The 115,343-nt window shown below is 65.3% G+C and carries 103 protein-coding genes, 4 tRNA genes and 10 pseudogenes (2 of these 117 running past the window's edge); 65 read left to right on the forward strand and 52 right to left on the reverse strand.

What is annotated here, in order from left to right; genetic code table 11:
• Positions 1–2,246, reverse strand: a pseudogene (locus G6N54_RS14205) (glycoside hydrolase family 38 N-terminal domain-containing protein); it reaches 1,944 nt to the left of the window's first position.
• Between the two features lie 211 nt (positions 2,247–2,457).
• Between G6N54_RS14205 and G6N54_RS14210 the strand changes: the two are divergent.
• Both G6N54_RS14210 and G6N54_RS31675 read left to right on the forward strand, forming a co-directional pair.
• On the forward strand, positions 2,458–3,960 hold the full coding sequence (locus tag G6N54_RS14210) for a gamma-aminobutyraldehyde dehydrogenase (RefSeq protein WP_163790684.1): 1,503 nt from the start codon (positions 2,458–2,460) through the stop codon (positions 3,958–3,960).
• Positions 3,961–4,137: 177 nt separating this feature from the next.
• Positions 4,138–4,470 (forward strand): WhiB family transcriptional regulator, encoded by a 333-nt coding sequence (locus G6N54_RS31675; RefSeq protein WP_372513215.1) that lies wholly within the window; start codon positions 4,138–4,140, stop codon positions 4,468–4,470.
• Between the two features lie 66 nt (positions 4,471–4,536).
• Here G6N54_RS31675 and G6N54_RS14220 read toward each other — a convergent pair whose 3' ends face one another.
• From G6N54_RS14220 to G6N54_RS14240, 5 genes are all read right to left on the reverse strand, one after another.
• Positions 4,537–6,030 carry a CoA-acylating methylmalonate-semialdehyde dehydrogenase gene (locus G6N54_RS14220; protein ID WP_163790686.1) on the reverse strand — a complete coding sequence of 498 codons (1,494 nt, stop codon included), beginning with the start codon at positions 6,028–6,030 and terminating at the stop codon, positions 4,537–4,539.
• A gap of 147 nt (positions 6,031–6,177) precedes the next feature.
• Positions 6,178–7,566 (reverse strand): aspartate aminotransferase family protein, encoded by a 1,389-nt coding sequence (locus tag G6N54_RS14225; protein ID WP_163790687.1) that lies wholly within the window; start codon positions 7,564–7,566, stop codon positions 6,178–6,180.
• 217 nt (positions 7,567–7,783) lie between these two features.
• Positions 7,784–8,899, reverse strand: coding sequence for an alanine dehydrogenase (ald, locus tag G6N54_RS14230; protein ID WP_163790688.1), 1,116 nt, complete (start codon positions 8,897–8,899; stop codon positions 7,784–7,786).
• Positions 8,900–9,349: 450 nt separating this feature from the next.
• Entirely contained in the window at positions 9,350–10,705 is a 1,356-nt protein-coding gene (locus tag G6N54_RS14235) for an aspartate aminotransferase family protein (protein ID WP_163790689.1), read from the reverse strand.
• Positions 10,702–11,145, reverse strand: coding sequence for an Lrp/AsnC family transcriptional regulator (locus tag G6N54_RS14240; RefSeq protein WP_232073779.1), 444 nt, complete (start codon positions 11,143–11,145; stop codon positions 10,702–10,704). Before G6N54_RS14240 ends, G6N54_RS14235 begins: the two co-directional genes overlap by 4 nt.
• A 680-nt stretch (positions 11,146–11,825) precedes the next feature.
• Here G6N54_RS14240 and G6N54_RS14245 point away from each other — a divergent pair.
• The 13 genes and pseudogenes from G6N54_RS14245 to G6N54_RS14305 all read left to right on the forward strand — a co-directional run bounded on the left by G6N54_RS14245 (position 11,826) and on the right by G6N54_RS14305 (position 25,527).
• Positions 11,826–13,349 (forward strand): APC family permease, encoded by a 1,524-nt coding sequence (locus tag G6N54_RS14245; protein ID WP_163790690.1) that lies wholly within the window; start codon positions 11,826–11,828, stop codon positions 13,347–13,349.
• A gap of 97 nt (positions 13,350–13,446) precedes the next feature.
• Positions 13,447–14,821: pseudogene (locus G6N54_RS14250) on the forward strand (gamma-aminobutyraldehyde dehydrogenase).
• Positions 14,822–14,964: 143 nt separating this feature from the next.
• Positions 14,965–15,498, forward strand: a complete 534-nt coding sequence (locus G6N54_RS14255; protein WP_163790691.1) for a DinB family protein — start codon at positions 14,965–14,967, stop codon at positions 15,496–15,498.
• Between the two features lie 23 nt (positions 15,499–15,521).
• Positions 15,522–16,088 carry a DinB family protein gene (locus tag G6N54_RS14260; RefSeq protein ID WP_163794734.1) on the forward strand — a complete coding sequence of 189 codons (567 nt, stop codon included), beginning with the start codon at positions 15,522–15,524 and terminating at the stop codon, positions 16,086–16,088.
• Between the two features lie 92 nt (positions 16,089–16,180).
• Positions 16,181–17,527, forward strand: a complete 1,347-nt coding sequence (locus G6N54_RS14265) for an ABC1 kinase family protein (RefSeq protein ID WP_163790692.1) — start codon at positions 16,181–16,183, stop codon at positions 17,525–17,527.
• On the forward strand, positions 17,528–18,457 hold the full coding sequence (locus G6N54_RS14270) for an alpha/beta fold hydrolase (RefSeq protein ID WP_372513216.1): 930 nt from the start codon (positions 17,528–17,530) through the stop codon (positions 18,455–18,457).
• Between the two features lie 93 nt (positions 18,458–18,550).
• Positions 18,551–19,414, forward strand: a complete 864-nt coding sequence (locus G6N54_RS14275) for a cyclopropane mycolic acid synthase family methyltransferase (RefSeq protein WP_163790693.1) — start codon at positions 18,551–18,553, stop codon at positions 19,412–19,414.
• Positions 19,415–19,560: 146 nt separating this feature from the next.
• Positions 19,561–20,424, forward strand: a complete 864-nt coding sequence (locus G6N54_RS14280) for a cyclopropane mycolic acid synthase family methyltransferase (RefSeq protein ID WP_163790694.1) — start codon at positions 19,561–19,563, stop codon at positions 20,422–20,424.
• A gap of 82 nt (positions 20,425–20,506) precedes the next feature.
• Positions 20,507–21,370 (forward strand): cyclopropane mycolic acid synthase family methyltransferase, encoded by an 864-nt coding sequence (locus G6N54_RS14285; RefSeq protein WP_163790695.1) that lies wholly within the window; start codon positions 20,507–20,509, stop codon positions 21,368–21,370.
• 147 nt (positions 21,371–21,517) lie between these two features.
• Entirely contained in the window at positions 21,518–22,399 is an 882-nt protein-coding gene (locus G6N54_RS14290; protein ID WP_163790696.1) for a cyclopropane mycolic acid synthase family methyltransferase, read from the forward strand.
• Positions 22,400–22,605: 206 nt separating this feature from the next.
• Positions 22,606–23,502, forward strand: a complete 897-nt coding sequence (gene mmaA4 / locus G6N54_RS14295) for a hydroxymycolate synthase MmaA4 (protein WP_163790697.1) — start codon at positions 22,606–22,608, stop codon at positions 23,500–23,502.
• A gap of 90 nt (positions 23,503–23,592) precedes the next feature.
• Complete coding sequence (locus G6N54_RS14300; protein WP_163790698.1) at positions 23,593–24,291, forward strand: YciI family protein; 699 nt, start codon at positions 23,593–23,595, stop codon at positions 24,289–24,291.
• A 9-nt stretch (positions 24,292–24,300) separates the two neighbouring features.
• A complete protein-coding gene (locus G6N54_RS14305; RefSeq protein ID WP_163790699.1) occupies positions 24,301–25,527 on the forward strand; it encodes an RNA polymerase sigma factor in 1,227 nt (408 codons plus the stop codon).
• Positions 25,528–25,546: 19 nt separating this feature from the next.
• Here the strand turns inward: G6N54_RS14305 and rplA are convergent, their stop codons facing one another.
• The 12 genes from rplA to G6N54_RS14365 form a co-directional block, all read right to left on the reverse strand.
• On the reverse strand, positions 25,547–26,254 hold the full coding sequence (gene rplA, locus G6N54_RS14310) for a 50S ribosomal protein L1 (RefSeq protein WP_163790700.1): 708 nt from the start codon (positions 26,252–26,254) through the stop codon (positions 25,547–25,549).
• 70 nt (positions 26,255–26,324) lie between these two features.
• Complete coding sequence (gene rplK / locus G6N54_RS14315) at positions 26,325–26,753, reverse strand: 50S ribosomal protein L11 (RefSeq protein ID WP_163790701.1); 429 nt, start codon at positions 26,751–26,753, stop codon at positions 26,325–26,327.
• A 61-nt stretch (positions 26,754–26,814) separates the two neighbouring features.
• Positions 26,815–27,585: a transcription termination/antitermination protein NusG gene (gene nusG, locus G6N54_RS14320; protein WP_163790702.1), complete on the reverse strand. Its 771-nt coding sequence runs from the start codon at positions 27,583–27,585 to the stop codon at positions 26,815–26,817.
• Between the two features lie 31 nt (positions 27,586–27,616).
• Entirely contained in the window at positions 27,617–28,087 is a 471-nt protein-coding gene (gene secE, locus G6N54_RS14325) for a preprotein translocase subunit SecE (RefSeq protein WP_163790703.1), read from the reverse strand.
• A gap of 193 nt (positions 28,088–28,280) precedes the next feature.
• Positions 28,281–28,353: transfer RNA gene (locus G6N54_RS14330), tRNA-Trp, on the reverse strand.
• Between the two features lie 150 nt (positions 28,354–28,503).
• A complete protein-coding gene (hadC, locus tag G6N54_RS14335) occupies positions 28,504–29,025 on the reverse strand; it encodes a (3R)-hydroxyacyl-ACP dehydratase subunit HadC (protein ID WP_163790704.1) in 522 nt (173 codons plus the stop codon).
• 3 nt (positions 29,026–29,028) lie between these two features.
• Positions 29,029–29,457 (reverse strand): (3R)-hydroxyacyl-ACP dehydratase subunit HadB, encoded by a 429-nt coding sequence (gene hadB, locus G6N54_RS14340; protein ID WP_163790705.1) that lies wholly within the window; start codon positions 29,455–29,457, stop codon positions 29,029–29,031.
• Positions 29,444–29,896 (reverse strand): (3R)-hydroxyacyl-ACP dehydratase subunit HadA, encoded by a 453-nt coding sequence (gene hadA, locus G6N54_RS14345; RefSeq protein WP_276056478.1) that lies wholly within the window; start codon positions 29,894–29,896, stop codon positions 29,444–29,446. Before hadA ends, hadB begins: the two co-directional genes overlap by 14 nt.
• Before the next feature lie 77 nt (positions 29,897–29,973).
• Entirely contained in the window at positions 29,974–30,141 is a 168-nt protein-coding gene (rpmG, locus tag G6N54_RS14350; protein WP_085179251.1) for a 50S ribosomal protein L33, read from the reverse strand.
• Positions 30,142–30,185: 44 nt separating this feature from the next.
• A tRNA-Met gene (locus G6N54_RS14355) sits at positions 30,186–30,259 on the reverse strand.
• A gap of 36 nt (positions 30,260–30,295) precedes the next feature.
• Positions 30,296–30,368, reverse strand: a tRNA-Thr gene (locus tag G6N54_RS14360).
• Between the two features lie 86 nt (positions 30,369–30,454).
• On the reverse strand, positions 30,455–30,661 hold the full coding sequence (locus G6N54_RS14365) for a type II toxin-antitoxin system VapB family antitoxin (RefSeq protein WP_163790707.1): 207 nt from the start codon (positions 30,659–30,661) through the stop codon (positions 30,455–30,457).
• Between the two features lie 120 nt (positions 30,662–30,781).
• Here G6N54_RS14365 and G6N54_RS14370 point away from each other — a divergent pair, with 120 nt between their 5' ends.
• The 3 genes from G6N54_RS14370 (at position 30,782) to G6N54_RS14380 (ending at position 33,240) form a co-directional block, all read left to right on the forward strand.
• Complete coding sequence (locus G6N54_RS14370) at positions 30,782–31,495, forward strand: MBL fold metallo-hydrolase (protein ID WP_163794736.1); 714 nt, start codon at positions 30,782–30,784, stop codon at positions 31,493–31,495.
• Positions 31,496–31,619: 124 nt separating this feature from the next.
• Complete coding sequence (locus G6N54_RS14375) at positions 31,620–32,462, forward strand: hypothetical protein (RefSeq protein ID WP_179969209.1); 843 nt, start codon at positions 31,620–31,622, stop codon at positions 32,460–32,462.
• A gap of 82 nt (positions 32,463–32,544) precedes the next feature.
• Positions 32,545–33,240: a crotonase/enoyl-CoA hydratase family protein gene (locus G6N54_RS14380; protein WP_163790709.1), complete on the forward strand. Its 696-nt coding sequence runs from the start codon at positions 32,545–32,547 to the stop codon at positions 33,238–33,240.
• A 109-nt stretch (positions 33,241–33,349) separates the two neighbouring features.
• Here G6N54_RS14380 and G6N54_RS14385 read toward each other — a convergent pair whose 3' ends face one another.
• Both G6N54_RS14385 and cynS read right to left on the reverse strand, forming a co-directional pair.
• Positions 33,350–34,363: a patatin-like phospholipase family protein gene (locus G6N54_RS14385; RefSeq protein ID WP_163790710.1), complete on the reverse strand. Its 1,014-nt coding sequence runs from the start codon at positions 34,361–34,363 to the stop codon at positions 33,350–33,352.
• A complete protein-coding gene (gene cynS / locus G6N54_RS14390) occupies positions 34,363–34,821 on the reverse strand; it encodes a cyanase (RefSeq protein ID WP_163790711.1) in 459 nt (152 codons plus the stop codon). The genes G6N54_RS14385 and cynS overlap by 1 nt, the downstream gene beginning before the upstream one ends.
• Before the next feature lie 169 nt (positions 34,822–34,990).
• Here cynS and G6N54_RS14395 point away from each other — a divergent pair, with 169 nt between their 5' ends.
• From G6N54_RS14395 to G6N54_RS14405, 3 genes are all read left to right on the forward strand, one after another.
• A complete protein-coding gene (locus G6N54_RS14395) occupies positions 34,991–35,191 on the forward strand; it encodes a ferredoxin (RefSeq protein WP_163790712.1) in 201 nt (66 codons plus the stop codon).
• A gap of 10 nt (positions 35,192–35,201) precedes the next feature.
• Positions 35,202–36,572 (forward strand): NAD(P)/FAD-dependent oxidoreductase, encoded by a 1,371-nt coding sequence (locus G6N54_RS14400; protein ID WP_163790713.1) that lies wholly within the window; start codon positions 35,202–35,204, stop codon positions 36,570–36,572.
• A gap of 115 nt (positions 36,573–36,687) precedes the next feature.
• On the forward strand, positions 36,688–37,968 hold the full coding sequence (locus tag G6N54_RS14405; RefSeq protein ID WP_163790714.1) for a cytochrome P450: 1,281 nt from the start codon (positions 36,688–36,690) through the stop codon (positions 37,966–37,968).
• Positions 37,969–37,980: 12 nt separating this feature from the next.
• On the opposite strand, the pseudogene G6N54_RS14410 reads toward G6N54_RS14405, so the two are convergent.
• Positions 37,981–38,732: pseudogene (locus tag G6N54_RS14410) on the reverse strand (class I SAM-dependent methyltransferase).
• A 26-nt stretch (positions 38,733–38,758) separates the two neighbouring features.
• Positions 38,759–39,274 carry a nitroreductase family protein gene (locus tag G6N54_RS14415; RefSeq protein ID WP_163790715.1) on the reverse strand — a complete coding sequence of 172 codons (516 nt, stop codon included), beginning with the start codon at positions 39,272–39,274 and terminating at the stop codon, positions 38,759–38,761.
• 246 nt (positions 39,275–39,520) lie between these two features.
• On the opposite strand from G6N54_RS14415, the gene G6N54_RS14420 reads away from it, so the two are divergent.
• Positions 39,521–40,729 carry an IS110 family RNA-guided transposase gene (locus tag G6N54_RS14420; RefSeq protein ID WP_232073761.1) on the forward strand — a complete coding sequence of 403 codons (1,209 nt, stop codon included), beginning with the start codon at positions 39,521–39,523 and terminating at the stop codon, positions 40,727–40,729.
• A 150-nt stretch (positions 40,730–40,879) separates the two neighbouring features.
• On the opposite strand, the gene G6N54_RS14425 is transcribed toward G6N54_RS14420, so the two are convergent.
• A complete protein-coding gene (locus G6N54_RS14425; RefSeq protein ID WP_163790716.1) occupies positions 40,880–42,151 on the reverse strand; it encodes a CehA/McbA family metallohydrolase in 1,272 nt (423 codons plus the stop codon).
• A gap of 152 nt (positions 42,152–42,303) precedes the next feature.
• Complete coding sequence (locus G6N54_RS14430) at positions 42,304–43,251, reverse strand: class I SAM-dependent methyltransferase (RefSeq protein ID WP_163790717.1); 948 nt, start codon at positions 43,249–43,251, stop codon at positions 42,304–42,306.
• 205 nt (positions 43,252–43,456) lie between these two features.
• Here G6N54_RS14430 and G6N54_RS14435 point away from each other — a divergent pair, with 205 nt between their 5' ends.
• A complete protein-coding gene (locus G6N54_RS14435) occupies positions 43,457–45,832 on the forward strand; it encodes a lysylphosphatidylglycerol synthase transmembrane domain-containing protein (protein ID WP_163790718.1) in 2,376 nt (791 codons plus the stop codon).
• 9 nt (positions 45,833–45,841) lie between these two features.
• Here G6N54_RS14435 and G6N54_RS14440 read toward each other — a convergent pair whose 3' ends face one another.
• Entirely contained in the window at positions 45,842–48,478 is a 2,637-nt protein-coding gene (locus G6N54_RS14440) for a GH92 family glycosyl hydrolase (RefSeq protein WP_163790719.1), read from the reverse strand.
• A 268-nt stretch (positions 48,479–48,746) separates the two neighbouring features.
• Here G6N54_RS14440 and G6N54_RS14445 point away from each other — a divergent pair, with 268 nt between their 5' ends.
• Positions 48,747–49,637 (forward strand): hypothetical protein, encoded by an 891-nt coding sequence (locus G6N54_RS14445; RefSeq protein WP_163790720.1) that lies wholly within the window; start codon positions 48,747–48,749, stop codon positions 49,635–49,637.
• Positions 49,638–49,660: 23 nt separating this feature from the next.
• Positions 49,661–50,146, forward strand: coding sequence for a hypothetical protein (locus tag G6N54_RS14450; protein WP_163790721.1), 486 nt, complete (start codon positions 49,661–49,663; stop codon positions 50,144–50,146).
• 85 nt (positions 50,147–50,231) lie between these two features.
• Here G6N54_RS14450 and G6N54_RS14455 read toward each other — a convergent pair whose 3' ends face one another.
• From G6N54_RS14455 to galT, 3 genes are all read right to left on the reverse strand, one after another.
• Positions 50,232–51,491 carry an IS30 family transposase gene (locus G6N54_RS14455; RefSeq protein WP_456299234.1) on the reverse strand — a complete coding sequence of 420 codons (1,260 nt, stop codon included), beginning with the start codon at positions 51,489–51,491 and terminating at the stop codon, positions 50,232–50,234.
• A gap of 87 nt (positions 51,492–51,578) precedes the next feature.
• Positions 51,579–52,667: a galactokinase gene (locus tag G6N54_RS14460; protein ID WP_163790723.1), complete on the reverse strand. Its 1,089-nt coding sequence runs from the start codon at positions 52,665–52,667 to the stop codon at positions 51,579–51,581.
• On the reverse strand, positions 52,664–53,746 hold the full coding sequence (gene galT / locus G6N54_RS14465) for a galactose-1-phosphate uridylyltransferase (RefSeq protein WP_372513212.1): 1,083 nt from the start codon (positions 53,744–53,746) through the stop codon (positions 52,664–52,666). Before galT ends, G6N54_RS14460 begins: the two co-directional genes overlap by 4 nt.
• Before the next feature lie 230 nt (positions 53,747–53,976).
• Here galT and G6N54_RS14470 point away from each other — a divergent pair.
• Together G6N54_RS14470 and G6N54_RS14475 are read left to right on the forward strand one after the other, a co-directional pair.
• Positions 53,977–56,131 (forward strand): annotated as a pseudogene (locus G6N54_RS14470) (FUSC family protein).
• Positions 56,132–56,219: 88 nt separating this feature from the next.
• A complete protein-coding gene (locus G6N54_RS14475; protein WP_163790724.1) occupies positions 56,220–56,984 on the forward strand; it encodes an SDR family oxidoreductase in 765 nt (254 codons plus the stop codon).
• A 98-nt stretch (positions 56,985–57,082) separates the two neighbouring features.
• Here the strand turns inward: G6N54_RS14475 and G6N54_RS14480 are convergent, their stop codons facing one another.
• Positions 57,083–57,871 (reverse strand): adenylate/guanylate cyclase domain-containing protein, encoded by a 789-nt coding sequence (locus tag G6N54_RS14480; protein WP_163790725.1) that lies wholly within the window; start codon positions 57,869–57,871, stop codon positions 57,083–57,085.
• 171 nt (positions 57,872–58,042) lie between these two features.
• Between G6N54_RS14480 and G6N54_RS14485 the strand changes: the two genes are divergently transcribed.
• The 3 genes and pseudogenes from G6N54_RS14485 (at position 58,043) to G6N54_RS14495 (ending at position 61,556) form a co-directional block, all read left to right on the forward strand.
• Entirely contained in the window at positions 58,043–59,278 is a 1,236-nt protein-coding gene (locus G6N54_RS14485; protein WP_163790726.1) for a cytochrome P450, read from the forward strand.
• A gap of 66 nt (positions 59,279–59,344) precedes the next feature.
• Positions 59,345–60,060 (forward strand): annotated as a pseudogene (locus tag G6N54_RS14490) (DUF1254 domain-containing protein); the annotation flags it as partial.
• 182 nt (positions 60,061–60,242) lie between these two features.
• Complete coding sequence (locus G6N54_RS14495; RefSeq protein ID WP_163790727.1) at positions 60,243–61,556, forward strand: hypothetical protein; 1,314 nt, start codon at positions 60,243–60,245, stop codon at positions 61,554–61,556.
• 108 nt (positions 61,557–61,664) lie between these two features.
• On the opposite strand, the gene G6N54_RS14500 is transcribed toward G6N54_RS14495, so the two are convergent.
• Positions 61,665–62,534 (reverse strand): FkbM family methyltransferase, encoded by an 870-nt coding sequence (locus G6N54_RS14500; protein WP_163790728.1) that lies wholly within the window; start codon positions 62,532–62,534, stop codon positions 61,665–61,667.
• Between the two features lie 943 nt (positions 62,535–63,477).
• Here G6N54_RS14500 and G6N54_RS14505 point away from each other — a divergent pair.
• The 4 genes from G6N54_RS14505 to G6N54_RS14520 all read left to right on the forward strand — a co-directional run bounded on the left by G6N54_RS14505 (position 63,478) and on the right by G6N54_RS14520 (position 67,089).
• The gene (locus G6N54_RS14505; protein ID WP_163790729.1) at positions 63,478–64,068 is read left to right on the forward strand and encodes a TetR/AcrR family transcriptional regulator; all 591 of its coding nucleotides are present in this window, start codon (positions 63,478–63,480) and stop codon (positions 64,066–64,068) included.
• A gap of 92 nt (positions 64,069–64,160) precedes the next feature.
• Entirely contained in the window at positions 64,161–64,898 is a 738-nt protein-coding gene (locus tag G6N54_RS14510) for a cysteine hydrolase (protein ID WP_163790730.1), read from the forward strand.
• Between the two features lie 16 nt (positions 64,899–64,914).
• A complete protein-coding gene (locus G6N54_RS14515; RefSeq protein WP_163790731.1) occupies positions 64,915–65,850 on the forward strand; it encodes an aldo/keto reductase in 936 nt (311 codons plus the stop codon).
• A 237-nt stretch (positions 65,851–66,087) separates the two neighbouring features.
• A complete protein-coding gene (locus G6N54_RS14520) occupies positions 66,088–67,089 on the forward strand; it encodes an NADPH:quinone oxidoreductase family protein (RefSeq protein WP_163790732.1) in 1,002 nt (333 codons plus the stop codon).
• Between the two features lie 37 nt (positions 67,090–67,126).
• Here the strand turns inward: G6N54_RS14520 and G6N54_RS14525 are convergent, their stop codons facing one another.
• Positions 67,127–67,609, reverse strand: coding sequence for an OsmC family protein (locus tag G6N54_RS14525; protein WP_308207231.1), 483 nt, complete (start codon positions 67,607–67,609; stop codon positions 67,127–67,129).
• Between the two features lie 386 nt (positions 67,610–67,995).
• On the opposite strand from G6N54_RS14525, the gene G6N54_RS14530 reads away from it, so the two are divergent.
• A complete protein-coding gene (locus G6N54_RS14530) occupies positions 67,996–68,751 on the forward strand; it encodes a hypothetical protein (RefSeq protein ID WP_163790733.1) in 756 nt (251 codons plus the stop codon).
• A 263-nt stretch (positions 68,752–69,014) separates the two neighbouring features.
• Here G6N54_RS14530 and G6N54_RS14535 read toward each other — a convergent pair whose 3' ends face one another.
• Complete coding sequence (locus tag G6N54_RS14535; protein ID WP_163790734.1) at positions 69,015–69,314, reverse strand: putative quinol monooxygenase; 300 nt, start codon at positions 69,312–69,314, stop codon at positions 69,015–69,017.
• A 170-nt stretch (positions 69,315–69,484) separates the two neighbouring features.
• On the opposite strand from G6N54_RS14535, the gene G6N54_RS14540 reads away from it, so the two are divergent.
• The 4 genes and pseudogenes from G6N54_RS14540 to G6N54_RS14555 all read left to right on the forward strand — a co-directional run.
• On the forward strand, positions 69,485–70,291 hold the full coding sequence (locus G6N54_RS14540; protein ID WP_163790735.1) for an Rv0792c family HTH-type transcriptional regulator: 807 nt from the start codon (positions 69,485–69,487) through the stop codon (positions 70,289–70,291).
• A gap of 7 nt (positions 70,292–70,298) precedes the next feature.
• Positions 70,299–71,334, forward strand: a pseudogene (locus G6N54_RS14545) (TIGR03619 family F420-dependent LLM class oxidoreductase).
• A 50-nt stretch (positions 71,335–71,384) separates the two neighbouring features.
• Complete coding sequence (locus G6N54_RS14550) at positions 71,385–72,128, forward strand: transglutaminase-like domain-containing protein (RefSeq protein ID WP_163790736.1); 744 nt, start codon at positions 71,385–71,387, stop codon at positions 72,126–72,128.
• Between the two features lie 42 nt (positions 72,129–72,170).
• Positions 72,171–72,914 (forward strand): annotated as a pseudogene (locus G6N54_RS14555) (aldehyde dehydrogenase family protein); the annotation flags it as partial.
• 85 nt (positions 72,915–72,999) lie between these two features.
• On the opposite strand, the gene G6N54_RS14560 reads toward G6N54_RS14555, so the two are convergent.
• Positions 73,000–73,085, reverse strand: a tRNA-Tyr gene (locus tag G6N54_RS14560).
• 80 nt (positions 73,086–73,165) lie between these two features.
• Between G6N54_RS14560 and G6N54_RS14565 the strand changes: the two are divergent.
• Both G6N54_RS14565 and G6N54_RS14570 read left to right on the forward strand, forming a co-directional pair.
• Positions 73,166–73,656 (forward strand): annotated as a pseudogene (locus G6N54_RS14565) (YajQ family cyclic di-GMP-binding protein).
• Between the two features lie 92 nt (positions 73,657–73,748).
• Positions 73,749–75,260, forward strand: a complete 1,512-nt coding sequence (locus tag G6N54_RS14570) for a flavin-containing monooxygenase (RefSeq protein ID WP_163790738.1) — start codon at positions 73,749–73,751, stop codon at positions 75,258–75,260.
• On the opposite strand, the gene G6N54_RS14575 is transcribed toward G6N54_RS14570, so the two are convergent.
• Positions 75,257–76,522: a trypsin-like peptidase domain-containing protein gene (locus G6N54_RS14575; protein WP_232072836.1), complete on the reverse strand. Its 1,266-nt coding sequence runs from the start codon at positions 76,520–76,522 to the stop codon at positions 75,257–75,259. The two genes, G6N54_RS14570 and G6N54_RS14575, sit on opposite strands and share 4 nt — an antisense overlap.
• A 197-nt stretch (positions 76,523–76,719) precedes the next feature.
• Positions 76,720–76,914, reverse strand: a complete 195-nt coding sequence (locus G6N54_RS14580; RefSeq protein ID WP_163790740.1) for a hypothetical protein — start codon at positions 76,912–76,914, stop codon at positions 76,720–76,722.
• A gap of 50 nt (positions 76,915–76,964) precedes the next feature.
• Here G6N54_RS14580 and G6N54_RS14585 point away from each other — a divergent pair, with 50 nt between their 5' ends.
• Positions 76,965–77,990, forward strand: coding sequence for an NAD(P)H-dependent glycerol-3-phosphate dehydrogenase (locus tag G6N54_RS14585; RefSeq protein ID WP_163790741.1), 1,026 nt, complete (start codon positions 76,965–76,967; stop codon positions 77,988–77,990).
• Between the two features lie 267 nt (positions 77,991–78,257).
• On the opposite strand, the gene msrB is transcribed toward G6N54_RS14585, so the two are convergent.
• The 3 genes from msrB to grcC1 form a co-directional block, all read right to left on the reverse strand.
• Complete coding sequence (gene msrB, locus G6N54_RS14590; protein WP_163790742.1) at positions 78,258–78,782, reverse strand: peptide-methionine (R)-S-oxide reductase MsrB; 525 nt, start codon at positions 78,780–78,782, stop codon at positions 78,258–78,260.
• Positions 78,783–78,803: 21 nt separating this feature from the next.
• Positions 78,804–79,664, reverse strand: a complete 861-nt coding sequence (htpX, locus tag G6N54_RS14595) for a zinc metalloprotease HtpX (protein WP_163790743.1) — start codon at positions 79,662–79,664, stop codon at positions 78,804–78,806.
• A gap of 87 nt (positions 79,665–79,751) precedes the next feature.
• On the reverse strand, positions 79,752–80,759 hold the full coding sequence (gene grcC1 / locus G6N54_RS14600; RefSeq protein ID WP_163790744.1) for a nonaprenyl/(2E,6E)-farnesyl/geranylgeranyl diphosphat synthase: 1,008 nt from the start codon (positions 80,757–80,759) through the stop codon (positions 79,752–79,754).
• A gap of 51 nt (positions 80,760–80,810) precedes the next feature.
• Here grcC1 and menJ point away from each other — a divergent pair, with 51 nt between their 5' ends.
• The 3 genes from menJ to G6N54_RS14615 all read left to right on the forward strand — a co-directional run bounded on the left by menJ (position 80,811) and on the right by G6N54_RS14615 (position 83,259).
• Positions 80,811–82,040 carry a menaquinone reductase gene (gene menJ / locus G6N54_RS14605; RefSeq protein WP_163790745.1) on the forward strand — a complete coding sequence of 410 codons (1,230 nt, stop codon included), beginning with the start codon at positions 80,811–80,813 and terminating at the stop codon, positions 82,038–82,040.
• Positions 82,041–82,125: 85 nt separating this feature from the next.
• A complete protein-coding gene (locus tag G6N54_RS14610; RefSeq protein ID WP_163790746.1) occupies positions 82,126–82,815 on the forward strand; it encodes a class I SAM-dependent methyltransferase in 690 nt (229 codons plus the stop codon).
• Between the two features lie 42 nt (positions 82,816–82,857).
• Complete coding sequence (locus G6N54_RS14615) at positions 82,858–83,259, forward strand: DUF732 domain-containing protein (protein ID WP_163790747.1); 402 nt, start codon at positions 82,858–82,860, stop codon at positions 83,257–83,259.
• A gap of 7 nt (positions 83,260–83,266) precedes the next feature.
• Here G6N54_RS14615 and G6N54_RS14620 read toward each other — a convergent pair whose 3' ends face one another.
• Positions 83,267–83,959 (reverse strand): demethylmenaquinone methyltransferase, encoded by a 693-nt coding sequence (locus tag G6N54_RS14620; RefSeq protein ID WP_163790748.1) that lies wholly within the window; start codon positions 83,957–83,959, stop codon positions 83,267–83,269.
• A 71-nt stretch (positions 83,960–84,030) separates the two neighbouring features.
• Here G6N54_RS14620 and G6N54_RS14625 point away from each other — a divergent pair, with 71 nt between their 5' ends.
• Positions 84,031–84,855, forward strand: coding sequence for an SDR family oxidoreductase (locus G6N54_RS14625; protein WP_163790749.1), 825 nt, complete (start codon positions 84,031–84,033; stop codon positions 84,853–84,855).
• Positions 84,856–84,865: 10 nt separating this feature from the next.
• Here G6N54_RS14625 and G6N54_RS14630 read toward each other — a convergent pair whose 3' ends face one another.
• The 6 genes from G6N54_RS14630 to G6N54_RS14655 all read right to left on the reverse strand — a co-directional run bounded on the left by G6N54_RS14630 (position 84,866) and on the right by G6N54_RS14655 (position 91,770).
• Positions 84,866–86,026, reverse strand: coding sequence for a glycosyltransferase family 4 protein (locus G6N54_RS14630; RefSeq protein WP_163790750.1), 1,161 nt, complete (start codon positions 86,024–86,026; stop codon positions 84,866–84,868).
• A 77-nt stretch (positions 86,027–86,103) separates the two neighbouring features.
• Complete coding sequence (locus G6N54_RS14635) at positions 86,104–86,628, reverse strand: DUF3592 domain-containing protein (protein WP_163790751.1); 525 nt, start codon at positions 86,626–86,628, stop codon at positions 86,104–86,106.
• Complete coding sequence (gene menD, locus G6N54_RS14640) at positions 86,625–88,274, reverse strand: 2-succinyl-5-enolpyruvyl-6-hydroxy-3-cyclohexene-1-carboxylic-acid synthase (protein ID WP_163790752.1); 1,650 nt, start codon at positions 88,272–88,274, stop codon at positions 86,625–86,627. The genes G6N54_RS14635 and menD overlap by 4 nt, the downstream gene beginning before the upstream one ends.
• 135 nt (positions 88,275–88,409) lie before the next feature.
• Complete coding sequence (locus G6N54_RS14645; RefSeq protein ID WP_163790753.1) at positions 88,410–89,192, reverse strand: alpha/beta fold hydrolase; 783 nt, start codon at positions 89,190–89,192, stop codon at positions 88,410–88,412.
• Positions 89,189–90,115: an o-succinylbenzoate synthase gene (locus G6N54_RS14650; RefSeq protein ID WP_232073781.1), complete on the reverse strand. Its 927-nt coding sequence runs from the start codon at positions 90,113–90,115 to the stop codon at positions 89,189–89,191. The genes G6N54_RS14645 and G6N54_RS14650 overlap by 4 nt, the downstream gene beginning before the upstream one ends.
• A 50-nt stretch (positions 90,116–90,165) precedes the next feature.
• Positions 90,166–91,770, reverse strand: coding sequence for an amidohydrolase (locus tag G6N54_RS14655; protein WP_163790755.1), 1,605 nt, complete (start codon positions 91,768–91,770; stop codon positions 90,166–90,168).
• A gap of 77 nt (positions 91,771–91,847) precedes the next feature.
• On the opposite strand from G6N54_RS14655, the gene fadD8 reads away from it, so the two are divergent.
• Positions 91,848–93,449, forward strand: a complete 1,602-nt coding sequence (gene fadD8 / locus G6N54_RS14660; RefSeq protein ID WP_163790756.1) for a fatty-acid--CoA ligase FadD8 — start codon at positions 91,848–91,850, stop codon at positions 93,447–93,449.
• Between the two features lie 30 nt (positions 93,450–93,479).
• On the opposite strand, the gene G6N54_RS14665 is transcribed toward fadD8, so the two are convergent.
• Together G6N54_RS14665 and G6N54_RS14670 are read right to left on the reverse strand one after the other, a co-directional pair.
• Entirely contained in the window at positions 93,480–94,373 is an 894-nt protein-coding gene (locus G6N54_RS14665; RefSeq protein WP_163790757.1) for a TIGR03619 family F420-dependent LLM class oxidoreductase, read from the reverse strand.
• Between the two features lie 74 nt (positions 94,374–94,447).
• The gene (locus tag G6N54_RS14670; protein WP_163790758.1) at positions 94,448–95,071 is read right to left on the reverse strand and encodes an NADPH-dependent F420 reductase; all 624 of its coding nucleotides are present in this window, start codon (positions 95,069–95,071) and stop codon (positions 94,448–94,450) included.
• 96 nt (positions 95,072–95,167) lie between these two features.
• Between G6N54_RS14670 and G6N54_RS14675 the strand changes: the two genes are divergently transcribed.
• Positions 95,168–95,656, forward strand: a complete 489-nt coding sequence (locus G6N54_RS14675; RefSeq protein WP_163790759.1) for a MarR family winged helix-turn-helix transcriptional regulator — start codon at positions 95,168–95,170, stop codon at positions 95,654–95,656.
• On the opposite strand, the gene G6N54_RS14680 is transcribed toward G6N54_RS14675, so the two are convergent.
• Positions 95,657–96,205 carry a TetR/AcrR family transcriptional regulator gene (locus G6N54_RS14680; protein ID WP_163790760.1) on the reverse strand — a complete coding sequence of 183 codons (549 nt, stop codon included), beginning with the start codon at positions 96,203–96,205 and terminating at the stop codon, positions 95,657–95,659.
• A 77-nt stretch (positions 96,206–96,282) separates the two neighbouring features.
• Between G6N54_RS14680 and G6N54_RS14685 the strand changes: the two genes are divergently transcribed.
• The 16 genes and pseudogenes from G6N54_RS14685 to G6N54_RS14760 all read left to right on the forward strand — a co-directional run.
• Positions 96,283–97,206, forward strand: a complete 924-nt coding sequence (locus G6N54_RS14685; protein ID WP_163790761.1) for an aldo/keto reductase — start codon at positions 96,283–96,285, stop codon at positions 97,204–97,206.
• Positions 97,207–97,216: 10 nt separating this feature from the next.
• Positions 97,217–97,672, forward strand: a complete 456-nt coding sequence (locus G6N54_RS14690; protein ID WP_163790762.1) for a nitroreductase/quinone reductase family protein — start codon at positions 97,217–97,219, stop codon at positions 97,670–97,672.
• A 13-nt stretch (positions 97,673–97,685) separates the two neighbouring features.
• Positions 97,686–98,588, forward strand: coding sequence for a 1,4-dihydroxy-2-naphthoyl-CoA synthase (locus G6N54_RS14695; RefSeq protein WP_163790763.1), 903 nt, complete (start codon positions 97,686–97,688; stop codon positions 98,586–98,588).
• A 113-nt stretch (positions 98,589–98,701) separates the two neighbouring features.
• On the forward strand, positions 98,702–99,595 hold the full coding sequence (locus tag G6N54_RS14700; RefSeq protein ID WP_163790764.1) for an SDR family oxidoreductase: 894 nt from the start codon (positions 98,702–98,704) through the stop codon (positions 99,593–99,595).
• Positions 99,596–99,650: 55 nt separating this feature from the next.
• On the forward strand, positions 99,651–100,058 hold the full coding sequence (locus G6N54_RS14705) for a VOC family protein (RefSeq protein ID WP_163790765.1): 408 nt from the start codon (positions 99,651–99,653) through the stop codon (positions 100,056–100,058).
• Between the two features lie 97 nt (positions 100,059–100,155).
• Positions 100,156–101,350 (forward strand): annotated as a pseudogene (locus G6N54_RS14710) (anion permease).
• A 17-nt stretch (positions 101,351–101,367) separates the two neighbouring features.
• The gene (locus tag G6N54_RS14715) at positions 101,368–101,667 is read left to right on the forward strand and encodes a hypothetical protein (RefSeq protein WP_163790767.1); all 300 of its coding nucleotides are present in this window, start codon (positions 101,368–101,370) and stop codon (positions 101,665–101,667) included.
• Between the two features lie 51 nt (positions 101,668–101,718).
• Positions 101,719–102,042 carry a DUF3349 domain-containing protein gene (locus G6N54_RS14720; RefSeq protein ID WP_163790768.1) on the forward strand — a complete coding sequence of 108 codons (324 nt, stop codon included), beginning with the start codon at positions 101,719–101,721 and terminating at the stop codon, positions 102,040–102,042.
• A gap of 44 nt (positions 102,043–102,086) precedes the next feature.
• On the forward strand, positions 102,087–103,181 hold the full coding sequence (gene menE / locus G6N54_RS14725; RefSeq protein ID WP_372513210.1) for an o-succinylbenzoate--CoA ligase: 1,095 nt from the start codon (positions 102,087–102,089) through the stop codon (positions 103,179–103,181).
• An 11-nt stretch (positions 103,182–103,192) separates the two neighbouring features.
• Positions 103,193–104,551: a hypothetical protein gene (locus G6N54_RS14730; RefSeq protein WP_163790769.1), complete on the forward strand. Its 1,359-nt coding sequence runs from the start codon at positions 103,193–103,195 to the stop codon at positions 104,549–104,551.
• A 6-nt stretch (positions 104,552–104,557) separates the two neighbouring features.
• Positions 104,558–105,799 carry an APC family permease gene (locus G6N54_RS14735; RefSeq protein ID WP_163790770.1) on the forward strand — a complete coding sequence of 414 codons (1,242 nt, stop codon included), beginning with the start codon at positions 104,558–104,560 and terminating at the stop codon, positions 105,797–105,799.
• Between the two features lie 509 nt (positions 105,800–106,308).
• A complete protein-coding gene (locus G6N54_RS14740; RefSeq protein ID WP_163790771.1) occupies positions 106,309–107,553 on the forward strand; it encodes a PPE family protein in 1,245 nt (414 codons plus the stop codon).
• 9 nt (positions 107,554–107,562) lie between these two features.
• Positions 107,563–108,918, forward strand: a complete 1,356-nt coding sequence (locus tag G6N54_RS14745; protein ID WP_163790772.1) for a PPE family protein — start codon at positions 107,563–107,565, stop codon at positions 108,916–108,918.
• Between the two features lie 68 nt (positions 108,919–108,986).
• On the forward strand, positions 108,987–109,334 hold the full coding sequence (locus G6N54_RS14750) for a DUF732 domain-containing protein (protein ID WP_163790773.1): 348 nt from the start codon (positions 108,987–108,989) through the stop codon (positions 109,332–109,334).
• 62 nt (positions 109,335–109,396) lie between these two features.
• Positions 109,397–110,377, forward strand: a complete 981-nt coding sequence (locus G6N54_RS14755; RefSeq protein ID WP_163790774.1) for a PPE family protein — start codon at positions 109,397–109,399, stop codon at positions 110,375–110,377.
• 72 nt (positions 110,378–110,449) lie between these two features.
• A pseudogene (locus G6N54_RS14760) lies at positions 110,450–110,727 on the forward strand (IS3 family transposase); the annotation flags it as partial.
• Here G6N54_RS14760 and G6N54_RS14765 read toward each other — a convergent pair.
• Positions 110,685–111,452 carry an SDR family NAD(P)-dependent oxidoreductase gene (locus G6N54_RS14765; protein ID WP_163790775.1) on the reverse strand — a complete coding sequence of 256 codons (768 nt, stop codon included), beginning with the start codon at positions 111,450–111,452 and terminating at the stop codon, positions 110,685–110,687. The pseudogene G6N54_RS14760 and the gene G6N54_RS14765 sit on opposite strands and share 43 nt — an antisense overlap.
• 127 nt (positions 111,453–111,579) lie before the next feature.
• Between G6N54_RS14765 and G6N54_RS14770 the strand changes: the two genes are divergently transcribed.
• Positions 111,580–112,206, forward strand: a complete 627-nt coding sequence (locus G6N54_RS14770; protein ID WP_163790776.1) for a TetR/AcrR family transcriptional regulator — start codon at positions 111,580–111,582, stop codon at positions 112,204–112,206.
• 80 nt (positions 112,207–112,286) lie between these two features.
• On the opposite strand, the gene G6N54_RS14775 is transcribed toward G6N54_RS14770, so the two are convergent.
• The 3 genes in view from G6N54_RS14775 to G6N54_RS29900 are tightly spaced (at most 21 nt apart) and all read right to left on the reverse strand, a layout consistent with a single transcriptional unit that may run on beyond the window.
• Positions 112,287–112,958 (reverse strand): TIGR04282 family arsenosugar biosynthesis glycosyltransferase, encoded by a 672-nt coding sequence (locus G6N54_RS14775; RefSeq protein WP_163790777.1) that lies wholly within the window; start codon positions 112,956–112,958, stop codon positions 112,287–112,289.
• Positions 112,955–113,611 carry a glycosyltransferase family 2 protein gene (locus G6N54_RS14780; protein WP_179969062.1) on the reverse strand — a complete coding sequence of 219 codons (657 nt, stop codon included), beginning with the start codon at positions 113,609–113,611 and terminating at the stop codon, positions 112,955–112,957. Before G6N54_RS14780 ends, G6N54_RS14775 begins: the two co-directional genes overlap by 4 nt.
• 21 nt (positions 113,612–113,632) lie before the next feature.
• Positions 113,633–115,343: the 3' portion of a hypothetical protein gene (locus G6N54_RS29900; RefSeq protein WP_163790778.1), read on the reverse strand. Its footprint extends 11 nt past the window's final position; only the last 1,711 of its 1,722 coding nucleotides appear in the window; the start codon falls outside the window, past its right edge; it ends in the stop codon at positions 113,633–113,635.

The raw sequence follows: 115,343 nt of genomic DNA on the forward strand, positions 1-115,343 counted from the left end.
TCGGTGTCCACGGATTGAGACCCGCCAGAAGTTGTGTGCAGCAGCGCGAACCCGCGGCCCACGACGGCGTCGCCCACTTCGCTGACCGGCATGGCGCCCGGCACCGGACACGGCCAGCGCAGCCGCAACAGGCGGTCCTCGCCGCTGAAGTCGTCGATGGTGGTACGGCAGTCCACCCGATCGACGCCGTTCCACAGCGTCAATGTCTGGGTGTAGCGCAGCAATTCACCGATGCGGCCCCGCACGACCAGCCGCTGACCGAGCGGCCCCCGGTAGGCCCGCACCTGCGCCGGTGATTCCGACGAGCCCACCACCGGCCCCTTGGGCAGCAGGTGCCACGGGCCCTCCCCCTGCGTCGGGTGGGCCGGATAGTCGTCGTACACGGCGAGTTCGTTGCCTAGTCTTCCAGCCGCGATCAGCTCGCGGCCGTCCCGAATCAGCGACGCGACTCCCCCACCCCGGTCCGGGTCGGCCGCCAGCCGGTAGTGCTCATTTTCGATCTGGTGCCCGGGAAACGACTCCCAGCCGGTCGCGTCGTCCGCGGGAACCAATCGATAGGCCCGCCAGCCCAGCGATCCGACGTCGCGGGCCAGCCAGCTGACCGAGTGCCCGTCGTGCTCGACCAGCGCGGGCAGCTCGGCACCGTCGGAGTCGAGCACCCGCGCCCCCGCGGACAGTGGCCGATCGATGCGGGCGGTGACGATGTCGGTGCGCTGGTGGGTCAGCGCGTTCCACACCACGACCGTGTCCGCGGGACCAGCGACCGCACCGGACAGCACGGCCAGGGAGTTGTCGCGGGCGGCGCCACCCAGCTCCCATGCGTCGCGCCAGCCGGTCAGCAGATCGAGGTAGACCCGGTCGGACTCCGAGCCGGTGATCGCGTCGTGGTGCGCGCCGTAGGCCAGCTGGACCCACGCCTTGGCCAACGCGGCATGCGGATACTCGGCGCCGGCCATCAGCGCGGCGAATACCGCGTAGCGCTCGGCGTCCAGCACCGCGTTTTCGGCGGCGCGGTTGGCTTGTTTGGTGTCGATGTAGGAGACGTCCTTGCCGGTGTAGATCGGGTTCATGTCGCGCGTCTGCGGCGACGGCGTCCCGCCCTTTTCGGGACCCCGCTCGTCCAGCTCGGCGCGCACGGCGGCGAAGAACTCCCGCGGCAGCGCGCACACGAAGCGCGGCCACGTGTAGCGGTTGGCCCAGTCGCGATGAATCTCGGTGACCCATTTGTTGGGTGGGGTGTAGTCGGTGCCGACTGGCAGCAGCACGTTGCGGGTCAAGGCGACCTTTTTGAGCTGGTCGAACACCGCATAGGTGGCAGCCTGCGCCTCGCCCAGCGACGCCGACGAGTCCATTCCCCAACCCGCCCCGTAGTGCGCCGGCATGTAGTGAGTGAGCAATCCGCGCCCGGATGGCGAAATCCACTCGAACTCGCTGCAGAACTGCATGCCTTCGACGCCGCCGGAATGGGTCGGTCCCCATTGGTGGTGTGGTCCGCGCGCCCACGAGCTCGACGTCAGCCCGGCATCGGCGGCCATCCCGGGGAACTGCGGGTCGTGGCCGAACACGTCGAGCTGCCACGCGGTGGCCGGATCGGCGCCCAGCACGTCGCGCTGAAAACCAATGCCGTGCACCAGGTTCCGGATCGTCGTCTCCGGGCTGGTGAGATTGGTGTTGGGTTCGTTGTAGGTGCCGCCCATGATTTCGACTCGTCCTTCGGCGATGAAGCGGCGCAGGTCGGCGCGGTCCTCGGGGTGGGTGTCCCAGTATGGCTTGAGGTAATCGACCTCGGCCAGCACGAATTTGTACTCGGGTTCGCGGCGGGCCATTTCCAGGTGCGCGTGTACCAACTCGAAACCGTTGGTCTGCCGTCCTCGCCCCGGCGGGTCTTCGCGCCACTCGCTGGTGTAGGCGCCCTGCGTGTTCCACCAGACCGGGTCGTAGTGGAAATGGCTGACCATGAACATCGTCCAGCCGGGCTCGGCCACGGTGAACTCGAAGTCGACGCTGGCGCCGCCGGCGTGCACCCGCGCGGCGCGGCGCTCGCCGACGACCGGCTTGCGTACGGACACCGGAATCTCGACGGCCTCGTCACCGACCCACGCGCGGGCTTCCCCGGTCAGACCCTCGCCGTCGACGAGTACCGGCGTCGGCTCGGTGATCCCTGCGACGGCGACGCGGGCCAGTTGTATCGGCGTGTCGGGCGGACCAACGAACAGTTCGGTCGACCGCGCCGAAATCAGCTGCATGCGCGCACCTTAACGCGGGGCGGCCCCGTGTCGAAGGTTGGTCTTCGACGTTGGGCACGTACAGGCACGTTTTGACGGAATACGGAATTCGTCGCGATTAACAGCTTTGACATATTGAATCCTTAGTTTGAACAACTCTCAGCACGGAAATACGGGCCCCCGTGTGGTCCTCACGATGGTTCAAACAATGGATCTGGGCTAGGGTGACCGCATGACCGCGACCCCCCGAAAGAACTCGGCGAACTTGGGTGGCAGTTGGATCGACGGTGCAGCGGCCGTCACTTCCGGAGCGCAGCAGCGAATCGTCAATCCGGCCGATGGCACGACCGTCGCTGAAATCGCGCTGGCCACCCCTGCCGATGTCGATGTCGCTGTCACGTCCGCGCGGACCACACTTTGTACCTGGGCAGGTGCCACGCCAGCCGATCGGTCGGTGGTGCTAAACAATTTGGCCGAATTGATGTCGGCCAACGCCGAGTTGTTCATCACCGAGGAAGTCGCCCAATGCGGTAAACCAATCCGACTGGCCACCGAGTTCGACGTACCGGGCAGTATCGACAACATCATGTTCTTCGCTGGTGCCGCAAGGCATCTCGAAGGTAAGGCGACCGCCGAGTACAGCAGCGACCATACCTCGAGCATCCGTCGGGAGGCGGTCGGCGTAGTCGCCACCATCACGCCGTGGAACTACCCGCTACAGATGGCGGTATGGAAGGCGATTCCGGCTCTCGCCGCCGGTTGCACAGTTGTCATCAAACCCGCCGAAATCACGCCGCTGACCACGCTGACGCTAGCCCGCATCGCCAAGGAAGCCGGCGTACCCGACGGTGTGCTTAACGTAGTCACCGGATCCGGGACTGATGTCGGGACCGCGCTGGCCGGACACCCCGACGTCGACGTCGTGACGTTCACCGGGTCGACGGTCGTGGGCCGCAAGGTGATGGCGGCTGCCGCCGCCCATGGGCACCGCACGCAGCTGGAGCTCGGCGGTAAGGCGCCATTCGTTGTGTTCGACGACGCCGACCTCGACGCCGCAATCCAGGGCGCAGTCGCCGGCGCACTAATCAACAGTGGGCAGGACTGCACCGCGGCTACTCGTGCAATCGTCGCCCGAGACCTCTACAACGATTTCGTCGCCGGTGTTGCGGAGGTGATGGGCAAGGTCGTGGTCGGCGATCCGTTGGATCCGGACACCGACCTCGGGCCGCTGATCTCCTTTGCGCATCGCAATAGGGTTGCCGACATGGTGAGACGAGCACCCAATGAAGGTGGTCGCGTCGTAACCGGCGGTGTAATCCCGGACCTGCCGGGTTCCTACTACCGTCCCACGCTGATAGCCGACGTCGCGGAAAGTTCTGAGATCTACCGTGATGAAATCTTCGGTCCGGTTCTCACCGTTCGGCCGTTCACCGATGACGATGACGCGCTACGGCAAGCCAATGACACCGGATACGGCCTGGCCGCCTCGGCGTGGACCCGTAATGTCTATCGCGCCCAACGAGCCTCCCGCGCGATCAACGCCGGATGCGTGTGGATCAACGACCACATTCCGATCGTCAGCGAGATGCCCCATGGCGGCGTTGGCGCATCCGGTTTCGGAAAAGACATGAGCGACTACAGCTTCGAGGAATACCTCACCATCAAGCATGTCATGAGTGATATCACCGCTGCGGCCGAAAAGGACTGGCACCGAACAGTTTTCCGTAAGCGCTGAGCATTAGGAGGTTCCTGTGGACTTAACGTCGCAGTCTTCTTATGCTACCTGCCGCGCGCGAAGCTCCATCACGGAGTTAGTTCTCAGAAGACCGATTGTTTTGTGACCCCAGCCCGGACTGCACTGTGTTATGCAGATTTTCGAGGATTAACTAGCGAGCCGAGAATCCGAATATCAGTGAAAAGACTGATCAGGCGATACTCCTCGACAACCACACAAACCACGCAGCGAACGTCCCCATTGAGTCCTGATGTCAAATGCCTGGGGCTGGCGACTGGCAGCAGGTGTCTGAATCATCCAGTGGCGAACTTCTTCCCAGCCGAACACTGGAGCCGCAATCTCTCTTGTCAGGAAGAGGCCGCGAAGAAGGTACGCCGGGACGACCCCGTGGTATTGGCGTGCTTGCAGCATGTCATGAACGCGCCTGAAGCACATGGCATTTGGAGCGGACTCACCGCTCACGAGCGCACACTTCTAGGATCCAGCCACCGCCGCGGACAGGTGGACTAACCACCAACCGAAAACACAGTACTCCCGCGGTGCCGTTCCGTTGACCTCGCAGCATGTGTTTCGAGGCTAGCCGTTCTCGGGGAACCCGAGGTTGATGCCCCCTTGGCTTGGATCCTGCCAACGGCTAGTGATGGCTTTTTGGCGGGTGAAGAATTGCACGCCGTCCATGCCATGGTCGTGGCTGTCTCCGAAGAGAGAGGCTTTCCAGCCGCCGAAGCTGTAATAAGCCATCGGAACTGGGATCGGCACGTTGATACCGACCATGCCGACCTGGACCTCGTTCTGGAAGCGCCGTGCCGCGCCACCGTCGTTGGTGAAGATGGCTGTTCCGTTTCCATAAGGGTTGTTGTTGATTAACGCCATGGCCTCGTCGTAGGTCTGCACGCGTACGACGGACAGCACGGGGCCGAAGATCTCGTCGGTGTAGACGCTCATCTCCAGGGTGACGTTGTCCAGCAAGGTCGGGCCGAGCCAGAACCCGTCCACGCCACCATCAGCGGACACTTTGCGGCCGTCCAGGACAACCTTGGCTCCGGCGGCTTCACCGCTGTCGATATAAGAGGCGACCTTGTCGCGGTGAGCCCGGGTCACCAGCGGCCCCATGTCGGAATCCATGGTGCCGTCGCCAGTCTTGATGGCCACGGCACGCTCGGCAATCTTGGCGACGAGATCATCGGCAATCGGACCAACAGCCACCGCCACGGAGATCGCCATGCAACGTTCGCCGGCCGAACCGAACCCGGCGTTGACCATCGCATCAGCTGCGAGATCAAGGTCAGCATCGGGGAGGATCACGGCATGGTTTTTGGCGCCGCCAAGGGCCTGCACACGCTTGCCGTGAGCGGCACCGGTGGCATACACATACTGAGCAATCGGGGTGGACCCGACGAAGCTGACGGATTGGATCTTGGGGTTGGTCAGCAGTTCGTCAACGACAATCTTGTCGCCGTGTAGAACGTTGAAAACACCGGGAGGTAGGCCGGCTTCGGCCCACAACGCCGCCAGCCATAGCGAGGCTGAGGGATCCTTTTCGGATGGTTTTAGGACCACCGTATTTCCGGTCGCGATCGCAACGGGAAAGAACCACATCGGCACCATGGCTGGAAAGTTGAAGGGTGAGATTATGGCGACTGCGCCGAGAGGCTGGCGGACGGAGTAGACGTCGACGTTTGTCGATGCATTCTCGGTGTATCCCCCCTTGAGTAGATGCGCAATCCCGCAAGCGAATTCGACAACCTCCTGGCCACGCGAGACCTCTCCGAGGGCATCGGAAAGCACCTTCCCGTGCTCTCTGGTGATGATGCCGGCGAGCTCGCCCTTGCGGTCGTTGAGCAGCTCGCGGAACCTGAACAGAACCTGACAGCGTTTGGCCAGGGAGGTATCGCGCCAAGCCGGGAATGCCGCCGCGGCCGCATCAATCACCTGCTCCGCATCTTCAACGGTGGCCAAGGCGACCAATCCGGTCACCTCGCCGGTGGCCGGATTGGTCACCGGCGAGGTGACACGACTGCCACCCGCAAAGGCGGTGTTGTTCAGCCAATGTGTGATGGTTGCGTGCATTGTCGGGTTCCTTTCCCCATGATTGCGGCGGAATCTCTTGAACCGTGCTAACCGACGTAAATTATTTGTGTAGCGGGATACGCGTCACAGCCCTGCTGCGGTAGCCATTCAGGTCCGGCGACTACGAATTACCACAGCGGGTGTTCATCACAGGATGAACGCCTCGGCACGTTTGAGCACATCCCGCACGATGCTCTCCATTTCATCGAAATGAGTTGGTCCGCAGATCATTGGCGGAGCGAATTGCACCACGGTGTCTCCCCGGTTGTCTGGGCGGCAATAGATGCCGGCTTCTAATAGTTGAGTACCAAGAAATCCTCGCACCAATCGTTCGGACTCTTCTGCTGTGAACGGCTGGTTAGTGGCTTTATCCTTAACAAGTTCCAAGGCGAAGAAATATCCGTCGCCGCGTACGCCCCCGACGATATCCAGGTCGAGGAGCCGCTCTAGTGTGGCGCGAAGCGCCACCTCGTTTCTCAACACGTTGGCGTTGAGGCTTTCGCGCTCCATGATGTCCAAGTTGGCCAACGCGACCGCGGTTGACACTGGGTGGCCGCCGAATGTGTAGCCGTGCGAGAACGCGTTGGTCCCCGTAAGGAACGGCTCCATGAGGCGATCAGACGCAATCATCGCGCCGAGCGGACTGTAGCCCGAGGTAATGCCTTTGGCACAGGTAATGATGTCGGGTTGGTAGCCATATCGTTGTGCGCCGAACATGTATCCCAACCGGCCGAATGCACAGATAACCTCGTCGGAAACGAGTAACACGTCGTACTCATCACAGATTTCACGTACCCGTTGGAAATAGCCCGGCGGCGGCGCGAAACATCCGCCGGAGTTTTGAACCGGCTCCAGGAATACCGCCGCGACGGTCTCTGGGCCTTCAAACTCGATTGTCTCAGCGATTCGGTCTGCTGCCCACCGCCCGAAAACTTCTGGATCATCCTTATGAATTTCAGCACAGAAAATGTTGGTATTGGGCACTTTGACCGTGGTTGGCACCAACGGCTCGAACGGCACCCTCATCGATGGGACGCCGGTAATGGACAAAGCACCATGCGTCGTTCCGTGATATGAAATGGAACGACTAATCACTTTATGTTTAGTGGGCTTGCCCGTTAGCTTGAAATATTGCTTAGCTAACTTCCATCCCGCCTCCACCGCCTCGCCGCCACCAGTTGTGAAGAAGACACGATTGAGGTCGCCGGGAGCGTGCTCGGCGACACGTTCGGCCAGCTCAATCGCGGTTGGATGGGCATAGCCCCACAAGGGAAAGTAGGCCAGGGCTTTGGTCTGCCGCGCAGCGACTTCGGCCAGCTCTTCCCGCCCGTGCCCCACCTGCACGACGAACAAGCCGGACAGCGCGTCGAGAAACCTACGCCCGTCGATGTCGAAGATGTAGGGACCCTCACCCCTGGCGATAATCGGCACATCTTGGTGAGCCAGCGGAGCGTGTCGGGTGAAATGCATCCACAGATGCTCTTTCGCGCTGTGCTGCAACCGTTCGCGTTCAGCGTTGCTCCTCGTCGTGCTCATCTGCGCACTCCTTGCTCCCCATCGTCGGATCGGCGACTTATCGAACCTAGTTGTCTTCGTTCACAATTCGGGTTGGAACCGAGCCGATCCCTGCTCGATCACTCCTGGCCATATCGCCGATTGTGTTCCGCACGTGCCCATTCTTCGGTTGCTTCCCGCGGCGCACCAGAAATTCTGTCGGCTATTCGTGCCAGATCCAGACGTTGCTTCTGTGCGTCTAACCCAGCTCTGTGGCTGGATCGGTCCACGGGAGACCTAGGTCAGCTCCTAGTTGTTCTGACAGTAATTTTCCCTCGTGGGTCGACAAACCCTTTGCCAGCGCGGGATCGGACGTGCAGGCCGCCCGCCAGCCCAGGCCGGCCAGTTTCAGTACGTAAGGCATGGTCGCATTCGTCAGGGCGTAGGTCGACGTCCTCGGTACGGCACCCGGCATATTGGCCACACAGTAAAACACGCTGTCGTGCACCGTGAATGTCGGATCATCATGTGTGGTCGGCTGGGAGTCCTCGAAGCATCCGCCTTGGTCAATGGCGATATCCACTAGCACTGAGCCCGGCTTCATGCGCGCGACAAGAGAGTTCGGGATCAGCTTGGGGGCCTTGGCCCCGGGCACCAATACCGCTCCGATGACCAGATCGGCGTCTTTGACCGCAGACTCCAGTTCATACGCAGACGAAACGCGTGTTTGAATGCGGCCGCCGAACTCTGCGTCTAGCTCGCGCAACCGGTTGATGTTGATGTCGAAGATCGTCACGTCAGCACCCATCCCACTGGCAACACGGGCGGCGTTGTAACCGGCTGTCCCGCCACCGACGGCCACAACATCTGCAGGCGCTACGCCCGGAACACCACCCATCAGCACACCGCGCCCGCCTTGCGTGCGCATCAGATGGTAGGCGCCGGCCTGCGCCGACAGCCGGCCGGCGACTTCGCTCATCGGGGCAAGCAGCGGCAGCGCGCCGTCGTCGGTCTGCACCGTTTCATAGGCAATGGACGTCGTGCCGGCCGCAAGTAGCGCATCGGTGCACGGTCGCGACGCTGCCAGGTGCAGGTAGGTGAACAACGTCTGGTTGCGGCGCATGCGGGTGTATTCGGCCTCAATAGGCTCTTTGACCTTGAGCAAGAGGTCAGCCTCAGCCCATACCTGGTCGGCGGTGTCAGCGATTTCTGCGCCAGCGGCTTTGAAATCCGCATCGGATATCGCGGAGCCTTCGCCAGCTCCCGCCTGGATGACGACGGCGTGTTCACGTCGGGTGAGTTCCGCGACCCCGGCTGGGGTGATCGCTACGCGAAACTCATTGTTTTTGATCTCGGCCGGTACACCGACGCGCATAGTGACTCCTCTGAAGAAGGTAAGAAAAGGTCGTCCCTACGACGAAGAGGGCCTGCCCTACTCGCAAGTCCTGTCGCAGAAACTCGAAACATTTATCGACCCAACGGTGTGCGAGACGGAACTCCACGATGAGTCTTCGGTAACCGGACGCGCCTCCTCTCGTTGCTACATGTTGAGTCAGGGATCTCGAATGCGGTTGCGTTCGTGGCAGATTGGCGCACGATCAACGGGCGGGGAACGGCCATCGCCGCCCCGGCTGGCCATCATCGAACTGACGGCAAAGATGAAGTCCGTTATCGACCAAGGCGAATGCCTCACTGAAATCAGTTTCAGTCAATGTTCCTCATTTACAATCTGTTTCGCACCTCAACAATGTCGAACCGCCAAGCGTTCGCCGAGTGCAACTTTGCGCATGATCCCTTATCGGTGCCTCGCGACGTCAGGCAGTGACTACAGCCGAGACCAGGCTTCCGAGAGAACGCCGCGCACAATCTGCGCGATCTGGTCGAATTCCTTTTGGCCGCTGATCAACGGGGGCGCCAATTGCACTACCGGATCGCCACGATCGTCGGCGCGACAATACAGTCCAGCCTCAAGTAGCGCCCCCGACAAGAAGCCGCGTAGTAGCCGTTCACTCTCGTCGGCATTGAAGGTCTCTTTGGTCGCCTTGTCTTTGACCAACTCGATGCCGTAGAAGAATCCCTCGCCGCGTACATCGCCAACGATTGGCAGGTCAAGCAACCCTTCTAGGGTGGCGCGGAAGGCAGGCGCCATCCTTTTCACGTGATCGTTGAGATCCTCACGCTCGAAGATGTCGAGGTTCGCCAGCGCCACCGCGCACGACACTGGATGCCCACCGAATGTGTAGCCGTGCGAAAATGTGGTCTTGCCGTCATTAAAGGGCTCGAATAGCTTGCCCGTGGCGATCATCGCCCCAATCGGGGAGTAGCCCGACGTCAAGCCTTTGGCGCAGGTGATGATGTCGGGCTCGTAGCCAAACTCGTTGCACGCGAACATCGCTCCTACCCGACCAAACGCACAGATCACCTCGTCGGAAACGAGCAGTACGTCGTACTCATCACAGATTTCACGTACCCGCTCGAAATAACCCGGCGGCGGCGGGAAGCATCCGCCCGCGTTTTGCACAGGCTCCAAAAAGACCGCCGCTACCGAATCAGGCCCTTCGAACTCGATCGCCTCGGCAATCCTGTTGGCCGCCCACAGCCCGAACGCCTTCACATCGGTGTCAAACGGCGCGGGCGCCCGATAAAAGTTCGTATTCGGGACTCGCACGCCGCCGGGCGTCATCGGTGTATACGGCGCCTGAAACGCGGGCACACCGGTGATGGCGAGCGCGCCGTGGGGTGTCCCGTGATAGGCGACCGATCGTGAAATCGCTTTGTACTTACCGGGTTTACCGGTCAGCTTGAAGTACTGCTTTGCAAGTTTCCAGGCCGACTCGACGGCCTCACCGCCGCCGGTGGTGAAGAACACTCGGTTGTCGTCGCCGGGTGCATAGTGCGCCAGGCGTTCAGCCAGCTCGACCGCGGTCGGAGTGGCATACGACCACAGTGGGAAGAAAGCAAGTTTCTCCGCCTGCCGCGCGGCGGCCTCGGCGAGTTCGCGACGGCCGTGACCGGCCTGCACGACAAACAATCCCGACAACCCGTCGAGGTAGCTCTTGCCCCGATCATCCCAGACGGTTACGCCCTCGCCCCGGGTAATGATCGGCGGTGTGATGCCGGCGCCGTGGCGGGCGAAGTGACCCCACAGATGGTTTGCGCCTTTGGTGGAAGCTTCTGTCATTGTGTTCCCCAGTTATATTGTTGCTTAACGAGTTTGAGGTAGACGAAAGTCTCGGTGGAGATGACTCCGGGCAGCGCCCTGATCCTGCTGTTAAGTAGGTTGAGCAGGTCCCCGTCGTCTTTGCAGACCACCTCGACGATCAGGTCGAAAGCCCCTGCAGTCAGCACCACGTAATCGATCGTGTCGATAGCCGCGAGTTGATCGGCGAGCTTGCCGGTGTCGCCGGCACAGCGGATACCGATCATTGCCTGGCGGGCGAATCCGAGCTGCATTGGGTCCGTGACGGCCACGATCTGAACGACCCGGGAGTCAATCAGCCGTTGTACGCGCTGACGGACCGCCGCCTCCGACAATCCAACAGCCTTGGCAATCTTGGCGTACGAAGACCGGCCATCTTCTTGCAGGATCTCGATGATCGTTTTGGACAACTCATCGAGCATCGCCGCGCCCTGGTTGGGCGCGGCGGGAGCGCAGCGCGGCGCCGGTTCCTCGCCGGCTGGCTCGACGGACTTGCCCGTGGCAGACATGGAGCACATTATGCACTGAATCCATGCCATCAATGCAAGAAAAATACGAAATCAGTCGAATCGTCATGATTCCTGCACGGAATCAGTGGCCAGGCCCATGGCAGTCGGCTATGTTCGCTTCATGACACCAACCGTGTCGTTGGCAGGGGGTTGATCAACGGTCACGGCGGAGCAGTGGAAACGTGCGGGACGGCGAACGGCTGTCCGTAGACACCGCTGCTCTGCGCGATGTGTGCGGCGCGGGCGTCGGCATACGGTGCCGCGCGACATGACCGCCGTTGATCGCGAACACCTCGGCTAGTCGTTTTATCCAGACAGCATGATCGAAGGAGCTCCTGCAAATGGATCCAGGCAATCTTGACAGGTTGTTGTTGTGGTATCAGCACGCTGGCGGAGTGCCTCCCGACTGGGCGGTCTCAACTCGACTAGCCGATTGTCCTTGCCTGGTATCGATACACCGCGGGTGAACGGCCACTCATGACCGCCACCGAACCAGAGCTCGTCCAATTAGAGACTTCAACGTCGACTACGCCGCTCAGCAATAGCCCCGCCCCGGGGGAGGTGAAACGGTTGACAAAGGGCTGGCCGCCGGGATGGTGGGCACGTTCTCTGGTGCGATAATCGGTATCTCCTGCGTCGCACCAGGTTACACGCTGACGGCAAGCATTGGTCTTATCGTCGCCGCCGTCGGACTTAAGATGCCAGCGGTGTTCATCGGCGGTTTCATCCCGATGCTCCTGACCGCCTTTGCGTACCGCGAGCTCAACTCCGATTCTCCCGACTGTGGAGCATCGTTGACTTGGTCCACCAAGGCATTTGGTCCCTACGTGGGATGGATGTGCGGTTGGGGAATGGTGATCGCGACGATCATCGTCCTATCGAACACCGCCGCGGTAGCGGTTCAGTTCTCTTACTTGCTCCTCGCGGGGCTGTTTCATGATCCTGGAATCGCCGCTCTGGCTGCGAACGAATGGATCGACATTGCCACCACCCTGGCGCTAATCGTCGTGGTAACCTGGATTTCCAGTCGCGGCATTGAAACCAGCGCGCGGCTCCAGCGGACGCTGGTGTGCTTCCAGATGGTAGTGCTGGTGGGCTTCGCGATCGCGGCCATCACGGGCGTTAATCCCGATCAAGGCAACGGGTCGACCAACCTCAGCTTTGACCTCGACTGGTTCGACCCATTTACTGGTATTACCATGGGCGCGTTTGTAATTGGTGTCACCGGTTCGGTGTTCGCCTTCTGGGGCTGGGACACCTGCCTCACCCTGGGAGAAGAATGCAAAAATCCCGAAAAGGTGCCGGGGCGAGCCGGAATGTTGTGCGTAATCACGGTCCTGCTTACCTACCTGCTGGTGAGTGTGGCAGTAATGATGTATGCCGGCGTCGGCACCGACCGATTAGGGCTGGGAAATCCGGCCAACTCCGACAACGCATTTGGGGCTCTGGCGCGACCGGTGCTCGGCGGCTGGGGCAGCCAGCTACTGTTCTTGGCGATCCTTGCATCGGCGATGGCCAGCGCGCAGACCACGATCCTGCCTGCCGCGCGATGCATGCTTGCCATGGGCGCCAGCGAGGCTTTTCCCAAACGCTTCGCACGGATGAGCCCGCGCTTTAGGGTGCCGGTCTTCAGCACTGTCATGGCTGGCCTCATCACTAGCGCCTTCTATACCACCGTACGATTGTTGTCCGATCGAGTCTTGCTGGATACTGTTGCCGCTCTTGGCATTCTGGTGTGCTGGTACTACGGAATCACCGCGTTCGCATGTGTGTGGTATTTCCGCAAGGTGCTCTTACACAGCATCCACAATGTGCTGTTCAAGTTTCTCTTCCCACTGCTGGGCGGAGTCATGCTGGCGCTGGTCTTCGCGATCTCGGAAAGCGAGAGCATGGACCCCAACCATGGCAGCGGCGCCTCCATCGGGGGCATCGGACTGGTCTTCTACATGGGTTTTGGCATCTTGTTGCTCGGTTTCGTACTGATGCTTGTGATGCGGATATCGCGTCCCAAATTCTTTCGGACGCGGCCACCGACACAGTTCAGGCCAGCCGTGTCCTGCGATGACCTGCGTGTCCCCGCAGTTCACACGGGCGCCTGCCCGGATACCCGACGTTGAGAACAAACAACTCCAAGAGGTGATCGTGTTACCGGAAAAGAAGTCCTTCTACAACATCATCGGAGGGCAAGTCCAGGCGGCAGCCGACGGCCACGTGATGGATGTCGTCAACCCGTCGACGGGGGAGGTATACGCGTCGGCGCCGAACTCCTCTGCCCGGGACGTAGACGAGGCGTTTAAGGCGGCAGCGACGGCATTCGAGTCGTGGCGCTGGTCCACCCCCAGTGAACGGCAGCGCGCTACTCCAACTCGCAGATGTCATCGAGGACAACGCCGACGAGCTCGTCGCGATCGAGAGTGAGAACACGGGCAAGCCGATCTCGTTAACCATGTCGGAGGAGATTCCCCCGATGGTCGACCAGATACGATTCTTTGCCGGTGCAGGGCGAGTTCTCGAAGGTCGCTCACAAGGCGAATACATGCGCGGGCATACCTCGTCGATCCGTCGTGAGCCGGTCGGCCCGGTGGCGCAGGTAGCGCCGTGGAACTACCCGATGATGATGGCGGTATGGAAGTTCGCGCCGGCCTTAGCCGCTGGCTGCAATGTGGTGCTCAAGCCATCCGAGACCACGCCGGCATCGTCTTACTGGATGGTGGAGAAGATGCAGGAGATCTTCCCACCTGGGGTGTGCAATTTGGTCTGCGGCGATCGTGAAACGGGTGCCGCGCTCGTCGCGCATCCGGTGCCCCGGATGGTGTCGATCACCGGATCCACCCGGGCCGGCATGGCCGTGGCAGCCAGCGCTGCCAATGACCTCAAGCGCGCTCACCTGGAACTCGGCGGCAAAGCTCCGGTGATTATATTCAACGATGCCGACATCGGCGCCGCGGTCGAGGGACTCACGGCCGCAGGCTATTTCAACGCCGGTCAAGACTGTACCGCGGCCACTCGGATCATCATCCACGATGACATCTATGACGAGTTCCTGTCCGCGATGACCGAATCCGTCGCCACCACCAGGACCGGCTACGACCCGACGGATGAGGAGATCTTGTTCGGGCCAATCAACAACGCCGACCAAATGTGCCGCATATCCGAGCTGGTGTCCCGCACGCCCGCACACGCTCGGATTCTTGCCGGCGGCGAGCGGAAAGACCGCCCTGGCTTCTTTTTCGAGCCCACCCTGATCGCTGACCTACGCCAGGATGACGAGTTGGTCCAGACCGAGATTTTCGGACCCGTCGTGACCGCCCAGCGATTCAGCGATGAACACCAGGCACTTGAGTTGGCCAATGGCTGCGAATACGGTTTGGCGTCCTCGGTGTGGACGAAGAACGTTGACGCCGCCGCGCGCGTGGCCGCCCAGCTGGATTTTGGCTGTGTTTGGATCAACACGCATATTCCGCTGGTAGCCGAGATGCCACACGGCGGGTTCAAACACTCCGGCTACGGCAAAGACCTCTCGATGTACGGCCTAGAGGACTACACCCGGATCAAACACGTCATGCACTGGCACGGGTTTAAAGCCTGAGCCGGTCAGCCCTGTAGTTCGCCGCACCCATTGCGGACCACCCAGCTGCATGCCCGCACCCTAATGCGCGGTGGCCCCGACATCGAAGGTTGAGCCGCCGGCGTAGCAGACAGGTGTCACCGGCAGCTGGAACACTCGGCGCTATGGCTGACCTGACGACGCAACTTGCCGATCAGCTCGACTGGCATTGGCGCGAGCAGCTGCGCCCGCGCCTGGACGGCCTCACCGACGACGAGTACTTCTGGCAGCTGGTGCCTGACTGCTGGACGGTGCATCCCGGCGGCGCGATCGACTTCGCGTACCCGGCGCCCCGCCCGGTGCCGTTCACCACGATCGCCTGGCGGATGGCCCACGTCATCGTCGGCGTGTTCGCGATACGCAGCCATAGCCACTTCAACGGCCCGCCCGCCGACTATCGGAGCTGGCCGTACGCCATCGATGCCGCCACCGCCTTGAGGCAACTCGACGAGACCTACGCCGGATGGATCGCCGGAGTGCGCTCGCTGTCGGCGACCGACCTGTCCCGACCGTGTGGCCCGGCTGAAGGGCCCTACGCCGACTACGCCCTCAGCGAGCTGATCTTGCACATCAATCGCGAAGCGATCCACCACGGTGCCGAGATCGCTTGCCTCCGCGACCTTTACGCACATCGCCAAGCCATCAAACAGGAGGATTGATCATGCCAGCCCTCGCCCCGCCGGTGGCCGACGAGCGCAGCGCCTTGCGTGAATACTTGGCCTTCCACCAGAGCGCCTACTTCGCGGTGTCCTACGGTCTGACCGACGAGCAGGCCCGCTCGTCGCCGTCGGCGAGTGCGCTGTCGGTCGGCGGGCTGATCAAGCACGTGACACGGATGCAACGCAGCTGGATGGCACGAGTCGCGGCGGCGCCCGGCGAAGCACCGAAGGATCCCCGGCCGTTCGACGCGCAGGCTTTCGCCGACCAGCACGTCATGCGGGCCGACGAAACACTGGAAGGATTGCTGCGGGACCTCGCGGAACAGAACGCAACGTCGCTGCGGCTGGTGGAAACCGCCGACCTCGACGCCGCGGTCCCTGTGCCCCACGACGTCCCTTGGTTCCCCAAAGACCTCGATGCCTGGTCGGTGCGATGGGTGATCTTGCATGTCATCAACGAGTTGGCCCGCCACGCCGGGCACGCCGATATCGTGCGGGAAACCATCGACGGAGCCACGATGTACGACCTGATCGCCGGGCTGGAACGCTGGGAGATCGAGGGCTGGGTCACCCCCTGGAAAGAGAGGTGAAAGAGACGTGACCAGCGAGGTCGGCCGGTAAAAGGCCTGCTCACCGAACGCAGAATTGGGCCTTGATGGCCCTGGTTTGGCAGACTGCTGGGATGAGTTCTACCAAACATCGAGAGGCGGCCAAGCTCGACCGGGTGCCGTTGCCGATCGAAGCGGCCCGCGTCGCGGCCACTGGTTGGCAGGTCACTCGCTCCGCCGCTCGCGTCGTCACCCAGCTGACGGCCAAGGGACCATGGCAGCAGAAGGTGATCAAGCAACTCCCCCAGACCTTCGCCGATCTGGGTCCCACGTATGTGAAGTTCGGGCAGATCATCGCCTCCAGCCCCGGCGCGTTCGGGGAGTCGCTGTCGCGCGAATTCCGCGGCCTGCTCGACCGGGTGCCGCCGGCCGACTCCGACGAAGTGCACAAGCTGTTCGTCGACGAGCTCGGCGCCGACCCGGCCGATCTGTTCGCCAAGTGGGACGAGACGCCGTTCGCGTCGGCGTCCATCGCGCAGGTGCACTACGCCACGCTGCACAGCGGCGAGGAGGTCGTCGTCAAGATCCAGCGTCCGGGTATCCGCCGCCGAGTCGCCGCCGATCTGCAGATCCTCAAACGCTTCGCCCAGGCCGTCGAGCTGGCCAAGCTGGGCCGTCGGCTCTCGGCGCAAGACGTGGTCGCCGACTTCTCCGCCAACCTAGCCGAGGAGCTGAATTTCCGCCTCGAGGCGCAGTCGATGGAGGCGTGGGTCTCGCACCTGCACGTGTCGCCGCTGGGCCGCAATATCCGGGTGCCGACCGTGCACTGGGACTTCACCAGCGACCGGGTGCTGACGATGGAGCGGGTGCAGGGCATCCGCATCGACGACGTCGCCGCCATTCGCAAGGCGGGGTTCGACGGCGTCGAACTGGTCAAGGCGCTGCTGTTCTCGCTTTTCGAGGGCGGTCTGCGGCACGGGTTGTTCCACGGCGACCTGCACGCGGGCAACCTGTACGTCGACGACCAGGGCCGCATCGTGTTCTTCGACTTCGGGATCATGGGCCGCATCGACCCGCGCACCCGCTGGTTGCTGCGCGAATTGGTGTATGCGTTGCTGGTCAAAAAGGATCACGCGGCGGCGGGCAAGATCGTCGTGCTGATGGGGGCCGTCGGCACGGTGAAGCCCGAAGCCGAGGCCGCCAAGGACTTGGAGCGCTTCGCCACCCCCCTGACCATGTCGACCCTGGGTGACATGTCGTACGCGGACATCGGCCGCCAGCTCTCGGCGCTGGCCGACGCCTACGACGTCAAGCTGCCACGCGAGCTGGTATTGATCGGTAAGCAGTTCCTCTACGTCGAGCGGTACATGAAGCTGCTCGCGCCGAAGTGGCAGATGATGTCCGACCCGAAGCTGACGGGCTACTTCGCCAACTTCATGGTCGAGGTCAGCCGCGAGCATTCCTCGGACGTGGAGGTCTAGGTGGAGATCCGCACCGGCTATGCGAGTTCCGGGCCCACCCGGCGCAATTCCGGAACTGACCTGAAGCTCTACTACGAGGACATGGGCGATATCAACGATCCGCCCGTGCTGCTGATCATGGGGCTCGGCGCCCAGCTGCTGCTGTGGCGGACCGAATTCTGCGAGCGGCTGGTCGGCCACGGTCTACGCGTGATCCGTTACGACAACCGGGATGTCGGCCTGTCCAGCAAGACCGAGCGCCGCAGAGCCGGCCAGCCGATGGTCACGAGATTGCTCCGGTCGTTTGCGGGCCTGGAGAGCCAGGCCGCATACAAACTTGAGGACATGGCCGACGACGCCGCGGCGGTACTGGACCATTTGGGCATCGAGACGGCCCACGTCGTCGGGGCATCGATGGGCGGCATGATCGCCCAGGTCTTCGCCGCGCAATTCGCCCATCGGACAAGGACTCTCGGGATCCTCTTTTCGAGCAACAACTCAGCGTTCCTGCCGCCGCCGGCCCCCCGCGCATTGCTGGCACTCGTCAAAGGCCCGCCGCCGGACTCGCCGCGCGACGTCATTCTCGACAACGCGGTGCGGGTGAGCCGGATCATCGGCAGCCCGGGCTACCGCATTCCCGACGAGCAGGTTCGCGCCGAGGCCGCCGAGGGATACGACCGCAATTACTACCCGCAAGGCGTCGCCGGGCAATTCAGCGCGATCCTGGGCAGCGGCAGCCTGCGGCACCACGACCGCCGCATCCAGGCACCGACGGTTGTCATCCACGGACGGTCCGACAAACTGATGCGACCCTTCGGCGGACGCGCGATTGCGCGGGCAATAAGCGGAGCCCGATTGGTGTTATTCGACGGAATGGGACATGATCTGCCACAGCAGCTGTGGGATCCGGTGATCGGTGTTTTAACGGGCAATTTCGCCGAGGCCAGCTGAGTCAGAGTCGAGCAGGCGGCTCAGGCGCTTTAGTCCATCGCGGCTTCGCGCGGAATGTCACATCGTTGTAGCGTTGACACTTGGGAGGACGCGATGGTTGCGAATATGAAGCCGTATTACGAAGAGTCGCAGGCTACTTACGATATTTCGGACGACTTCTTCGCGTTGTTCTTGGATCCCAACATGGTGTACACCTGCGCCTATTTCAAGAACGACGACATTACACTGGAAGAGGCGCAGCTCGCCAAGCTGGATCTGGGACTCGACAAGCTGAACCTCGAGCCGGGAATGACGCTGCTCGACGTAGGCTGCGGTTGGGGCGGAGCGCTGGTCCGCGCGGTCGAGAAGTACGACGTGAATGTCATCGGCATCACACTCAGCCGAAACCACTACGAGCGCAGCAAATCCCGCCTTGCGGCGATCCCGACAGAGCGCCGGGTCGAGGCCCGTCTGCAGGGCTGGGAAGAGTTCGACGAGCACGCCGACCGGATCATCAGCTTCGAGGCGTTCGACGCGTTCAAAAAAGAACGCTGGCCCGCGTTCTGGGACTGGGCCTACAAGGTTCTGCCGAGCGACAGCCGGATGCTGATGCACAGCATATTCACCTATCCGCAGACACACTGGAAAGAGCACGGCATCCCGATCACGATGAATGATCTGCGGTTCTTACACTTCCTCGGCAAGAAGATCTTCCCCGGCGGACAGATGTGTGGCGAGGCAGATATCGTCGACTTATCTCGGGCCAGTGGTTTCTCGTTGGAGCAGACCCAGTATCTGCAGCCGCATTACGCGCGGACTCTGGACATCTGGGCGGCCAATCTGGAGTCCAATCGCGAACGCGCCATCGCCATCCAGTCCGAAGAGGTCTACGACCGATTCATGCGCTACCTCACCGGCTGCGCGGGCCTGTTCCGCAAGGGCATCTCGAACGTCGGACAGTTCACGCTCACCAAGTAGGCGCCCCGACACGCCCGACCTGACAGCCGTGGTGAACTGCGAGGTTTCGCCGTTCGTCATACCGGGCAGATAGCTGAGTAATAAAATCTGCCCCACGCGGGCACGGGGGAATTTCGGTGTGTGTCGCGGGGAGGGGCGCAGAATTCATGACTCAAAAACTGGAACCACACTTCGAAGACGTTCAGGCCCACTACGACCTGTCCGACGACTTCTACCGGCTGTTTCTGGATCCCAGCCAGACCTACAGTTGCGCGTACTTCGAACGCGACGACATGTCGCTGGAGGAAGCCCAAATCGCCAAGATCGACCTATCGCTGGGCAAATTGGGTCTGCGGCCGGGCATGACGCTGCTCGATGTCGGCTGCGGCTGGGGTGCCACGATGCGGCGCGCGGTCGAGAAGTACGACGTGAACGTGATCGGATTGACGCTGTCCAAGAATCAGGCCGCCCACGTGCAGAAGACGTTCGACGAGATGGACAACCCGCGCAGCAAGCGCGTAATGCTGGCCGGCTGGGAGGAGTTCGACGGGCCCGTCGACCGCATCGTGTCGGTCGGCGCGTTCGAGCACTTCGGGCACGATCGCTACGGCGACTTCTTCACGATGGCCCACAATGTGCTGCCGGATGACGGTGTGATGCTGCTGCACACGATCACCGATTTCACGAAGCAGGAAATCATCGACCTCGGCCTGCCCATCTCCATCGACCTGCTCCGCTTCGTCATCTTCATCCAGCGAGAGATCTTCCCGGGCGGCCGCTTGCCGAAAATCCCTATGGTGGAGGAATATTCGAGCGAAGCAGGATTCACGCTGACTCGCCGCCAATCGCTGCAGCCGCACTACGCCAGAACCCTCGACCTGTGGGCCGAGGCACTGCGGGCGCGCAAGGACGAGGCCATCGAGATCCAGTCCGAAGAAGTCTACGAGCGCTACATGAAATACCTGACCGGCTGCGCCGACAAGTTCCGGGAAGGCTACGTCGACGTCAACCAATTCACGCTGGCAAAGTAACCCGGCAGCCCCATCGAATAACCGGTCTCTGGGCGCGCACAGGGTATCTTTAGGTGCGTTTTCGGCAGGAAGGCACACAGTCATGGCTCGGAAACTGACACCGCACTTCGCTGATGTACAGGCGCATTACGACCTGTCCGACGACTTTTTCCGCCTGTTCCTCGATCCCAGCCAGACCTACAGCTGCGCGTACTTCGAACGCGACGACATGACGCTGGAAGAAGCGCAGCTGGCCAAGATCGATCTGGCGCTGGGCAAGCTCGGCCTGCGGCCCGGCATGACCCTGCTCGATGTCGGCTGCGGCTGGGGCGCCACGATGCGCCGCGCGGTCGAGAAGTACGACGTGAACGTCGTCGGCCTGACGCTGTCCAAGAACCAGGCCGCCCACGTGCAGAAGACGTTCGACGAAATGGACAACCCGCGCAGCAAGCGCGTAATGCTGGCCGGCTGGGAGGAGTTCGACGGGCCCGTCGACCGCATCGTGTCGATCGGCGCGTTCGAGCACTTCGGCCACGAACGCTACGACGACTTCTTCACGATGGCCCACAATGTGCTGCCGGATGACGGTGTGATGCTGCTGCACACAATCACCGGTCTGAAGCCGGAACAGTGCACCGAACGGGGCATACCGCTGACGTTCGAGATGGCCCGCTTCATCAAGTTCATCGTCACCGAGATCTTCCCGGGCGGGCGGCTGCCGTCCATCGAGAAGGTGGAGGATCACTCGTCGAAGCACGGTTTCCGGTTGACCCGCCGCCAATCGCTGCAGCCGCACTACGCCCGGACCCTCGATCTGTGGGCAGCGGCCTTGGAAGCGCACAAGGACGAGGCCATCGAGATCCAGTCCGAAGAGGTCTACGAGCGCTACATGAAATACCTGACCGGCTGCGCCAACGCGTTCCGGGTCGGCTACATCGACGTCAACCAGTTCACCCTGGAAATGTAGCGATCGCGCCCCACGCTGACTGGCGGCAGATCCGTCGTCGAGAAAAGCCAGGGGCCTCGCCGTTCAAATGCGCGAGATGTGCATTGCCCCGTGTAGGGTCCTCCAGATGGCCTCCCGCTGGGGTGCCGGTCCATCGGGGGGACAAAAATGTCTAGCAATTCTGCGGGTGCCATCCGGATTCGGTCCAACGAGGCCGATGTTCGTGCGCACTACGACCTTTCCAACGAATTCTTCGCACTGTTCCAGGATCCGACCCGGACCTATAGCTGCGCATACTTTCCGCATGAGGGCATGTCGCTGCAGGAGGCGCAGGTCGCCAAGCTGGATCTGACGCTGGGCAAGCTGGGGCTGGAGCCGGGGATGACCCTGCTTGATATCGGTTGCGGCTGGGGTTCGGTGATGAAGCACGCCATCGAGCGCTACGACGTCAACGTCGTCGGGGTGACCCTGTCCAAGAACCAGGACGCCTACTGCCAGCAGGTGCTCGACACGGTCGACTCGGCGCGCTCGCACCGGGTGCTGTTGAGCGACTGGGCGGATTTCACCGGGCCGGTTGACCGTATTGTCATCATCGAGGCTCTCGAGCACTTTGGCTTTGACCGCTATGACGACTTCTTCAAATTCGCCTACGACGTCCTGCCGGATGACGGCGTAATGCTGCTGCACTCGATCACCGCGCTGCATCCTAAGCAGATGTCGGAGCGCGGCATACCCGTGACGATCGAGATTGCGAAGTTCATCCGCTTCATCCTGAACGACATCTTCCCGGGGGGCCGGCTGCCGTCCATCGAGAAGGTAGAGGACCACTGCGCGAAGGTGGGTTTCCGCGTCACCCGCCGCCAGTCGCTGCAGTCGGACTTCGCTCAGACCCTCGACCTATGGGCCGATGCCCTGGAGGCGCACGAGGACCAGGCCGTCGAAATCCAGTCCGAAGAGGTCTACGAGCGGTACATGAAGTTCCTGACCGGCTGCTCCAGGGCATTCCGGATGGGCTACATCGACTGCAACCAGTTCACCCTGGAAAAGTAGCGATCGCACCCGAGAACGGGCAAACGCAAATCGAAGTTCCTGACCGGCCGCGCCAACGCTAGACTCATGGCTCGGGCAGGGGGGGCCGTGACGCTGAGCGCCTCAGGCAATTAAGCCGCCCGATTAAGGGTGCTTATCGTTGCTGGTCAATCGGGTAACGCCGAGCAGTGGGTTTAAAGCAGTGAATTCAGGAGAACTAATCGACAATGGTTGAGCAACCGAGTAGTGCGACGAAGATCCGGACGCGCTCCGAGGACATCCAGGCGCACTACGACGTCTCCGACGATTTCTTCGCCCTGTTCCAGGACCCCACCCGGACCTACAGCTGCGCATACTTCGAGCCCTCAGACCTCACGCTCGAAGAGGCGCAATACGCCAAGATCGACCTCAACCTGGACAAACTGGACCTCAAGCCCGGCATGACGCTGCTGGACATCGGCTGCGGGTGGGGCACCACGATGCGGCGCGCCGTGGAGCGCTACGACGTCAATGTCATCGGCCTGACCCTGTCGAAGAACCAGCATGCCCGCTGCGAGGAGGTGCTGGCCGCGGTCGACACCAACCGCTCTCGTCAGGTGCGGTTGCAGAACTGGGAAGACTTCGCCGAGCCCGTCGACCGAATCGTGTCGATCGAGGCATTCGAGCACTTCGGCCACGAGAACTACGACGACTTCTTCAAGCGGACGTTCGACATCATGCCCGATGACGGCCGGATGACCGTGCAGAGCAGCGTCAGTTACCACCCTTACAACATGAACGCCCGCGGTAAGAAGCTCACCTTCGAGACCGTGCGCTTCATCAAGTTCATCATTACCGAGATCTTCCCGGGCGGCCGTCTGCCGACCACCGAGATGATGGTCGAACACGGCGAAAAAGCGGGTTTTGTTGTCCCCGAACCACTTTCGCTGCGTGAGCATTACGTCAAGACGCTGCGTATCTGGGGCGACACCCTGGAGCCCATCAAGGACAAGGCCATCGAGGTCACATCCCAAGAGGTCTACGACCGCTACATGAAGTATCTGCGTGGCTGCGAGCACTACTTCGGCGACGAGATGCTCGACTGCAGCCTGGTGACCTACCTGAAGCCGGCCGCCGCGGTTTAGTTCGCTCGGGTGTCGGATTGGGGCTGCATCGTTCGTCGGATAGGTAGAGAGTGGAGCACGAGGCTTCGCTCGTTATCGGAGGTGACGAACATGCAGTACTTCTTGCTGTTGATCAGCAAAGAGCAAGACCGTACACCCGACGATCCAGCCACCGCGATGGCGGCGTGGCAGAGCTTCCATGCCAAAGCCGGCCCGGCGATCAAATCCGGAGACGCCCTGGCGCCCGCCGCCGGCGCGACGGTGATCACCGGCGGCCCCGACACCCGGGTCGTCACCGACGGACCGTTCGCCGAGTCCGCCGAGGTGGCCTGCGGCTATTACGTGTTCGAAGCGGAAAACCTCGACGAGGCGCTGGCCTTGGCGCGCGATATCCCGCTCGCCACGTATGGCGCCGTGGAAGTGTGGCCCGCGGTCCACGCGCTGGAGCCGTCGCGTGCGCTGACCGGCAACGACTGGCTGGCGCTGTTGCTGGAACCGGCCGAAAAGGCGCACACCCCCGGCACGCCGGAGTGGGAAGCCGTGGCGGCCAAGCACGCGGATCTGCACGCCGCGGCGGGCGATCACATTGTCGGCGGGGCCGCATTGCACGATCGGTCCACCGCGACGACGGTGCGGGTGCGCGACGGCGAGGTGCTGATCACCGACGGGCCGTATGTGGAGGGCGCCGAAATCGCCACCGGGATCTACCTGATTGGTGCCGCGGATCGCGACGAGGCCGTCAAGATCGCGTCGATGATTCCCGCTTCCACGGTGCAGCTGCGGCAGCTGGCTGGGATCTCGGGACTCTAGCCGCTCGCAATGACCAACCTGGACGGCGTCTTCCGCCGGGAATGGGGTCCCGCCGTCGCCGCGCTCGCGCGATGGTCCGGCGATCTCACCGTCGCCGAGGACGCCGTCCAGGAGGCCTGCGCCGAGGCGCTGCGCAGCTGGCCCCGCGATGGTGTGCCTGAGCGCCCCGGCGGGTGGCTGGTCACCGTTGCCCGCAACCGTGCCCGGGATCGGCTGCGCCGCGAATCCGTCCGTCCCGGAAAGGAATTAGCGGCTTTCGTGGACGAGATCAGGGCACGTACCGATCACACCGACCCGCATCCGGTTCGCGACGACGAGCTGCGGATGATGTTCACCTGTGCGCATCCCGCGCTGGACCGGCAGTCGCAATTGGCGCTGACGCTGCGGTTGGTGTCCGGGTTGACCGTCGCCGAGATCGCACGGGCACTGTTGCAGACCGACACCGCGGTCGGTCAACGAATCACGCGTGCCAAGAACAAGATTCGTCACGCCAACATCCCGCTGCGGGTACCGCCGGCGCAGCTGTTGGGTGAGCGGACGCCGCACGTGCTCGGTTGCATCTATTCGGTGTTCACCGAGGGATACTGGTCGACGGCGGGTCCGTCGGCCATTCGAGATGAACTGTGCGACGAGGGCGTTCGACTGGCGGGCGAGCTGTGCGCGCTGATGCCCGACGAACGCGAGGCCCACGCCCTGGCCGCCCTGACATTGCTGCATGACTCGCGGCGGGCGACGCGGATCGACGACGCCGGGATGCTGGTGCCGCTCGAAGAGCAGGACCGCCGCAAGTGGGACCGCGGCCGCATCGCGCGCGGCCTGGACCGGTTGCGGCTGGCCGAGGGTGCCCCACCTGCCGCAGGCCCCTATCTGCCTCAGGCGGTGATCGCCGCGGTGCACGCGACTGCGCCATCATGGGAGCAGACCGACTGGGTCACCATCTGCGCGGCCTATGACCGGCTGCTGGAGTTGACGGGTTCGCCGGTGGCGGGCGCCAACCGCGCACTGGCGGTGGGCTTGCGCGACGGCCCCGACGCCGGCCTGGTCGCGCTGGACGACGTGGCGCGCGATCCCCGGCTGACCCGCTCGAATCTAGTCGCGACGGTGCGGGCGGATCTACTGCGCCGCGCGGGACGGCCCAACGAAGCGCTCACCTGGTATCGAACGGCGTTGGAAGCAGGCGGATCCGAGTCCGGCCGCGACTTCCTGCGGCGACGCATTGACGAGTGCGGCGGGTAGGCGAGGCGCCCAGCCGGAACTAGGCCTCGGCGAAGTTGCGGGTGATCGACGGGTCGACCGGAATACCCGGGCCGGTGGTCGTCGATACGGTGACCTTCTTCAGGTAACGCCCCTTGGACGACGACGGCTTGAGCCGCAGCACCTCGTCGATCGCGGCGCCGTAGTTCTCCGCGAGCTTCTTCTCGTCGAACGAGGCCTTGCCGATCACGAAGTGCAGGTTGGCCTGCTTGTCGATACGGAAGTTGATCTTTCCGCCCTTGATGTCGGTAACGGCCTTGGCGATGTCGGGGGTCACGGTGCCGGTCTTCGGGTTCGGCATCAGGCCGCGCGGGCCGAGGATACGAGCAATGCGGCCGACCTTGGCCATCTGGTCCGGCGTAGCGATCGCGGCGTCGAAGTCGAGGAACCCGCCCTGAATCTTCTCGATCAGGTCGTCGCTGCCCACCACGTCGGCGCCGGCGGCGGTGGCCTCTTCGGCCTTGTCACCGACGGCGAACACCGCGACCCGCGCGGTCTTACCCGTGCCGTGCGGCAGGTTGACCGTGCCGCGGACCATCTGGTCCGCCTTGCGGGGGTCGACGCCGAGCCGGATCGCCACCTCGACGGTCGAGTCCTGCTTGGTCGACGCCGTCTCCTTGGCGAGCTTGGCCGCTTCGAGCGGGGAGTACAGGTTGTCGCGGTCCACCTTCTCGGCGGCGGCGCGGTAGGCCTTGCTGTTCTTGCTCACGTGCTAATCCAATCTGGTGTTGGGGTGTGGTTAATTCGAGCCGAAGCTGGCCCTCCCACGGCTAGGGGTCTTATTCGACGGTGATGCCCATCGACCGGGCGGTACCGGCGATGATCTTGGCGGCGGCGTCGATGTCGTTGGCGTTGAGGTCGGTCTTCTTGGTCTCGGCGATCTCGCGGACCTGGTCCCAGGTGACCTTGGCGACCTTGGTCTTGTGCGGCTCGGCCGAGCCCTTACCCACACCGGCGGCCTTCAGCAGCAGCTTGGCGGCGGGCGGCGTCTTGAGCGCGAACGTGAAGCTACGGTCTTCGTAGACCGTGATCTCCACCGGGATGACATTGCCGCGCTGGTTTTCCGTCGCGGCGTTATATGCCTTGCAGAACTCCATGATGTTCACACCGTGCTGGCCGAGCGCGGGTCCCACCGGCGGCGCAGGGTTTGCCTGCCCCGCCACGATCTGGAGCTTGATCAGCCCAGCGACTTTCTTCTTCGGGGCCATGAGATTTAGACGTTCCTTCCTGGTTTATGCATCCAGCCGTTCCGGTGAACGGGATGGCTGGCTAGATCTTGGAGACTTGGGTAAAGGTGAGTTCCACCGGTGTTTCGCGGCCGAAGATCGACACCAACACCTTGAGCTTCTGCTGTTCGGCGTTGATCTCGTTGATCGTGGCCGGCAGCGTGGCAAAGGGTCCGTCCATAACGGTCACGGATTCGCCGACCTCGTACTCGACGTCGATCACCGGCCGTTCCAGGCCGCCCGTTTCGGCGGCGGCAGCGGTGGTGACCGCGCCCTTGGCGGCCTTCTTCGTCGCCGCGGGCGGTAGCAGGAACTTCACCACGTCGTCGAGCGCGAGCGCCGACGGACGCGATGTCGCGCCGACGAATCCCGTCACGCCGGGCGTGTTGCGCACCGCGGCCCACGAGTCGTCGGTCAGGTCCATGCGCACCAGGATGTAGCCCGGCAGCACCTTGCGGTTGACCTGCTTGCGCTGGCCGTTCTTGATCTCGGTGACCTCTTCGGTGGGTACTTCCACCTGGAAGATGTAGTCGCCGACGTCCAGGTTCTGCACACGGGTCTCGAGATTGGCTTTCACCTTGTTCTCGTATCCCGCGTAAGAGTGGATGACGTACCAGTCACCAGGCCTGCGGCGCAGGTCCGCCTTGAGCGCGGCGGCAGGCTCGGCCTCTTCGGCCGCGTCGGCCGACTCCGCAGGTGCGGGGGCCTCTGGGGCCGCTGCGGCCTCCGTCGTCTCTGCGGCCTCGACGACCTCGGCGTGCTCTTCTACGTCGACCGCTTCACCGGCGGACGTGTCACCGTCGAAGGTAGTCACGGTTTTCAGTCCTCTCTATCTTTCTCGGGGCTCAGCCGAACACCAGCAGCACGAGCTTGGTCAGGCCAAGATCAGCAAGTCCGACCAGCGCCACCATGAAGGCGAGGAACACCAGCACCACGGACGTGTAGGTGAACATCTGCTTGCGGTTCGGCCAGATCACCTTCCGGATCTCCGCAACGACCTGCTTGAGGTAGTTGAAGACGAAAACGAACGGGTTGGCCGTACGGTCGCCGGGTTTCTTCGGTTTCTTGGGCTTCTTGTCGGCCCCGGCCTTCTTGGCCGCCGAGCTCTTCTTGGAGTCCTTGGAGTCCTCGACCTCATCCGAGGACTCGACGTCCTCGTCGACAGCCGCCACTCGCTGCCGGGACCGCTTGCCGGTCGGGCGTTGCGGACGCGCCGCAGGCTTGGTCACCAGGGCGGTCCGACCACCGCTGGTGCTGTCGTCGGTGTCATCGCCGTCGCGTGCGGCGTCGTTGGCAGTGTCGCCCTCGTCGCTCACCGCATGCTCCTTTGTTCGCTGGCTATCTCGCGATCCGTCCCGCGCTGGTCCATTGGGTCCAGCATGGCACGTCTTCCATTGTCCGACTCCTCCTCAGGCCGTTCCGGCCTACATCGTCGTCGGACGTGATTCCGATCGTCCAACTCCTCCTCAGGCCGTTCCGGCCTGCATCGTCGTCGGACGCTGCCTTTTGCAGGGGCGACAGGACTTGAACCTGCAACCTGCGGTTTTGGAGACCGCTGCTCTGCCAGTTGAGCTACGCCCCTTCGCGGTTGGCAGGCCAACCTGCGCTTACCTTCCGGGGCCTACATGACACGCGCGCTCTCCGTTCGGTGATCGCCGAACCTATGGACAGCGCGCTGTAATGGGAAAACCCCGAGGTCCGAGTGTACATCGGCACGGGAGTCAGATACTAATTACGCCGTTCTGATGACCTGCCCGGATTCGGGGTCCCACTTGAGTTGGATCGCACCGTCGTCCGTTTCGCTCGATTGTTCCCGGTATTGCCCCATCAACGTCGTGTAGGCCTCCATCACGACGTCACCGTTGTCGTCGGTGCAGATGTTCTTGGTGACGACGATGTCGGCGCCGAAGCGCTCGTTGACCGACTCGACGTCCATCCGCCCCCACAGCTTGTCGCCGGCCCGGATCGGCCGGTTGAAGACGAAGCGCTGTTCTACCTGGACGATCACCAAGTCCTCCATGCCCAGGTCGACGTGGCGGAAGAAATCCAGCTGGACGTACTTGGCGAAGATCGTGACGAGGGTGAGCGGGGCGAGGATTGAGTCGTAGCCGAGCTCGGCCGCGGCGGCTTCCTCGAAGAAGGCGGGGTGGTCGTTCTTGATGGCCCGAGCGAACTCGCGAACCTGTTCGCGGCCCACGACGAAGTAGTCCGGATACCGCCAGACCATGCCGCGGATATCGGTTTTCAGCGCCATGAGTTACGCCAACTTGGCCGACGCGATGGCCCGTCCGAAGATCTTCTTTCCGCCCGTAGTGGCGCTGATCGCGATGACCACCGATTTGTCCTCAGGATCGACCGACTTGACTCGACCGGTGAAGACCAGCTCGGCACCTTTGCCGTCGTTGGGCACCGGCACCACGGCCGTGAATCGCACGTTGTACTCCGTGACCGCACCGGGGTCGCCGACCCACGAGGTGACGTAACCGCCGCCGATGCCCATCGTGAGCATGCCGTGCGCGATCGCGGTGTCCAGCCCGACGACCTTGGCGATCTCGTCGTCCCAGTGGATCGGGTTCAAGTCACCCGAAACTCCCGCATAGTTGACCAGATCCTGCCGCGTGAGCGGATAGGTCTTCTCCGGAAGCTGGTCGCCCACCTTCACCGAACTGAACTCACGCAGTGGCATCAGCAAACCCCTCTTCCCCATCCTCGCCCGCACGGCCCGCCAGGGTCGTGTAGGTCTCCTGGACGGTCTCGCCGTTTTCGTTGGTGATGATGTTCTTGGTCACGATGATCTGGGTGCCGTGCGAGACGCGCATCGAGTCGACGTACACATCACAGTAGAGCCGGTCGCCCGCGACCAGCGGCTTGAAGTACCTGAGCACCTGGTCGACCTGAACGATCTGCGCGTCGGTCACCGCGATATTGGCGTACTTGAAGAACGCCGACTGGGCCTGGTAGCCGAATACGCAGCAGAAGGTCAACGGGGCCAGCAGCCCCTTGTAGCGGAGTTCGGCCGCGGCGGCCTCGTCGGAGAACCACGCGTCGTCGTTCTGCACGGCCCCCGCGTACTCGCGAATCTTCTCCCGCTCGACCTCGTAATAGTCGGGATAGCGGTAATGCATCCCGACGAGATCTGTGGTGAACGGCACGGCTTCAAAACCTACCTAGTCAGCCTCAATAAACCATTCTTAGGTGGAGATTAGCGCGTTTCGCGGTGCGCCTGGTGCTTGCCGCAGTTCGGGCAGAACTTCTTCAGCTCCAGCCGGTCCGGGTCGTTGCGCCGGTTCTTCTTGGTGATGTAGTTGCGGTGTTTACACACCTCGCAGGCCAAAGTGACCTTCGGCCGCACATCGGTACTAGAAGCCATTACGGTTCTCTCTCAAATCTCTCGAACTCTACGTTGTTGTGCTGTAGCGATGGCCGGACTCGAACCGGCGACCTAACGATTATGAGTCGTTCGCTCTAACCGACTGAGCTACATCGCCTCTGGTACGCGCCGTCCGCCTGTTCGGCGTCCGCCGAGCCCCCTAACGGAATCGAACCGTTGACCTTTTCCTTACCATGGAAACGCTCTACCGACTGAGCTAAGGGGGCCGCAAACCCGTAGCGGTCAGTCTTGCCTCGGGCCTAAAAGAGGGTACAGCGCGACGTACGGCGGCACCAAACCACGCCGCGGGCGTTCAGCCTCCGCCGCCGTTGCGGTCCGGTTGCCACGCGCCGAGGTCGCTGAACTCGTCATAAATGCCCTTTTGGTCGCCATCTGCCTCCGCGTCGAGCAGCGTTCGCAACGCCAAGTGGATGACCTCACGCGCGTCGGCCAAGTGATAGCGACGTATCGCCTCTTGGACCAGACCGTCGTCAACCTCGATCTCGACCTTCTTCAACATGAACCAACAATACCGGCGTCGGGCCGGCCGGGCCGCATCGCGAAAGCACGGTTGACAGGCCTTGATACGCCCGAAATGTCAGGTCGGTCGGCCGGGTCATAGGCTGATGCGGTGACAGATTTGTCAGCGGACCGACTGTATTTCCGGCAGTTGCTCTCCGGTCGCGACTTCGCCGCCGGCGACATGATGGCGACGCAAATGCGCAATTTCTCGTACCTGATCGGTGACCGTCAGACCGGCGACTGCGTCGTGGTCGACCCGGCATATGCCGCCGGCGATCTGGTGGACGCAGCCGAGGCCGACGGCATGCGGCTGTCCGGCGTGCTGGTCACCCACCATCATCCGGACCATGTGGGCGGTTCGATGATGGGCTTCGAACTCAACGGGCTCGCCGAGCTGCTGGAGCGTGCCAGCGTGCCAGTGCACGTGAATACCCACGAGGCGCTGTGGGTTTCGCGGGTCACCGGCATCGGCGTCGACGACCTGACCGCCCACGAGCATGGCGACAAGATCAGCGTCGGCGACATCGAGATCGAGCTGCTGCACACCCCCGGCCATACGCCGGGTAGCCAGTGCTTCCTGCTCGATGGCCGACTGGTCGCCGGTGACACGCTCTTCTTGGACGGTTGCGGGCGCACCGACTTTCCCGGCGGGGACTCCGACGAGATGTACCGCAGCCTGCAGCAGCTGGCGACGCTGCCCGGCGACCCGACCGTCTTTCCGGGGCACTGGTATTCCGCCGACCCGAGCGCGTCGCTGGCCGAGGTCAAGCGGTCCAACTATGTGTATCGAGTTACCAATCTCGATCAGTGGCGAATGTTGATGGGCGGCTAATGGATTGAGCGGGCGATTGGATCGTGGGATCTTGCTCGAACATGGGTAATCACCCTGATCATTGCTATTGCGCAGCCGGGCCAGCAGAATTTAGGGTGCACATCGCTGCGATATAAGCGGAGGGATGGATTCAATGGGGTGGATCCAGGGCGGCTGGCACGGGATTACCGAGGTTGAGTCCAGCACCTGGTTGGCATGGGCGGCGTGGGCCGCGATCGCGCTCGGCGTGATCGCGCTGGTCTTTACCAACCACCAGATCGGCCGCAACCGGCGGCTGGCCTCCGAGCAGACGCGACCCCACGTGGGCATGCTGATGGAACCGCATGCCGCGGACTGGCACGTGATCGAGCTGGTCGTCCGGAATTTCGACCGGACGGCCGCCTACGACATTCGGTTTTCGTTTACGAGTCCACCGACCGTGGCCGAATACGAAAATTCCACCGACGGCTATGCCGAAGTGGTGGAATTGCAGCTCCCCCGCGAACTGCCGGTACTCGCGCCCGGCCAGGAGTGGCGGATGGTCTGGGACTCGGCGCTCGACCGCGGCGAGATCGGCGGTGGCATCGAATCCCGCTTCACCGGGAAGGTGATCTACTTCGACCGCCCGGAGAAGCCGCGCGGATGGCGGTTCTGGGAACGCGAGCGCCAGCCGCTGGAGACCAACGTGGTGCTGGACTGGGATGCCCTGCCGCCCGTTCAGCGCATCGAGTTGATGACGACGCACGACCTGGCCAAGCGGGAAAAGCAGAAACTGGAACTGCTGCGCAGCCTGCTGACCTACTTCCACTACGCGAGCAAGGAAACGCGCCCCGACGTGTTTCGCACCAAGATCGAACGAATCAACAACGCGGTGGCCGAAACTCAGGACCGCTGGCGCGCGCGGCAGCTCGATGCCCCCACCGACGTCGGCCTGCGTTGGGGTAACTCCCAAGACGATCTCGGTAAACACCGCGGCGAACACGTCTGAGCAGTCGCACCACGTCCGGCCCCTCGGGGTCACGCAATCTCGATCTGATTCAATCGATCTGCCTGTAGCGAAGGAGTAACGCATGAGCGGTCCAGTCACCTACAGCCTCAAGGACACCGTCGCGGTCATCCGGATGGACGACGGCAAGGTCAACGCGCTGGGCCCGACCATGCAGGCGGCGATCAACGAGGCGATCGACCAGGCCGACGGCGACAATGTCGGCGCGCTGGTGCTCACCGGCAACGACCGGGTTTTCAGCGGCGGCTTCGACCTGAAGATCCTGACCTCCGGCGAGGCGCAGCCCGCGATCGACATGCTCCGGGGTGGCTTCGAATTGTCGTACCGGCTGCTGTCCTACCCGAAGCCGGTGGTGATCGCCTGCACCGGGCACGCCATCGCGATGGGATCGTTCCTGCTGGCCTCCGGTGACCATCGGATCGCGGCGCACGCCTACAACATCCAGGCCAACGAGGTGAAGATCGGTATGACGATCCCCTATGCGGCCCTGGAAATCATGAAGCTGCGGCTGACGCGTTCGGCATATCAGCAAGCAACCGGGCTGGCCAAGACCTTCTTCGGTGAAACCGCCCTTGCCGCAGGCTTTGTCGACGAGATCGTGCTGCCGGAGATGGTGGTCAGCCGCGCCGAGGAAGCCGCGCAAGAATTCGCCGGCCTGCACCAGCACGCCCACGCCGCAACGAAATTGCGTGCCCGTGCGGACACGCTCAAGGCGCTGCGCGCCGGAATCGACGGTATCGAAGCAGAATTCGGCCTTTAGGGAGGAGGCGATGCGGCTGCCCGGGCAACCGCCTCCCCTCCTGTCGCCTCCTCCGCTTCGCAGTGTGGCACGAAGACGACGGGCCGTCACTTCACCTTTGAACCAGGTGTCAGACGGCCCAGCGGAAGCGCTTGAGGTACGCCTGCCAATCCCACGTCAGCAAGAACTCCTGCGCCGCCCCATAACCCTTCTGGTACAGCGCCTCGAGGCGGTCCGCGGCGACATCGAAGTCCAGGACGCCCACATCGGTCGATTCGACCGCGATCGCGCGGGCAGCCAACCACGGCTGGTTGAGGTGGGTTTGGTCGTGGCCCGCCAGCATCGTGGTGAGCAGGCTTTCCAGCAACGCCGTCTGCTCGAAAAAGCGCAACGGTTTCAGCGCCGGCATCACCGCACTGAAACCCTCGTTGAGCCTCGGTAAGACGGTGACCCCAAATGTGGGCCAGCGCGGGACTTTTCCGTCGAACCGGTCGAAGGTGTCGATCGGAAAGTTCGACAGTACCCCCCCGTCGACAAGGGTGGACGTTACTCCGCTGAGGCTGCGCAGCTTCACCGGGGGGTAAAAGAACGGGATCGCCATCGACGCGCGCACCGCGTCGGCGACCAGCTGCTCATCGGGGTCTAGCCCGTAGAGCCGCCGGTAGTCCCAGGGCAGTCGCACCAACTGTGCCGCGGTCACGTCGGCGACGGTGACCACCAGCTTGTGACGCGGCCTATCGGGCATCGTGCGTTCATCGAGAAGCAGATCGCCGAAGTAGGTGACGCCCAGGTTCTTCAGCTCGCTGCGAATCCAGTCGTGGGCGGCGTCACCGCGAAACATGCTGGTGTCCCGCACAAGTCCCCATGCGGCGCCGAGCACCGGGATGGGCCCGGCGTCGCGCCATTTGCTCAGCGGCGCCGACAGCGCGAGCTCCTTGACCTCTTGGCTGGTTAGCTGGTCACCCTTGGACGCGGCCGCCAGGATCGCACCGACCACCGACCCAGCCGAGACGCCCGACACCCGCGGAAATGCATATCCCGCGTCCATCAAAGCAACGATGGCACCCACCAGGCCGATGAACTTGACGCCCCCGCCGGAGAGAACGAGGTCCGCGGATTTCAGCTGTTGGCGTGCCCCTGCCATTACCCTCCTTGCGCTGAAACCCAGTCGTAGGCAAGGTACTTGCCGTCAAAGGTCACGACGACGCGGTCGCCCGACGGGTGCGGCTTCTTCTGCAGGTCAACGCTGAAGTTGATCGCGCTCATGATGCCGTCGCCGAACTGCTCGTAGATCAGTTCCTTGATGGCCCCACCGTACACCTGGAGCGCTTCGTAGAAGCGGTAGATGGTGGGATCGGTCGGCACCGCAGTAGGCAGCCCGCCACGCATCGGGGGTGCGGCCAGCACCGGCACCACCGACTCCTCGAGACCAAGCATCTTGGCCAACTGCTTGCCGAGCTCCGGCGGAATCGGATGCTGACCCAGCAACGCCGAGGTAGTCCACACCACCGGCCGGTCGATCGCGTCGGCCAGCTCCTGCCAGGTGAGGCCGCGCGCCAGCCGCGCAACGACGATCTGTTCGGTGATCTCGTCTCTGTTCATGAATCCAGCATGCTGCACGCGGACTGGGTGCGCTCGGTCGCCGTGACAATGCGCGTTGCAGAAGGCCCCTTCCGGTCGCGCGAAAGAGTTTCGCAAACACCGTGATTGGCGCCACGTCGAGATGTACTCTGCCTGCGTCGGATCTTCAGTCCCGAGGATCGGAGGCGCCGTGCGGATCATTGTCGACCTGAACCGCTGCCTGGGGTACGCGCACTGCGTACCGCTGGCGCCGGAAGTGCTCAAGCTCAGCGGTGAAGAGGCGCTCAGCTACGACCCCAACCCCGACGACGATCAGCGGCTGCGAGTGCTGCGGGCGGCCGCTGCCTGCCCGGTGCAGGCGATCATCGTCGACAAGCTCGACTGCGAGTAACGGAGCCGCCGTGAATCCGAACGGCTTCAAAGACAAGGGTCGCATCGTCATTGTCGGCGCCTCGCTGGCCGGGCTGCGTGCCGCCGAGGCGCTGTGCGACGAGGGTTTCCGGGGCGAGCTGACCATCGTCGGCGACGAGCCCGACGAGCCGTATGACCGGCCGCCGCTATCCAAGCAGGTCCTCAAGGGCTGGGTGGCCGCCGATCACACCAAACTGCCCCGGCTGCGCGCGGTGGACGCGAAGTGGCGCCTCGGGGTTGCCGCGACCGCCCTGGATCGAGCTAACCAACTGGTGCGCCTCGCCGACGGCAGCGAGGTGGTGGGCGACAGCCTGCTGATCGCCACAGGCGTGCGGTCGCGGCGCTGGCCCAACCCGGAGGAGGCCGCGTTGCAGGGCGTGTTCACCCTGCGCACCAACGCCGACGCGGCACGGTTGCAGGCCGCGTTGGCCGCCCGCCCGCGCCGGGTGCTGATCATCGGTTCGGGTTTCATCGGGTCGGAGGCCGCCTCGGTCTGCCGCGAGCTCGGCCTGGAGGTCACCGTCACCGAGCGCGGCCCGGGCCCACTATCGGGCGCCCTGGGCGGCGTCATCGGCGCGATCGCCGCCGAGATCCAGCGCGAGGCCGGGGTGGATCTGCGCACCGGCGTGTCGCTGCTCGCGCTTGACGGTGACGCCGACGGTCACGTGCGGCTTTCCGACGGCAGCACCCTCGACGTGGACGTCGTGGTGACGTCGTTGGGGTCGATCCGCAACGTCGAGTGGCTCGAGGGCGCCGGGCTGGCCGCCGGATTCTGGGGCGTGGGCTGCGACGCCGGGTGCCGCGCGTTCGACATCAACGGGGTGGTCACCAACCACATCTTCGTCGCGGGCGACATCGCCCGGTCCCCGCATGTGCTTTACGACTACGAGTTCCTCGCGATGGAGCACTGGGACAACGCGGTGCTGGGCGCCCGGGTCGCCGCACACAACATGGTCTGCGACGAGATCGACCGATGGGCGCACCTGCTGATCCCGCAATTCTGGTCGGCCCAGTTCGGTGTCAACATCAAATCCGTCGGCGTGCCGTCGTTCGGCGACGAGATTGTCTTCACCCAGGGCTCGGTCCGGCAGCGCCGGTTCGCCGCGGCTTACGGACGAAACGGCCGCATCGTCGGGGCGGTCACCTTCAATCACGCGAAGTGGATCGACCACTACCGCGAGCAGATCGCGCGGTCCGGGCCGTTCCCTCCGCATCCGCCGGGGTTCGATTTCCCGGAGAACATGCGGGTGATGCCCGCCGACTTTCCGGCGCGCGGCGTGCCCACCGAGACTCCGGACGTGGTGTTGACGGGGCACGACCCCAGCGAGTGGCGCGCTGAATTCCGTGCGCGGCCCCGATGAGTGAGGAACTTTCGATGACTTGCGCCGACGACGATGCAGTGGGGGCACCTCCCGCTTGCGGGGGACGAAGCGATGAGGTGTGGGTACCGCCCGCTTGCGGGGGAGAGTGGCGCCAATGACTCCCGAGGAAGCCTTCGACGCCGCCATGCGGTACGAAAATCGCGCGAACCCCTATCCGTACTTCGACGAGCTGCGCAAGACGCCGGTGGTGCGGGTGACCAACGGCATCTACGCGGTCACCGGGTACGAGGAGCTGATGGCACTCGCGCACGACCCCCGGGTGAGTTCGGACCTACGCAAGAGTCGCCCGATGGTCGGCCTGGGTCGCCGATTCGCCGGCGAGCCGACGGTCGACGTGGCCCCCGAACTTGCCGGAGCCTACGGGAAGGAGCCGAGCTTCATCGCTGCGGACCCGCCCGAGCACGATCGGGCGCGGCGGACGTGCATGCACTTCTTCGGCCCGCCCGATGCGCCGGATCTGATCCCCGGCCAAGAGCCGCTGTGTCAGCAGATCGTCAACGGGCTGCTCGACAAGGCGGTGGGCAAAACGCGCATCGATGTGGTCGACGAGTTCGCCTACCCGCTGCCGGTCAATGTGATCTGCCGGATCATGGGCGTGCCGATCGAAGACGAGCCGCTGTTTCACGCGTGGCTGGCGGACATCACGGCAGGCGTATTCGACCTCGGCCCCGACATCAACACCGAGGAGGGCCGGGCCCGTCGCGCCAAGGGGGAGGCCGCCGCCGACGAACTCAACGAGTACATCGTCGGGCTGGCCGATAAGGCCGCGAAATCGCCTGGGCCCGGGATGATTTCACAGTTGGCGCATTATGACGGCCCGGACGGACGGATGTCACCCAGTGCGATCGTGAACAACACCATCCTGCTGTTCTTCGCCGGCCACGATTCGACGGTCAACCTCATCGCGCACTGTGTGCTGACCGTGCTGCGCAATCCGTGGTCGATCGAATTACTAAGCAGTAAACCGGAATTGATTCCCGGCGCCATCGAAGAAGTGCTGCGCCTGCAGTCGTCGGTGCAGTTCTTCCCGACCCGGTCGGCGCTGGCCGACATCGACATCGGCGGCACCACCATTCCCAAAGGCGCGCCCATCTATCTCATGTACGGTGCGGCCAACCGGGATCCGCGACGCTTTACCGACCCCGACACGTTCGACCCCCGGCGCGCCGACAACGAGCACGTGGGCTGGGGTCGCGGCATACACGTCTGCTTCGGCGGCCCGCTGGCTCGGTTAGAGGTCAACACCGCGTTCGAGGTGTTCTTGCGCCGGGTGAAAAACCCACGGCTGGTTGAAGATCCGCCGCCCTATCGCATCAGCCAGGTGTTCCGCGGGCCACGCCATCTGCTGGTCGATTACGACGAGGTCCGGCCCTGAGCCAACGGGCCGTCAGACCGGCTTGGTCGCGGTGACCAACCGGGTGGCGAACCAGGGGCCGCCGTACCACATCCGCCAGCCGACGTTGCGCCGCCGCACGTGGTGCCAACCCAGCTGACGCAGATGCGCGGCGTGACGGTTCGTTTCCCAGAGGTCGGCGATCGCTAGCCGGCCGCCCGGGCGCAGCACCCGGATCGCCTCGTCCAGCGCCTTGCGCCGGCCCTCGTGGGTTCCGATGTTGTGGATGGCCAAACTGCTGACGATGGCGTCCACGCTCTCGCCGGCCAGCGGCAGCGCGGTCATGTCGGCGGGCGCACCTCGACGCGGTCGGCGACGCTTTCCAGGTCCGCGTTGGACAACGTTGCCTGCTGCGAATTTTCGGTCTGGTCGGCACGCCAAAGGTCGACACCTATCGCTCGGCCCTGCGGCACCCGCTTGGCCGCGGCCAGCAACACCGCACCGCGCCCACACCCGAGATCGAGCACGGTTTCATCGCCTCGCAAGCGCAGCTCATCGAGGATCCGGTCCCACACCACGAACTTGCCGCGCCTGGTTGCGTAGATATACGACGCGGCAGTCGCGAGCACTTCGACCGCAGAAGCGGCGCCGAGCGCGGCCGCCAATCGATGGCCGCGGGCCAGCGCGACACCGGCGCTAGCGAGCAGGACGCCGGAGGTGCCGGCCACGCCCGCCAGCTGCGCCCCGGCCGAGACGGTGTGGAAAGACCCGTCGTACCCGTATTCGCCCCTGCGCCGGCGGGCCAGCCCCGCGTCTGCCACCACGGCCTGCCTCACCAGCGTCCGCGGTGGACGACTTCGTCGAACGGGCGCCGGTCCGGCTTGTGGATCGGAGCAATCGGGCGGTCGGCCGGATACCCGACTCCGAGCATGAAGGCCACCAGGTGGTCGTCCGGCACACCCAGGATCGCGCGCGCTTTCTCCTGATCCCCCACCGACGAGTGGCCGGTGCCGATACCCAGGTCGGTGGCCGCGATCATCATCGCCATCGTCGCCTGACCGACGTCGTAGTTGTCGGTCACCAGCCGGCGCTCGTCAGGTGGAACCGGTACCACCAACACGATCGCGGCCGGGGCCGCCGCGATGTGACCGGCGCCGCCCCAGACCGTGGACAGCTCCTGCAGCTGAGCCGGGTCAGTGACGATGACGAAGTCCCACGGCTGACGGTTTTTTGCCGACGGCGCCCGCCAGCCGGCCTCGACGATGCGGTTCAGGTCGTCATCCGGCACCGGTCGCGGCTGGTATTGCCAAACATTGCGCCGGGCGCAAATCGCGTCCCAAGCTTCCATCTCGTTCCTTAAGTTTGTAGGTGCAGTTGCTGCGTGTTGTTACGTTGTGCTGCGACCCGGGTGGGTCGGGTGAGGCATCCATTTCTGTTGCCGGCCTGGTGGTGCGGCTTGAGAGGACTGGCCGCCCGGCCTGCCTGGACTTCCTCGGGCTGCTGATTGAGATCTGCGATGTGATCGCTTGTTTAAGGAAATGCTGGCGGGGTTGTCCATGGGGATCGTGTTGGCAGACAAGCGAATAGGAGATCGATTGCAACGGACCGGTTGTGGGCTGGTGTTGATGTCGGCAAGGAGCATCATTGGGTGTGTGTGGTCGACGGTGCGGGCGCTGTGGTGTTGTCGCGCAGACTCGTCAACGATGAGCAATCGATCCGTGCACTGATTGGCGAGATCGAGTTGTTGGGTGATCAGGTGTCGTGGACGGTGGACTTGACCACGGTGTATGCCGCCCTGTTGTTGACGGTGCTGGCTGATGCCGGTAGGTCGGTGCGTTACCTGGCGGGCCGGGCGGTCTGGCAGGCCGCGACGGTCTATCGCGGTGGGGAGGCCAAGACCGATGCTAAAGATGCCCGGGTGATCGCTGATCAGTCGCGGATGCGCGGTAATGATCTGCCATTGCTGCACCCCGACGATGACTTGATCACCGAACTGCGCATGCTCACGGCTCATCGCAGCGATCTGGTCGCTGACCGCACCCGCACAATCAACCGACTGCGTCAACAGCTGGTGGCGGTCTGTCCTGCCCTGGAACGGGTCGCCCAGCTGAGCTCTGACCGCGGCTGGGTCGTGCTGCTGGCGCGCTACCAACGCCCCAAAGCGATTCGCCAGAGCGGTGTTTCGCGGCTGACCCGGATCCTGACCGACGCCGGCGTTCGTAACGCCGCAACCATTGCCGCGGCTGCCGTGGCGGCAGCCAAGACCCAAACGGTCCGACTGCCTGGCGAACAAGTCGCCGCTGGGCTGGTTGCCGAATTGGCCAAGGGGGTGATTGCCCTCGATGACCGCATCAAACAAACCGATGCCGACATCGAGGACCGATTTCGCCGCCATCCCCTGGCCGAAGTGATCACCAGCATGCCCGGCATGGGATTTCGGCTCGGCGCGGAATTCCTGGCCGCGGTCGGCGATCCCAAACTGATCGGGTCGGCCGACCAGCTCGCCGCCTGGGCCGGGCTCGCACCGGTATCTCGCGATTCGGCAAAACGCACCGGCCGACTGCACACCCCCAAGCGCTACAGCCGCCGGTTGCGCCGGGTGATGTACATGTCCGCGCTGACCGCCATCCGCTGCGACCCGGCCTCCCGCACCTACTACCAGCACAAACGAGACCAAGGCAAACGACCGATCCTGGCAACTATCTGCCTGGCCCGACGCCGCACCAACGTCCTCTACGCACTCATCCGCGACAACCGCACCTGGCAACCCGACTCACCCCCGGCCACCCAGTCCGCGGCTTGACTTCGTCATAGAGAGTCCTCTCGTCCCCGCGCGCCCATGCCGCGAATACCGTTGTGCTTGACCCCTTCTCAAGCCTTTTCTCAGGCCAGCCACACCGGATTCGTCAGGGCGACCATCGCACCGAGCCGGCCCCGTCGCGCGGCGCGCACCTCAAGTCGGGCGAATCGCGCGGACCCGGGGTCGAGCTCCCATTGCAGCCTGCTCCCCACCGAGGCTACCGGCGCACGTCCCACGCAGCCCGCCGCGGTGATCAGGGCGGCGGTGGCGCCGGGCGCCCCGCTGATGACCGCGGTGACCGTCACCGGGGCCCCGGGTGGCACCCGCAGCTGCTGGCCGGGCCCGGCCACGGCGCAGCCCGTCGACAATCGCGGGCACCGACAGCTCGGCCGCGTGCACGGCCGTCTGCGGCGCACCGACCACCTGACGCCTGGCGTGCGAGTCGCTGCCGCCGACCGCGACAATGCGCCGGCCCTGTCGCAGTAGTCGTTGCCAAATGCGGAGGGATACTTCGTCATCGACGTTCCACTTGCCATTCCATACCTCGAGCGAGTCCACCTCGGCGAAGCCGAATTCCCATGCCGAACCCGGCAGTGGCGCGGCGGGATGGGCGGCAACCACCAAACCCCCGGCTTGGCGAACCCCCGCGGCGAAGCGCCCGAAGACCCCGTCGCTCGGCCCGTAACGCCAGTCCACCCAGCCGCCCGGGGGCAGACCGACCGCGAGCCAGTGCCCGTGGCGGGTGGTGACCTCGACGCCGGGAATCGCCAGCAGCGATCCGGTGCGGCAGGTGGGCCATACCCGGTTGGCGGAGTTGGTGTTGTGCTCGGTGGAGACGATGAAGTCGAGCCCGCCGGCGTGCGCGTCCGACACCAGTTCGGCGGGATCGCGCTCGCCGTCGGAGTGTTCAGTGTGCAGATGCAGGTCACCGCGGTACCAGCGCGCACCTCCGACCGAGGCGGGTGTGAACGCCGCCGACGAGTCCTGCGTCACCGGCACGCCGGGCGGCTCGTAGTCCAGCGTGACCCGCACCTGCCAGGACATCCCCCACGGGCTGAGGACCACCGGACCCAGCGCAACCGCCCATATGCCGGGCTCGATCGGGCCGGCCAGGTAGCCGGGCGTGGCATGGGCTGCGGAGATCATGAAGCCGTCGCGGGCGCCGCCGGACCAGCCCCGGAATCCGGCGGCATTGCCCAAATCGTGGCCGGCGACCCCAAACATCCCTAGATCCAGCACATTTCGTGCGGGGCCGCCCATCCCGGAGTCATGGGCGGTCGACACCCGAATCTGTTGCACACCCGGCGGTACCTCGAACGGCAGGTAGGCCCACCGGTAGATACCAAAACCAAACCGTCCAGAAAACTCGATTTCGATTGCCTTGCCTGCGGTGATGACACCGGGCGCGACCCTGGCAATGCTCATGGCTTTCTCCCGTTCGGCGCGTAGCCATTTCCGACCCACTCCAATCGAAGGTGTCGGTTCCGCCCACAGCATTCGCCATCAAGGCCTAACCAGCAGTTACATCGACACGAACACCCGCTGTAGGGCTGGTGAGATCGCGCTACGCCAACGAATTACGTCCCCGAACGCTGCGCGGCGACGAACAGGTTGCCGGGGACGTCGTTCTCGACCTCTGCCGCGGGTCTGCGGCCGTAGCCGGCCATCAGTTCCAGCGACGGCGTCACCGTCACATCCCAGCCGTGGCGACCGAACCAGGCACCCACGTCTTCGCGCTCTTCGAAGTACCACAATTCGTCGGTACTGGGGACCTCACGCTGCGGGTCGGTTTTGGCGAACGCCGCTCGGACGCGATCCATCCGGGCGCGCCGACGCGTGCGCGCTTCGGGGTCCAGAAACTTCGGCCCCAACGCCTCCACGCCGATCCGGCTGCCCACGACGGTCAGTTCCTGCACGCGTTCGAACAGCAGCTCCTGAGCCGCCGCCGGCAGATAGGGCATCAGTCCCTCGGCCGACCAGACGCTCGGTGCCGAGGCATCAAAACCGGCCTCCCGCAACGCCGTCGGCCAATCCTGGCGCAAGTCCACCGGGACGGCGACCCTATTGCAGGCGGGCTCGGCCCCGTGTTCAGCCAACGTCGACGCTTTGAAATCCAGCACCCGGGGCTGGTCGAGCTCATAAACGGTGACGCCGTCCGGCCAGGGCAACCGCCAGGATCGCGAGTCCAGTCCGACCGCCAGAATCACCGCCTGGGAAATGCCCGCCATCGTCGCGTCGATAAAGAAGGCATCGAAAAACGCGGTCCGGGAGGCCATGTAGGAGACCATCCCTTGCATCTGAAGCGCCAGATTGGGTTCGGTTTCCAGCAGCTCGGCGGGCAACTCCGGAGCCGAGTACCAGTTCCACACTCCGTCGCCGGCCGCGTCGAGGAAAACCCGCGCGAACGGGTCGCGGATCAGTGGATTGTCACTCTCGGTCTCCGCAGCCCGGGATGCCGCGACGCCCAGTGCCGTCGCCCCCACGCTCTCGGTGATCTCCCAGCTGTCGTTGTCGGTCCTGGCCACGCTCATGTCCTCCCGTTGTCACCCGCGTTGAGCGCGACCCTACGTGAGCAAGCTGTCCGCAGGCTGTGCCTGCCGGTGGGCCCCGTTACCGTTTACCCGCAGGTGAACAAGCTGTCCGTCAGGTTCATGCACGCTTGCCCGGAAGTATCCGGTTAAGTTGTCGGCGGACCGCTAACAGCGCGGCCCCGGTCCGAAGGGTCCTGACATGCGAGTTGACGGACGCGACATCAGCGTCTCTGGCAGCTTGCTGCAACCGGTGAACCGGCGGACCAACGACATTCTGCGGCTAATCCTGGCCACCGCCTTTCTCGCGACGGTCATCACCGGTTCGCTGGTCACCCGCAGCCGCTGGCTTCGGCTGGAGAAATCCGTCTCGCACATTGTCGGGGTGCTGTCGCCCACGCAGGCCGATGTGGTTTATCTGCTGTACGGATTCGCGATTCTGGCGCTGCCGTTCATGATCCTGATCGGCCTGATCGTCGCCCGGCAATGGAAACTGTTGGGCGCCTACGGAGCCGCCGCGATTCTCGCCGCCCTGCCGTTGTCGATCAGCAGCAACCGCCTCGCCGCGCCCCGATGGCACTTCGATGTCTCCGACCGGTTGAGCACGCTGCCCGCGCAGTTCCTCGACGATCCGCGCTGGATCGCGATGCTGGCCGCGGTGCTGACGGTTTCCGGGCCTTGGTTGCCGGCGCGCTGGCGGCACTGGTGGTGGGCGCTGCTGCTCGCATTCGTGCCGATTCACCTCGTGATCAGCGCTATCGTTCCGGCCCGCTCCCTGCTGGGTTTGGCGGTCGGATGGTTCGTCGGCGCGCTGGTGGTGCTGGCCGTCGGGACGCCCGCGCTGGAGGTCCCGCTGGCGGCCGCGGTCCGCGCGATGGCCAAGCGTGGATTCGTGGTGTCACGGCTAATGGTGGTCCGCCCCGCCGGACCTGGCCCGCTGGTGCTGTCGACCGATTCCGGGGATCCCGATTCGACGGCGGCGATCGAGCTCTACGGTCCGCACCAGCGCAGCGGCGGGGCCCTGCGAGAGCTGTGGCGCAAGCTGCGGCTGCGCGATGCGGAAACCGCACCGTTTCAGGCGTCGATGAGCCGTGCCGTCGAGCATCGCGCGCTGATGGCCATCGCCATCGGTGAGGCCGGCGTCGCGAACACGTCGACGATCGCCTTCGCGGCCCTGGACCGGGGGTGGACGCTGTACGCGCACGAGCCCGTTCGGGGAATCGCGCTCGACGAATGCACCAAGACCACGCCGGTGGCGCGGGTGTGGGAGTCGCTGCAAAAGTTGCACGCCTATCAGATCTCGCATGGTGACCTGCGCTGCCACGAGATCACCGTCGACGACGGCACGGTGCTCTTCGGTGGATTCGGCAACGCCGAATACGGCGCCACGGACATCCAACTGCAGTCGGACGTGGCCCAGCTCCTGGTGACGACGACGGCGCTGTACGACGCGAAGTCGGCGGTACGGGCGGCGATCGACACGTTCGGCAAGGACGCCATCTTGACCGCGTCCCGTCGTCTCACCAAAACTGCTGTGCCAAAACGAGTTCGGAAGTCGGTCGGCGACGCGTCGGCCATCATCTCGGCCGCCCGAGCCGAGGTCAAGTCCCAAACGGGTGCGGACGAGATCAAGAAGGAAACCATTACCCGGTTCACCCGCAGCCAGGTCGTCCAACTGGTTCTGCTCGGTGCGCTGGTCTACGTCGCGTACCCCTTCATCGCCACCGTGCCGGCGTTCTTTTCCGAACTCAGAACGGCGAACTGGTGGTGGGCGCTGCTCGGCATGTTCATCTCGGCTTCGACGTATGTGGGTGCGGCAGCCGCGTTGTGGGCGTGCACCGACGGCACGGTGAACTTCTGGAAGCTGTCAATAGCCCAGGTGGCCAACACCTTTGCCGCGACCACCACCCCGGCCGGAGTGGGCGGCCTGGCGCTGAGCACCCGAATTTTGCAGAAGGGTGGCCTGTCCGTCATGCGGGCCACCGCCGCGGTGGCGTTGCAGCAATCGGTGCAGGTGATCATGCACCTAGTGTTGCTGATCTTGTTCAGCACCGTGGCGGGCGCGTCGATGGACCTATCGCATTTCGTCCCGGGCGCGACGGTGCTCTACTTGCTCGCCGGTGTGGCGCTGGGCATCATCGGGACGTTCTTGTTCGTGCCCAAGCTCCGCCGCTGGCTGGCGAGCGCGGTGCGCCCGCGGCTGCAGGAAGTGGCCAAGGACCTGGTCGAGCTTGTCCGTGAACCCAAGCGGCTCTCGCTGATCGTACTCGGTTGTACCGGAACAACTCTCGGTGCCGCGCTGGCGCTGTGGACCAGCGTCCAGGCTTTCGGTGGCGGCGCGACATTCGTCACCTGCACGGTCGTGACGATGGTCGGCGGCACCCTGGCTTCGGCCGCGCCGACACCCGGCGGCGTCGGAGCCGTCGAGGCGGCATTGATCGGTGGACTGGCCGCCTTCGGCGTACCCGCGGCCGTCGGCGTGCCCTCGGTGCTGCTGTATCGGGTGCTCACCTGCTGGCTGCCGGTGTTCATCGGCTGGCCGGTGATGCGCTGGCTCGCCGACAACGACATGGTCTAAGCCACCCGCTCACGACCCGTCGTTGTCGGCTTGCGCGGCGACCACGACGGTCGCCTTTCGGACACTCTCGCCGACTGTGGCGGTCAGAACGACGAGATAATTGCCCTCGGGAACCGACCGTGCCACCGTGACCGGGACCGTAACGGCGGCCGATCCGTCGGATGCGAACTGTCCGGAGATGGGTGCAGTCGTGATCCCGGCGGTGACGGACGTGCCGGTGATGCGGTAGCCATCGGAATTGGCGACCATCCGTTGGGCGTCGACTTTAACGCCGCCCGTACTTCCGGGAGCGATCGCGACGACGGGGCGCGACGCATTGATGGTCACCGCCGCCCCGCCCGCGCCGAACGATGGTGGCGCCGAGGACTCGCCGGAGCCCCAGCCTCTGTCCGGGTGAGCGGCGAGGGAGAACGCGAGTTCCCCGCCGGTGCGGATGAGCGACTCTGGCACAAAGGTGCGGTCGGTGGGCTTGCCGTCGACGTCGAGGCCGCTGAGGTACTTCAGATGGTGTGGTCCGGAGGCCCCCGGTGCGGTGACCCGGATGGAATTGCCTGCCGGCAGCCTTATTACGGCGCGATCAAAGAGCGGCGTGTTGACGGTGAGAATCGGTGTTCCCGGAGTTCCGGGATAAACGCCGAGCGCAGCCCAGACATACCAGCTGGAGAGCGCGCCGAGATCGTCGTTGCCCGGCTCACCATCTGGTGTGGGCCCGAATAGGCCGCGCACCCGGTCGACCGTGAGCTGAGTCTTCCACGGCTGGCCGATGTAGTTGTAGAGCCAGGGCACCCCGAAGCCCGGCTCGTTGCCGGCCCAGAGATACGGCTCATTGGGGCCGACGTTGAGTTTTTTGGTGAAACGATCCAGTCGGGCGGCCACCGCCTGGCGACCGCCGAGCGCTGTCGCCAGGGCGGCTACGTTGTGCGGTACCCACCAGACGTACTGCTCCGCGTTGCCTTCGTCGTATCCGATTTGACCGAAAGTCGAAGGGGAATCCACGAATCCAGGGCCAGAGGGAAAAACTCCCGTCACGTCGCGTGGAGACACATAGCGGGTGGTCGGATTGAACAGGTTCTGCCAGTACTGCGATCGGTCCTGGAATTCGGCGGCGGTCGCGGTGTCACCGAGCGAGTCGGCGAATCGGGAGATGGCGAAATCGTCGACCGACCACTCGAGTGTGATCGACGCGTCGGCGATCCAGCCATCGGTGCGGAATTCGAACGTAAATGGTGCGTAGCCGAACTGCAGGTAGGTGGCGATCCCCGGCCTTTCGACGTATCCGTTCAGCCCAACCCCACCTGTCGTCGCCGCATTCACCATGTAGCGCAATGCCTTTCCGACATCGAAGTCACGCGCTCCGTACATGTAGAGGTTGACGATGAGGGGCACCACATTGTCCCCGCTCATCTCACCGGTTGCCGAATTCGCAAATGACCAACGCGGGAACGATGCGCTTTGCTCGGCGTCGTTGACGAGCGATTGCGCCATATCGCTGGCTTGCCTTGGAAAGAGCAATCCCTGAAGGGGCGCCAGACTGCGGTAGGTATCCCAGTCGGAAAAGTTCGCGTACTGGGTATGCCCCTTAGCTACTTCGCGGATGAGGCCGTCAAATCCTATGTAGCGTCCGTCCGTGTCATTGAATGTGTTGGGATGCAACAGAGATCGGTAAAGGGCGGTATAGAAGGTGTCGAGGTCGTCGGTGTTTCTGCCGGCCACCGAGATACACGTCAGCGCCGCGTTCCACTCCGAGAGTGCGGCGGCTCGCACTTCGTCGAAGCCCGGGGCCCCCTCGGCAGCCAGATTTGCCCACGCCCCGTCGATACCGACATACGAGATCGCGGTGCGAGCTTCGACCACCGAGCCGGCCGGGAAACTCACGTAGCCGCCGCTATAGGGCGACACCGCGGTGCGCTCGCCGGCGTAGACCGAATAGCCGTCCCAAGTGCCGTAAGAGGTGAACGGTTGGTTGAACTTCATCGCGAAATACACTGTGTAGGTATTGTTCTTGCCGCAGAACCCACCGCTGGTCGCCCATCCGCTGATGGTGGTGTTGTCCTCGCCGATCTGGATGGCCGCGCGAGAGTTGCCCGCCAGCGACGCGCCGGAACGCACTTGGATTACCGCCGGGCGACCATTGTGCGGGAAGCTGAACCGACCGACGCCGGTACGGGTGGTGGCGGTGAGTTCCGCGGTCACTCCGGTGTCGGGGAACCTCACGGTGTAGTAGCCCGGCTCGCCCTGTTCCGTGTCGTCGTGGGCTATCCGCTCCGAGGCATTCCAAGGTTGCGTGTCGCTCGAGCCCGTGGTCGGTAACATCGAAACGTCCCCGAATGCCGCACAGCCCACCGACGCGTGCGTCATGCTGAAACCTGTCGAGCGTGGGTTGTGATAGTTGTACCCGGCGTAGTTCGCGACCGTGTCCGGCGAATACTGCACCATCCCGAATGGCACGGACGCGCCGGGAAAGTTGTTGATCTCGCCTACCGTCTGCCCACCCGTGCCCGTCCCGATGAGCGTGTCCACGTGCTCGGCCGGATTCGTCACGAACGCCGGTTCACCGTCGTAGGCGATGGGTGGCGCGGCCGCGACAAACGTCATGAAGACAGCCGCCACCGCAATGAGTGCCGTGAGGACCGTTCGTGACTTCATAGCTGTCTCTTACTGGATAACCGTCGCTTCCGGTACGTATTTCGCAGAGAGACTTTCGACAGTGCCGAACGGCCCCGGGCGCCGAACGTTCGGCGCATACGAAACGCCCAGCTATCTTTCCCGATGACGGGGCTCGACCTCAACTGACCAGATCACTGCTCTTAGCAGCTCGCTTTTGGCAGAACTGACCGGCGATAGAGTCGAATACAGCAACCGTCACCGTGGCATCGACCCCGCGTTGGCGGGTGCGGCTCCGGCAGCAAATCAGATGGCAAGGCACTTCGGCGAGCAGGGCGACGACGAGCGCCACACCGAGCGCAGGATCTCCCGGCTATCGGAGCACGACCGGCGCGACGATCGCGCCGAGCGGGGCGATGATTACCAGCCCTATGGTGAGCCCATGCCACCAAGCCGGCTCGCCGTCGCCGTCTCCGCAGTGCTGATGGCCTGCGCCTGCCAGAGCCCCAACCACGGTGCGAGCAGTCCGGCCGCCAGCACCATCCCGATTCCCAACCGCCTGTGCAACGACGTGCACGGGGTGTGGGACGGGAAAGCCGGTCGGTGCAAACTGAGCAAGGACGTCAACGGTGCGCTCATCGAAGTGACCGCCGCATACCCCGCCGACCTCGTCGACAACCCACCGTCGGGCCCGGTGCTGACGTCATTCGTCCGGAAATTCTTCACCGACTACGGCGAAACGGATACCAATGGCAAGGGTAGCGCCAACCTCAGCTCGCAAGTTCTCACCCGTGCCGGGATCACGAAAACGGTTGTATTTCAGTCTGATTGGTATTTCAGCAGCATGCCTCACCCCAGTGCTGCGATCACCACCTTCACCTTCGACTCGCAACGTCAGCTGCAACTGACCGATTTGCTGTGCCCTGGTGTGGACCCGTTGACGGCGATCCCGCCGATCGCACATCCCTATTTGCAGCGGGCGCTGGACGGGTCACCGTTTCAGGTTGAGCAGTTCGAACCGGACCACCCCGAGGGCGCACTGGTCGACGGCTACCAGGCCTGGGCGCTGGACCGCGACGACCTCGTCCTCTACCTGCCGGCCGAACGCGGGCCGGGCGGAATTTCACCCGGCGCCGTCTCACCGCACATCCCGCTGGCCCAGCTCGCTCCGATCCTGCGCGGAAAAGGCTGCTCAACGTAGCCGATTGGCCTTACGGTGTGTGCATGGCCGAAGAGTCGTACGCGATCGACGCCGGGCACCCGCCCTCGTTCTTGCTCAAACTCGTCAACCCGATGCTGGGTTTGCTGCTGCGCACGCCGCTGGCCGGCCCGGTCCGCAAACAACTGATGGTGCTGAACTTCACCGGCCGAAAGACTGGACGCCCGTTCACACTTCCCGTGAGCGCCCATGTGATCGACAACAATCTGTATGCGCTGACCGGTGCTTCGTGGAAGCAGAACTTCCGCGGTGGCGCGCCGGCCCAGGTCGTCTACGACGGAAAGTCAACCGCGATGAACGGCGAGCCGATCCGGGACCGCGCTATCGTTTCCGATCTCTACAAGCGCTGCGCCGAAGCGTACGGCCCGCGCCGGGCGCAGACGATGATCGGGTTGAAATTCCGCGATCGACGCATCCCGACGCTCGAGGAGTTCGGCGAGGCGGTCGACCGCATGCACCTCGGTGCGGTCAAGCTGACTCCGGCGGGCTAGCCGCAGCGCCGAGGTGCAACGACAGCGTTGAGCGTGTAACGACGGCGTTAAGCGTGCGCCAAGGGCGGGATTTCGGCGGGTGGATTCAAGGTTTGGTTGCAACAGTTGTGTCTGTCGGGGTGGACAGTAGCTTGTTGAGGCGGTTGGTGGGGTTGTCCCAGTTGAAGCGTTTTCGGGGTCGTCCGTTGAGTTCGTCGGCGACGTAGGCGAGGTGTTCGGCGTCGTGCACCGAAAGGTCGGTGCCCTTTGGAAAGTATTGCCGTAGTAGGCCGTTGGTGTTCTCATTGCTACCGCGCTGCCAGGGTGAGTGGGGATCGCAGAAGTAAACCTCGATGCCGGTGTCGATGCTGATGCGGGCGTGGTGGGCCATTTCGTGGCGTTGGTCCCAGGTCACGGTGCGGCGCAAGGTGGCGGGCAGGTCTTTGACCGCGGCGATCATGGCCTCGGCGACGGCCTCGGCGCTACGGGTATGGGGTAGGTGCAGCAGTCGGACATATCCGGTGGAACGTTCAACCAGCGTGCCGATTTGAGAGGCCTGGTCCTTGCCGATGATCAGGTCTCCTTCCCAATGGCCTGGCACGGCGCGGTCGTTAGCTTCGGCGGGCCGCTCACTGATGTTGACCATGCCTTGGATACGGCCGCGGCCGTCACCGGCGCGGGCCCGTCGGCGCGGTTTACGCAACGCGCGCCCGGTGCGCAGGCATGTCCTCAGTTCCCGGCGCAGTTCTCCGCGCCCTTGCACGTAAAGCGCCTGGTAGATGGTTTCGTGGGACACCTGCATCTCCGGGCGGTCAGGATAGGTCGCGGTCAATACCCCGGCGATCTGTTCGGGGCTGTACTTGTTGACCAACAACGCTTGCACCTCGGCCCGCAATTGCTCACAGCGGCCCAACTTGCCGGTCTTGGGTCGACGCGCCCGTTGCTCGCTGCGCCGCTGAGCGATGCGCGCCGAGTAGCCCGACTTCGCGTCCCAACCGGCCCGGCGGGCCCCGAACCGATACCGGGCGCGATAACGGCCCACATGCCCTCGCATGACACCGTTGTGGGCAATCTCGCGCATGATCGTCGACGGCGCCCGGCCCAACCGGCGCGCCATCGAACGGATCGACTCACCGTGCGCGGTGCCGATCATGATCTGTTCACGCTCATCCGCCGACAGCCGCGGCCGTCGCTGTCCTTGAGGCTTTGACCATCGTGGATTCACACCACCAAACCTGCGAAACCACTTGCTACCGCACGTCGCCGACACGCCGACCGCCACCCCGGCATCCTCCGAGGACCATCCCGCAGCGATCAAATCCCAATACCGCCGCTGCACCACCAACAACTGAGGCTGACCCGTCATCAACACCCCTAACTACGAAGTGTTGCAACCACCCCTTGAACTCAAGGGCAGATTTGCCGCCCAGACGCAACACTCGCGGGCGTTCGGCTACGCGGGCTCCGCGCCGGCAGCCGCACGGGTTCGGGTGATCGTCGGCAGCTCGAACCCAGCGTCGGACACCGCGCTTCGCACCGCCTCGCTCACCGCCTCTGCGTGGTCGGCCGGCACCAAGGCGATCACACAACCCCCGAAGCCGCCGCCGGTCATCCGGGCGCCCAGGGCACCAGCACCGACCGCGGTGTCGGCGATCAGATCGATGTGCTCGGTGGTGATTTCGAAGTCGTCCCGCATCGACGCGTGCGAGGCGGTCATGATCTGGCCGGCCACGGTGAAGTCCGAATCACGCAGCGCAGCAACGAAATCGAGGACACGCTGATTCTCGGTCAGCACATGACGGGCCCGCCGGACGTCGACCGGATCGCTAACCCGCGCCAACACCGAGAGTCCGCGGTCTTGAACTTCACGCAGTGACGACACCGCGAGCGCGGCGGCCACCCGTTCGCACGACGCCCGCCGGGCCGCGTATTCGCCGCCGGCATGCCGATGCCGCGCGCGGGAGTCGATCAGCAGCAGCGCGATGCCGCACGCGTCGGGGTCGAAAGCCACCGGCTCGACGGTGACATCACGGAAGTCGATCAGCAGCGCGGTCGACGGCTCGCCGAACATTGCGGACAGTTGGTCAAGCAAACCTGTTGGGGCACCGACGTATTCGTTCTCGGCGCGCTGGGCCAGCCGCGCCTGGTCCTTTCTGTCGATGCGGACACCGGCGACCGTTGTCAGCGCGCCCAGCACCGCGCATTCCAGCGCCGCCGACGACGACAAGCCCGACCCCATCTGCACGTCGCTGGCGATGGACATCGCCCCACCCGGCACCGGGTGACCGGCCTGGCGCAGCGCCCACACCACTCCGGCGACGTAACTCGCCCAGCCGTCCAGGTCCCCGGGAACGGTGCCCAGCGGAATGCGAACCGCGTCGTCCGCCCGATCGCTGCGCACGGTGATGGCGTCGCCGCGGTCGGGAGTAAAGGCCACGACGGTGCGTTCTGGGAGCGCGATCGGCAGCGCGAATCCGAGGTTGTAGTCGGTATGCTCGCCGATCAGGTTGATCCGGCCCGGCGCCGCATGGCGGACCGTCATGCGAGTTCACGCAATCGCTGGGCCACGCTTTCGGGCATGACGTCGCCGATGAATGCGCCCATCGCCGACTCGGAGGCCGCCAAGTACTTGAGCTTGGTGGCACTGCGCCGGATCGACATCAACTCGACGTGGAAATAGCCGTCGGCCTGGGCCTCGGTGTCGGCGTACTGATGCAGTGCCGAAATGTAGGGCAGCGGAGCCGAATACATCCGGTCGAAGCGGCCCAGCACGTCGAGGTAAAGCCGGGCGAACGCGTCCAGCTCGTCGTCGGTCAATTCGACAAGGTTGCGCACGAACCTGTTCGGGTAGATGTGCACCTCGACCGGCCAACGGGCCGCGAACGGCACGAACGCCGTGAACAGCTCGCTGCGCGCGACGATGCGGCTACCGTCGGCAACCTCGTGCGCCAGCAGGCTGGCAAAGAGGTTGTTACCGTGGTGCTTTCGATGTTCACGAGCCTGCTCCAGCATGGTGGCGGTGCGTGGCGTCAGATACGGGTAGCCGTAGATCTGGCCATGCGGATGGCTCAGCGTGACCCCGATTTCCTCACCACGATTCTCGAAGCAGAAGACCTGCTCGATGCCCGCGGTGGCCAGCAGGTCGGCGGTGCGGTGCCGCCAGGCATCGACCACCAGCCGTGCGTGCGCCGGCGGCAACGCCGAGAACGAACCGGTGTGGTCGCTGGAGAAACAGATCACTTCGGTGCGGCCGTGCCCGGGCGCCGCGACGAAGCCGTCGCCGGTGGGCGCACCCATCGGCTGTCCGGCGCCCGACAGGCTCGGGAACCGGTTTTCGAAAACGACCACGTCGTAGTCCGGCGCGGGCACCTCGCTGGTCGATCCGGTAGGGCCCGGGCATAGCGGGCACTGGTCGGCGGGCGGCTTGTAGGTGCGGTCTTGGCGCAGCGCGGCGATGATCACCCACTGTCCGGTCGACCGGTCGAACCGCAATTGCGACTGGTCCGGGTTGCGCTCCGGCAAGGGTCTGCGATCGGCGACCGGCTCCGGAGAGTGCCCGGGCAAGGCGAAGAACAACAGGTCACGGCCGTCGGCCAGTTTCGCCCGCGTCGGCGCTGTCACGAGTTCGAAGACTAGCCTGGTCGGCAGCAGTCAGGCAGTGACGCCGCCCATAGGGTGAGCAGAAAGAGAGGCGGTAACGGGTGTCGAGTGGGCGCGAGGTGCACGAGCGCGGCCTTGGCGACACACGGAATCTCGACACCACCGGCGGTCTGCGCGAATCCACGACGGTGTTCTACGAGCGCGCGCGAAATTGGTGGATCGGCTCCGATCCCGGATTGTTGCGGCTGCGGATGGCCACTCGGACGACGGCCGCGCTGGCCTGCTCGCTGGCGATGCTTTTCGTGCTGACCCGGGCGACGGGACAGCCGCTTGCCGTCGCGTTGCTGGGCGTCGTGATCACGATGATCGCCGCCCGATCCGTCAACGAACCCGACCCGCGCCAGCAGCGCATCACGATGGCGCTGCTGCCCGTGCCCGCCGCGCTGTCCATCACCGCCGCCGCGTTGCTCGCGCCCCACCCGGTGGCCGCCGACGCCGCCTTCGTGGTGGTGGTGTTCGCCGCGGTCTACGTCCGCCGCTTCGGACCCCGGGGCCGGGCGCTCGGCATGGTCGCGTTCATGGCTTACTTCTTCACTTTGTATCTGCGAGCGAGCATTTCGGAGTTGCCGTGGATGATCGGCGCCGTCGTGGTGGGAACCGTGTGCACCTACGTGATGAGCACCTACGTCATGCCCGATCGCCCAGAACGCGTGCTGCGGGCCACGATTCGGGCGCTGCGCGCCCGTATGGCCATCCTGGTCGACACCACGGCGGAGACGGTTCGCAGCGGTCAGCTCGACGAACGGCAACGACGCCATATGCGGGCCCGCACCACTCGGCTCAACGAGACCGCCCTGATGGTGCAGAGCCAGATCGAGGACAATGCCGATCCCGCCGTGCTGTGGCCGGGAGTGACCAGTCAGCAACTGGCTCCGTGGTTGTTCGACGCCGAGCTCGCCATCGAATGGGTCGCCAACGCCGGGCGGACGGTGACCGCACTGGTCGCGGAAAATCCCACCGCCATCCCGGTCGACACGCGCCTCGAATTAGTTGGGGCGCTAGCCGAACTCGCGCGCGATCCGGATTCCGGCGCCGGGCGGTCTGCAACTGGCCGCGGATCACGCGCAGCGGGTTCTGGACGAGCAGCCGGGGCCCAGCGCCGCCGACGACTCCGGTCAAGCCGCGGTGCGCCGCCTTGCGCTGGCAATCATCAACGCCGCCAACGCAACCGCCGAAGTCCGCGCGATCGTCGAGCACGCCACCACCGGCGCGATGGCGGGCCCCGGCGCCACCGAGCCGCCCGACCCCGTGGACGACCCGCAGGATGAAGACGCCGCCGAGAAAGGCGACGACGGGCTGTCGCAGACCACCCGGCAGGCCATTCAGGTGACGATCGCCGCGTCGTTGGCCATCATCACCGGCGAGCTGGTGTCACCGGCCCGCTGGTTCTGGGCGGTGATCGCGACGTTCGTCATCTTCGCCGGGACCAACTCCTGGGGTGAAACCCTGACCAAAGGCTAGCAGCGCCTGTTCGGCACCGTTCTGGGCGTGCCCTGCGGCATTGTGGCGGCCACGTTGGTCGCCGGCGACAAGACCACCTCACTGGTCGCGATCTTCGTCTGCCTGTTCTGCGCCTTCTATTTCATGACGATCACCCACAGCCTGATGACCTTCTGGATCACCACGATGCTGGCGCTCCTGTACGGCCTGATGGGCCAATTCTCGTTCGGCGTATTCCTGTTGCGGATCGAAGAGACCGCGATCGGCGCCGTGATCGGAGTGACCGTCGCGATCCTGGTGTTGCCGACGAACACCAGGACCGCCATCCGCCGCGACACGCTTGCCTTCCTGAAGGCGTTGGGCGCGCTGATCGAGATCTCGACGGCGACGATGTTCGGCAAGGACGAAACCGTCAGCCCGACCGAGCAGGCTCGCGAGCTCGATCGAGACCTGCAGCAATTCCGGATCACGGCCAAGCCGCTGCTGGCCGGGGTGGCCGGCCTGGCCGGGCGCCGCAGCATTCGGCGCGGCCTGCGCATCTTCACCGCCTGCGACCGGTACGGGCGCAGCCTGGCGCGCAGCAGCGAGCGCTACCACGACCATTTCGGATCACCGCAGCTCGCGGATGCCTTCACCGCCGCCGCCAAGCAGACCCGGACCAACATCGACGCGCTGGCCGCTCTCGTCGATGGGGCGACCGGGGTGAGCGTCAACTCCAAGACCGATGCGCTCGACGCCGCCGAGGCGCTGGCCCGCCATCAAGACGGCGACCACGGGCCGCACCCGGACACCCGGCGGTTTCTCACCGCGGTGCACGCGCTTCGCCAGATCGAACGCGCCATCATCGACGCGGCGACCAACCTCGGCGCGCAGGACAGCCCGCAGGTGTCCCGCTCGACAAGCTGAACAAGGGCTCGCGCCGGGTCCGCCGACTTGGCAAGCTCTAGCTATCCCTCGAGCTAGCCCTGTCGCTAGTCAAGGAAAGGCGCGGCCCATGAAAATCTCCGGCAACACCATTTTCATTCCGGGCTCCACCAGCGGGATCGGTCTGGCACTGGCACTACGGTTGCAGGCCAAGGGCAACACAGTCATCGTCGGGGGCCGCCGGACCGAGTTGCTCGAGCAGATCGCCGCCGAACATGCCGGTATCGACACGGTGCGGATCGATACCGCCGACTCGGCGAGTATCCGCTCGGCCGCCGCGGAAGTGCTGGCACGGCATCCCGACCTCAACGTCGTCATCGCGATGGCGGGCATCATGAAGGTCGAGGACTGGCATCACCCCGACACGTTCCTCGCGACCGCCGAAGCGACGATCACCACCAACGTGCTCGGCCCCATTCGCCTGATCGCGGCGTTCGTCGAGCATCTGCAAAACCAGCCGGCCGCAACCATCATCACGGTCTCGTCGGGCCTGGCCTTCGCACCGCTGCGGGTCACCCCCAGTTACAACGCCTCCAAGGCCGCCATTCACATGCTCGGCGAGTCAGTACGGCTGCAGCTGTCCGATACCTCGGTCGAGGTCAAAGAACTCGTGCCGCCGTCGGTGCAAACCGAATTGATGCCCGGACAGAGCCACAACGCCGCCGCGATGCCGCTCGACGAGTTTCTCGACGAGGTCATCCAGCTGCTGGAAAACGAACCCGACCGCAAGGAGATTCAGGTCGAGCGGGTCAAGTTCCTGCGCTACGGCGAAGCCCGCGGCGACCAAGACAAAGTGATCGCCGCACTCAATGCCAACGACCCGCACGGCAAATAGCCGACATCTAGCTCAATGTGTATGTCCAGGCGCGTCTGAGCGCTGACATCTCCTCATGGTTCGCGATCTCCGGGGACACATTCCTCGCTCACTCGAAGTCACACCTTGAGCGCGTACGCCTCGATCGGCCGGTCGTACCCGCGCAGGTTCAACCGCCGTCGCGGCGACATCTCCATCATGTCGTCGGCCACTCCGGATGCGACGAGCAGTTCCCCGCCGGCGGCGTGTTGTTGCATCCGGGCGGAGAGGTTGACCGGGTCGCCGAGCGCGGTGAAATCGACGACCGCCGCGCCGATGTTGCCGACGTACGCGACGCCCGCGTTGACCGCGACACCCAGCTGAAGCCAAGGCCTCTCGCCGCCGCTATAGCCGACGGCTTCGAGCAGCTCTATGCCCGCCACAACCGCGCGACGCCGGTAGTCCGGTCCGCTGATCCCGCGCACAAAGAACGCCATGACCTCGTCGCCGATCAATTTGTCGATCACCGCATCGTGCCGCAGCAGCGTCTGCGTCGCGGCGGCATAGAACCGGTTGAGCAGTGCGGCGAAGTCCGCCGCGATGCCGCGCTGGCACAGCGCCGTGGAACCACGGATGTCGGCGAACAGCACCGCGACATCCACCTCGGCGCCACCCGGGGGCAGCGCGTCACAACAGCGACTGCACAGATTCGGGTTCTTACGCGACGGGCTGAAGCCGGCCACGGCGAAAAGACGTCCGCCCGCGCCCCCAAATGGGTTGTTGCACACCTTGCACCGGGGCGCCGAAGGCAGGTAGCGGAACACCCGCCGCGCCCGTACCAGTGGGGCGTGACCTTCCGTTAACAGCTTGTGCCACGGCTGGTTTGGCGCTATCGCGGCGGTCCTGGGCTCGAAATTGCTGGCAACCATGAAGCAATGGTCCGCCCGGCGCGGGATCGGCGCATGAGGCATCCGCCCCAAAACCCCTGATTTCGCTTCTCGGCTACGTGCCTCGTTGACACTCGTACGCCGTGGCCATACATTGTTTGCAAATTGTCCGCGAGCTCCCCGCCCCGGCGCATCCGCGCTAAGGAGACCGTCATGACCGTACGTGCGGCTCCCACAAGCGTTTTCGATGCCAATCTTCCGACCGTCACGTACGACGCTCTGGAAACACCGGCAGAGGTCTATCCGCGTCTTCGAGCCCCCCAGCAGCAGGCCCCCATCGCGTTGGGGCCGTTCGGGCCCGAAGTGCTCTCGTACCACCTGGTGCGATCGATATTGCGCGATAGTCGTTTCCAGATACCGCCCGGCTTGAACCTGATTGTCCAGGGGATCACCTCAGGCCCGTTGTGGGACAAGGTGGTCAACAGCCTGCTGTGCCTGGAGGGTGAGGCGCACCATCGGCTCCGCAGTCTGACGTCCAAAGCATTCACACCGCGCGCGACCCTGCGCCTGCACGACACCATGGTCGACCTGATGAACGAGCTGGTCGATCGGGTGGCCGACGCGGGCCGGTGCGACGTCGTCGCCGATATCGCGCGGCCGTACCCGGTCCCGATCATTTGTGCGCTCCTCGGTGCGCCCCGCGAGGACTGGCAGCAATTCTCGTTGTGGGCCGACGAGGTATTCAAGGCATTCAGCTTCACGGTCGACGTTGCCGACATCGAGCCCCAAGTCATGCGCGCCTGGGATGAGCTCGACGACTACGTCGACGACATGGTGGCCCGGCGCCGACGCAGCCTCACCGACGATCTGCTTTCCGACCTGATCCGCGCCGAGGACGACGGCGACCGCCTCAACGCCGGCGAGCTGCGCATGCTTGCCGGGGGGCTGCTGCTGGCGGGCACGGACACCACCCGCAACCAGGTGGCCGCCGCGGTACAGGTACTCTGCGAACACCCGGATCAGTGGCAGTTGCTCACGGAGCAACCCGAACTGGCGATGCGCGCCGTCGACGAGACGATGAGGCACTCGCCGATCGTGTGCGGAACTCTTCGCATGGTGACCGAAGACGCCGAGATCGATGGGTACGTCTTTCCCGCCGGCACGGCGGTGTTGGTGAATACCCTTGCGGCCAACCGCGATCCGGCCGTTTATGACGATCCCGACCGCGTCGACATCACCCGCGAGGGCGCCCCGGCGATTTTGACCTTCGGCGGCGGGGTCCATTACTGCCTGGGCGCCAACCTGGCCAGGCGCGAAATCGCCGAGGCGCTCATCGTGCTCACCCAGCGTTTGGTGAATCCGCGGACCGCCGGTCCGGCGCCCTGGAAACCGATGGTGACCCTCAGCGGGCCGACGACATTACCCATCGAATTCGAAGTCGCACCATAGTCATTCACCGGACGCCCGCGTAGGGTCCGAATGGTGAAAGAGCGCAAGACATCCGACGGTGCTGTGGTGTCACCGGACAACTTCGCCCGCGCCGAAACGGATCTCTATTTCGGCAAGGCGGTCGCCGACGGCGGGTTCGGCACGTTGATCCACATCCGCGAGTCGATGCCGCTGGACAAGCAACTGGTGGTGCGGTCTAACCGCGACACGCTCTATTCCACCGGCGCCTTCGACCTGGATGCCGGACCGGTCACGATATCGCTGCCCGACGCCGACGACCGATTCATGTCGATGCAGGTGATCACCGAGGACCATTACGTGCCCGCGGTGTTCTACGGGCAGGGCGAGCACACTCTCGACCGCGACGGCATCGGCACCCGGTATGTCCTGGCGGCCCTTCGCATCCTGGTCGATCCCGACGACGATAGCGACCTCGCTACGGTCCACGCACTGCAAGATGCCGTTGTGGTGCGTCAGCTCGACACCGGGAGTTTTGATATCCCCAGTGGGACCCTGTCAGCCAGAAGGCCGTCCGGGACGCGCTCGGTCAGCTGGGGACCACCGTGCCCAACTCCAAGGCCATGTTCGGCGCGAAGGATGACAGCGACCCGGTGCGACATCTGATCGGCTCAGCGGTGGCGTGGGGCGGCAACCCGGAAAAGGACGCCATCTATTTCGCCTACCATCCCGCAAAAATTGACGGTGCCGCTAAATACCGGCTCACCCTCGGGGAGGTGCCGGTCGACGGTTTCTGGTCGGTGAGCGTGTACAACTGGTCCGGCTCTACCGCCCGCGCCAAAAGGTCCTCGATGGCGAGTGGACATTTCCAGCGGCCAAACCGCTTTCGTGATCGCGTAATTGTGAGAAAGACCCCACGAGTCGCGCGCCCAGCGAACCCGCTTTACGCTCCTTGGTTACACGAAGTTAACGGGGGTTACTGATGCGTGCGTTCCAGGGGCGAAGCATGCCCAGATTCCGGCTTGCGCTGATCGGGTTCGCCGCCGGCCTGGCCATCGCGTCGTGTTCGGAGACCGCGTCGCCCCCCGCGGCAACGCCGACAAGCTCGACTTCCGAGTCGACGACGACCTCCAGTTCTGCCCCACCGCCGCCGCCCGTCACCGGCCCGCTGGAAAAAGACTGGAAAAGCTACGCCGGAACCGCATATTTCGGTTGCCCCGAGGAATTCGCCGTCAGCAAATCCGCGCTCGACGATATTCGCCCAAAAATATTCGATACGAAAACAGGACAGTACGTGGCGCCGTCACTCCCGGCGATTCCCGCCGGCGAGAACGTCACCGGGGCGATGTGCGCGTTGTCCGGCACGGCGGACGACATGAAAGTCGTGTATGTGGTGACGACCCTCAAACCGGCGCAGCCGCCGGCACCCGAAGTCGCCAAGACCACCGCTTACACCTTCGACTTCAAGACCGGGAAACCGGCGGCGACGAAAGAACTACAACCACCGACGCCTGACTTGAGGTTGACCGAACCGAAGCAATGGCGGCTTGGCGCAACGACATCCGGTATCGCATGGCTCAACGCCTTCACCGACGGGCACGCGCCCGCGTCGCCGCCGCGAACCGTGCTCCTATCCGGCACCTACCTGTCCATGACCTGGAACGACCCTGAGCCCGCTCGAGTCTGGCCGGATGTCTTGTCGTTTCAGCGAAACACGCAGCCCGGCAAGACCTCTGGCGCCGAGCTGCGTCGCCCGTCGGGGGAAGCAATCTACCAGGACAACGACGTGGCCACCGTCGATGCCGAATTATCAGACGGGCCAGACAAATTGGTGAAAATCACCCGACGTGACTCCCCGACCGTCGTGTCGACCATGTTCTTCGACCTGAACTCCAAATCCATCATCAAGGTCGGCGACACCGACCGGATCTCCGGCGGCGGGTTGGCCGCGACGCTGTCGGACGGAAGCCTGTTCGTCGACGGCCGGGACTCGACCGATTCGCAGTTCGGCTTCGGGGTGTGGAACCTGCGCACCCAGCACTGGGACCTGCTGAAGAACCGAGAGGACGCCAAGAAAATGCCGATCGCCAAAATGGCGTTCTTCGGCGGCCACCTCTACATCACGAACATCGGCGGCACGTACTCGGTGCTGGCCCTGCCCGCTCCCGATCCGGTCGCGACGAACTGGTCCATCCGGCCCTTCGAGCGGCTGTCGGGCTGGACGCTGGTCTGCCGCGGCGAGACCACCGCGGGCGGCGAGTGCAAGGAAATCGTCATGGTGCAAGACCAGGAAGGCCACTACCCCGGGCCCTGGTCCTAGCCCGCCGGCCGGCCCGACTTTCTCGGCGAGGGGCCCGAGATCTTCACCAACCCCAAGGACGGCGCCGCCGCGGGCATCAACGTCAGTCCACATTCGGCTTGACCGGAATCAGTTGGCCATCAGCAGTTTTCGATAGCGTTGGTCAGTTCCGGCCGGCACCGCTTTCCGGTGCTCCAGCAGCGTCAGACAACGCCGCGCCAGGTCGAACGACCAATAGCAATAGTGCGCGATCAGGGCCAGGTGCTTAAGTTGTTCGTCGCTCATCGAGTCCGGGTGGGTGAAGTCCCGCACGTAGACGATGTCGGCCTCCAGGAGCTGGTTGATGGGCTGGCGGGGATCCACGCACGGCGAAATCGGCCACAGCTTGACCTCGGGGAAGCAGTGCGGAATGAATCCCTGGCTGCGTAGCTCGGAGTCGATGTCGCCCAGCGTCGGCTGATCCTTGTAGAGCGTCACGAATGAGATCTCGGTTTGGATTGCAACCGTCTCGGCGAGTCTGGCTGTGCCGCCACGGAATACCGCGAGTTCGCCTCCTTGGATGTCTATCTTCAAGAAGTCGACGTGTTCGATCTCGGCAATGTCATCGAGCTTGTGCGCTTTCACGGGTACGCGTTCGACAACTCGCCCCAGCAGCTTGAGGTACTCGAACACCTCCAGCGCCGCCGGGTCCAGTTCGAGCAGGCTTGTCATTCCGGATCCCTGACACACGTTGAGTATGTGCGATTCGCCATCGCCCACGGCGTGCGGCAGGTAGCGCTCCTGGCGGCCTTCGCGGCTCTGCAGCGTGTGCAGCGGTTCGGCCTGCGGCTCGAATCCCGTTACCCGACATAGTCCCGCGGCGAGCATCGGCGTGTACGGCGGCTCGGACTCGATCGGATTCGCGCCAACGTCGACCACCTCGGTGAGACGTTGCGGGGTGACCAGGTCCCAGAACGCCGAGTTCTTGCCATCGCCATCTGCCCGCTCGCCCGCGCTCACGCAGTCAAGTATTACGTATTCGCGATTTGTCGTGTCGGAAAGAGGGGCCCCGCACGACGCACAAACGCGATACCTATGGAACTCCAATGTCTGTGAGCCGCAGAATAATTGTCGTAAGACGTGTAGTACTGCCGACGCCGTGAACACCGGCAGTCGTCGGCGGCGTCCACAGCGTCAGCGGTCAGCTCCCCGCTGGTCGAACTCTCAGCAGGGAACGAACGGAATGCAAGGCGGAGGGGGCCGTCCCCATGCCGGTGGTGGCGGCGGTCCCCACGGCCCCGGCGAGGGCGGACCCCACACGGGTGGCGGCGGACCCCATCCGGGCGGCGGCGGGGGTGGGCCCCATCCGGCCGGCCCGGGCGGAGGCGGCGGACCCCACGGGTCCGCGCTCGCCACACCCGCGCCAATACCTGTTGCGACAATAGCCATTCCCCCACATAACGCCGTAGCCCCCAACAATCGACGGAGCTTGACGGTGCGTAACGCCATCGCTTTCCCCCCTTCGTCGGCGTGGCAATCTCGACGTTAAGCACGGGAGGTTAAGGACACCTTTCGGCAAGCTATGTATCGGTTATGTTGCATCTGAGCTGCAACGATGTCGCCTAGCGTTTACAGTTGAAAAACTCTCGGCGCGCCAAAGGGTCACACCAATAACCCTGATGTAATTTAAATTCAAGTCGCCCAACGTTGAACGATTCCCCTCGCTCCTCAAGATGGAGGACGCCAATGTACAAACGTGAAACCGACAAATGCCGCAAGTGCCAGGGCCTCGCGGATGCCCTGGTCTGGTACCAGTTCTCCTCTAGCGGAGACACGGTCGGAAGGATCATCCACCGAATCCGGTGCCGCAGTGGCTGCTCGGGCTTGGTGGTGGACGGACCCGGAGCACGCTGCTAGCCCCACCGGTCCGTGAATAGGTGACCGGTCGGCTAATATCGATTGCATGCCCCGGCCGCCGAATCCCGATGTGCGCCGGCGCCTGCTCGCGGCGGGCCTCGAGCTCATCCATGCGCGCGGCTTTGCCGCCAGTGGCGTCAAGGACATCACCGATGCGGCCGGCGTGCCGAAAGGTTCGTTCTACGCATACTTTTCGAGCAAAGAGGCCTTCGCGGCGGCGATCCTCGAGCACTATTGGTCCGATATCGAAGCACGCCTGCTGCCCATACTCGAGGCGGATGAGCTGGCGCAGCGACGCATCACGCGGTTCTTCCATGCGCTCGCCGACGAACACGAGTCGAGTGAGTTCCTGCTTGGGTGCCTGGTCGGCAACCTCTCGCTCGAACTGGCCGGTTCCAGCGAACCGGTGCGCGCCGAACTTGTCCGCATTCTTCGGCGCTGGGACACGGCGCTGACGGCGTGCGTACGTTCCGGCCAGGACGGCTCCGGCGACATCCGCGGCGACGTCGATGCCGCCGAACTCGCCTCCCTGCTGATCGAGTCGTGGGAGGGCGCCACCCTGCGGGGGAAGGTCACCCGCAGCCGTGACCCGTACCAGCGGTTCGAGACGATCACCGTGCCGGCCCTGCTGGGCTGATTTCGCGACACCCGGAACATAAGCACTGATGTCTTGATTTATAGACGACGGGTCATCTATGACAGCGGCATGACGAAGTCGAAAGCTGCACGATGATCGACCAGACCAGGTATGCCGAACCGAAAAACCCGGCGCTGCCGGGCTCCAAATTCGAGCTCGACCATCAGCATGCCGCGCTGGTGGTCACCGATCCGCAGATCGATTTCCTTAGCCCCGAAGGGGTTTCGTGGTCGGTATTCGGTGACAGCGTCCGCGACAACAACACCGTCGCGCACATCGGGGAACTGTTCGACGCCGCGAAGCTCGCGGGTATCACCGTCGCGATATCGCCGCACCACTTCTACCCGACCGACAGTCAGTGGCTCTTCGGCGATCCGCTCGAACAGTTCATGAGCACCGTCGGCATGTTCGACCGCGTGGGCCCGTACACGACGGACGGCTTCGCCGGCTCCGGGGCCGATTTCCTGCCCGAATACCGCCACCACATTCACGACGGACATACCGTGATCGCCTCTCCGCACAAGATCGTCGGCCCCGAGTCGAACGACCTCGTGCTGCAGTTGCGCAAACGCGGTATCAACCAAGTCCTGCTGGCCGGGATGGCCGCCAACCTGTGCGTCGAAGGCCACCTGCGCGAACTGATCGAGCAGGGCTTCGAGGTCGCCGTCGTCAAAGACGCCACCGCCGGCCCCCGCCTGCCCGAAGGTGACGGCTATCTGGCCGCGCTGGTGAACTTCCGGTTCCTCGCCAGCGCCGTCTGGACCGCCGCCCACGCGGTCGAGCAGCTCAGGAAAGCCGTTGGCGCCGAAAGCCTTTCGCATCAACCCTAAAAGGAGTCCGAACAACATGGAGACAATCGAGAAGCTGTATCAACACACATTCACGCTGAACAACGGTCGCGAGATCCCGGCGCTCGGGTTCGGCACGTCGCTGTCCGATCGCAACCAAACCCGCGCCGCGGTCAAGACCGCGGTCGACGTGGGATTCCGCCATCTCGACGCCGCCGAACGGTATCGGAATGAAGCGGAGGTCGGGGCCGCGCTCCACGAGTTGTTGGCCGAGGGAACGGTTCGCCGTGAGGACCTCTTCGTGACGACGAAGCTGTGGAACAACAACCACCGGCCCGAACGGGTCTGGCCCGCGTTGCAGGCCAGCCTGGACAGGCTCGGGCTCGACGCCGTCGATCTTTACCTGGTGCACACGCCTTTTGCGTTCCTACCCGGCGACGACCAAGATCCCCGCGACGCCCACGGTGCCGTCATCTACGACGAGGGCGTAACGCTGGAGGAGACGTGGGGCGCGATGGAAGGGCTTGTCGACGAGGGGCTTACCCACGCGATCGGCCTCTCCGACATCGGCGTCGATGACACCCGCAGGATCGTCGACGCCGCCCGAATCAAGCCGGCCGCCGTCCAAGTGGAGTCGCACCCCTACCACCCGCAGTGGGAACTGCATGAGCTGTGCAAGACCGACGGCATCATCCTGTTGGCCTTCGCATCGCTGGGGCATGCGCTGGAGCCGCGGTTGCTCGACGACCCGCTGATCGTCGACATGGCCCGGCGCTACGGCAAGAGCCCCGCACAAGTGTTGCTGGCCTGGGGGATTCAGCGCGGCAGTGCAGTGCTGACCTCGTCCGTCAACCCGGGGCGCATCAGGGAGAACTTCGATGTCACCGCGCTGCCTCAGAGCGCGATCGACGAAATCAACGACCGGCTCGACACTCGCTACCGCTTCAATTCCGTTGCGGACGCCGGAGTACCGGGCTTTGCGGAGGTTCCGTAGCGGCGATTGAGCGCCCCTGCGCCATCTGTCGAATGTGCTGCGCGTCGCCATGATCGCGGGTTTCGTGGTCGATGGGAAGTGCGTGTCCCCACAGCATCCGTGGAGCGTCTTCGACGTTTCCACCGCCAACGGCCTCTGCAAGCTGAGCGGTCACCGTCCGGCTCTTCCCACAGTTAAATCACTGTGTAATTATTATGTGATTTGCCTGCCCCGCTGGTGCGTGCCTAAGGAGAGAACGTGAAAGCTTGGCAGGTCCACGGAATCGGTGAGCCGAGCGACGTCCTGCGCCAAGTCGACCGCGAGGTGCCGGAGCCGGGCGCCGGGCAGGTAAGAATCCACGTCGCGGCGGCAGGCCTGGGACTACCCGATGTGTTGATGTGTCGCGGCACCTACCCGCTGACACCCGCGCTGCCGTTCACGCCCGGCCAGGAGTTGGTCGGCACCGTCACCGCAGTCGGGCCGGGCGTCGACATCGCGATCGGCACCCGCGTGCTGGGCGTCAGTGACTTCGTCAGCGGCAACGGATCCTTCGCCGCGCAAGCCCTTGCGCACACGAGCAACGTCTTGCCGGCCCCCACCGGCATGGACGACTCCGCCGCGGCGGGATTCTGGATCCCCCACATGACGGCATGGATCGGCCTGGTCGATCGCGGCGGACTCGATGCGGGACAACGGCTAGCGGTGCTCGGCGCCGCGGGGGGCAGTGGAATCGCGGCGGTCCAACTCGGGAAGGCGCTGGGCGCGCAGGTACTCGCCGTGGTCAGCGACGAGCAACGGGCCGAATTCTGCCGGTCACTGGGTGCCGACCACGTTGTCGTCGCGCATGGCGAAACCGCTTCGGAGGGAACACCACTCGGGCACGCGTTACGTGAAGCGACCGGCTGGGCCGGTCTCGACGTCATCTTCGATCCGGTCGGCGGTGCGCAGGGCACCGCGGCGATGGGCGCCCTGGCTCGCGATGGCCGGCATCTGGCCGTCGGTTTCGCCAGTGGCGCGTGGGTGACCCCCGACGTCCAGACGATGGTGCTGACGAACACGACGCTGGTCGGGGTGCTGGCGTCGGGCTACAGCCGCGAGCATCTCGACGGGATCCTGCGGGGCCTCGAGGAATTGGTCGACAGCGGCGCCATCGCGCTCAAGGCAGAAAGGGTGTCGTTCGACGACATCCCCGAGGCGCTTACGCGGCTCGGCGGACGAAAAGTCCTAGGCAAGGTCGTTGCCGAAATCGACAACACCTAAAACTAGCCGAGGACGACGTCGAGGGGCACTGCATTGCTCAACGTGTGACCACCGGCAAGCTGGCCACCACTTTCCTGTGCAACTCGTCAAGCTGCGCGGCGGAGGCGTCGCTGTCGATTCGCATAGTGGCAGTTATCGATTCGAAGCCCGCGTGGCCGTCCTTGAGGCCCAGAAACACGGACAGATCGATGTCACCTCGCAGGTCGACCTGCAAGTTGTTGATCCGGATACCGGCGACGGTGGCGTTCGCCGCATAGCCGACCGCCAGGCAGTTGCCCAGCGCGGCAAGGAGCTGCTCGACCGGATTCGGCGCGTTATCGCCACCACCGAGCACGGCCGGTTCATCCGAGGGGACGGCAGCGAATTGGCGCACGCGCGACGACGAAAACCCACCGGTCCACGTCACGTGCGCCGCCCAGGTGGTGTGCGCCTTGCCCGGGTCGGCCCGGACGCCCTCAACCAGATCGCCGACGGCTTTGATGTCGACCGCGTTGAGGGGCAAGTCTGTGTCGGCAGTCATGAGTTCTCCATCTCTACGCACAACCACGGGCGTGGCCAATCTCCAAGCATCCCGGGGCCCCCGCTGGCGACCTACAGTATTGAGCGCAGTGATTTGGAGAGCACCGGTTCAAAACCCTTGCGTGCAAACGGCCGCCAGTGTTGTGCGGTGCGCAGCAGAGCCGGGGCCAGCAGACGGTCCTTGACCTGCCACTTTTAATGACACATACTATCTCATTAAATGGGGATGCGGGTGTCAGTTGCACGAGTTTGCGCGACTTACAAAGCGCCATATGACAATTAGCGCATACCGGACGCCCTCGCACTATCGCCTACTGCACTCGGTGTCCGTCAGCTGACACGGTGCACCACGCCCCATCGAGTAAGAAGAACCAGGGAGGATACGCAATGACGCCGTCCGAGTATGCCCACACAAAACTTCAACTCGCGCTCTGGGGCTGCGGGATCGGGTTCGCGGTGCTGTTCTTCGTCGGACTGATGCCGTTGTCCGGCTTCATTCCCCCGCCATCGCCTCAACTATCGGGCGCCCAATTGATGGCGCAGTACGGTCCCTCGCTGCCATGGGTCAAATTCGGCATCGTCGTCGGGCTGCTGGGCAGTGCGTTGCTGGTGCCGTGGTCGGCGATGGTCGCCCTACAGATCGCGCGGATGGAGCAAGGCCGCCGCGTCCCGCTCTGGGCCATCTTCGCGTTCGGTGCCGGCTGCGTGAACGCCGTGGCCTTCATCCTGCCCTTCATCTTCTGGGCGGGAGCCTTCTATCGGCCGGACCGCTCGCCCGAGCTGGTCCAGCTGATCAACGACATGACGTGGCTCGAGTTCCTAATGTTCTTTCCGACGTTCAGCATGCAGCTGTTCTGCCTGGCGATGGCCGGCTTCACCCAGCGGCAGGGACCAAAGGTGTTCCCCCGCTGGTTCCTGTATCTGAACCTCTGGATGGCAACGATCGGCGGGACCGGCCTGATCTCGATCTTCTTCTTCGGCGGGCCCTTCGCATGGAACGGCCTGATCGGATTCTGGCTTCCGGTCGGCTCCTACGTCCCGTTCCTGATCGTCACGTTCGTCCAGTTCTACAAGGCGATACGGGCGGAGAAGGACTGCTATCAGCCGGAAGACCTGCCCGCGACAGTCGGGACACCCGGATAGCGGCGGCCTTCGTCGCGTCGCTTCCTTGAGGTGACGACGGCGACCGATTCGATGACCTAACAACTCATTCATCGAATGGAGCGCCATCCGGGTTCCACCTCACACCTCAGCAATGGCATGACCGTCGACGCTGCCCTGCCGTTGCGCACGCTTTGTGACAACGCGGTGACAAGCTCGGGCTGTCCGACCGCGCCAATCCGCCAGGCGCCGTCTCTCTGCCCGTAGGCGGGATTGCCGACTGACCGTCGATGTGAAGGGAGGTTTCACCGTTCGTCGATCGGCGCGAGGACGGTCACCGAGATCGGGCTGGCGAGTAGCACATCGAGGTGCGCGCGATAGTTGAGGTAGTGGTCGGTCGTCCGGTGATGTTGGAGTGCCAACTCGTCACGGTAGCGCTCGACGAGGACGAATTCGTCACCCTGCGAAACCTGGTACAGGTCATATCGGTCGCACCCGGGCTCCTCGCGAGTCGGGGCCAGCATCCCTTGAAGCAAAGACCGCAGTGTGGCCACGTTGTCGGGACGAGCGGTGAACCGAGCGATGACCACCACAGGCCGTGGCATAAGTTTCTCCATCCTTCTCGGTGCTTTCGCCAGGTTGACCTAAGACGTATTAATACGTTTTAATACGTCTTATGACTCCTGTCAACGCCGCTCCGGCGCCGGGACAAAATCGCGGTATGAGGCGGCCACCGCAACCGAAGCCGTCTCAGTTACGGGGTGTAATGCGTTTCATGGCGAATTCCGAAAGCGCAGAAGAGCTCGATCTTGATATAGCCGACCTGCGCATCCTGCGGGGAAGCGTGCCCGCGAGTACGCAGCTGGCAGAGTGGCTGAAGGCGCAGATACTCGAACAACGGCTCCGGTCGGGCAGCCGGCTGCCGTCCGAGCGGGAGTTGATCCTCCGATCAGGTCTGAGCCGAGTCACCGTCCGCGCGGCGGTCGGCATTCTCGAGCACGAAGGATGGCTGGTCCGGCGTCAGGGGTTGGGCACCTTCGTCGCCGAGCCTGTCAAGCAGGAACTGGCCTCTGGAGTGCGCACGATCACCGAGGTGCTCCTGGATTCTGGCGTTACCCCGCGGGTCGATGTGCTCTCGCACGGGATCGTCACGCCACCGGAGCGGATAGCCAGGGCTCTGCGCAGGCCCGACGCCCTGCGCATTCGCAGGCGATACAGCGACAACAATCAGCCGCTGGCTCTCGTCACGATCTATCTGTCCCCCGATCTGGGCGATGCCGTCACACCACTGCTGTCGACCGATTCGACTGAGACGACGTACACGATGTGGGAGCAGCGCCTCGGCGTGCGCATCGGCACAGCGTCGCACGAGATCCATGCCGCGGGTGCTTCTCCCGACGTCGCTGAGGCACTTGATCTTTCCGAAGGGGCGCCGGTTCTCGTCCTGGAGCGCACCACCTACACGGTCGGTGGGGAGCCCCTGGAAGTTGTGGTGTTCCACCACCGGCCTGAGCGTTACGGCTTCTCGATGACGTTGGCCCGGGAAACTTCCGGACCAACAATTGGCATGATCGAAAGGTAGTCCCAGAATGGGCAATGACCAAGCGCTAATACATCGCGGCCCGCACTTCGGCCTCATCTTGGCACTCACAATCAACGGCCTAGCGGTCGGCGATTATCGCGACATGGTGCGCGTGTCCCAAGCCGCCGAACGGTACGGTTTCGACTCCATCTGGACATGTGACCACTTCCTCACCCTCAGCCCCGAGGATTACGTCAAGGATGCCGGGATCCACGGCGCCGGAAACGACGGTGAAGCGGTAGATGAACCCCGCTCACTTCCGCTGCTGGAGGGATGGACGGCCCTCACCGCGCTGGCTCGCGACACCACTGCACTACGCCTGGGAACAAGTGTGCTGTGCAACTCCTACCGTTATCCTTCGGTGCTCGCCAAAATGGCCGCCACGTTGGACGTGATCTCCGAAGGCCGACTCGATCTTGGTCTCGGCGCGGGGTGGTTCCAACAGGAATTCGACGCGTACGGCATTCCGTTCGCGCCGGCGGGTGACCGCGTCTCGGCGCTTGCGGAGTCGCTGGAGGTACTCAAAGAAGTCTGGACGCAAACGAATCCGACTTATTCGGGCCGCTTCTACACTCTCGAAGGCGCGGTCTGCGATCCGAAACCACTGCAAAGACCACACCCGCCACTGTGGGTGGGGGGGCGAAGGTGATCGTGTTCAGCGGATAGCGGCGCGGTCGGCGCAGGGTCTCAACATCCGGTGGTGGTCTCCCGAGAAAATACAGTCACGTCGACCGTTTCTCGCGCAGGCGTGTGAAAGCGCTGGCCGTGATCCCGCGACGCTGCAATTGTCCCTGACTGCTCTGCTCGCGCCCACCGAATCTGCAAGTCAGGAAGCGCAGATTCGAGCAGAGTTTGCGTCCATACCCGAACCCGGGCTCATCCTGGGACCCGTCGATAAATGTGTCGAGCGCATCGCCGAGTATCAGCGATGCGGTGTCGATCACTTCCTATTCACAGTTCCATATTTGGCGCGGTCAGATTATCTGTCCGCAATCGGCGAGTCGATTATTCCGATGGTGAAAAGCCGAGTCACCGTCGCCTAACTCGCGGGCACTTCGCTTACTCACCTCAACAACACAGCAAGAAGACGTTCATGACGCGTGCCGAATCCAGCCCGGCCGACAACAGCGACATCTACCTCGAATCGACCGAGTACATCGACGCCGACCACCCACTCGTCCGCGCCAAGGCGGCGGAGTTGACGCACGACGCCGAGTCCGATGCAGAACGTGTCGAGCGCATCTATTACTTCGTTCGGGATATGCCCTACGACATCCTTAGGTCGTTTCGCTATCTGGCGGCAGGCAAGCGGGCTGCCAGCGATGTGATCGAGCACGGGGTGGCCTTTTGCATGGGCAAGGCGAGTTCATTCGTCGCGCTGACGCGTGCCGCGGGCGTGCCGGCCCGAATCGGGTTCCAGACGCTCGACTCACCCGAAAAAGAGTTCCTTTCTCCCGAGGTCCGCGCGCTATGGGGAGGGCGCCGCGGGAGACCTCTGCCGTGGCACTCGTTGGGTGAGGCCTACCTCAATGGACGGTGGATCAAGCTCGACGCCACGATTGACTCCCCGACCGCCGCTCGCAAGGGCAAGCCCTACACGCAGGAGTTCGACGGTCACACCGACATCCCGACCGTCGAAGGCCCCATCCTGCGTGAAAACGGCAGCTACGCCGATTATCCGCCGGAAGTAGCACAGTGGTACGAGCGCGCCGCCCATGCCGTTACCGCCGCCCTCGAATCCCCCGAGGTCCACGCCCGCGTCGCCGATGACGACGAACTCTGGGCTGGTCCTGCGCTTGCCGACGTGGCCCGCCGATCGTCGATTGACCACAACTGATCCGCCGTACTGATCTAGCAACAGGAGTTCGCAGGTCGCCACCTCAAAAAACAAGTGCTCGAGTTGGGCGGCTCGGATCCGTTCATCGTGTTAGCCGACGCCGACATCGCCATGGTTGCCGGGGCGGCGGTCTCCGCGCGCAACCTCAATGGCGGACAAAGTTGCATCTCAGCCAAGCGGTTCATCATCGAGGACTGGGTTCGCGCCGAATTCACCGAAGCCTTCGCTGACGGGGTGTCGCGACTGCAAGTCGGCGACCCGATGGTCGACGGCATTCAAGTCGGACCGCTGGCACAGAAGAGTATCCGAGAGTCGGACCAGGTCCAACGCAGCCTGGCAGACGGTGCACGCCTGGTTACCGGTGGACAGGTACCCCAGCGGGTTGGCTACTTCTACACACCTGCAGTACTCGACCGCGTCGGCCCCGAGATGGCGGTGAGCGCTGAGGAGACATTTGGGCCTGTCGCTGCGATCATCTCGGCCGAAAACGTCCGGGCCGCGCTGGACATCGCGAACGCAACGGAATTCGGCCTCGGCGCCAGCCTGTGGACCTCAGACCTCGACCGTGCGGCTGCATTAATCCCACAGATCGACGCCGGCGCGGTGTTCGTCAATGAGGTCGTAACCTCCGATCCTCGCGTGCCGTTCGGCGGCATCAAGCGCAGCGGATACGGCCGCGAGTTGGGCGAAGACGGACTTCGCCAGTTCACCAACGCGAAAACGGTATGGATCGGACCGTCAAAGGGCCCGCGGACCTTAAGCGGCGCTTCAGGGTGCCGCGTCTGAGCGATGCGCACGTTGAGATTCCTACACCTTGTGTCCATTCCCGAGCCGAAACGAATCAGGCCCCCTGGTAAAGGGGCCTGAACTGTGGTGGCAGGTACTGGATTCGAACCAGTGTAGGCGTAAGCCGACGGATTTACAGTCCGCTCCCATTGGCCGCTCGGGCAACCTGCCGCCTAGCAGGGTACAACGAGCGGGTAGACAATTCACAAACGGCTAGGAGCAACCCGGAACCAACACGGAAGGGCGTTCGCATGGCGGACTCATCGTTCGACATCGTCAGCAAGTTCGATCGGCAAGAGGTCGACAACGCGCTTAACCAGGCCGCCAAGGAGTTGGCCACCCGCTTCGACTTCCGCGGCACCGACACCACGATCGCGTGGAAGGGCGACGAGGGCGTAGAGCTGACGTCGTCCACGGAGGAGCGCATCAAAGCCGCGATCGACGTGTTCAAGGAGAAGCTGATCCGTCGCGACATCTCGATGAAGGCCTTCGACGCCGGCGAGCCGCAGGCCTCCGGCAAGACCTTCAAGGTCAGCGGCACCCTCAAACAGGGCATCGACAGCGAGAACGCCAAGAAAATCACCAAGCTCATCCGCGACGACGGGCCCAAGGGGTCAAGACCCAGATCCAGGGCGACGAGATCCGGGTCTCCAGCAAGAAGCGCGATGACTTGCAGGCCGTCCAGGCGCTGCTACGCAACGCCGACCTGGACGTGGCGGTGCAGTTCGTGAACTACCGCTAACCACCGGACCGGTCCGCGCCGAGCGTGCTGGCCCCACAATCGGTGGGGTGCCTACGCTGGTGACAAGTCCCACACCGCAAGCGAGGTTCACGATGACCGTGACTCCCCAGGAGGCCACCAGCCAGCCGCCGGCCGACGCCGGCTACTTCGACGTCGTCATCGTCGGCGCCGGCATCTCCGGGATCGGCGCGGCCTATCGGATCGCCGAACGCAATCCCCATATGACGTACGCGATCCTCGAGCGCCGTGAGCAGATTGGCGGCACCTGGGACCTGTTCCGGTATCCCGGCGTGCGCTCGGACAGCAGCATCTTCACGCTGTCTTTTCCCTTCGAGCCCTGGACCCGCAAGGAGGGCGTCGCCGACGGCGAGCACATCCGCGAGTACCTGACCGCCACCGCGCACAAGTACGGCATCGATCGCCACATCCAGTTCGACAGCTATGTCCGTTCCGCGGACTGGGATTCGTCCACCGACACCTGGACGATCACCGTCGACCAAGGCGACGCCACCGCGACATACCGCAGCCGGTTCGTGTTCTTCGCCTCCGGCTACTACAACTACGACGAGGGCTACACCCCGGAGTTCCCCAGCATCGAGCGGTTCGACGGCACCGTCGTGCATCCCCAGCACTGGCCGGAAGACCTCGACTACAGCGGCAAGAAGATCGTGGTGATCGGCAGCGGTGCCACCGCGGTGACCCTGCTCCCCTCCCTGGCGGAGCAGGCCGCGAAGGTGACGATGCTGCAGCGCTCTCCGACCTATCTGGTCTCGGCGTCGAAGTACCGAAAACTCGACGACGTCATTCGTGCCCTGCTACCCCGCAAGGCCTCTCACTTGGCCATCCGGACGTACAACGCCTTGACCGAGACGGTGTTCTTCTTCCTGTCGCGCAAGATGCCCGGCCTGATCAAGTCTCTGCTGCGGCGCAAGGCGATTGACAGCCTGCCCGACGGGTACGACGTCGACGTCCACTTCAAACCGCGATACAACCCGTGGGACCAGCGGATGTGCATGATCCCCGATGCCGACCTGTACAACTCGATCGCGGCAGGCCACGCCGACGTCGTCACCGATGAGATCGACCATTTCGACGCCACCGGTATCGCGCTGAAGTCCGGTGCACACCTCGACGCCGACATCTTCGTGACGGCCACCGGCCTGCAGCTGCAGGCACTCGGCGGGGCAGCGATCAGCCTGGACGGAGAAAAGGTCGATCACCGTGAGCGTTTCGTCTACAAGGCGCACATGCTCGAGGATGTGCCCAACCTGTTTTGGTGTGTGGGATACACCAACGCGTCCTGGACGCTGCGAGCCGATATTACGGCGCGTGCCACGGCAAAACTGATGGCGCACATGACTTCTCACGGATACACGCACGCTTACCCGCACTTAGGCGATCAGCCCATGGCCGAGAAGCCGTCCTGGGACATCAACGCCGGATACGTGAAGCGCTCGGCGCATCAGCTGCCCAAGTCGGGCACCAAGCGGCCGTGGAATGTGCGCCAGAACTACCTCGCCGACGCCCTCGACTACCGGTTTGACCGCATCGAAGAGGCAATGAAATTCGGCCGCGTCGCCGATCGGGCACCGGTGGCGGGCTAGGCCGAATCCTCGCTCAAGGGCTTGAGCGTCACGACATTTTGACCTGATTCGCGTGCCGGCTCCCGAAGAGCTATGTGCTTGCCGCAGTTGGGACAGAACTTTTCCGCGGGGTGGTGCTCCGCGCCGCAATTGGCACAATAATGCGGCTCGATCTCCACGTAAGCAGGTTCGACGGCAACGCCGCTGACGGGCTCCAGCGGGCCCGAGATTTCGGCCGCACCCAGACGCTGCCGACGACTCTTGAGCACCATGAACGCCACCCAGCCGCCGACGACGAGCACCATCAGGCTCCCGCTTACGATGTACCACAACAGGTTTGAGTTATGGAACACTGAGACGTCACCGTACTGCTGCCGAAGATTCCCAGCACTCGTCTTCAGCTCGGCCAGTCCGGGATAGTCCGGCGACAACGCCGCCGCCTGGTCGAAGTTCTTGATCGCGTCGCTGTAATGGCCGGAGTAGTAGCTAGTGAGGCCGTTGCGGTAGTACAAGTCGGCGGGACCGAGCATCGGCTTCACAGCCTTACCGGCGAGCATCACCGCGAGACGATCCGCCGGCGTGATGAAGTTGAACGGTTGTGGCTCGCCAGCGGGAGCGAAGCTGTTCACCCCGACCACATTGCCGTCGATAGCGACCGTCGGGCCGCCGCTCATGCCTTCCGAAATCGCGGCGTCGATCTCATACTCCGGCATGGTCCGGATGGTCGCCTTCTTGTTCACCTTGCCGCTCTTGTTCGTTGGATCCAACGAGGGGCCGGTAACCCGTTGGGTGGTTTCCGGGAAACCCACCGCGAGAACCGATGTGCCGATGCTGACATCGGCGTCGCCAGCCAGCACCGACGACGGCATGTTGTGCTGTTCGACCTTCAGCAAGGCGACGTCACCCTTGCTCAGCGGTCGGAAATCCACCACGTTGGCAGGCAACTTGCCGGCGAGCTTGGTACCCGTGCCGTAGAGCACCGTGAGACCGACCTCGGGCCCCCGGTCGGGGCTGTCGCCCTCGATCCGCGCGCTCTTGCGAAGATAATCCGCCGTTGCGGCGGGGTCCTGGCCGGTGGACGCTTCCGGGAACTGAGCGATATAGGCGCTCGCGGCGCTCTTGGCGATGGCGTCTTTCGCGGTCTCCGGATCAACACAGTGCCCCGCGGTCGCGACCCAACCATCGGGGTTGACCACGAAACCGGTGCACGACCAGGTGGCATCGAAGGGAAGATCCAAGCCCGGTCCAAATTCAGACAGCAGCTGCCCGTCGGGCAGCCGCACATGGCCTGACGCTTGGGCGGCGAGATAGACGACGGCTGGCCGTATCAGAGCCGCCGCCCTCTCCTCGGGGTTGGCTTGGGGCCGGCCGCCATCGGCGACCGCGACGCCCGGCGCGCCAACCAATGCGACCACACCGGCTGTTAGCGCCAAGGCGAACGCTCGGCCGCTGCGAGGGACAGACCTATTTCCCGCCCGGCTCACTCGTCGGGACATGATTCCTCCTCGATGAAGCGCTGACCTTGACGATCCGGTGCCAAGGGGGTGATCGGGTAGGGACCGAAGTCCCAACCTCCGGGGTCGTTGGTTCGGACTTCGTCTCGGGCACCCATCTGCCCGGGCGGCGTCATCGGCGCGGCGGGTTTCCCTTTCGCGGCAGTCGGAGCCGGACCCACTCCGAGTGAACTGCTACTAAATGTGAGGTTTCAGCAATACGCTGAGCTTCATGGCAGGCGAGAAGCGCGAACCCAAAGTCGTTGTCCTTGGCGGTGGTTCCTGGGGAACCACCGTGGCGTCCATCTGCGCACGCCGAGGGCCGACGCTGCAGTGGGTGCGCTCGGAAGAGACCGCCAAGGACATCAACGAAAATCACCGCAATTCCCGCTACCTCGGCGACGACGTGGAACTGAGCGACACGCTGCGCGCCACCAACGATTTCGCGGAGGCCGCCAACTGCGCCGACGTCCTCATCATGGGTGTCCCGTCGCACGGGTTCCGTGGCGTGCTCACCGAACTCGGCAAGGAATTGCGGCCCTGGGTGCCGGTGGTATCGCTGGTCAAAGGGCTCGAGCAGGGCACCAACATGCGGACGTCGCAGATCATCGAGGAGGTGCTGCCCGGTCATCCGGCGGGCATCCTGGCGGGACCGAACATTGCGCGCGAGGTGGGCGAGGGCTACGCCGCGGCGGCCGTGCTGGCGATGCCCGACCAACATCTGGCCACCCGGCTTGCAGCGTTGTTCCGCACCCGGCGCTTCCGCGTGTACACCAGCGACGACGTCGTCGGTGTCGAGATGGCCGGAGCGCTGAAGAACGTCTACGCGATTGCCGTTGGGATGGGTTACTCGCTGGGTATCGGCGAGAACACGCGTGCGCTCGTCATCGCGCGGGCGCTGCGCGAGATGACGAAGCTGGGCGTGGCGTTAGGCGGAGACCCGGACACCTTCCCCGGACTGGCCGGCCTCGGCGATCTGATCGTCACGTGTACCAGCCAGCGCAGCCGTAACCGCCATGTCGGCGAACAACTCGGCTCGGGCAAGCCGATCGACGAGATCATCGCATCGATGAACCAGGTCGCCGAGGGCGTGAAGGCCGCCAGCGTGATCATGGAGTTCGCCAACGAGTTCGGGCTGAGCATGCCGATCGCCCGCGAAGTCGACGGCGTGATCAACCACGGCTCGACGGTCGAACAGGCCTACAGCGGCCTGATCGCCGAGGTCCCGGGACACGAGGTGCACGGCTCAGGGTTCTAGTCGAGCCCGAAAAGCCCTAGGCCGCTGGGCAATTCGTTCGTTGATCGACGGTCTTGGTGATCGCGTCATGCGCGGTTGCGGCTCGTTCTTGCAGGAATGGCAACTCGAGACAGACGCCGACGTACTCGTCGTAGTTCACGCAAGAACTGGTAGCACGGGCGCTATCGATTTCGGCAGTCACGCCTGGGGAGAACGGTAGTCGGGGCTTCGGACCATGCGGCTGTTTTCGAATGCGATAGCGCATGCGATATCGGAACCGAGAACGCGCTAGGCAGGTCGGAAGCGGAGCGCCACACCGTTCATGCAGTAACGCAGGCCGGTCGGTTCGGGGCCATCGTTGAAGACGTGGCCGAGGTGCCCGCCGCACCGGCTGCAGAGTACTTCGGTGCGTGCCATGCCCGCCGTGTTGTCCGGCCGCTCGAGCACGGCGTTGCTCAGGGCTTTCCAAAAACTCGGCCAGCCCGTACCGCTGTCGAACTTGGTGGCCGACGAGAAGAGGTCCTGCCCACAGCCCGCACATCCGAAGATCCCAGTGCGGTGCTCATCGTTAAGCGCGCTGCTGTGGGGCATCTCGGTGGCCGCCGTGCGCAGCACCGCGTACTGCTGCGGGCTCAGAAGCTGCCGCCATTCGGCGTCGGTATGGGTGACCTCGAATGCGTTGGTCGGGTGTGGCGCACCGGCCGCCCGCGGGACACCCAGTGCGCCACACCCGACCAACGCACCGAAAGCCGCAGTGCCGAGCAGGATGCGCCGGCGAGCCAGGTCCCGCCGCGGTGACGTCGGAGCGGTCATGCTCGCCAGCATAGGCCGACGTCAGCCGCGCGCCATCGCCTCCAGCCGGCGGATGCGGTCCTCGATCGGCGGGTGTGTCGAGAACATCGAGCCGATGCGCTCACCGGCGCGGAACGGGTTGGCGATCATCAGGTGCGCCTGACTGGCCAGCTGCGGCTCGGGCGGCAACGGTGCCGCCTGCACGCCGCCGGAAATCTTGCGCAGGGCGGACGCCAACGCCAGCGGGTCGCCGGTCAATACCGCGCCCGACTCGTCGGCCTGGTACTCCCGGGATCGCGACACCGCCAGCTTGACCACCGTGGCCGCGATCGGCCCCAGCAGCGAAACCAGCAGCAGCGCAAAGGGATTCTCGCCATCGCGGTTGCCGCCGAGCAGGCCCGCCCACATCGCCATGTTGGCCAGCGCGGTGATCACACCGGCCAGCGCACCGGCCACACACGAGATGAGGATGTCGCGGTTGTAGACGTGTGAGAGCTCATGGCCCAGCACGGCGCGCAGTTCGCGCTCGTTGAGGATGTCCAGGATGCCGGTGGTGCAACACACCGCGGCGTTGCGCGGGTTGCGTCCGGTGGCGAAGGCGTTGGGGGCGTTGGTGTCACTGATGTACAGCCGCGGGATCGGCTGGTGCGCGGCGGTGGCCAACTCGCGCACGATCCGATAAATCACCGGCGCCTGAAGTTCGGAGACCGGCTGGGCGTGCATCGCGCGCAGCGCCAGCTTGTCGCTGTTGTAGTAGGTGTAGACATTCATGCCGATCGCGAACATCACCGCCAGGAACATCGCCATCCTGCCGAACAGCGATCCGACGAACACGATCATTGCGGACATACCGGCCAACAACAGGAAGGTCTTGAGCCTGTTGGCGTGCGGATGCCAGGTCATCGCCGTCCTCCTCAAAAGGACCCAGAGTTCATTGCTTGACTGTTGTCAATTGAACGCCCCGGATGACCGTCCGGGTTCCATGACCCGCTAGCCGTGCCGGCTGATCGTGTAGTCGACCAATGTCTCCAGCGCGCGACGGCCGGCGACGTCGGGCAAAAATCCCAGCTCATCGCGGGCTTTGGCGGCGTATTGCGCCAGGACCTCCTTGGCCTGGGCCATTCCCGGCGATGCCCGCAACAGCCGCAGCGCCTCGGACACCGCGTCGTCGTCTTCGACGGGACCGGCCAGCAGCTCGCGCAGCCGATCGCCGTCGGGCCCGGGCTGCTGCAGCGCAAAGACCATCGGCAGGGTGTGCACACCTTCGCGGATATCGGTCCCGGGCAACTTGCCCGATTCGTGCGAGTCGCTGTCGATGTCGATGATGTCGTCCGAGATCTGAAACGCCGTCCCCACGATGCCGCCGAGCCGGCTCAGCCGGGCGACCTGATCGTCGTCGGCCCCGGAGAACATCGCGCCGAACTGACCGGCCGCGGCGATCAGGCAGCCCGTCTTCTCGTACACCACCTTCAGATAGTGCTCGATCGGATCGGCGCCCTCCACGAAACCCCGGGTTTCGCGCATCTGACCGGTCACCAGCTGGGCGAACGTTTCCGCGATGAACCGCACCGCGTCCGGCCCCAGCCGTGACACCAGCCGCGACGCCGTCGCGAACAGGTAGTCGCCGGCCAGGATCGCGACGTTGTTGCTCCAGCGCACATTCGCGGTCTGTGCGCCGCGGCGGACCTCGGCCTCGTCCATCACGTCGTCGTGGTAGAGCGTGGCCAGGTGCACCAGCTCGATGACCGCCCCGGCGATCGTCACCTCATCCGCGTCCGGGCTCGGCCCGATCTGCGCCGACAGCACGGTGAACAACGGCCGGAACCGCTTGCCGCCAGCCTTGAACAGATGGGTCAACGAGTCCGTCATGATCTCGTCGGCGCTGCGCAATTCGACGTCCATGAGCTGCTCGACCTTCGCGACGCCGTCGCGCACCGTCGTGGCGAACGCGGCGTCGCCAAAGTCGATGCCCGCCACCACCGTCGCCGGAGTATTCACCCGACCATCCCTATTCGCCGGAGTACTCACGCGACCAACATACTGGGGGGCGTGGACACGAAGGCCTCCGGAGCCGAAGTCGTGGTCGTGGGTGCCGGACCCGCCGGTTCGGCGGCGGCCTCCTGGGCCGCTCGCGCCGGCCGCGATGTACTCGTGGTCGACTCCGCCGCCTTTCCCCGCGACAAGCCGTGCGGCGACGGGCTGACGCCGCGCGCGGTCGCCGAGTGCGAGCGCCTCGGCCTGGGCGACTGGCTGAATACCCGCATCCGGCATCGGGGTCTGCGGATGAGCGGGTTCGGCGGCGAGGTCGAAGTGAATTGGCCCGGCCCGTCGTTCCCGTCGACCGGCAGCGCGGTGGCCCGCCTCGAGCTGGATGACCGGATCCGCAAGGTCGCCGAGGAGTCCGGAGCGCGGATGCTACTCGGTACCAAAGCCGTTGGCGTGCAACATGACTCGTCTCGACGAGTCACCTCGCTATTGCTGGCCGACGGCACCGAACTGGGCTGCCGCCAACTGATCGTCGCCGACGGCGCCCGCTCCACACTGGGCCGCAAGCTCGGGCGGCGCTGGCATCAGGAGACGGTGTACGGCGTCGCGGCCCGCGGCTACCTGACCACCCCGCGTAGCGAAGACCCCTGGCTGACATCGCATCTCGAGCTGCGCTCGCCCGACGGCGCCGTGTTGCCCGGGTATGGCTGGATCTTCCCGCTGGGCAACGGCGAGGTGAACATCGGTGTCGGCGCGTTGTCGACCTCCAAGCGGCCGGCCGAGCTGTCGCTGCGGCCGCTGATCTCCTACTACACCGATCTGCGCCGCGACGAGTGGGGCTTTACCGGCGAGCCACGCGCAATCTCGTCGGCCCTGCTGCCGATGGGCGGCGCGGTCTCCGGGGTGGCCGGGCCGAACTGGATGCTGATCGGCGACGCCGCGGCCTGCGTGAACCCGCTCAACGGCGAGGGCATCGACTACGGACTAGAGACCGGCCGGCTGGCCGCCGAGCTGTTGGACTCGGACGACATGTCCAAAGTGTGGCCGTCGCTGTTGTCCGACCACTACGGTCGCGGATTCTCGGTCGCACGACGGCTGGCGCTGCTGCTGACCTTCCAGCGGTTCCTGCCCGCCACTGGCCCCCTCGCGATGCGCTCGACCACGCTGATGACCATCGCCGTGCGGGTGATGGCCAACCTGGTCACCGACGACGACGCCGACTGGGTGGCACGAGCGTGGCGCGGCGGCGGGCGGTTCTCCCGGCTCCTCGATCGTCGAACACCGTTCAGCTGAACCAACTTTTTCGCACGGTCAATTCGACGCGTCCTCTATATCAATTTGATTGACATACATCAGCTAGGTTGATATATCTGGAGGCATGACTCAGCCAACTGATTTCGAGTTCGAAACGGCCTACCGCGGCGAATCCGCCACGTTTGGCGAGGGCGTGCGGCCGCCCTGGAGCATCGGCGCCCCGCAACCCGAGCTGGCCGTCCTGATCGAGCAGGGCAAATTCCATGGCGACGTGCTCGACGTGGGCTGCGGCGAGGCCGCCATTTCGCTGACGCTGGCCGAACGGGGCCACGCCACGCTAGGCCTCGACCTGTCCCCCACCGCTATCGACTTGGCCCGCCGCCAGGCCGCGAATCGCGGCCTGGCCAACGCCACCTTCGAGGTCGCCGACATCAGCACGTTCACCGCATACCCACCCGGATCTGAAGGCCGCTTCGGCACCATCGTCGACAGCACCCTGTTCCACTCCATCCCGGTCGAGGCACGCGAGGGCTACCAGCGGTCGATCAGCCGCGCGGCCGCTCCCGGCGCCTCGTACTTCGCCCTGGTCTTCGACAAGGCCGCGGTGCCCGACGGCCCGATCAACGCGGTGACCGCCGACGAGTTACGCGACGCCGTGTCCAAGTACTGGGTCGTCGACGAGATCCGGCCGGCCCGCCTGCACGCCCAGCTACCGAACGCGTCCGTCGAGATGCCCGGCATCGTCGACATTCGCGACGAACCCACTGGTCTGAAGTCGGTCGGCGGCTGGCTGCTGACCGCCCATCTTGGCTAATCGGCCGTGAGCGAGTCGTTATCGCGGTGTATAATCCGGCTAATGAGGGGTACCAAGCTGCTTGCAGGCGTCGCCGTGGCGGCGGCTGCCATTACGACGCTGGCCGTGCCGGCGCTGGCCGACCCGACGACGCCGCCGCTGCCGCCGGCACCGACGCCGCTGCGGACCCCGTCGCCGCCCAGCGACAACGACGCCCCGTTCAAGCAAACCGTGAACGGCTTCGGCATTTACCAGCCGCAGGACCAGCTCGCGTGGCTGGGCAAGATCACCTGCGACCGGCTGGGCAGGGGCGTGGACCACGACGCCTACCAGTCGGCGAACTTCATTCAGCACAACCTGCCGCGCGGCACCAGCCAGGGGCAGGCGTTCCAGTTCCTCGGCGCGGCCGTCGACCACTACTGCCCAGACCAGCTGGGCGTGGTGCAGGCCGCGGGCCAACACTAACCCGACGTCAGCGCAGGGGCTTATGCCCCGCATGTAGCGCCACGATTCCACCCGTCAGGTTGCGCCAGCGCACGCCCGACCACCCCGCTTGGGCCATCTGCCGTGCCAGTGCGGTCTGATCGGGCCAGGCCCTGATCGACTCCGCGAGATACACATAGGCATCGGGGTTGCTTGACACCGCCTGCGCCACCCGCGGCAGCGTGCGCATCAGATATTCCTTGTAGACGGTGGCGAACAGCGCATTGGTGGGCGTGGAGAATTCACACACCACCAGGCGTCCACCGGGCCGGGTGACCCGGGCCATTTCGCGCAGGCCCGCCTGCGGGTCGGCGACGTTGCGCAAGCCGAAACTGATTGTGACAGCATCGAATACGCCGTCGTCGAAGGGCAGCTTGGTCGCGTCGCCGGCAACCTTGGGCACCTTGCGCGCACCCCCGGCCGCGAGCATTCCGACCGAGAAATCGGCCGCCACACACCAGGCCCCGGATTTCTCCAGCTCCACCGTGGACACCGCGGTGCCCGCAGCCAGGTCGAGCACCTTGTGGCCGGGCCCGATTCGTAGCGCCGAGCGGGTGGCGCGCCGCCAATACCGGTCCTGCCCCAGCGACAGCACGGTGTTGGTCAGGTCATAACGACGGGCGACGCCGTCGAACATCGACGCGACCTCCCGGGGATCCTTGTCCAAGGCCGCACGACTCACCAGGAAGACGCTACCCGGCCCAATTCGGCCCCGGCGGGAATGGTGCGGGCACGCACGCGTTACACAACGGCGTGAGCGAAAAAGTTTGGTTTATCACCGGTACATCACGTGGATTCGGGCGCGAGTGGACGATCGCCGCGCTGGAGCGGGGCGACAAGGTCGCCGCCACCGCACGCAACGCCGCATCACTGGACGACTTGGTCACCAAGTACGCCGATGCGCTGCTGCCCATCAAATTGGACGTCACCGACCGCGACGCGGATTTCACCACGGTCAAGCGGGCCCGTGACCACTTCGGCCGACTCGACATCGTCGTAAACAATGCCGGCTACGGCCAGTTCGGGTTTGTCGAGGAACTGTCCGAGCGCGATGCCCGCGATCAGATCGAAACGAATGTGTTCGGCGCGCTGTGGATCACCCAGGCCGCCTTGCCCTACCTGCGCGAGCAGCGCAGCGGCCACATCATCCAGGTGTCCTCGATCGGCGGCATCACCGCGTTTCCTTTCCTCGGCGCTTATCACGCCTCCAAGTGGGCGTTAGAGGGCTTCTCCCAAGCGCTCGCGCAGGAGGTCGCGGCGTTCGGTGTGCACGTCACGCTGATCGAACCGGCCCGCTTCGACACCGATTGGGCCGGCCCGTCATCGAAGCACTCCGAGCCGTTGCCGCACTACGACGAGGTGCGCGCCGCGGTGCAAGCAGAACGCGGCCGGCGCGGGGCTGATCCCGGTAGTGCGAAAGCGTCGGCGGATGCGCTGTTGAAAGTGGTCGACGCCGAGCAGCCGCCGCTGCGGGTGTTCTTCGGTGCTTCGCCGCTGCAGACGGCAAAGGCCGACTACGAGAACCGGTTACGCACCTGGGAGCAGTGGCAGCCGGTCGCCGAGCTGGCGCAGGGCTAGCGGCGAGACGTCACTCGCCTTGCGCGAGTTTGCGTTGCGAGATGCGGGCCCGCGCCCGGGCGATCGGCGATTGCACGGCCGCATAGTGGCCGAGCAGTTCATCGCAGATTGCGGGCCAGGTGCGGGCCAGCACGCTCTTGCGTGCGGCCTGCGAGTAGCGCGGACGCTCGGTCAGCAGATGCCCCACTGCCTCGGGTAGCCGCTGCTCGAATTCGCTTACGGGAACCAGCAATCCGGTACGCCACGGGGTAACGAGGTCACGCGGTCCGCCGGCGTCGGGCGCGATCACCGGCAACCCGGACGCGAGCGCCTCCTGCACGACTTGGCAGAACGTCTCGTGCTCGCCGGTGTGGACGAAGACGTCCATGCTGGCGTACGCCGCGGCGAGCTCAGCACCGTACAGGGCACCGGTGAAACATGCTGTGGGCATTGCTGATTGAAGCTTTTGCTCGTCGACGCCGTCTCCGACGATGACAAGTTGCACATCGCCGGCCGCCGCGAGCCCGGCGAGGCGTTCCACATGCTTCTCGGGCGCGAGCCGGCCCACGAAGCCCACGATCGGCTTACCCTCGGGCGACCAGCGCCGCCGCAGCGCCTCGTCTCGCGCCGACGGCGCATACCCCATGATGTCGACGCCGCGCACCCAGTGATCTACCCGTGGAATTCGGTGCGCGACAAGCGATTCCATTGTCGCGGTGGAAGGCGCCAGGGTGCGGTCGGCCAGGCGGTGCAGGTGGCGGAACCACGCCCACGCCGCCCGCGTCGTGATCCCGATGCCGTAGCTCTCCGCGAAACCCGGTACGTCGGTTTGGTAGACAGCGACGGTCGGCACGCCGAGGTGACGTGCGGCCAGCACGCCGCCGTAGCCCAGCAGCGCGGGCGATGCGAGATGCATCACATCGGGCTGGAATCCGCGCAGCACCTTCAGCAGTCGCGGCCTGGGCACGCCGAGCGGCAACGTGGTGACCTTCGGGAACATCCGCGACGACACCCGGTGCACCCGGACGCCGTCGTGAATGCGCTCGGCGGGAGGTTCACCGGGTGGGGTATCGGGAGCGATCACCAGAGCTTCGTGGCCGGTTCGGCGCAGATGCTCCAGTACTCGAACTACTGAATTACTGACTCCGTTGACATGTGGCAGAAAAGATTCCGCGACGATCGCAACGCGCACGAGACCATAGTGTCAGCACTGCCTGTCGCTGAGGTTGCCGACTGGCATACGGGGCGCGAAATCTGCTGCTTAACGCGTTATATGTCTTTGCTAGTCCCACTTTTGACCGCATCGCGACGGTCCAATCGCTTGTCCATCAGCGCCAGGCCCACCAGCGCAACCAGCGCGACGAGCCAACTGACGACCGCGATCGATCCGGCCGGGATTATCGCCAGCCCCGCGTTGCGGTGCTGCACCCGCACCAGGTTCGGATCATTTTTGTTGTATTCGACGTATATCCGCATACCCGTAGCCAATTCGGACGGGTATAGCACGCCGAGCTCGGGCCGGTAGGTGACTCGCTCAGGTGTGACGAATTCGATCGTGGACCGGCGTGGCCCCGCGCTGAGCACCTCGGCCTGCGCCACACCCATGTTGTGTCGGATTGCAAGGTCGTTGCGCCAGGCGCCGGCCACCAGCAACACCGACTGCAGCGTGACCAAACCGGCGACGATCAGCACCGCGATCCGGGTCAGCCGCAACGCAATCCGCGCGGGCGTGGTCGGCGACTCGTCGCTGCGGCCGTGGATCAAAATGCGCAGCAACGTTTTTGGAGACTTCACAAGGCGGCCCTGATGGCGGCGTGCAGTCCGCGCAGCGAGGACCGGTCCGCCTTGACCTCCAACACCCGCATCCCGGCGCCGGACTCGTTGAGCGCGGCGTCCAGCTCGTCGACCTCGATCTGGCGGCTTTCGACGTGGTAGGCGCGGCAGAGCGCACCGACGTCCACGTCGTGTGGGGTGCCGAAGATCCGCGACGACACATCGGAGAACCTCGGGTCGCCCTGCTCGAGCAATTCGAAGATGCCGCCGCCGTTGTCGTTGGACACCACGATGGTCAGATGCCGCGGCGTCGGTTCGGTGGGACCGATCAGCAGCCCGGAGCTGTCGTGGACGAACGTCAGGTCGCCGATCAGGGCGAAGGTGCGGGCCGGGTTGTCGGCGGTGCCGCCGCGTTCGTGTGCCAAAGCCGCGCCGATCGCGGTGGACACCGTGCCGTCGATACCGGCGACCCCGCGATTGGACCGGACTCGGATGCCGTGGGTGTCGAGCCCCACCAGCGCCGCGTCGCGGACCGGGTTGGACGCCCCCAGCACCAGCTGATCGCCCGGCCGCAACGCATCCGCGACGGCCGCGGCGACGTGCAGGCCGGTGGTCAACGGGTGCGCCGCGAGCTGGCCGCGAACCGCCGCGACCGCGTGCCGGTTCATCTCGGCGCAGCGGTCCAGCCAGGCCGGGTTGGGCGTCCCGGTGGTCACCGCCCGGGTGCCGGTGGCCTTCGAATTGCCCGACACGTCCGGCCAGCGCGGCCCGGTGGTCAGCGCATACACCGGCACCTGGGGATCGGCCAGCAGCGCCGAGACCGGGCGATGCAGCGTCGGGCGGCCGAGCATGATCACCTGCTTGGGGCGCAACAGCGACAGGGCCAGCGGGTGCAACGGGTTGGCAGCCGGCGGTGCGGTCGGTTCGGCCACGGTCGGCAGCTGCGCGAGGGTGGGCTGCGCGCCCGCGCCGTGCCCGGCGATGACGACGGTGTCGGGCGAAAGGTCGATGTCCAGCGGCTGGTCGAAAGTGACCGGCGGCGTGTAGGTCCACGGGCTGCCGTCGGGCCGGCCGGGCGGCGTCACGGCACCGGGCGATTCCCGATCGGGGACCAGGGGCTCACGGAGCGGGATGTCGAACTGCACGGGGCCGGCATTGGCGGTGCGCGAACCGGTGGCGGCCACCAGCACCCGGCAGGTGGCCGATCGCCAGGTCGCGTTGAGCGAATCCAACCGCTCGGGGGCGTCCTCGGCCAGACCCAGGCTGATTGTGGCGCGAACCTGGGTACCGAAGTAGCCCAGCTGCTCCATGGTCTGATTGGCCCCGGTGCCCAGCAATTCGTAGGGCCGGTTGGCCGACAGCACGATCAGCGGCACCCGCGCGTAGTTCGCCTCGACGACCGCCGGCCCGAGGTTGGCGACTGCGGTGCCCGACGTCATCGCGACGCAGACCGGTGCCCCGGCCGCGATTGCCAGGCCGATGGCCAGATAGCCGGCGGTGCGTTCGTCGATGCGCACGTGCAACCGGATCCGGCCTGCGCGGTCGGCGTCCTGCAACGCGAACGCCAGCGGGGCGTTGCGCGAGCCGGGGCATAACACCACGTCGCGGACGCCTCCGCGGATCAGCTCGTCAACGACGACGCGAGCCTGTGTCGTCGAGGGATTCACTCCTACAGGGTGTCACAGCGCGCTGACGATGCCCGACGCGCTGCGTCGAGCTGAGGAAGCGCGCAACGCGTCGAACGTGGACTTGTCGGGCCGAATCGCGGCTATTTTGCCCGACAAAGTCGACGTTCGACGCATTCACACCTCGGAGAAGAACTTCAGCGCCACGCTGTTGACCGCCTCGGGCCGCTCCAGGAATCCGAGGTGGCCCGCGTCGGGGATCTGCACGTAGCGCCCGTTGGGCAGGGCGTCGGCAACCTCGCGCCCCAGATGCGGCGGGGTGATCACGTCGTCGGCGAAACCCATCACCAGTACCGGGGTGTTGATGGCGCGGTAGGCCGCGAGCCGGTTGGTCTGCGGGGAGACGCTGAGCTGGGTGCGCAGCCCGGGTGTGCGCTTGACCGGCCAGGCCCGAAACATGGTGATCCAGTCGGCGACGAGCACGTCGTCGTTGATCGTTTTTCGTGAAAAGTTTTCCAGCACACGGACTTTCGCCTCATACGCGGGAGGCAGTTCGGTGTTCGACGCATAGAGCTCGCGCTCGCCTTCGTGAAACCCCTGCCGGGCGCGGTCCAGGCGGCCGCGGGTGGCCATCAGCACCGCGGCGGTCACCAGGTCGGGACGGGCCACCATCAGCTCCTGGGCGATGAAGGCGCCCATCGACACCCCGACAATGCGGGCCGGGGCGGCGTCCAGCGATTCGATCAGGGACGCGGTGTCGGCGACCATGGTCTGCGTCGTGAAACCCTCGGCGTTTTCGGTGGCGCCGATCCCGCGGTTGTCGAAAGTGATCACGCGGTAGCCGGCCGAGATGAACGCCGGGACCTGATGCGGTAACCAGGTGCGACCGGGGCCGCCGCTACCCGAGATGAAGACGACGGGCTCACCGCTGCCGCGGTCGTCATATGCCAGGTTAATCACTCGGACGACGGTACAAGGAACGGATGGCAGGCGATGACCCGGTCGATCCACCACTGCCGCCGCTCGGCCGGCGCCTGCAGCGCCCGCAGCCGCCGTGGGTCGGGCGTGACGGGTCCGACGGCCAGGTGACCGTCGACGGCCGCGGCGACGTCGGCGACGTCCTCGACGAACAGGCCGCCGGTGCCCAACCCGCAGGCGTGTCGCAGTCGCGGTAGCGCCGCCGCCGCGGTCAGCCCGGCGGCGATGCCGACCGCGGAGTCGAGCGCGCTGGAAACCACCACCGGAATGTCGATCTGCGCGGCGATGTCCAGCAGGGCCGAAATCCCGCCCAGCGGAGCAACTTTGAGCACCGCGATGTCGGCGGCACCGGCGCGGACCACGGCCAACGGGTCGTCGGCCTTGCGGATGCTTTCGTCGGCGGCAATCGGTACGTCTGGCATGGCTGGGTGCCGCCGCAGCTCGGCCAGCTCGTCGACGCTGGCGCAGGGCTGTTCGAGGTATTCCAGCGGCCCGTCGGCGGTCAGGGCCGTCGCGGCCCGCACCGCCTCGTCGACCGTCCAGCCGCCGTTGGCGTCCACCCGCACCGTCGCGACGACTTCCCGCACGGCGTTGACCCGGGCGACGTCGTCACCCAGCGTCTGTCCCGGCTCGGCGACCTTCACCTTGGCCGTCTGGGCACCGGGAAAGCGGGCCAGCACGTCGGGCACTTCAGCAGCGGCCACGGCCGGCACGGTGGCGTTGATCGGGATGCGCTCGCGATGCACCGGCGGCGGCTGCCGGTAGGCGCCCTCGATGCCCGACGCCAGCCACGCCGACGCCTCGGCGGGCCCGTATTCCACGAACGCCCCAAATTCGCCCCACCCTTCCGGCCCCTCGATCAGCGCGACCTCCCGGGTGGTGATGCCGCGAAACCGCACCCGCATCGGCAGCGCCACCACATGCAGGCGCTCGAGCAGATCGTCTAAAGCGGGCCTCACTGCGCGTAGACCTGGCGGCCCGCCAGATACGTCGCGCGCACGTCGAGATCGGCGATCTGCTCGGGCGGCACCGTGCGGGGATCGCCCGACAGCACCACCAGGTCCGCATACTTGCCAACCTCGAGCGAGCCGACGACGTCGTCGGCGAACAGCTGCCAGGCGGCGTCGATGGTCTGGGCGCGGATCGCCTGGTCGACCGTCAGGCGCTCCTCGGGGGCCAGCACCCGGCCGCTGGGCGCCGTGCGAGTCACAGCCACGCTGATGTTGCGCAGCGGCTCCTCCGGCGTGACCGGTGGGTCGTTGTGCAGCGAGATGCGCATCCCGGTCGCGACGGCGGATCCGGCCGGCATCCACCGGGATCCGCGCTCCTCGCCGAACAGACCGTCGACGATGACGTCGCCCCAGTAGTGGATCTGGTCGACGAAGATGCTGCAGGTCACGCCGAGGTCGGCGGCGCGCTGCAGCTGCTCGGGCCGGATGGCGCCGACGTGCTCGAGCCGCAGCCGGTGGTCGTCGCGCGGATTGTTGCGCAGCGCCTCTTCGTAGACGTCGAGGATGGTGTCGACGCCGGCGTCGCCCTGCACGTGACAGGCCATCTGCCAGCCCAGCGGGAAGTACGCGCCGACGATCTCGCGCAGTTGCTCGGCGGTGTAGTTGGCGCAGCCGCACGAACCCTTGGGGATGCCGATGGAGCGGGTGGCCTCGGTGTCCAGGTAGGGAAAGGACAGCGCGATATTGCCGATCCACGGCGAACCGTCGACCCAGATCTTGATGCCGACCTGACGCATGATGTCGTCGCCCTGGCCGGGTGAGGCGGCGGTGGCCATCTGCGGGTTGGACACCTCGTAGGTACGCAGGCGGACCGTGAGCCGATCGTGCAGTTGGGCGACCAGCGGCCCGAAGTTCGGATCGAACGCCATCTCCGAGCAGGTGGTCAGCCCGGCCCGGTTGAGCCGTTCACACTCGGCGAGCAGCATCGCCGGGTAGCTGTCGGCCGAGATGGCGCCGCCGAGCAGCGGGAACACCGCGGCGATCTCCTCGGCGGTGCCATCCAGCTCGCCGTTGGCATCGCGTCCGTACTTGGCGCCCTTGGGGTCCGGGGTTTCGCGGGTCAGCCCGTTGAGTCGCGCGGCGTGCGAGTTGAAGTACGCCTTGTGCCCGGAGTTGTGGATGATCACCAGCGGACCGTCCGGCGCGATGTCGTCGAGCCAGGCCAGCGTCGGGTCGGGCAGGCCCGACTGCAGCAGCGCATCCCAGCCATTCAGGTAGGAGCCGGTCGATCCGCGCCGCGCGACCTCTTGGCGGATCGCCGCGACGACGTCGTCGGGGCCGGGGATGGTGACCGGCCGGATGTCGACGATGCGGTCCGACAGCGCGACGGCCTCCATCAGCGGATGACCGTGAGCCTCGATGAATCCCGGCAGCACACAGCCGTCGCCGACGTCGACGGTTTGGGTGTCCGGGCCGATCAGGTCGGCCACATCGGAGCGGCCGCCGACGGCGATGATGCGGCCATCGGCAACGGCGAGCGCCTCGGCCGTGGGCCTCTCGTCATCGACGGTCAGGATGGTTCCGGTAACGACGAGATCTGCCTGCGCCATGCTCACGAAGCCTAGTGATCCGGGTGACCGTCGAGGGGGTAGCTGACGCGAATTGCAACACGTTCTAGTCTTGCCACATGAGTGACGATCTGTTGCGCCATCCGACCCATAACGGCCATCTGTTGGTGGGCGCGCTCAAGCGCCACAAGGACCGGCCGGTGCTGTTCCTCGGCGACACCACGCTGACCGGGGGCCAACTGGCCGAGCGGATCAGCCAGTACACCCAGGCGTTCGAGGCGCTGGGCGCTGGCACCGGTGTCACGGTGGGGCTGCTGGCGCTGAACCGCCCCGAGGTGCTGATGATCCTGGGCGCCAGTCAAACCCAGGGCTACCGGCGCACCGCGCTGCACCCGCTCGGGTCGCTCGACGACCACGCCTACGTGCTATCCGACTGCGGTGCCAGCTCGCTGATCGTCGACCCCAACCCGGCGTTCGTCGAGCGCGCGCTGGGACTGCTGGAAAAGGTCGACTCGCTCAAGCAGATCCTGACGATAGGCCCGGTCCCCCAGGCCCTCGACGGGGTGGCCGTGGACCTCTCGGCCGAGGCGGCCAAGTACGAGCCGAAGCCGCTGACGGTGGCCGAGCTGCCGCCCGACCACATCGGCGGCATGGCCTATACCGGCGGCACCACCGGCAAGCCCAAGGGCGTGCTGGGGACCACCGGCAACATCGCCGCCATGACCCAGATTCAGCTCGCCGAATGGGAATGGCCGGAGACCCCGCGATTCCTGATGTGCACCCCGCTGTCGCACGCCGGCGCGGCCTTCTTCACGCCCACGGTGGTCAAGGGCGGCGAGATGGTCGTGCTGAGCAAGTTCGATCCGGCCGAGGTGCTGAAAACCATTGAAGAGCAGAAGATCACGGCGACCATGCTGGTGCCCTCAATGCTCTACGCGCTGATGGACCACCCGGATTCGCAGACCCGCGACCTGTCCTCGCTGGAGACCGTCTACTACGGTGCGTCAGCGATGAACCCGGTGCGGTTGGCCGAAGCGATCCGGCGGTTCGGACCGATCTTCGCGCAGTATTACGGCCAGTCCGAGGCACCGATGGCGATCACCTACCTCGCCAAGGGCGATCACGACGAGAAGCGGCTGACGTCGTGCGGACGCCCGACGCTGTTCGCCCGGGTGGCGCTGCTGGGCGAGGACGGCAAGCCGGTGCCGCAGGGCGAGCCCGGCGAGATCTGCGTCAGCGGACCGCTGCTGGCGGGCGGCTACTGGAATCTTCCGGAGGCGACGGCCGAGACGTTCAGGGACGGCTGGCTGCACACCGGCGACATGGCCCGCGAGGACGAGGACGGCTTCTACTTCATCGTCGACCGGGTCAAGGACATGATCGTCACCGGCGGTTTCAACGTCTTCCCCCGTGAGGTCGAGGACGTCATCGCCGAGCACGCCGCCGTCGCGCAGGTGTGCGTGGTCGGAGCGCCGGACGACAAGTGGGGCGAGGCCGTCACCGCGGTGGTGGTGCTGCGCGCCGACGCCGCGACCGACGACGCCGCGATAGAGAAGATGACCGCCGAGATTCGGGCCGCGGTCAAGGAGCGCAAGGGCTCGGTGCAATCACCCAAGCGCATCGAGATCGTCGACGCGCTGCCCTTGACCGGGCTCGGCAAGCCGGACAAGAAGGCCGTCCGGGCGCGATTCTGGGAAGGCGCCGGGCGCTCCGTCGGCTGAGTCTTCGCGCCGAGCGCCCGGCCGCGCGCCCTACCGGTGATCGGCCCGACGGGCGATCACCTGACCGGCGAAGTCGAGCATCTGGTCGAGGCTGGGGAACATCGCGAAGGCATCCACGAGCGCCTCATCAGCACCGGACCCGGCGAGGCGCTCGAGCCGGCCGACAACTGACTCAACGGACGTGCCCGGTTCAAGATTGATCCGCATGGCCGTCTTCAGCGCGTCCGGATCGCGGCCGGCGTCCTGCGCCGCGCGGCGCGCAATCGACCACAGGTGGTCGGTCACCTCGTCCTGCAACCCCTCGACACCGAGCCAGCCGGTGCCGCTGCGGCCGACCCGGCGCATCGCGGCCTCGCTGACACCGCCGATCCAGACGGGCGGACCGCCAGCCTGAACCGGGCGCAGGTCGGCGTGGACCGGCGGCAGCGAGAAGAACTCGCTCTTCCAGGACACCCGGGTGGTCGTCCACCACTCGTGCAGAAACGCCAGCAGGTCATCGAGCATCCGCCCGCGCCGGTGCCAGTCCGCGCTACGGGCGATGTCGTGCTCGTCCTTCATCCACCCGATTCCCACGCCGACGTCGAGGCGGCCCTCGCTGAGCACGTCGAGCGTGGTCAGCAGCCGGGCCAGGTGCACCGGCTCGTAGTAGAACGTGCTGAGCGTGCTGGCGTTCAGCCGCACCCTGCTGGTCGCCGTCGCGGCCACGGTCCACAGCAACACCGGATCGAGGTAGCGGGTCATCTGCGGCGGGTACGGCTGCTCTTTCCCCGGGTAGGTGCTGCGCATCTCGACCGGCGTGACCAGGCGATCGCCAACCCACAGCGTGTCGTAGCCGAGGTCCTCGAGTGCACGGCAGAACTCGCTCAGACCAGCGGCGCTGGTGATGGCGGGCCCGACTATCGGGAGTGCGAAACCAAGCTTCACGGCGAGAGCCTTCTCTTTCTCGATGATCGATCAACCATCATTTGGGGGTGCACGGCACCAGACGGCGCCGCGGCTCAGCCGGGAACGCTGGCGCTGAGAGCAAAGTCGAAGTTCCCCACCCCGTGGCGGGCGAGGCCCATCACGACCAGGCCGGTTCTTTCGAGCCAGTGCGCCATGTTCAATCCGCCGACGTCGAGCGGGCGCAGCTCGAGGCTCTCGACGAACTGCGCCACGGCCGCCTTGGCGCGCGCGTCGTCGCCGGCGATGAAGACGTCGAGCGTCCGGCCCTGGGCCAGGACGGCGCCGAAGATGGTGTTGAAGGCCTTCACCACGCTGGCGCTGGCCGGGGCCACCTTGGCGACTTCCCTAGCGATCGAGGTGTCATCGGGGATCGCTAGCCCGTCGGCCGCGGAATTGAAGGGGTTGCTGATGTCGACGATGACCTTGCCCGCGAGGGCGTCTCCATACTGGTCGACGACCGGAACGACGTTGGCGTACAACACGGAAATGATGACGATGTCCCCGGCCGGAACGGCGCCGAACTCGCCCGTCGTGACGCCGCCGCCAAGAGCGTTGGCCAAGTCAGCGGCCTTGGCCTGATCGCGACCGATGACCTCGACGGTGTTGCCGCCCGCTACCGCTAGCGCTCCGATAGCGCGGGCCATGTTCCCGGTGCCGATGATGCTGATGCTGCTCATGAGGTGTCCTAACTCGACTGACTATCGAAAAGGTTGACTACTCAACCTTATGCACAGTTTGTTGATGAGTCAACCAAATGGGTAGCATGGCGACTGATGGAACCGAACTGGCTGAACTCCCGCGAAGACCACGCCTGGCGGGCCTTCATGCACGCGCATCATCAGCTCGAGGTGCACTTGAACCGGGGCCTGCAGGGATCGGGGCTGTCCGGGGCCGACTACGAGATCCTCGCGGTGCTCTCGGGCCACGACGGAGACCGCATGCCCGCCCGCGACCTGTGCAACACGCTGGGCTGGGAGAAGAGTCGCGTCTCCCACCAGGTGCGACGGATGCAGGAGGACGGGCTGATCTGCCGCGAGCCCAACCCCGACGATGCCCGTAGCACGATGGTCTGCCTGCTGCCGGCCGGCCGCGCCGCGATCGAGAAGGCGGCGCCCGGGCACGTGGCGGATGTCCGCCGGAACTTCATCGATCTGTTCACCCCGGCTGAGCTCGACACACTCGCCTCCCTCAATGAGCGAGTCCTGCGCCACCTGGCCGACGACGGCGACTCCCCCGCCGGAGACGAGCCCGCCGTCGGTTAACTAGCCAGCGGCGATTCCGGCGAGCAGCAAGTCGAGCATGCGGCCGGTCTGTTCGGGCGAGCTGCTGGCCAGGAAGATGCCGATCAGGCTGGACACCACATCTTCGGCCTGCACGTCGGAGCGCAGGCTGCCGTCCCGGACGCCTGCTTGCAGGAGCGTGTCGGTGGTGGCAACGATGCGCGCGTGCATCTGATTGACCTGCACGGCGCCCGACTCGATCATCGCCCGCAGCGAGTCGGCCATCCCCTTCTTGGCGGCGACGAAGGCCGCGTAGCGATCCATCCAGCGCCGCAGCGCGACTTTCGGCGGATGCCCCTCCAGGAGTCGATCGGCCGCCGCGACCACCTCGGCGAGCTCGGCTCGGTACACGGCCTCGATCAGCAGCTCCCGGCTCGGGAAGTGCCGATACAACGTGCCGATACCGACGCCGGCCTCGCGGGCGATCGCTTCGAGCGAGACCGGCCGACCGGCGGCACCGAACGCGGCGGCCGCCACCTCGAGGAGCTTGTCGCGATTCCGGCGCGCGTCGGACCGGGTCGGTTCAGCCAAGCGGAGGCACCTCCGTTTCTGTTACGCTCAAGAAAGCGGAGGCTCCTCCGCATTCCTTCCAGTGTGACGGGAGCACCATGACTGATCAAGCTCACCCCGGCGGCGCCGGCCTTATCGGCACCAACACGGTCGCCCGTGTCAGTTACGGCGCCATGCAGCTGTTCGAGGACACATCGGCCACCGATGCGGCCGCGCTGCTGCGCCGAGCCGTCGAACTCGGCGTCAACCACATCGACACCGCGTCGTTCTACGGCCCCGGCGAGGTCAACCGCCGCATCCGCGCGGCGCTGGCCCCCTACCCGGACGACCTCGTCATCGTCAGCAAGGTCGGCGCGCGGTGGACGGGCGAACAACCGATACCCCTGGCCGCCGCGCAGCAGCCCGCCGAGTTGCGCGCCGCGGTCGAGGACGACCTCCACCAACTCGGCCTCGAGCGCATTCCGGTGGTGAATCTGCGGCGGATGGACCTCGGGCCCGGCCTGGCCCCCGCGGGCGACCAAATCGTCGACCTCGACGACCAGCTCGCCGAGATGATCGCGCTGCGCGACGAGGGCAAGATCGGCGCGATCGGCGTGAGCGCCGTACCGCTCGAAGTGTTGCGCCGGGCGCTGCCTGCCGGGATCGTCTGCGTGCAGAACGCCTACAGCCTGCTGGATCGTTCACAAGAAGAGATGCTCGAGCTCTGCATCGCCGAAGGTATCGCCTGGGTGCCCTTCTTCCCGCTCGGGTCGTCGCTTCCGGCTTTCCCGAAGGTGGCCGACGACCCCGTCGTGCTCGACATCGCCGGCGAACTCGGCGCGACACCCGCACAGGTGGGACTGGCGTGGGTGTTGGCGCACGCGCCGAATACGTTGCTGATTCCCGGTACCCGGTCGATCGCACACCTCGAGGAGAACATCGGCGCCGCGGAAGTCGCGCTGAGTGCCGACGCGCTGGCCCGGCTGGACGCTGTCGGTATACGGCAGGGACACGCCCACGGAGTAGAACCCTTCCTGAAGTAACGTCGCTGGTATGGCCAGTGGCAAACCGATCAAGCCGCCGTGGTGGCTGAAACCGGCGAACAAACTCTTCATCCAGATGTCGCGGCTGGGAATGAGTTTCGGCGGCGAGAGCCCCGTGGTGCTGACGGTGGCGGGACGCAAGTCGGGACGCGAGCGCGCGACACCGGTGACGCCGATGACCGTCGGCGGCAAACAGTACGTCGTCGCTGGATTTCCCGGCGCCGACTGGGTGGCCAATGCGCGGGCCGCCGGTCAGGCGATCGTGGCCCGCGGCCGCCACGCCCAGCGGGTACGGATGGTGGAGTTGTCCGCGGCGGACGCGCGACCGATTCTGCGGGTGTTCCCCGAAGAGGTTCCCACGGGTGTGGGATTCATGAAGCGGGCCGGACTCGTCACCGAGGGCAGTCCCGACGAGTTCGAGCGTCTGGCGGGCCGCTGCGCGGTATTCCGCTTGGACCCGGTCTAGGAGTTGAATAGCCTTGAGTAACAACCCATTTGATGCGCAGGCGTGGCGGCCCGTCGACGGTTTCGGTGACCTGACCGACATCACCTATCACCGCCACGTCGACGACGCCACGGTGCGCGTCGCGTTCGACCGCCCGGAAGTGCGCAACGCGTTTCGGCCGCACACCGTCGACGAGCTGTACCGGGTGCTCGACCACGCCCGGATGTCTCCCGACGTCGGCGTGGTGCTGCTGACCGGCAACGGTCCGTCCCCGAAGGACGGCGGCTGGGCGTTTTGCTCGGGTGGCGATCAGCGCATCCGCGGCCGCAGCGGCTATCAGTACGCCTCCGGTGAGACCGCCGACACCGTCGACGCCGCCCGCGCCGGCCGGCTGCACATCCTCGAGGTGCAGCGGCTGATCCGCTTCATGCCCAAGGTGGTGATCTGTCTGGTCAACGGCTGGGCCGCCGGCGGCGGACACAGCCTGCACGTGGTTTGCGACCTCACCCTGGCCAGCCGCGAGCACGCCCGCTTCAAGCAGACCGACGCCGACGTCGGCAGCTTCGACGGTGGCTACGGCAGCGCGTATCTGGCCCGTCAGGTCGGCCAGAAGTTCGCCCGGGAGATCTTCTTCCTGGGCCGCCCGTACACCGCCGAGCAGATGCACCACATGGGTGCGGTCAACCAGGTTGTCGACCACGCCGACTTGGAGAAGGTCGCCATCGAGTGGGCTGCCGAGATCAACGCCAAATCCCCACAGGCGCAACGGATGCTCAAGTTCGCGTTCAACCTGCTGGACGACGGCCTGGTAGGCCAGCAGCTGTTCGCCGGCGAGGCCACCCGGCTGGCCTACATGACCGACGAGGCGGTCGAGGGCCGCGACGCGTTCCTGCAGAAGCGCGACCCCGACTGGAGCCCCTTCCCGCGCTATTTCTAAGCGCCTGAGCATCGAGTCTTGCGGCCCGCGGCCATCGAGGCTGTAAATCCGCAGTGGAAGTTCGAGTAGCGGGCTGCAGGATTACAGGCTCGGCGAAACTAGACTTCGGGCGTGTGAGCAAGAGTCCGATTCGCCGGTTTGCCGACCAGATTGTGCTGGCCAGCATGCGGCCACCGATGTCACCGCAGGTGCTGGTCAACCGGCCCCCGATCAAACCGATCGACCTGGACGGCAAGCGGATCCTGCTGACCGGGGCGTCGTCGGGCATCGGCGAAGCCGGCGCCGAACGCCTGGCCGAGCACGGCGCCACCGTGGTGGTCGTGGCCCGCCGTCAGGACCGCCTCGACGCGCTGGCGAAGCGCATCACGTCCGCGGGCGGCACCGCACTGTCGATTCCCTGCGACGTCTCGGACATGGACGCCGTGGACGCATTGGTGGCCGACGTCGAAGAACGCCTCGGCGGAGTCGACATCCTGATCAACAACGCCGGCCGGTCCATCCGCCGGCCGCTGGGCGAATCGCTGGCGCGTTGGCACGACGTCGAGCGGACCATGGTGCTCAACTACTACGCGCCGCTGCGGCTCATCCGCGGGTTCGCACCGGGCATGCTGGATCGCGGCGACGGCCACATCATCAACGTCTCGACGTGGGGGGTGCTATCGGAGGCCTCTCCGTTGTTCGCGCCCTACAACGCATCCAAGGCGGCGCTGTCGGCGGTGAGCCGCGTCGCCGAAACCGAGTGGGGCCGACGGGGTGTGCACTCGACGACGCTGTACTACCCGCTGGTTGCCACCCCGATGATCGCGCCGACGAAGGCCTACGACGGGTTGCCGGCGCTGACGCCAGAAGAAGCCGCCGAGTGGATGGTCACCGCCGCCCGCACCCGGCCGGTGCGGATCGCCCCGCGGATGGCGATCGCGGCCCGCGCACTCGACACCATCGGACCGCGCTTGGTGAACACCCTGATGCAGCGGCAAAACCTACAGCCCAACCGGGCCGACAGCTGAACGGTCCGACATCGCGTTGCGCCTCGCCAGGGTAGCGACGTGATAAACACGAGCTATGGAGATCCTGTTCAGCCGGATGCTGCTGCGGCCGGCTGATTATCAGCGCTCGCTGACGTTCTACCGCGACGAGATCGGGCTGGCCATCTACCGCGATTATGGCGCGGGCACAGTGTTTTTCGCGGGCCAGTCTTTGCTGGAGCTCGCCGGCTGGAGCGACACCGGCCAGTCACACGGACCCTTCCCCGGCGCGCTGTGGCTGCAGGTTCGCGACATCGAGGCAACCCAGGCCGAATTGACCGGCCGGGGGGTCCCGATTGCTCGCGAGGCGCGACGCGAACCATGGGGTTTAAAAGAGATGCACGTCACAGATCCCGATGGCATTACCCTGATCTTCGTCGAGGTCCCGGGTGACCACCCGTTACGCCGCGACACCCGAGATGAACAGCAGGGAACGGCTGGTTAACTGACAGGTAACATTCGGCGACGAGTCAAGATATACCTGCGATTACCTTCCGTGAGCATTCGACAATTTAATTCCCCAACCATCAGAATCAGGCGCTGTGGACATACAGCTGTTCCTCTTGATCATTGTCGTCGTCACGGCATTGGCGTTCGATTTCACCAACGGCTTCCATGACACCGCAAACGCGATGGCGACCTCGATCGCCAGTGGCGCGCTCAAGCCCAAGACCGCGGTCGCGCTCTCCGCGGTACTCAATCTGATAGGCGCGTTCCTGTCGACCACAGTCGCTGCCACGATCGCCAAGGGCCTCATCGATTCCAGCATCGTGTCGTTGGAACTGGTGTTCGCCGGCCTGGTCGGCGGCGTCGTCTGGAACCTGCTGACCTGGCTGCTCGGTATCCCCTCGAGTTCGTCGCACGCGCTGATCGGTGGCATCATCGGCGCCACGATCGCCGCGGTGGGCGCGCACGGGGTGATCTGGTCGGGCGTGATGTCCAAGGCGATCATCCCGGCCGTCGTTTCGGTGTTCGTGGCCCTGTTCGTCGGCGCGTGCGCGACCTGGGCGGTCTTCCGGATCACCCGGGGCCTACAGAAGGAGCGGACCGAAGCCGGGTTCCGGCGCGGCCAGATCGGCTCCGCGTCGCTGGTCTCGCTGGCGCATGGCACCAACGACGCACAAAAGACGATGGGCATCATCTTCTTAGCGCTGATGTCCTACGGCTCGGTCAGCAAGAGTGCCGCGGTCCCGCCGATGTGGGTCATCGTGGCGTGCGCCCTGGCGATGGCCACGGGCACCTACCTGGGCGGCTGGCGGATCATCCGGACCCTAGGCAAGGGACTCGTCGAAATCTCCTCGCCGCAGGGCATGGCCGCCGAATCATCCTCGGCCGCAGTCATTCTGCTGTCCGCTCACTTCGGCTACGCACTGTCCACCACCCAGGTCTGCACCGGCTCGGTGATGGGCAGCGGGATCGGCAAGCCCGGCGGCGAGGTCCGTTGGGGCGTGGCCGGCCGCATGGCCGTCGCGTGGCTGGTGACGCTTCCGCTGGCCGGGCTGGTCGGCGCGATCACCTACTGGATCGTCCACTACATCGGTGGATACCCCGGCGCCGTCGTCGGCTTCGGTCTGCTGGTAGGCGTCTCTGCCGCGATCTACATGCGGTCGCGCAAGAACAAGGTCGACCAGAACAACGTCAACGACGACTGGAAGGGCGACCTGACCGCCGGACTCGATGAGAACAAGCCGTCCAGCGGGGCCAAGGTGGGCGCCGTTGCCAGTTCCGACGACGTGAGTGTGGGGTAGCGTCCGATGAGTCAACTGAACCAGTGGTTCAACTACGAGGCCACCCTGAAGATCCTGATCTTCAGCATGCTGGCCGGCGCTTTCCTGCCGGGCCTGTTCGCCGTCGGGATCCGGCTGCAGGCCCTCGGTTCCGGCGGCGTCGGCGCCGACGGTTCCACGACGCAGCCGAACCCGGTGTTGTCCGGGCTGGCCTGGGTGATCTACGCGCTCGTCGTGGCCGTGATCGTCATCGGTGTGTTGTTCATCGCGCGCGATTTCATCGCACACCACACCGGGTATCCCTTCCTCGGAGCAAAGCTTAAGTAACATCGAATCGTCGTCCACCGAACTACCGAGCCCCCGGGCGGAGTTGATCGAATGAACCGATTCCTAAGCTCGGTCGTCTCGTGGTTGCGCGCGGGCTATCCGGAGGGCGTTCCCCCGACGGATACCTTCGCCCTGCTAGCGCTGCTGACCAACAGGTTGACCAATGACGAGGTCAAGCTCGTCGCCAATGCGCTGATGGAACGCGGAGACTTCGACAACATCGACATCGGCGTGATGATCAGCAAGCTCACCGACGAGCTGCCTTCCGAAACTGACGTCGAGCGAGTGCGGGCCCGGCTGGGGGCCCAGGGCTGGCCGCTGGACGACCCGCACGACGATGAGCACAACGAACTCGATGGCGGAGCGCACGCATAGCCGTTCTGCGTGCGCTGCGCGTCTCACCCGGCTCCGCTTCAGCAGTGCTGCTGCCCGCGTTGGAGCGGGTACTAAGTGGTGGCGACTCGGCTTTCGTTGCGGTGCAACAGGATTGCGGTGCCGAGCTGGAGGCGCTGCGGGTAGGCGAAGCGATCGACGCCGACGTGGCATTGGTCGCGACGACGTCGGGAACCACCGGTAAACCCAAAGGCGCCTTGCTCACTGCCGCGGCCCTGGCCGCCAGCGCGGCCGCCACCCATGACCGTCTCGGCGGGCCGGGCAGCTGGCTGCTGGCACTGCCGCCGTACCACATCGCCGGACTCCAGGTGCTGGTGCGCAGCGTCCTTGCCGGTTCCGAACCGGTCGAGCTGGACGTGTCCTCCGGGTTCGATATCACCGAATTGCCTTCTGCTGTGGCTAGATTGGGCGCCGGTCGGCGCTACACCTCACTGGTGGCCACCCAACTGGCCAAGGCCCTGGCCGATCCTGCGGCAGCGGCCGCACTCGCCGAATTGGACGCCGTGCTGCTCGGCGGCGGGCCGGCGCCACGACCGGTGCTCGACGCCGCGGCAGCCGCGGGGATTGCGGTGATCCGCACCTACGGCATGAGCGAGACCGCGGGGGGCTGCGTGTACGACGGGGTCGCACTGGCCGGTGTGCGGTTGCGGGTGGACGAAGGTCGCGTCGTAATCGGCGGCGCCACGCTGGCCAAGGGCTATCGCAACCCGGTAGATCCCGATCCGTTTGCGGAGCCGGGATGGTTCCGCACCGACGATCTGGGCTCGATCGACTCGGGTGTGCTGACCGTGCTGGGCCGCGCCGACGACGCGATCAATACAGGCGGGCTGACGGTGCTTCCGCAGCCGGTCGAGGCCGCGCTGTGCACCCACCCCTGCGTCGGCGACTGCGTGGTGTTCGGCCTCCCCGACGACCGGTTGGGGCAGCGGGTGGTCGCGGCGATCGTGGTGCGCGACGGCATCGGCCCGCCCACGCTGGACACACTGCGCGCCCATGTGGCCCGCACCCTGGACGCCACCGCCGCGCCGCGGGAGATACACGTCGTCAAGGCGCTGCCTCGCCGCGGCATCGGCAAGGTGGACCGGGCGGCGCTGGTGCGCCGGTTCGGCGCCGGTCAATAGGCTGGTCGATCGTGAGGATAGCCCGCCGGGAGATGACGGCCGTCGCGGTCGGTTCCGGCCTGGTCGCCGCCGCGGTCGTGCTGCCGTCGCTGGATTGGGGAGTCAGACCGCGGCTCGACATCGGACGGGAACGCTTCGCCACCCACCAGCAAGCCGCGCCGCTGTTCGGCACCTGGGAGGTCCACGCCGGCTGGGGAACCGGGCCGGCGATTCTGCTGGCTATTGCCGCCGTGGCGTGGGGACCTACAGTGGCACAACGCCTTTCATGGCGCTGGTTGACGCTGGGCGGCTGGGCGGTGGCCTGCGGGTGGGCCTTCGCGCTGGCGATGATCGACGGCTGGCAGCGCGGCTTCGCGGGCCGGTTGACCACCCGGGACGAATACCTTTTTCAGGTGCCGAGCATCACCGATATCCCGGCGACGCTGCGCACATTTTCCAGCCGGATCCTCGACTACCAGCCCAACTCCTGGGTCACGCATATCTCCGGGCATCCGCCCGGAGCCCTGCTGACGTTCGTCTGGCTGGACCGGCTCGGCCTGCACGGCGGCGCATGGGCGGGCCTGTTGTGCCTGCTGGCCGGCTCCAGCGCGGTGGCGGCCGTGCTGATCGCCATTCGCGCGCTCGCCGACGAGCAAACCGCGCGGCTGGCCGCCCCGTTCGTCGCGATAGCACCGGCGGCGATCTGGGTGGCGGTCTCGGCCGACGGCTATTTCGCCGGCGTCGCGGCATGGGGCATCGCGCTGTTGGCGGTGGCCGTACACCGGCGGGTTCGATTCCCCGCGCTGGTCGCGGTCGCCGCAGGGCTACTGCTCGGGTGGGGTGTCTTCCTAAGTTACGGCCTGCTGTTGATCGGCCTTCCCGCGGCGGCGGTGTTGGTTTCGGCTACCGACTACCGGGCCGCGCTGCGGGCATTGGGACCCGCCGCCTTGACAGCCGTGGCGGTGGCGGTGACCTTTGCTGTCACCGGCTTCTACTGGTTCGACGGCTATACGCTTGTGCAGCAACGCTATTGGCAACCGAACGCGATCGCCAACTACCGGCCATTCCAGTATTGGTGGTGGGCTAATCTGACATGCGTGGTGTGTGCGATCGGCCTGGGCGGTGTCGCGGGGATCACCCGGGTGTTCGACATCGCCGCGATCCGCCGTCGCTCGGGGTTCCATTTGCTGATGCTGGCCGTGCTGGCCGCGATCGTCTGCGCCGACCTGAGCATGCTGAGTAAGGCCGAGGTGGAACGGATTTGGCTGCCGTTCACGATCTGGCTCACGGCCGCGCCCGCGCTGCTGCCGGTGCGATCGCACCGGGTCTGGCTGGCCGTCAACGCTGCCGGCGCGCTACTGATCAACACGGTCATGGTCACGAACTGGTAGGCGGTCATGGAAGATCAACCCGGGCTGGTCCGTCGGCTAAACACGACCGACGCGGTCGTCATCGGACTGGGTTCGATGATCGGCGCCGGGGTGTTCGCCGCGTTCGGCCCGGCCGCGCGGGCCGCCGGCGCCGGCTTGCTGATCGGGCTGGCGCTGGCCGCGGTGATCGCCTACTGCAATGCCACCTCGTCGGCGCAACTGGCCGCGGTGTATCCGACATCGGGTGGAACCTATATCTACGGCCGCGAACGTCTCGGCCCGTGGTGGGGCTTCGTCGCCGGATGGGGATTCGTGATCGGCAAGACGGCGTCGTGCGCGGCAATGGCGCTCACCGTCGCCGCCTACGCGGTTCCCGGCGCGGATGTGTGGGTGCAGCGAATCGTCGGGATCGCGGCCGTGGTCCTGCTGACCACGCTGAATTATCGCGGCGTCACCAAGACCGCGCTGCTGGCCCGGATTCTGTTGGCGTGCACGCTGATTGCGCTGGCCGCCGTGGTGATCGGTATCGCGGTGAGCAGGCCGGACCCCTCGCAGCTGAGCGGATCCTGGTTCGCCGGCTCGGTTTACGGGGTGCTGCAATCGGCAGGGCTGCTGTTTTTTGCATTCGCCGGGTATGCGCGCATCGCGACGATGGGCGAGGAGGTCCGCGATCCCGCCCACAGCATCCCCCGGGCGATCAGCATTGCCCTGGCGGTGGCGGTGGTGATCTATCTGGTTGTCGGGGTGGCCGCGCTGCTGGCCGCGGGGCCCGACCGGCTGGCGAATGCCGCTGCGCCACTAGCCGAAGCGGTGCGGGCGGCGGGCGCCCCCACGCTGGTGCCGGTGGTCTCGATCGGGGCCGCGCTGGCCAGCCTGGGCGCCCTGCTGGCGCTGATCGCCGGGCTTGGGCGCACCGCGCTGGCGATGGCGCGGCATCGGGATCTGCCGAGCTGGCTATCGGCGGTGCATCCGAAGCACCGGGTGCCCCATCACGCCGAGATCGCGATCGGCGTGATGGTCTGCGTGCTGGTGGGCACCGTCGATCTGCGTGGGGTGATCGGCTTTTCCTCGTTCGGGGTGCTGATCTACTACGCGATCGCCAATGCCGCGGCGTACACCTTGCGCCGGCGCCGGGTTGGGAACGCCTGCGGCCTGGCCGGGTGCCTGCTGCTGGTCGCCACCTTGCCGTGGGAATCGGCGGTCGCGGGGCTGGCCGTGTTCGCCGTCGGCATCCTTGGCCGCGCAGCGGTGCTGCACCGTCGGGCCTGAGAAGCGGCGTTCGGCGGCCGGAGTTGTTCCGCTGGCGTTTGCCAGGAAGAGGTTCCACGGCTCGCGTGCTTGGTCTGCCGCCACGGCGGCAAGGTCATTGGGCGATGCCCCACACAGGCCGATGTCTTTGCTGGCGAGGATCCGAATTATCGGTGCGGAGATTTAAATTAGCGACATCGTCGACCCGTATACGTCGCCTGTGTGTTTTCTATGTGTTCACCCTGTCGAGCTCCGGCGTTAACGCGAGGTAGACCGCGTCATCGGCGCTTTGCTTGGCGAGCCGGCGAACCACCACGCGTCCGCGGGCACCTTGGGACCGGCCAACTTTGACGACCACCGCGTCCGCCAGGGCTGGCTAGCGTACTGGCCACGAGACCAGCTTCACGACTGACAGCAATCGCAATCGCCAAATTGCGGTGGGTCAAGGTCGCTCAATGTTGTTGGCGTTCAACGGTGTCGGCGAAGACAAGCGGAACGGTCGTGGTCGGATAGCCGGCGGAGGGAAGGCAATGGATTTCGGAGCGTTACATCCGGAGATCAACTCCGGCAGGATCTACCTTGGGCGGGGGTCGGCACCGCTGCTGGCCGCAGGGACTGCCTGGGACGGCTTGGCCAGCGAATTGCGTTCAACTGCAGCGGCTTACGGGTCCACCATCGCGGAGCTGCTCAGCGGTTGGCTTGGGCCGTCGTCCACGTCGATGTTGGCCGCGGCAACGCCCTACATTGCATGGCTGGAAAGGACGGCCGCGCAAGCCGAGCAGACGGCGTGGCAAGCCAAGGCGGCGGCCGCCGCGTTCGAGGCCGTCTTCGCGGCCACCGTCCCTCCTCAGGTGGTCGCGGCCAATCGGACGTTGTTGCTGTCGCTGATCGCGACAAATGTGTTGGGTCAGAACACCCCGGCGATCGCGACCACGGAGGCGCGGTACGCCGAGATGTGGGCCCAAGACGCCGGCGCGATGTACGGCTACGCCGCTTCCTCGGAAGTTGCGACCCGGCTGACTCCGTTCAGCGCACCCCCGGCAACCACGAACGACAGCGGCACGGCCGACCAGTCGGCCGCGGTCGCCGTCGCGGCCGAGTCTTCGGCAGCTTCCAATGCGGACACGGCGTTGTCACTGGCGGTCGCTCAGGCCCCGGCCGCGGTGCAAACCCTCGCCACGAACGCGGCCGCGGTCGAGCTCCCCTTGGGTCTCAAGGACATCACCGGGATTCTGAAGGCGTTCAACGGCTTCATGACCAACTTCGTGGCCGGGCCGTACAACCCCCTCGGTATCGCGGGCCTGTTCAGGAACTGGTACCAGGTCTCGATCAGCATCCCGGCCGTGGGCACCGGCATCCAAGGCATCGGCCCGCTGCTGCACCCCAAGGCCCTCTCTGGAGTTTTGGCGCCGTTGCTGCACAGCGACCTGCTGACCGGCGCCGGCGCGTTGCACCCGGCGGGTGCGGTTGCGGCCGCGGCGGGGCGGGCCGGCACGGTTGGCGCGTTGTCGGTGCCGGCGAACTGGGCCTCGGCCGTTCCGGCGATCAGAACGGTCGCCGCGGAGCTGCCCGAGACCATGCTCGAAGCGGATCCGGCGATGGCCGCCAACGAGGGCATGTTCGCCCCGACGGCCCTATCAAGTCTGGCCGGACGCGCGCTCGGCGGGACCGCCACCCACGCCGTTGCGCCAGCGGTACGTGTTCCCGGCGCTGTGGCACTCGACGACATCGCGACGACCTCCACGGTCATCGTGATCCCGCCGAACGCGAAATAAGGAGAGGCAATGGTTTTCGCGGATTTCGCAGTGCAGCCACCGGAGCTGATCTCCGGCCTGCTCTATTCGGGCCCGGGTTCGGGATCATTTTTGGCTGCCGCCGCGGCATGGGAGGCACTGGCCGCCGAGTTGCATTCCACCGCCGCCTCGTACAGCTCAGTGATTTCCGAACTGGTCGGCGAGTCCTGGGCGGGTCCATCGTCAGCGGCCATGGCGGCGGCAGCGGCACCGTACGTAACGTGGATGTCGACCACGGCGGGTCAGGCAGAGGAGGCCGCCTCCCAGGCGCTGGCCGCGGCCGCCGCCTATGACGCCGCGTTGGCGGCGGCCGTGCCCCCGCCACTCATCCTCGAGAATCGTGCCGAGCTGCAAGAACTGTTGGCGACCAATATCTTTGGCCAAAACGGCGGGGCCATCGCGGCCAACGAGGCCGAATACGGCCAGATGTGGTCTCAAGACGTCGAAGCGATGTTCACCTACGCCAGTTCCTCGGAGGCCGCGGGTGAGCTGACGGCGTTCAGCGAAGCGCCGCAAACCACCTCCGCCGCAGCCGCACCTCAAGCAGCCGCGGCGGCCGCGGCACCTCAATCTCTGTCGTCATGGCTGGCCCAGCTGAAGAACTACATCAACTCGCTCACCGGCCAATACGCAACATTTTGGCAGCAATTGATCACGGGTGTCACGGGGAGTTCGGACGTCGCACCCCTGTGGGAGGCGCTGTACTCCGCCATTTCGTCAATCGGCAGCCAGGGCACCTGGACCAACGTCGTCAACGCGACGATCGGCCTTGGCGTTTCGCAGTGGAAGAACTTCTTCATCTATGCACCCTGGAGTGCCGCGATGGCCAAGTCGTCGCTGGGCGCCGGCCTGACATCACCAGGACATCTCGCGGCCGTCGGCTCGGTGCGGCCCGTGTCTGCGGTTATGGGCAACGCGCCCACGGTGGGGTCGATGTCGGTGCCGCCAAGCTGGGCTACCGCCACCCCGGCGATCAGGCTGACCCCCACCACGCTGCCAGCCAGCCTGGCGGCGGCTCCCGCGACGGAGTTGGGCGGCCTGGTCAACGAGGCGCCCCTGGGCGGTCTGGCGGGTGGCGCGCTGGGCAGCCCGGTCTCTCGCGTCGTCAGCTCGACCGGGATCCAGGCCCGCGCGATCACCGGTGAGCGCCGGGTGGGCCCGGTCAAACTCGACCGTGTCATCGCACAACTGCAAGAACAGCCCGACCAGGTCCAGCACTGGAGTGTCGACGAGGCCGGGCTCGACGATTTGGTCGCCAGGCTGACGACCACGCCCGGCGTGCACGCGGTACACGTGACAGACGACCTGCAGACGCCGGCCATTCCCAGCGAATCCAAACTGGGGTAATGCGGATTTACTTACGTGACAACAGAATACCGCGGCGGAAGAACACCAGCGCCACCGATGGAGGAACCATGAAACTGCTGCTAGCCGTTCTCGGCATCTCGATGAGCGTCGTCATCGCGGCGCCCGCGCACGCCGAAACCGGCCTCGATGAGCAGGCCGTCGATGACAACAACGACGTCTTCCTGGCGGACCTGTCCAAGGTGGGGATCGGCTTCCAGGACCCGGGCCAGGCGATCTACGCCGGCAAATCGGTGTGCGGGTTGATCTCTCGCGGCGTGTCCGGCCTGCAACTGCTCAACGACCTCAAGAGCAACAATCCCGGGCTGACCACCAACGGCGCCGCCCAATTCGCGACACTTTCCGCGAAGTCGTACTGCCCGAAACAACTCGAAGAAGTGCCCAGCGGCAAGGGCTGAGTCGCTAAAACCAAATGTTAGAACAAGACTCACGCCGGGTGAGACGAAGGCGCTGGGCCGCGATGCAGGCCGACCGGTCCTCGTCCGAACCCGGCAACACGCCGGCGTCAGCGGAGGCGGACAAGCTGACCTGGCCGGGCGCGGCTTCACCAGCGACAGCAACGGATTTCGGCGCGCTGCCGCCGGAGATCACCACCGGCCGAATGCATTCGGGACCGGGTGCCGAATCACTGTTGGGCGCCGCCATGGCATGGGATGAGGTCGCCGACCAGCTGGACAACACGGTCGCGGGGTACGAAGGGGTGGCGACACAAACTTTCGCGCCTTACACGGTATGGCTCAAAGAAACTGCCGCGCAGGCCCGACGGACCGGCCAACTAGCCGAGGCGGCTGCCGGCGCCCATGCCGCGGCTCTCGCGGCGGTGGTATCGCCTCAGCAGATCGAGGCCAATCGGCAGCAGCGGATGTCGCTTGCCGCGATGAACTGCCTGGGCCACACCAGTGCGGCTATCGCTGGCGTCGAGGCGGACTACGAACGGATGTGGGCCCAAAACGCCGATGCCATGTTCGCGTACGCGCGCTCGTCGGCCGAGGTCTCGACGCTGACACCGTTCCGCTCGCCACCGCACTTCACCGATTCCATAGGGCCCACCGGATCATCTCGGTTCTCGCTACTGACGACGGCTCCCGACGTCATATCGACTGGGCGCCAGTTGATGTCGGTGATTCCCGGTGCGCTTCGCGCGATCTGCGCCTCGCCGATGACAACCTGCGATGTGTCCCTGTCGCCGGTCACGGCCTCCCTGTCCAAACTGAGTTCCCTGTCTGCGCCCGGAGATTTCGTGCTCAATTATCTGAACTGCCTCAACAAGACGGCCGCGGTCAACAAGGCGGCGGCCATGTGGCCGCAACGATCCCGTGCGGGTCGTGGGGCGCCTCGGACCGGCTTCGGCCACGCCGTAACAGTCGGACCGCTGTCGGTACCTCCGGCCTGGGTGCAGGCCCAACCAACATGGGCCGACCCGCAAGCGGGCCTGGCATGACCCCGATTGTTCGATCCGGGTCTGGTGGGAGTCTTGCGGCCCCAAGGCGTGGTTGGAAAGGCTGACGAAATCGTGGCGACGCGGAGTCGGCATAGTCCAGAGCAGGTTGTGCGCAAGCTGATGGCGACCGCTCAGCTGCCGGCTGAAGGTAGGGACACTGCGGGCGGTATGCCGCGAGCTGGGTGTGGCCGACGGAAGCCGACGGGGCCAAACGGCTTAAGGCGCTGGAACGCGAGAACGCTTCCCTCAAAAGGTTGTTGGATGATGCACGAATGGACGCATTTGTTGTTCGCGTAGTTAAGCCGGGCTATTGGAGTGCGGGTCCGAGGAGCAGACCGCCGTCGATGAGAAGTTCCGTGCCTGTGGCGAAGGCGGCTTCGGGGGAGGTGAGGTAACGCAGCGCGTTGCTGATCTCTTCGGGCTGGGCGAGTCGGGGCACGGCAAACAGGTCTGGGGAGTAAGACTCGGCGATGCTGGGCTGACCGGGCACGGTCGGTTGGTTGATCAATGGGGTCGAAACCACGCCGGGGTGGACGGCGTTGACCCGGATGTTGTCGCGGCCCAGTTCCAGGGCTGCGCTCTTGGTCATACCCCGAAGCGCCCACTTGCTGGCGACGTAAGGCGCGAAAAAGGCGCTGCCGCCGTAGGACATCGCCGACCCGATCGTGACGATCGATCCTCCGCCAGCCCTGCGTAGCGAAGGGGCGACATGCTTAATCGCCAAGAAGTGGCCGGTCACATTGACCGCGAGGACCTGCTGCCACACCTGCAGATCCGTGTTCTCAACCAGGGCGGCAGGGTTCTGGATTCCGGCGTTGCTGATCAGGATGGTGATGGGTCCGAAGTGATCCTCGGCGTCGGTGACCGCCCTCTGCCAGGCAGCCTCATCGGTGACGTCCAGCGACCGGAACGTTGCCCGCTCGCCGATCTCCCGGGCAAGTGCCAGGCCCGCCTCTTCGTTGCGGCCGCCGATGACGACGCGGGCCCCGTGGGCAGCGTAAGCGCGAACATGGCTAGACCCCATGCCGCTAGTCCCGCCGGTGACCAGGACGACTGCGTCGTCGAAATAGGGCATTTTTTGTTGGCTCCTCGAATCCTGTAGCAGTGAAGGTGAGTTAAGTGACTTACCTCAAGGTAGGTGACGTATCGATGGTAAGTCAATGCACTTGTCTTTCCTCCTCTAACCGGCGTATACCGGTTACGTGACCGGCCCACCGCAGACCTATCACCAGCGTGTTTCCGAGGAGAAGCGCGCGGCGATCATCGCCGCTGCGGTATCGCTGTTTCTGGAGCGGGGGTACGCCGAGACGTCCCTGGCACGGATCGCCGAGGTGGCTAGAGTGTCGACGGCGACGCTGTTCAAGCAGTTCCCCACCAAGGCCGAACTGTTCGCCGCAATGGTCGTCCAGTACTGGCAGCTGTCAGACGCGGGCCTGCACGCGCCCGCGGCCGGAGACCCTGCGGCGGGCCTGCAGATGCTGGGAGAGCGCTACGTGGAGTTGATGTCTCGTGAGGAGATGGTGGCTTTGTTCCGGATCGTGATCGCCGAGGCGCCACGGTTCCCCGATCTCGCCGAGGCTCAGTTCACCTTGGGCAAGGCTCCATTTTTTAACTCAGTCAAGAGCTATCTCGGCGACGAACACGCCGCGGGGACCCTCGACTGTCCTGATCCCGAATTGGCGGCCACCCAATTCCTGGGCATGATCTCCAACTTCGCGTTCTGGCCACGCCTGTTGCTGGTCGCTTGGCACCCCAACAGCGAGGAGCTTCACCGCACGGTCGCCGAAGCAGCGCGCGCGATCATCGCCCGATACGGGTTGCGTACGTGACACGCATCCGCCTACGGAGACAGCAGTGAGCACCCGCGACAACACCATTGAGACGGCGTCCAGTGTGCCGACGGCGCCCGCTAGAGTCCCGCCGCGCGGGTGACCCGGGCAAAGCGGCTGACGGGCGCGCAGACCGCCCGTACCGCGGCGATATCGTCGACGACATCGAAATCGCTCAGCCGGTCCACCGATGTAACGGTAATGCCGTTGTCGCGCAATGCCTTACGGGTGAGCTCGCCGGTGTCGGGCTGAGACATCGGCACGGTTCGCAGGCATTCGGCCATCGCCGGGCTCTGCACCCCGAGCACCCACCAGCCGCCGTCGTCGGCCGGTCCGAGCACGGCCGGCGTCCGCAGCAGCCGGCGCGCGCAGTCCGTCAAGAGCTCGGCGGTCACCTGGGGGGTATCCATGCCGATCTGCAACACCGGAAGGTCCCCACCGCCCGAGCCCGCGTCGGCGTGCGCATTGGCGAGCCGGTCGGCGAAGTCGCCACCGCGTTGCTCGATCACCGTGAACGATTCGAGCCGCTGTCGAATCTGCACCGCATCCACGGCCGCGTCCAGGTCGCCGGTCAACGCCACCACCCGCGCGGCCACCGCGGCGGCGGCCACCGCGTCGAGGGTGTCCAGCAACGCCGCGGCGGCGATCTCGGCCGCGACCCGGTCGCCGACCGTCGCCGCGAGCCGGGTTTTGGCCCGCCCGGGCTCCGGCGCCTTGGCGACCACCAGCAGCGTCACCGGCAGTTCGGTCATGAGATTACTTTCCAGAAGTCCAGGATCGCGGTAATGCTGCCCCGCAACGAGCCGCTGACCTTCGACTTGCCGCCGGTGCGAGGGCCGTAGCTGACGTCGAGCTCGACCACCCGCCACCCGGCAGCCGCGGCGCGCACCAGCAGCTCCAGCGGATACCCGGACCGGCGATCGACGACGCCGAGGCCCAGCAGTGCGTCCCGGCGGGCGACCCGCATCGGCGCGATGTCATGGACCGGCAGGCCGTGGCGGGTGCGCAGCCGCCAGCTCATCACCACGGTGCCCACCCGCGCGACCCACGGCCAATGCAGCCCGGCCACGGGACGGCGCCGGCCGATCGCCATGTCGGCACCGCGCTCGAGCGCAGCGACCAGCCGAGGCAAGTCGCCGGCATTCATCGAACCGTCGGCGTCGATGACCGCGACGATCGGAGTCGTCGCGGCGACCACACCCGCGTGTACCGCCGACCCGTATCCGGGCCGCGGTTCGGCGACCACCCGAGCGCCGTACCGGGCCGCGACACCGGCGGTGTCATCGGTGCTGTTGTTGTCCACCACCAGCGCTCGATAGTCGACCGGAATGGCCGCCAGCACCGCCGGCAGCGACTCTTCCTCGTTCAGACACGGCAACACCACGGTGACCAGATCGTCGGGCATCCTTGTCGACCCTAGGCGGGATCAGAACCCGGACGACGAGTGTCCGCCTCCGCCGCTTGATGGTGGCTTCGGGGCCACGCTCGGCGGTTTCGGCGCGACGGTTTGCTGCTGGGTGGGCGGCTTGGGCGCCACCGTCTGTTGCTGGGTGGGCTGTTGCGTCGGCGCCTGCGTCTGGGTCGGCACCTGGGTCTGGTTCTGCTGCGTCTGGGTCGGCTGGGTTGGCGCAACCGTCGTCGGCGCGACGGTCGTCGACGGGATCGTGGTGGGAGCGACGGTCGTCGTCGGCGTGATCGGCGTCGTCGGTGTCGTCGGCGGCGTATACGGGGTCGTCGTCGGCGTGGTCGGCGGCGTGTACGGGGTCGTCGTCGGCGTGGTCGGCGGCGTCGTCGGTGTCGTCGGCGGGGTGGTCGGGGTCGTCGGCGGACTCGTGGTCGGAGTCGTCGGCGTCGTGTACGTCGGCGGCGTGTACGGCGGATACCAAGGCGGCGGCTGCGGACGCCAGCCCGGGTACGGAACGATGATCGGCACCGGAATCGGGATCGGCCCATCGGGATTCGGCACCAGGCCGGGGACCACCGGCGCAACCGGCGCGACCGGCGCTCCGGGCTGGGGGGCGACCGGGCCCACGGGCGCCTGCTGCAGGGCCGGGGCCGGAATGACGCCGCCCTGGTAGCCCGCGTTGGGTGCTTCGGGCGGCGGCGGGGGTACCGGCGCCTGCTGCTGGGTCGGCAATAGCGGCATGAACTTGCCCGGCGCGGCGTTCTGGTGCCCCACCACCGGCTCCTGGGCCGCGGTCGGCCGGACGGCGACGACCACCGCGACGGCCAGCGAGGCCACGCCGACCACCGCGAACGCGATCACGGCATTGCCGACCAGCAACGATCGTCGACTCAGTTTCAGCGGGCCCGTCTCGGCATCGGGATCGTCGTCGTAGAAGTCGTCGAACTCGTCGAACTCGCCCGGCAGCAGCTCGTCGTCGTCCTCGGCCAGCGAATACGCCAGCTGCTCGTCGGCCGGAGGCGGATCGCCGAACCCGGCCGGCGCCATCGCAGTCGCGTCGCCGGCCAGCCCGACCGCCGGGGCCATCGCGGTGGAGTCCCCGGTCGGCGGTGCGGCCGCGATCGCGGCGCCACGGGCCAGCGCGAACGTCGGGTCTTCCGGAATCTGCACCCGCATCGTGGCGTCCCGGAGCTGATCGGCCACCCCGGTCAGATCGGACGAGGCGCCGACCAGAAATACGTCGTTGGGCGCGTCGGGATGCTCGCCGAGCCGGGCCATCATCGTGTCCAGCGTGCCGGTGGCGTCCCCGCCCAGCAGCTCGCTGGCCAACATGGTGGGCGGCGCGTCGGGGTCGCCGTCGGCCGGGCCCACCACCGACAACGTCGCCGTGTTGTCGTCGACCATCAGCGCGCCGCCGGACCGGCCCGCGGCGCGCATCAGGGCCGTCACCGCCTGCGACTGCGACAGCACCGCGACGTTGTGGACACCGGAATCCTCCAGTGCCTGTCGCAGCTGATCGGCGCTGGGATGGTCGGTCCAGCACAGCCGCGTCCCGACCAGCCGGTGGTTGTCGTTCGCCAGCAACCGATTCGTGCCGACCACGGTTTCGGTGAGTTGCTCGATGGGGTTGTTAGCCAGGTCGACGACGGATTGGTCGATCACTTCATTACCGCCCGCACCCGCTCCGACAAGCGCTAAGCGGGCGACGGGGCCGGTGACGGCGACCCCCAAA

It is taken from the genome of Mycobacterium stomatepiae, from assembly GCF_010731715.1.
GTDB classification, from domain to species: Bacteria; Actinomycetota; Actinomycetes; order Mycobacteriales; family Mycobacteriaceae; genus Mycobacterium; species Mycobacterium stomatepiae.

Excerpts from the sequence above, each read along its gene's own strand:
- G6N54_RS14210 (WP_163790684.1), top strand. The coding sequence starts at position 2,458 with ATGACCGCGACCCCCCGAAAGAACTCGGCGAACTTGGGTGGCAGTTGG.
- G6N54_RS14220 (WP_163790686.1), bottom strand. The coding sequence starts at position 6,030 with ATGCACGCAACCATCACACATTGGCTGAACAACACCGCCTTTGCGGGT.
- G6N54_RS14225 (WP_163790687.1), bottom strand. The coding sequence starts at position 7,566 with ATGAGCACGACGAGGAGCAACGCTGAACGCGAACGGTTGCAGCACAGC.
- ald (WP_163790688.1), bottom strand. The coding sequence starts at position 8,899 with ATGCGCGTCGGTGTACCGGCCGAGATCAAAAACAATGAGTTTCGCGTA.
- G6N54_RS14235 (WP_163790689.1), bottom strand. The coding sequence starts at position 10,705 with ATGACAGAAGCTTCCACCAAAGGCGCAAACCATCTGTGGGGTCACTTC.
- G6N54_RS14240 (WP_232073779.1), bottom strand. The coding sequence starts at position 11,145 with ATGCTCGATGAGTTGTCCAAAACGATCATCGAGATCCTGCAAGAAGAT.
- G6N54_RS14245 (WP_163790690.1), top strand. The coding sequence starts at position 11,826 with ATGGTGGGCACGTTCTCTGGTGCGATAATCGGTATCTCCTGCGTCGCA.
- G6N54_RS14255 (WP_163790691.1), top strand. The coding sequence starts at position 14,965 with ATGGCTGACCTGACGACGCAACTTGCCGATCAGCTCGACTGGCATTGG.
- G6N54_RS14265 (WP_163790692.1), top strand. The coding sequence starts at position 16,181 with ATGAGTTCTACCAAACATCGAGAGGCGGCCAAGCTCGACCGGGTGCCG.
- G6N54_RS14275 (WP_163790693.1), top strand. The coding sequence starts at position 18,551 with ATGGTTGCGAATATGAAGCCGTATTACGAAGAGTCGCAGGCTACTTAC.
- G6N54_RS14280 (WP_163790694.1), top strand. The coding sequence starts at position 19,561 with ATGACTCAAAAACTGGAACCACACTTCGAAGACGTTCAGGCCCACTAC.
- G6N54_RS14285 (WP_163790695.1), top strand. The coding sequence starts at position 20,507 with ATGGCTCGGAAACTGACACCGCACTTCGCTGATGTACAGGCGCATTAC.
- G6N54_RS14290 (WP_163790696.1), top strand. The coding sequence starts at position 21,518 with ATGTCTAGCAATTCTGCGGGTGCCATCCGGATTCGGTCCAACGAGGCC.
- mmaA4 (WP_163790697.1), top strand. The coding sequence starts at position 22,606 with ATGGTTGAGCAACCGAGTAGTGCGACGAAGATCCGGACGCGCTCCGAG.
- G6N54_RS14300 (WP_163790698.1), top strand. The coding sequence starts at position 23,593 with ATGCAGTACTTCTTGCTGTTGATCAGCAAAGAGCAAGACCGTACACCC.
- G6N54_RS14305 (WP_163790699.1), top strand. The coding sequence starts at position 24,301 with ATGACCAACCTGGACGGCGTCTTCCGCCGGGAATGGGGTCCCGCCGTC.
- rplK (WP_163790701.1), bottom strand. The coding sequence starts at position 26,753 with ATGGCCCCGAAGAAGAAAGTCGCTGGGCTGATCAAGCTCCAGATCGTG.
- hadC (WP_163790704.1), bottom strand. The coding sequence starts at position 29,025 with ATGGCGCTGAAAACCGATATCCGCGGCATGGTCTGGCGGTATCCGGAC.
- hadB (WP_163790705.1), bottom strand. The coding sequence starts at position 29,457 with ATGCCACTGCGTGAGTTCAGTTCGGTGAAGGTGGGCGACCAGCTTCCG.
- hadA (WP_276056478.1), bottom strand. The coding sequence starts at position 29,896 with ATGCATTACCGCTATCCCGACTATTACGAGGTCGAGCGGGAGAAGATT.
- rpmG (WP_085179251.1), bottom strand. The coding sequence starts at position 30,141 with ATGGCTTCTAGTACCGATGTGCGGCCGAAGGTCACTTTGGCCTGCGAG.
- G6N54_RS14365 (WP_163790707.1), bottom strand. The coding sequence starts at position 30,661 with ATGTTGAAGAAGGTCGAGATCGAGGTTGACGACGGTCTGGTCCAAGAG.
- G6N54_RS14375 (WP_179969209.1), top strand. The coding sequence starts at position 31,620 with ATGGATTCAATGGGGTGGATCCAGGGCGGCTGGCACGGGATTACCGAG.
- G6N54_RS14380 (WP_163790709.1), top strand. The coding sequence starts at position 32,545 with ATGAGCGGTCCAGTCACCTACAGCCTCAAGGACACCGTCGCGGTCATC.
- G6N54_RS14385 (WP_163790710.1), bottom strand. The coding sequence starts at position 34,363 with ATGGCAGGGGCACGCCAACAGCTGAAATCCGCGGACCTCGTTCTCTCC.
- cynS (WP_163790711.1), bottom strand. The coding sequence starts at position 34,821 with ATGAACAGAGACGAGATCACCGAACAGATCGTCGTTGCGCGGCTGGCG.
- G6N54_RS14405 (WP_163790714.1), top strand. The coding sequence starts at position 36,688 with ATGACTCCCGAGGAAGCCTTCGACGCCGCCATGCGGTACGAAAATCGC.
- G6N54_RS14415 (WP_163790715.1), bottom strand. The coding sequence starts at position 39,274 with ATGGAAGCTTGGGACGCGATTTGCGCCCGGCGCAATGTTTGGCAATAC.
- G6N54_RS14425 (WP_163790716.1), bottom strand. The coding sequence starts at position 42,151 with ATGAGCATTGCCAGGGTCGCGCCCGGTGTCATCACCGCAGGCAAGGCA.
- G6N54_RS14435 (WP_163790718.1), top strand. The coding sequence starts at position 43,457 with ATGCGAGTTGACGGACGCGACATCAGCGTCTCTGGCAGCTTGCTGCAA.
- G6N54_RS14440 (WP_163790719.1), bottom strand. The coding sequence starts at position 48,478 with ATGAAGTCACGAACGGTCCTCACGGCACTCATTGCGGTGGCGGCTGTC.
- G6N54_RS14445 (WP_163790720.1), top strand. The coding sequence starts at position 48,747 with ATGGCAAGGCACTTCGGCGAGCAGGGCGACGACGAGCGCCACACCGAG.
- G6N54_RS14450 (WP_163790721.1), top strand. The coding sequence starts at position 49,661 with ATGGCCGAAGAGTCGTACGCGATCGACGCCGGGCACCCGCCCTCGTTC.
- G6N54_RS14455 (WP_456299234.1), bottom strand. The coding sequence starts at position 51,491 with ATGACGGGTCAGCCTCAGTTGTTGGTGGTGCAGCGGCGGTATTGGGAT.
- G6N54_RS14460 (WP_163790723.1), bottom strand. The coding sequence starts at position 52,667 with ATGACGGTCCGCCATGCGGCGCCGGGCCGGATCAACCTGATCGGCGAG.
- G6N54_RS14475 (WP_163790724.1), top strand. The coding sequence starts at position 56,220 with ATGAAAATCTCCGGCAACACCATTTTCATTCCGGGCTCCACCAGCGGG.
- G6N54_RS14480 (WP_163790725.1), bottom strand. The coding sequence starts at position 57,871 with ATGGTTGCCAGCAATTTCGAGCCCAGGACCGCCGCGATAGCGCCAAAC.
- G6N54_RS14485 (WP_163790726.1), top strand. The coding sequence starts at position 58,043 with ATGACCGTACGTGCGGCTCCCACAAGCGTTTTCGATGCCAATCTTCCG.
- G6N54_RS14495 (WP_163790727.1), top strand. The coding sequence starts at position 60,243 with ATGCCCAGATTCCGGCTTGCGCTGATCGGGTTCGCCGCCGGCCTGGCC.
- G6N54_RS14505 (WP_163790729.1), top strand. The coding sequence starts at position 63,478 with ATGCCCCGGCCGCCGAATCCCGATGTGCGCCGGCGCCTGCTCGCGGCG.
- G6N54_RS14510 (WP_163790730.1), top strand. The coding sequence starts at position 64,161 with ATGATCGACCAGACCAGGTATGCCGAACCGAAAAACCCGGCGCTGCCG.
- G6N54_RS14515 (WP_163790731.1), top strand. The coding sequence starts at position 64,915 with ATGGAGACAATCGAGAAGCTGTATCAACACACATTCACGCTGAACAAC.
- G6N54_RS14525 (WP_308207231.1), bottom strand. The coding sequence starts at position 67,609 with ATGACTGCCGACACAGACTTGCCCCTCAACGCGGTCGACATCAAAGCC.
- G6N54_RS14530 (WP_163790733.1), top strand. The coding sequence starts at position 67,996 with ATGACGCCGTCCGAGTATGCCCACACAAAACTTCAACTCGCGCTCTGG.
- G6N54_RS14535 (WP_163790734.1), bottom strand. The coding sequence starts at position 69,314 with ATGCCACGGCCTGTGGTGGTCATCGCTCGGTTCACCGCTCGTCCCGAC.
- G6N54_RS14540 (WP_163790735.1), top strand. The coding sequence starts at position 69,485 with ATGGCGAATTCCGAAAGCGCAGAAGAGCTCGATCTTGATATAGCCGAC.
- G6N54_RS14550 (WP_163790736.1), top strand. The coding sequence starts at position 71,385 with ATGACGCGTGCCGAATCCAGCCCGGCCGACAACAGCGACATCTACCTC.
- G6N54_RS14570 (WP_163790738.1), top strand. The coding sequence starts at position 73,749 with ATGACCGTGACTCCCCAGGAGGCCACCAGCCAGCCGCCGGCCGACGCC.
- G6N54_RS14585 (WP_163790741.1), top strand. The coding sequence starts at position 76,965 with ATGGCAGGCGAGAAGCGCGAACCCAAAGTCGTTGTCCTTGGCGGTGGT.
- msrB (WP_163790742.1), bottom strand. The coding sequence starts at position 78,782 with ATGACCGCTCCGACGTCACCGCGGCGGGACCTGGCTCGCCGGCGCATC.
- htpX (WP_163790743.1), bottom strand. The coding sequence starts at position 79,664 with ATGACCTGGCATCCGCACGCCAACAGGCTCAAGACCTTCCTGTTGTTG.
- G6N54_RS14610 (WP_163790746.1), top strand. The coding sequence starts at position 82,126 with ATGACTCAGCCAACTGATTTCGAGTTCGAAACGGCCTACCGCGGCGAA.
- G6N54_RS14615 (WP_163790747.1), top strand. The coding sequence starts at position 82,858 with ATGAGGGGTACCAAGCTGCTTGCAGGCGTCGCCGTGGCGGCGGCTGCC.
- G6N54_RS14650 (WP_232073781.1), bottom strand. The coding sequence starts at position 90,115 with ATGCGGGTGCGGTTTCGCGGCATCACCACCCGGGAGGTCGCGCTGATC.
- G6N54_RS14655 (WP_163790755.1), bottom strand. The coding sequence starts at position 91,770 with ATGGCGCAGGCAGATCTCGTCGTTACCGGAACCATCCTGACCGTCGAT.
- fadD8 (WP_163790756.1), top strand. The coding sequence starts at position 91,848 with ATGAGTGACGATCTGTTGCGCCATCCGACCCATAACGGCCATCTGTTG.
- G6N54_RS14670 (WP_163790758.1), bottom strand. The coding sequence starts at position 95,071 with ATGAGCAGCATCAGCATCATCGGCACCGGGAACATGGCCCGCGCTATC.
- G6N54_RS14675 (WP_163790759.1), top strand. The coding sequence starts at position 95,168 with ATGGAACCGAACTGGCTGAACTCCCGCGAAGACCACGCCTGGCGGGCC.
- G6N54_RS14685 (WP_163790761.1), top strand. The coding sequence starts at position 96,283 with ATGACTGATCAAGCTCACCCCGGCGGCGCCGGCCTTATCGGCACCAAC.
- G6N54_RS14690 (WP_163790762.1), top strand. The coding sequence starts at position 97,217 with ATGGCCAGTGGCAAACCGATCAAGCCGCCGTGGTGGCTGAAACCGGCG.
- G6N54_RS14705 (WP_163790765.1), top strand. The coding sequence starts at position 99,651 with ATGGAGATCCTGTTCAGCCGGATGCTGCTGCGGCCGGCTGATTATCAG.
- G6N54_RS14715 (WP_163790767.1), top strand. The coding sequence starts at position 101,368 with ATGAGTCAACTGAACCAGTGGTTCAACTACGAGGCCACCCTGAAGATC.
- G6N54_RS14720 (WP_163790768.1), top strand. The coding sequence starts at position 101,719 with ATGAACCGATTCCTAAGCTCGGTCGTCTCGTGGTTGCGCGCGGGCTAT.
- G6N54_RS14735 (WP_163790770.1), top strand. The coding sequence starts at position 104,558 with ATGGAAGATCAACCCGGGCTGGTCCGTCGGCTAAACACGACCGACGCG.
- G6N54_RS14740 (WP_163790771.1), top strand. The coding sequence starts at position 106,309 with ATGGATTTCGGAGCGTTACATCCGGAGATCAACTCCGGCAGGATCTAC.
- G6N54_RS14745 (WP_163790772.1), top strand. The coding sequence starts at position 107,563 with ATGGTTTTCGCGGATTTCGCAGTGCAGCCACCGGAGCTGATCTCCGGC.
- G6N54_RS14750 (WP_163790773.1), top strand. The coding sequence starts at position 108,987 with ATGAAACTGCTGCTAGCCGTTCTCGGCATCTCGATGAGCGTCGTCATC.
- G6N54_RS14755 (WP_163790774.1), top strand. The coding sequence starts at position 109,397 with ATGCAGGCCGACCGGTCCTCGTCCGAACCCGGCAACACGCCGGCGTCA.
- G6N54_RS14765 (WP_163790775.1), bottom strand. The coding sequence starts at position 111,452 with ATGCCCTATTTCGACGACGCAGTCGTCCTGGTCACCGGCGGGACTAGC.
- G6N54_RS14775 (WP_163790777.1), bottom strand. The coding sequence starts at position 112,958 with ATGACCGAACTGCCGGTGACGCTGCTGGTGGTCGCCAAGGCGCCGGAG.
- G6N54_RS14780 (WP_179969062.1), bottom strand. The coding sequence starts at position 113,611 with ATGCCCGACGATCTGGTCACCGTGGTGTTGCCGTGTCTGAACGAGGAA.